The 113,455-nt window shown below is 62.4% G+C and carries 104 protein-coding genes, 1 tRNA gene and 1 pseudogene (2 of these 106 cut by a window edge); 56 read left to right on the forward strand and 50 right to left on the reverse strand.

Annotation, left to right across the window (positions count from 1 at the left end):
- The 3 genes from AC4FS3_RS01370 to AC4FS3_RS01380 all read right to left on the reverse strand — a co-directional run.
- Positions 1–777, reverse strand: the 5' portion of a protein-coding gene (locus AC4FS3_RS01370; protein WP_491019035.1) for an ABC transporter ATP-binding protein. 300 nt of this gene lie to the left of the window's left edge; the window shows 777 of its 1,077 coding nt (coding positions 1–777); it begins with the start codon at positions 775–777; the stop codon falls past the left edge of the window.
- A 73-nt stretch (positions 778–850) separates the two neighbouring features.
- On the reverse strand, positions 851–1,939 hold the full coding sequence (locus AC4FS3_RS01375; protein WP_491019036.1) for an extracellular solute-binding protein: 1,089 nt from the start codon (positions 1,937–1,939) through the stop codon (positions 851–853).
- A gap of 144 nt (positions 1,940–2,083) precedes the next feature.
- Positions 2,084–3,202, reverse strand: a complete 1,119-nt coding sequence (locus AC4FS3_RS01380; protein ID WP_491019037.1) for a mandelate racemase/muconate lactonizing enzyme family protein — start codon at positions 3,200–3,202, stop codon at positions 2,084–2,086.
- A 148-nt stretch (positions 3,203–3,350) separates the two neighbouring features.
- On the opposite strand from AC4FS3_RS01380, the gene pdxR (AC4FS3_RS01385) reads away from it, so the two are divergent.
- Positions 3,351–4,862, forward strand: coding sequence for a MocR-like pyridoxine biosynthesis transcription factor PdxR (gene pdxR, locus AC4FS3_RS01385; RefSeq protein ID WP_491019038.1), 1,512 nt, complete (start codon positions 3,351–3,353; stop codon positions 4,860–4,862).
- On the opposite strand, the gene AC4FS3_RS01390 is transcribed toward pdxR (AC4FS3_RS01385), so the two are convergent.
- The 5 genes from AC4FS3_RS01390 to fdnG form a co-directional block, all read right to left on the reverse strand.
- Positions 4,859–6,472 (reverse strand): GMC family oxidoreductase, encoded by a 1,614-nt coding sequence (locus AC4FS3_RS01390; RefSeq protein WP_491019039.1) that lies wholly within the window; start codon positions 6,470–6,472, stop codon positions 4,859–4,861. The genes pdxR (AC4FS3_RS01385) and AC4FS3_RS01390 overlap by 4 nt on opposite strands.
- 129 nt (positions 6,473–6,601) lie before the next feature.
- Positions 6,602–7,444, reverse strand: coding sequence for a formate dehydrogenase accessory protein FdhE (fdhE, locus tag AC4FS3_RS01395; RefSeq protein WP_491019040.1), 843 nt, complete (start codon positions 7,442–7,444; stop codon positions 6,602–6,604).
- Entirely contained in the window at positions 7,441–8,082 is a 642-nt protein-coding gene (locus AC4FS3_RS01400) for a formate dehydrogenase subunit gamma (RefSeq protein ID WP_491019041.1), read from the reverse strand. Before AC4FS3_RS01400 ends, fdhE begins: the two co-directional genes overlap by 4 nt.
- A 10-nt stretch (positions 8,083–8,092) precedes the next feature.
- Positions 8,093–9,034: a formate dehydrogenase subunit beta gene (fdxH, locus tag AC4FS3_RS01405; protein WP_491019042.1), complete on the reverse strand. Its 942-nt coding sequence runs from the start codon at positions 9,032–9,034 to the stop codon at positions 8,093–8,095.
- The gene (fdnG, locus tag AC4FS3_RS01410) at positions 9,031–12,123 is read right to left on the reverse strand and encodes a formate dehydrogenase-N subunit alpha (protein WP_491019043.1); all 3,093 of its coding nucleotides are present in this window, start codon (positions 12,121–12,123) and stop codon (positions 9,031–9,033) included. The genes fdxH and fdnG overlap by 4 nt, the downstream gene beginning before the upstream one ends.
- 461 nt (positions 12,124–12,584) lie before the next feature.
- On the opposite strand from fdnG, the gene AC4FS3_RS01415 reads away from it, so the two are divergent.
- From AC4FS3_RS01415 to AC4FS3_RS01445, 7 genes and pseudogenes are all read left to right on the forward strand, one after another.
- Positions 12,585–13,457, forward strand: coding sequence for a LysR family transcriptional regulator (locus tag AC4FS3_RS01415; RefSeq protein ID WP_491019044.1), 873 nt, complete (start codon positions 12,585–12,587; stop codon positions 13,455–13,457).
- Positions 13,458–13,548: 91 nt separating this feature from the next.
- Entirely contained in the window at positions 13,549–14,754 is a 1,206-nt protein-coding gene (locus AC4FS3_RS01420; protein WP_491019045.1) for a sigma-54-dependent transcriptional regulator, read from the forward strand.
- Position 14,755: 1 nt separating this feature from the next.
- Positions 14,756–16,720: a sensor histidine kinase gene (locus tag AC4FS3_RS01425; RefSeq protein WP_491019046.1), complete on the forward strand. Its 1,965-nt coding sequence runs from the start codon at positions 14,756–14,758 to the stop codon at positions 16,718–16,720.
- 23 nt (positions 16,721–16,743) lie between these two features.
- On the forward strand, positions 16,744–17,835 hold the full coding sequence (locus AC4FS3_RS01430; RefSeq protein WP_491019047.1) for a phosphatidate phosphatase App1 family protein: 1,092 nt from the start codon (positions 16,744–16,746) through the stop codon (positions 17,833–17,835).
- A 35-nt stretch (positions 17,836–17,870) separates the two neighbouring features.
- Positions 17,871–18,005, forward strand: a pseudogene (locus tag AC4FS3_RS01435) (IS5/IS1182 family transposase); the annotation flags it as partial.
- 315 nt (positions 18,006–18,320) lie between these two features.
- On the forward strand, positions 18,321–18,638 hold the full coding sequence (locus tag AC4FS3_RS01440) for a hypothetical protein (protein ID WP_491019048.1): 318 nt from the start codon (positions 18,321–18,323) through the stop codon (positions 18,636–18,638).
- On the forward strand, positions 18,635–18,886 hold the full coding sequence (locus AC4FS3_RS01445; RefSeq protein WP_491019049.1) for a hypothetical protein: 252 nt from the start codon (positions 18,635–18,637) through the stop codon (positions 18,884–18,886). Before AC4FS3_RS01440 ends, AC4FS3_RS01445 begins: the two co-directional genes overlap by 4 nt.
- 741 nt (positions 18,887–19,627) lie before the next feature.
- Here AC4FS3_RS01445 and AC4FS3_RS01450 read toward each other — a convergent pair.
- Positions 19,628–19,816, reverse strand: coding sequence for a hypothetical protein (locus AC4FS3_RS01450; RefSeq protein ID WP_491019050.1), 189 nt, complete (start codon positions 19,814–19,816; stop codon positions 19,628–19,630).
- A gap of 477 nt (positions 19,817–20,293) precedes the next feature.
- Positions 20,294–20,764 carry a MarR family winged helix-turn-helix transcriptional regulator gene (locus tag AC4FS3_RS01455; protein ID WP_491019051.1) on the reverse strand — a complete coding sequence of 157 codons (471 nt, stop codon included), beginning with the start codon at positions 20,762–20,764 and terminating at the stop codon, positions 20,294–20,296.
- A 212-nt stretch (positions 20,765–20,976) separates the two neighbouring features.
- Here AC4FS3_RS01455 and AC4FS3_RS01460 point away from each other — a divergent pair, with 212 nt between their 5' ends.
- From AC4FS3_RS01460 to AC4FS3_RS01475, 4 genes are all read left to right on the forward strand, one after another.
- Entirely contained in the window at positions 20,977–22,191 is a 1,215-nt protein-coding gene (locus AC4FS3_RS01460; RefSeq protein WP_491019052.1) for an MFS transporter, read from the forward strand.
- Positions 22,192–23,048: 857 nt separating this feature from the next.
- Entirely contained in the window at positions 23,049–23,231 is a 183-nt protein-coding gene (locus AC4FS3_RS01465) for a hypothetical protein (RefSeq protein ID WP_491019053.1), read from the forward strand.
- A gap of 29 nt (positions 23,232–23,260) precedes the next feature.
- Positions 23,261–23,500 carry a helix-turn-helix domain-containing protein gene (locus tag AC4FS3_RS01470; RefSeq protein ID WP_491019054.1) on the forward strand — a complete coding sequence of 80 codons (240 nt, stop codon included), beginning with the start codon at positions 23,261–23,263 and terminating at the stop codon, positions 23,498–23,500.
- On the forward strand, positions 23,472–23,876 hold the full coding sequence (locus tag AC4FS3_RS01475) for a tyrosine-type recombinase/integrase (RefSeq protein WP_491019055.1): 405 nt from the start codon (positions 23,472–23,474) through the stop codon (positions 23,874–23,876). The genes AC4FS3_RS01470 and AC4FS3_RS01475 overlap by 29 nt, the downstream gene beginning before the upstream one ends.
- A 126-nt stretch (positions 23,877–24,002) precedes the next feature.
- Here the strand turns inward: AC4FS3_RS01475 and AC4FS3_RS01480 are convergent, their stop codons facing one another.
- Positions 24,003–25,169, reverse strand: coding sequence for an ATP-binding protein (locus AC4FS3_RS01480; protein WP_491019056.1), 1,167 nt, complete (start codon positions 25,167–25,169; stop codon positions 24,003–24,005).
- 233 nt (positions 25,170–25,402) lie between these two features.
- Positions 25,403–25,681 carry a hypothetical protein gene (locus tag AC4FS3_RS01485; protein ID WP_491019057.1) on the reverse strand — a complete coding sequence of 93 codons (279 nt, stop codon included), beginning with the start codon at positions 25,679–25,681 and terminating at the stop codon, positions 25,403–25,405.
- A gap of 220 nt (positions 25,682–25,901) precedes the next feature.
- On the opposite strand from AC4FS3_RS01485, the gene AC4FS3_RS01490 reads away from it, so the two are divergent.
- The 4 genes from AC4FS3_RS01490 to AC4FS3_RS01505 all read left to right on the forward strand — a co-directional run bounded on the left by AC4FS3_RS01490 (position 25,902) and on the right by AC4FS3_RS01505 (position 27,757).
- Entirely contained in the window at positions 25,902–26,873 is a 972-nt protein-coding gene (locus AC4FS3_RS01490; RefSeq protein WP_491019302.1) for an SNIPE associated domain-containing protein, read from the forward strand.
- The gene (locus AC4FS3_RS01495) at positions 26,870–27,298 is read left to right on the forward strand and encodes a GIY-YIG nuclease family protein (protein WP_491019058.1); all 429 of its coding nucleotides are present in this window, start codon (positions 26,870–26,872) and stop codon (positions 27,296–27,298) included. Before AC4FS3_RS01490 ends, AC4FS3_RS01495 begins: the two co-directional genes overlap by 4 nt.
- Before the next feature lie 85 nt (positions 27,299–27,383).
- A complete protein-coding gene (locus tag AC4FS3_RS01500) occupies positions 27,384–27,578 on the forward strand; it encodes a hypothetical protein (RefSeq protein WP_491019059.1) in 195 nt (64 codons plus the stop codon).
- Positions 27,575–27,757, forward strand: coding sequence for a hypothetical protein (locus tag AC4FS3_RS01505; RefSeq protein ID WP_491019060.1), 183 nt, complete (start codon positions 27,575–27,577; stop codon positions 27,755–27,757). The genes AC4FS3_RS01500 and AC4FS3_RS01505 overlap by 4 nt, the downstream gene beginning before the upstream one ends.
- Before the next feature lie 671 nt (positions 27,758–28,428).
- Here the strand turns inward: AC4FS3_RS01505 and AC4FS3_RS01510 are convergent.
- The 7 genes from AC4FS3_RS01510 to AC4FS3_RS01540 form a co-directional block, all read right to left on the reverse strand.
- A tRNA-Thr gene (locus tag AC4FS3_RS01510) sits at positions 28,429–28,504 on the reverse strand.
- Between the two features lie 763 nt (positions 28,505–29,267).
- Entirely contained in the window at positions 29,268–30,071 is an 804-nt protein-coding gene (locus AC4FS3_RS01515; RefSeq protein ID WP_491019061.1) for an ATP-binding cassette domain-containing protein, read from the reverse strand.
- Positions 30,064–30,936, reverse strand: coding sequence for an ABC transporter ATP-binding protein (locus AC4FS3_RS01520; RefSeq protein ID WP_491019062.1), 873 nt, complete (start codon positions 30,934–30,936; stop codon positions 30,064–30,066). Before AC4FS3_RS01520 ends, AC4FS3_RS01515 begins: the two co-directional genes overlap by 8 nt.
- Positions 30,933–31,784 carry an ABC transporter permease gene (locus AC4FS3_RS01525; protein WP_283176627.1) on the reverse strand — a complete coding sequence of 284 codons (852 nt, stop codon included), beginning with the start codon at positions 31,782–31,784 and terminating at the stop codon, positions 30,933–30,935. The genes AC4FS3_RS01520 and AC4FS3_RS01525 overlap by 4 nt, the downstream gene beginning before the upstream one ends.
- Positions 31,777–32,787: an ABC transporter permease gene (locus AC4FS3_RS01530; RefSeq protein ID WP_491019063.1), complete on the reverse strand. Its 1,011-nt coding sequence runs from the start codon at positions 32,785–32,787 to the stop codon at positions 31,777–31,779. The genes AC4FS3_RS01525 and AC4FS3_RS01530 overlap by 8 nt, the downstream gene beginning before the upstream one ends.
- A gap of 96 nt (positions 32,788–32,883) precedes the next feature.
- Positions 32,884–34,401 (reverse strand): ABC transporter substrate-binding protein, encoded by a 1,518-nt coding sequence (locus AC4FS3_RS01535; protein WP_491019064.1) that lies wholly within the window; start codon positions 34,399–34,401, stop codon positions 32,884–32,886.
- A gap of 80 nt (positions 34,402–34,481) precedes the next feature.
- Positions 34,482–36,047, reverse strand: a complete 1,566-nt coding sequence (locus tag AC4FS3_RS01540; RefSeq protein WP_491019065.1) for a phytoene desaturase family protein — start codon at positions 36,045–36,047, stop codon at positions 34,482–34,484.
- Positions 36,048–36,219: 172 nt separating this feature from the next.
- Between AC4FS3_RS01540 and AC4FS3_RS01545 the strand changes: the two genes are divergently transcribed.
- From AC4FS3_RS01545 to AC4FS3_RS01565, 5 genes are read left to right on the forward strand one after another with little or no spacing between them, the layout of a single operon-like run.
- Complete coding sequence (locus AC4FS3_RS01545; RefSeq protein ID WP_491019066.1) at positions 36,220–37,011, forward strand: cyclase family protein; 792 nt, start codon at positions 36,220–36,222, stop codon at positions 37,009–37,011.
- A gap of 5 nt (positions 37,012–37,016) precedes the next feature.
- On the forward strand, positions 37,017–38,576 hold the full coding sequence (locus AC4FS3_RS01550) for a phytoene desaturase family protein (RefSeq protein ID WP_491019067.1): 1,560 nt from the start codon (positions 37,017–37,019) through the stop codon (positions 38,574–38,576).
- Positions 38,573–39,046 carry a MarR family winged helix-turn-helix transcriptional regulator gene (locus AC4FS3_RS01555; RefSeq protein ID WP_283176621.1) on the forward strand — a complete coding sequence of 158 codons (474 nt, stop codon included), beginning with the start codon at positions 38,573–38,575 and terminating at the stop codon, positions 39,044–39,046. Before AC4FS3_RS01550 ends, AC4FS3_RS01555 begins: the two co-directional genes overlap by 4 nt.
- 3 nt (positions 39,047–39,049) lie before the next feature.
- On the forward strand, positions 39,050–41,191 hold the full coding sequence (locus AC4FS3_RS01560) for a thiamine pyrophosphate-dependent enzyme (protein ID WP_491019068.1): 2,142 nt from the start codon (positions 39,050–39,052) through the stop codon (positions 41,189–41,191).
- Positions 41,188–42,729 (forward strand): indolepyruvate oxidoreductase subunit beta family protein, encoded by a 1,542-nt coding sequence (locus tag AC4FS3_RS01565; protein ID WP_491019069.1) that lies wholly within the window; start codon positions 41,188–41,190, stop codon positions 42,727–42,729. Before AC4FS3_RS01560 ends, AC4FS3_RS01565 begins: the two co-directional genes overlap by 4 nt.
- Positions 42,730–42,740: 11 nt before the next feature.
- On the opposite strand, the gene AC4FS3_RS01570 is transcribed toward AC4FS3_RS01565, so the two are convergent.
- Together AC4FS3_RS01570 and AC4FS3_RS01575 are read right to left on the reverse strand one after the other, a co-directional pair.
- Positions 42,741–43,850: a 3-hydroxyacyl-CoA dehydrogenase gene (locus tag AC4FS3_RS01570; RefSeq protein ID WP_491019070.1), complete on the reverse strand. Its 1,110-nt coding sequence runs from the start codon at positions 43,848–43,850 to the stop codon at positions 42,741–42,743.
- 1 nt (position 43,851) lies between these two features.
- A complete protein-coding gene (locus tag AC4FS3_RS01575; protein WP_491019071.1) occupies positions 43,852–44,607 on the reverse strand; it encodes an enoyl-CoA hydratase-related protein in 756 nt (251 codons plus the stop codon).
- A gap of 105 nt (positions 44,608–44,712) precedes the next feature.
- Between AC4FS3_RS01575 and AC4FS3_RS01580 the strand changes: the two genes are divergently transcribed.
- The 10 genes from AC4FS3_RS01580 (at position 44,713) to AC4FS3_RS01625 (ending at position 54,432) form a co-directional block, all read left to right on the forward strand.
- Entirely contained in the window at positions 44,713–46,998 is a 2,286-nt protein-coding gene (locus tag AC4FS3_RS01580) for a bifunctional salicylyl-CoA 5-hydroxylase/oxidoreductase (RefSeq protein ID WP_491019072.1), read from the forward strand.
- On the forward strand, positions 46,995–47,735 hold the full coding sequence (locus AC4FS3_RS01585; RefSeq protein ID WP_491019073.1) for an SDR family NAD(P)-dependent oxidoreductase: 741 nt from the start codon (positions 46,995–46,997) through the stop codon (positions 47,733–47,735). Before AC4FS3_RS01580 ends, AC4FS3_RS01585 begins: the two co-directional genes overlap by 4 nt.
- Positions 47,732–48,163 carry a MarR family winged helix-turn-helix transcriptional regulator gene (locus AC4FS3_RS01590; RefSeq protein ID WP_283176614.1) on the forward strand — a complete coding sequence of 144 codons (432 nt, stop codon included), beginning with the start codon at positions 47,732–47,734 and terminating at the stop codon, positions 48,161–48,163. The genes AC4FS3_RS01585 and AC4FS3_RS01590 overlap by 4 nt, the downstream gene beginning before the upstream one ends.
- Complete coding sequence (locus AC4FS3_RS01595; RefSeq protein WP_491019074.1) at positions 48,160–48,987, forward strand: enoyl-CoA hydratase family protein; 828 nt, start codon at positions 48,160–48,162, stop codon at positions 48,985–48,987. Before AC4FS3_RS01590 ends, AC4FS3_RS01595 begins: the two co-directional genes overlap by 4 nt.
- 73 nt (positions 48,988–49,060) lie before the next feature.
- Positions 49,061–50,197 carry an acyl-CoA dehydrogenase family protein gene (locus AC4FS3_RS01600; protein WP_491019075.1) on the forward strand — a complete coding sequence of 379 codons (1,137 nt, stop codon included), beginning with the start codon at positions 49,061–49,063 and terminating at the stop codon, positions 50,195–50,197.
- Between the two features lie 38 nt (positions 50,198–50,235).
- Positions 50,236–50,688 carry a cupin domain-containing protein gene (locus AC4FS3_RS01605; protein ID WP_491019076.1) on the forward strand — a complete coding sequence of 151 codons (453 nt, stop codon included), beginning with the start codon at positions 50,236–50,238 and terminating at the stop codon, positions 50,686–50,688.
- A gap of 10 nt (positions 50,689–50,698) precedes the next feature.
- Positions 50,699–51,121, forward strand: coding sequence for an acyl-CoA thioesterase (locus AC4FS3_RS01610; protein ID WP_491019077.1), 423 nt, complete (start codon positions 50,699–50,701; stop codon positions 51,119–51,121).
- Entirely contained in the window at positions 51,118–51,516 is a 399-nt protein-coding gene (locus AC4FS3_RS01615) for a RidA family protein (protein WP_491019078.1), read from the forward strand. The genes AC4FS3_RS01610 and AC4FS3_RS01615 overlap by 4 nt, the downstream gene beginning before the upstream one ends.
- A gap of 80 nt (positions 51,517–51,596) precedes the next feature.
- Entirely contained in the window at positions 51,597–53,222 is a 1,626-nt protein-coding gene (locus AC4FS3_RS01620; RefSeq protein WP_491019079.1) for an AMP-binding protein, read from the forward strand.
- Between the two features lie 34 nt (positions 53,223–53,256).
- Positions 53,257–54,432, forward strand: a complete 1,176-nt coding sequence (locus AC4FS3_RS01625) for an acetyl-CoA C-acyltransferase (protein ID WP_491019080.1) — start codon at positions 53,257–53,259, stop codon at positions 54,430–54,432.
- A 5-nt stretch (positions 54,433–54,437) separates the two neighbouring features.
- Here the strand turns inward: AC4FS3_RS01625 and AC4FS3_RS01630 are convergent, their stop codons facing one another.
- Complete coding sequence (locus AC4FS3_RS01630; protein WP_491019081.1) at positions 54,438–55,376, reverse strand: helix-turn-helix transcriptional regulator; 939 nt, start codon at positions 55,374–55,376, stop codon at positions 54,438–54,440.
- A 186-nt stretch (positions 55,377–55,562) separates the two neighbouring features.
- Here AC4FS3_RS01630 and AC4FS3_RS01635 point away from each other — a divergent pair, with 186 nt between their 5' ends.
- From AC4FS3_RS01635 to AC4FS3_RS01645, 3 genes are read left to right on the forward strand one after another with little or no spacing between them, the layout of a single operon-like run.
- Positions 55,563–57,836: a TonB-dependent receptor gene (locus AC4FS3_RS01635; RefSeq protein WP_491019082.1), complete on the forward strand. Its 2,274-nt coding sequence runs from the start codon at positions 55,563–55,565 to the stop codon at positions 57,834–57,836.
- Position 57,837: 1 nt separating this feature from the next.
- Positions 57,838–58,230, forward strand: coding sequence for a hypothetical protein (locus AC4FS3_RS01640; protein ID WP_491019083.1), 393 nt, complete (start codon positions 57,838–57,840; stop codon positions 58,228–58,230).
- Positions 58,166–59,437: an MFS transporter gene (locus AC4FS3_RS01645; RefSeq protein WP_491019084.1), complete on the forward strand. Its 1,272-nt coding sequence runs from the start codon at positions 58,166–58,168 to the stop codon at positions 59,435–59,437. The genes AC4FS3_RS01640 and AC4FS3_RS01645 overlap by 65 nt, the downstream gene beginning before the upstream one ends.
- Positions 59,438–59,637: 200 nt before the next feature.
- On the opposite strand, the gene AC4FS3_RS01650 is transcribed toward AC4FS3_RS01645, so the two are convergent.
- The 10 genes from AC4FS3_RS01650 to AC4FS3_RS01695 form a co-directional block, all read right to left on the reverse strand.
- Positions 59,638–60,414, reverse strand: a complete 777-nt coding sequence (locus AC4FS3_RS01650; RefSeq protein ID WP_491019085.1) for an enoyl-CoA hydratase-related protein — start codon at positions 60,412–60,414, stop codon at positions 59,638–59,640.
- Positions 60,411–61,289, reverse strand: a complete 879-nt coding sequence (locus AC4FS3_RS01655; protein WP_491019086.1) for a hydroxymethylglutaryl-CoA lyase — start codon at positions 61,287–61,289, stop codon at positions 60,411–60,413. Before AC4FS3_RS01655 ends, AC4FS3_RS01650 begins: the two co-directional genes overlap by 4 nt.
- A 12-nt stretch (positions 61,290–61,301) precedes the next feature.
- Positions 61,302–62,306 (reverse strand): branched-chain amino acid ABC transporter permease, encoded by a 1,005-nt coding sequence (locus AC4FS3_RS01660; protein WP_491019087.1) that lies wholly within the window; start codon positions 62,304–62,306, stop codon positions 61,302–61,304.
- A gap of 1 nt (position 62,307) precedes the next feature.
- Positions 62,308–63,195 carry a branched-chain amino acid ABC transporter permease gene (locus AC4FS3_RS01665; protein ID WP_283176603.1) on the reverse strand — a complete coding sequence of 296 codons (888 nt, stop codon included), beginning with the start codon at positions 63,193–63,195 and terminating at the stop codon, positions 62,308–62,310.
- Between the two features lie 12 nt (positions 63,196–63,207).
- Positions 63,208–63,909: an ABC transporter ATP-binding protein gene (locus AC4FS3_RS01670; RefSeq protein WP_491019088.1), complete on the reverse strand. Its 702-nt coding sequence runs from the start codon at positions 63,907–63,909 to the stop codon at positions 63,208–63,210.
- Positions 63,906–64,682 carry an ABC transporter ATP-binding protein gene (locus AC4FS3_RS01675; protein ID WP_491019089.1) on the reverse strand — a complete coding sequence of 259 codons (777 nt, stop codon included), beginning with the start codon at positions 64,680–64,682 and terminating at the stop codon, positions 63,906–63,908. The genes AC4FS3_RS01670 and AC4FS3_RS01675 overlap by 4 nt, the downstream gene beginning before the upstream one ends.
- Complete coding sequence (locus AC4FS3_RS01680) at positions 64,679–65,806, reverse strand: CaiB/BaiF CoA transferase family protein (protein ID WP_491019090.1); 1,128 nt, start codon at positions 65,804–65,806, stop codon at positions 64,679–64,681. Before AC4FS3_RS01680 ends, AC4FS3_RS01675 begins: the two co-directional genes overlap by 4 nt.
- An 11-nt stretch (positions 65,807–65,817) precedes the next feature.
- The gene (locus tag AC4FS3_RS01685) at positions 65,818–66,585 is read right to left on the reverse strand and encodes an SDR family NAD(P)-dependent oxidoreductase (protein WP_283176599.1); all 768 of its coding nucleotides are present in this window, start codon (positions 66,583–66,585) and stop codon (positions 65,818–65,820) included.
- Positions 66,586–66,609: 24 nt separating this feature from the next.
- Complete coding sequence (locus tag AC4FS3_RS01690) at positions 66,610–68,112, reverse strand: aldehyde dehydrogenase (protein ID WP_491019091.1); 1,503 nt, start codon at positions 68,110–68,112, stop codon at positions 66,610–66,612.
- 68 nt (positions 68,113–68,180) lie between these two features.
- Positions 68,181–69,407: an ABC transporter substrate-binding protein gene (locus AC4FS3_RS01695; RefSeq protein ID WP_491019092.1), complete on the reverse strand. Its 1,227-nt coding sequence runs from the start codon at positions 69,405–69,407 to the stop codon at positions 68,181–68,183.
- Positions 69,408–69,626: 219 nt separating this feature from the next.
- On the opposite strand from AC4FS3_RS01695, the gene AC4FS3_RS01700 reads away from it, so the two are divergent.
- Complete coding sequence (locus AC4FS3_RS01700; RefSeq protein ID WP_491019093.1) at positions 69,627–70,355, forward strand: IclR family transcriptional regulator; 729 nt, start codon at positions 69,627–69,629, stop codon at positions 70,353–70,355.
- An 8-nt stretch (positions 70,356–70,363) separates the two neighbouring features.
- On the opposite strand, the gene AC4FS3_RS01705 is transcribed toward AC4FS3_RS01700, so the two are convergent.
- On the reverse strand, positions 70,364–71,167 hold the full coding sequence (locus AC4FS3_RS01705; protein WP_491019094.1) for a YggS family pyridoxal phosphate-dependent enzyme: 804 nt from the start codon (positions 71,165–71,167) through the stop codon (positions 70,364–70,366).
- A gap of 89 nt (positions 71,168–71,256) precedes the next feature.
- Complete coding sequence (gene pdxR, locus AC4FS3_RS01710) at positions 71,257–72,771, reverse strand: MocR-like pyridoxine biosynthesis transcription factor PdxR (protein ID WP_491019095.1); 1,515 nt, start codon at positions 72,769–72,771, stop codon at positions 71,257–71,259.
- Between the two features lie 190 nt (positions 72,772–72,961).
- On the opposite strand from pdxR (AC4FS3_RS01710), the gene AC4FS3_RS01715 reads away from it, so the two are divergent.
- The gene (locus AC4FS3_RS01715) at positions 72,962–74,164 is read left to right on the forward strand and encodes a benzoate/H(+) symporter BenE family transporter (RefSeq protein ID WP_491019096.1); all 1,203 of its coding nucleotides are present in this window, start codon (positions 72,962–72,964) and stop codon (positions 74,162–74,164) included.
- 34 nt (positions 74,165–74,198) lie between these two features.
- Here AC4FS3_RS01715 and AC4FS3_RS01720 read toward each other — a convergent pair whose 3' ends face one another.
- From AC4FS3_RS01720 to AC4FS3_RS01730, 3 genes are all read right to left on the reverse strand, one after another.
- Positions 74,199–75,728 (reverse strand): heme biosynthesis protein HemY, encoded by a 1,530-nt coding sequence (locus AC4FS3_RS01720; RefSeq protein ID WP_491019097.1) that lies wholly within the window; start codon positions 75,726–75,728, stop codon positions 74,199–74,201.
- A 10-nt stretch (positions 75,729–75,738) separates the two neighbouring features.
- Complete coding sequence (locus tag AC4FS3_RS01725) at positions 75,739–76,881, reverse strand: COG4223 family protein (protein ID WP_491019098.1); 1,143 nt, start codon at positions 76,879–76,881, stop codon at positions 75,739–75,741.
- 75 nt (positions 76,882–76,956) lie between these two features.
- The gene (locus AC4FS3_RS01730; RefSeq protein ID WP_491019099.1) at positions 76,957–77,679 is read right to left on the reverse strand and encodes a uroporphyrinogen-III synthase; all 723 of its coding nucleotides are present in this window, start codon (positions 77,677–77,679) and stop codon (positions 76,957–76,959) included.
- Positions 77,680–77,797: 118 nt separating this feature from the next.
- On the opposite strand from AC4FS3_RS01730, the gene tsaD reads away from it, so the two are divergent.
- The 4 genes from tsaD to AC4FS3_RS01750 are packed head-to-tail and all read left to right on the forward strand — an operon-like array spanning position 77,798 to position 80,519.
- Positions 77,798–78,880, forward strand: coding sequence for a tRNA (adenosine(37)-N6)-threonylcarbamoyltransferase complex transferase subunit TsaD (gene tsaD, locus AC4FS3_RS01735; protein ID WP_491019100.1), 1,083 nt, complete (start codon positions 77,798–77,800; stop codon positions 78,878–78,880).
- Positions 78,877–79,827, forward strand: coding sequence for an NAD(P)H-dependent glycerol-3-phosphate dehydrogenase (locus AC4FS3_RS01740; RefSeq protein ID WP_491019101.1), 951 nt, complete (start codon positions 78,877–78,879; stop codon positions 79,825–79,827). The genes tsaD and AC4FS3_RS01740 overlap by 4 nt, the downstream gene beginning before the upstream one ends.
- 3 nt (positions 79,828–79,830) lie before the next feature.
- A complete protein-coding gene (locus tag AC4FS3_RS01745) occupies positions 79,831–80,103 on the forward strand; it encodes a YciI family protein (RefSeq protein ID WP_491019102.1) in 273 nt (90 codons plus the stop codon).
- On the forward strand, positions 80,100–80,519 hold the full coding sequence (locus AC4FS3_RS01750) for an EVE domain-containing protein (RefSeq protein ID WP_491019103.1): 420 nt from the start codon (positions 80,100–80,102) through the stop codon (positions 80,517–80,519). Before AC4FS3_RS01745 ends, AC4FS3_RS01750 begins: the two co-directional genes overlap by 4 nt.
- A gap of 169 nt (positions 80,520–80,688) precedes the next feature.
- Here the strand turns inward: AC4FS3_RS01750 and AC4FS3_RS01755 are convergent, their stop codons facing one another.
- The 3 genes from AC4FS3_RS01755 to ahcY form a co-directional block, all read right to left on the reverse strand.
- Complete coding sequence (locus AC4FS3_RS01755) at positions 80,689–81,891, reverse strand: MFS transporter (protein ID WP_491019104.1); 1,203 nt, start codon at positions 81,889–81,891, stop codon at positions 80,689–80,691.
- A gap of 110 nt (positions 81,892–82,001) precedes the next feature.
- A complete protein-coding gene (locus AC4FS3_RS01760; protein WP_491019105.1) occupies positions 82,002–82,343 on the reverse strand; it encodes a DUF2853 family protein in 342 nt (113 codons plus the stop codon).
- 148 nt (positions 82,344–82,491) lie between these two features.
- Entirely contained in the window at positions 82,492–83,880 is a 1,389-nt protein-coding gene (gene ahcY, locus AC4FS3_RS01765) for an adenosylhomocysteinase (protein WP_491019106.1), read from the reverse strand.
- A gap of 176 nt (positions 83,881–84,056) precedes the next feature.
- On the opposite strand from ahcY, the gene AC4FS3_RS01770 reads away from it, so the two are divergent.
- On the forward strand, positions 84,057–84,659 hold the full coding sequence (locus AC4FS3_RS01770; protein ID WP_283176582.1) for an HD domain-containing protein: 603 nt from the start codon (positions 84,057–84,059) through the stop codon (positions 84,657–84,659).
- 23 nt (positions 84,660–84,682) lie between these two features.
- Here the strand turns inward: AC4FS3_RS01770 and ilvA are convergent, their stop codons facing one another.
- On the reverse strand, positions 84,683–85,930 hold the full coding sequence (gene ilvA, locus AC4FS3_RS01775; protein WP_491019107.1) for a threonine ammonia-lyase IlvA: 1,248 nt from the start codon (positions 85,928–85,930) through the stop codon (positions 84,683–84,685).
- A gap of 159 nt (positions 85,931–86,089) precedes the next feature.
- On the opposite strand from ilvA, the gene AC4FS3_RS01780 reads away from it, so the two are divergent.
- Positions 86,090–87,322 (forward strand): argininosuccinate synthase, encoded by a 1,233-nt coding sequence (locus tag AC4FS3_RS01780; protein WP_491019108.1) that lies wholly within the window; start codon positions 86,090–86,092, stop codon positions 87,320–87,322.
- A gap of 87 nt (positions 87,323–87,409) precedes the next feature.
- Here the strand turns inward: AC4FS3_RS01780 and AC4FS3_RS01785 are convergent, their stop codons facing one another.
- Positions 87,410–89,665: an NADP-dependent malic enzyme gene (locus tag AC4FS3_RS01785; RefSeq protein ID WP_491019109.1), complete on the reverse strand. Its 2,256-nt coding sequence runs from the start codon at positions 89,663–89,665 to the stop codon at positions 87,410–87,412.
- A gap of 129 nt (positions 89,666–89,794) precedes the next feature.
- Here AC4FS3_RS01785 and mutS point away from each other — a divergent pair, with 129 nt between their 5' ends.
- On the forward strand, positions 89,795–92,422 hold the full coding sequence (mutS, locus tag AC4FS3_RS01790; protein ID WP_491019110.1) for a DNA mismatch repair protein MutS: 2,628 nt from the start codon (positions 89,795–89,797) through the stop codon (positions 92,420–92,422).
- Here mutS and AC4FS3_RS01795 read toward each other — a convergent pair whose 3' ends face one another.
- Positions 92,423–92,962 (reverse strand): nucleotide exchange factor GrpE, encoded by a 540-nt coding sequence (locus AC4FS3_RS01795; protein WP_283176578.1) that lies wholly within the window; start codon positions 92,960–92,962, stop codon positions 92,423–92,425.
- A gap of 41 nt (positions 92,963–93,003) precedes the next feature.
- Positions 93,004–94,074 (reverse strand): heat-inducible transcriptional repressor HrcA, encoded by a 1,071-nt coding sequence (gene hrcA / locus AC4FS3_RS01800; RefSeq protein WP_198835237.1) that lies wholly within the window; start codon positions 94,072–94,074, stop codon positions 93,004–93,006.
- A 144-nt stretch (positions 94,075–94,218) separates the two neighbouring features.
- Here hrcA and rph point away from each other — a divergent pair, with 144 nt between their 5' ends.
- From rph to hemW, 3 genes are read left to right on the forward strand one after another with little or no spacing between them, the layout of a single operon-like run.
- Complete coding sequence (rph, locus tag AC4FS3_RS01805; RefSeq protein ID WP_283176577.1) at positions 94,219–94,935, forward strand: ribonuclease PH; 717 nt, start codon at positions 94,219–94,221, stop codon at positions 94,933–94,935.
- Positions 94,932–95,543: a non-canonical purine NTP pyrophosphatase gene (locus AC4FS3_RS01810; protein WP_491019111.1), complete on the forward strand. Its 612-nt coding sequence runs from the start codon at positions 94,932–94,934 to the stop codon at positions 95,541–95,543. The genes rph and AC4FS3_RS01810 overlap by 4 nt, the downstream gene beginning before the upstream one ends.
- Entirely contained in the window at positions 95,540–96,712 is a 1,173-nt protein-coding gene (hemW, locus tag AC4FS3_RS01815; protein ID WP_491019112.1) for a radical SAM family heme chaperone HemW, read from the forward strand. The genes AC4FS3_RS01810 and hemW overlap by 4 nt, the downstream gene beginning before the upstream one ends.
- On the opposite strand, the gene AC4FS3_RS01820 is transcribed toward hemW, so the two are convergent.
- From AC4FS3_RS01820 to rho, 6 genes are read right to left on the reverse strand one after another with little or no spacing between them, the layout of a single operon-like run.
- The gene (locus tag AC4FS3_RS01820; protein WP_283176574.1) at positions 96,713–97,600 is read right to left on the reverse strand and encodes a ParB/RepB/Spo0J family partition protein; all 888 of its coding nucleotides are present in this window, start codon (positions 97,598–97,600) and stop codon (positions 96,713–96,715) included.
- A gap of 22 nt (positions 97,601–97,622) precedes the next feature.
- Positions 97,623–98,408 carry a ParA family protein gene (locus AC4FS3_RS01825; RefSeq protein WP_198835404.1) on the reverse strand — a complete coding sequence of 262 codons (786 nt, stop codon included), beginning with the start codon at positions 98,406–98,408 and terminating at the stop codon, positions 97,623–97,625.
- Between the two features lie 4 nt (positions 98,409–98,412).
- On the reverse strand, positions 98,413–99,048 hold the full coding sequence (locus AC4FS3_RS01830) for a 16S rRNA (guanine(527)-N(7))-methyltransferase RsmG (RefSeq protein WP_491019113.1): 636 nt from the start codon (positions 99,046–99,048) through the stop codon (positions 98,413–98,415).
- A gap of 3 nt (positions 99,049–99,051) precedes the next feature.
- A complete protein-coding gene (gene mnmG, locus AC4FS3_RS01835; RefSeq protein WP_491019114.1) occupies positions 99,052–100,917 on the reverse strand; it encodes a tRNA uridine-5-carboxymethylaminomethyl(34) synthesis enzyme MnmG in 1,866 nt (621 codons plus the stop codon).
- An 11-nt stretch (positions 100,918–100,928) separates the two neighbouring features.
- Positions 100,929–102,209 carry a tRNA uridine-5-carboxymethylaminomethyl(34) synthesis GTPase MnmE gene (gene mnmE / locus AC4FS3_RS01840; protein WP_491019115.1) on the reverse strand — a complete coding sequence of 427 codons (1,281 nt, stop codon included), beginning with the start codon at positions 102,207–102,209 and terminating at the stop codon, positions 100,929–100,931.
- Positions 102,210–102,231: 22 nt separating this feature from the next.
- On the reverse strand, positions 102,232–103,500 hold the full coding sequence (rho, locus tag AC4FS3_RS01845) for a transcription termination factor Rho (protein ID WP_092902145.1): 1,269 nt from the start codon (positions 103,498–103,500) through the stop codon (positions 102,232–102,234).
- A gap of 612 nt (positions 103,501–104,112) precedes the next feature.
- Between rho and AC4FS3_RS01850 the strand changes: the two genes are divergently transcribed.
- The 10 genes from AC4FS3_RS01850 to AC4FS3_RS01895 form a co-directional block, all read left to right on the forward strand.
- Positions 104,113–104,709, forward strand: a complete 597-nt coding sequence (locus tag AC4FS3_RS01850; protein WP_491019303.1) for a Maf family protein — start codon at positions 104,113–104,115, stop codon at positions 104,707–104,709.
- Positions 104,706–105,545: a shikimate dehydrogenase gene (locus AC4FS3_RS01855; RefSeq protein ID WP_491019116.1), complete on the forward strand. Its 840-nt coding sequence runs from the start codon at positions 104,706–104,708 to the stop codon at positions 105,543–105,545. Before AC4FS3_RS01850 ends, AC4FS3_RS01855 begins: the two co-directional genes overlap by 4 nt.
- A complete protein-coding gene (gene coaE, locus AC4FS3_RS01860; protein WP_491019117.1) occupies positions 105,542–106,144 on the forward strand; it encodes a dephospho-CoA kinase in 603 nt (200 codons plus the stop codon). Before AC4FS3_RS01855 ends, coaE begins: the two co-directional genes overlap by 4 nt.
- Complete coding sequence (dnaQ, locus tag AC4FS3_RS01865) at positions 106,137–106,835, forward strand: DNA polymerase III subunit epsilon (RefSeq protein WP_491019118.1); 699 nt, start codon at positions 106,137–106,139, stop codon at positions 106,833–106,835. Before coaE ends, dnaQ begins: the two co-directional genes overlap by 8 nt.
- Before the next feature lie 112 nt (positions 106,836–106,947).
- Complete coding sequence (locus AC4FS3_RS01870; RefSeq protein ID WP_491019119.1) at positions 106,948–107,757, forward strand: flagellar motor protein MotB; 810 nt, start codon at positions 106,948–106,950, stop codon at positions 107,755–107,757.
- Positions 107,758–107,841: 84 nt separating this feature from the next.
- Entirely contained in the window at positions 107,842–109,167 is a 1,326-nt protein-coding gene (locus AC4FS3_RS01875) for a flagellar hook protein FlgE (RefSeq protein WP_198835248.1), read from the forward strand.
- A gap of 6 nt (positions 109,168–109,173) precedes the next feature.
- Positions 109,174–110,628, forward strand: a complete 1,455-nt coding sequence (gene flgK, locus AC4FS3_RS01880; protein WP_491019120.1) for a flagellar hook-associated protein FlgK — start codon at positions 109,174–109,176, stop codon at positions 110,626–110,628.
- A gap of 2 nt (positions 110,629–110,630) precedes the next feature.
- Complete coding sequence (locus AC4FS3_RS01885; RefSeq protein WP_491019121.1) at positions 110,631–111,629, forward strand: flagellin; 999 nt, start codon at positions 110,631–110,633, stop codon at positions 111,627–111,629.
- 77 nt (positions 111,630–111,706) lie between these two features.
- Positions 111,707–112,753 carry a flagellar basal body P-ring protein FlgI gene (locus tag AC4FS3_RS01890; RefSeq protein ID WP_491019304.1) on the forward strand — a complete coding sequence of 349 codons (1,047 nt, stop codon included), beginning with the start codon at positions 111,707–111,709 and terminating at the stop codon, positions 112,751–112,753.
- Positions 112,754–112,852: 99 nt separating this feature from the next.
- A protein-coding gene (locus AC4FS3_RS01895) for a homocysteine S-methyltransferase family protein (protein ID WP_491019122.1) crosses the window boundary here: on the forward strand, positions 112,853–113,455 show its 5' portion. Its footprint extends 438 nt past the window's final position; 603 of the gene's 1,041 nt are visible here — the first part of the coding sequence; it begins with the start codon at positions 112,853–112,855; the stop codon falls past the right edge of the window.

Genomic DNA, 113,455 nt, shown 5'->3' on the forward strand with positions numbered 1-113,455 from the left:
TCCCTGGTCCAGCGCGATCCGCGCCTCGTCGCCACTGACCCCGGTCACCCGGCCAGCCCAGCGATTGGTGTCGCCGACAAAGCCCGCCACAAAGCCCGAGCCGGGCTGGTTATACAATTCCTTCGGTGTGCCGATCTGCTCGAACCGACCGGCATTCATCACCGCGACAGTGTCAGACATCACCAGCGCTTCGGACTGGTCATGGGTGATGTAGAGGAAGGTCGTGTTGAACTGATGCTGCAAGAGCTTCAGCTCGATCTTCATCTGCTCGCGCAGTTTCAGATCCAGCGCACCAAGCGGTTCATCCAGCAAAAGGACATCCGGCTCCAGCACCATGCAACGCGCGATGGCGATACGTTGTTTTTGCCCGCCCGAAAGCTGCGCGACCTGCTTTTCTGCAACCCCCGGCAGCCCGATCCGCGCCAGTACATCCTCGACCTTACGCGCGATTTCCGAACGGCTCTCGCCCCTGCATTTCAGACCATAAGCGATATTCTCGCCGACATTCATCATCGGAAACAGCGCCAGATGCTGGAACACCATTTTGACCGAACGCCTGTTCGGCGGCACGTCGAGCACCGATTTGCCCTTGATGCGGATATCGCCGGAATCCGGTGTCTCGAACCCTGCAATCATCCGCATCAGCGTGGTCTTGCCACAGCCCGATGGCCCGAGGATCGAAAAGAAAGACCCGCGCGGCACGGTGAAAGAGACTTCGTTCACCGCCCTGTGGCGACCAAAAACCCTGGTCAGGTTCACACATTCCAGATCATGCATAGGGGGCTCGTGACAGGTAAATGGCGGCGGGGACAGGCGGGGATACGCCTGTCCCGGTGTCATAAGGGGTCGCTCAGTTCCCCGAAGCGGCTTTGATACGTTCCAGCACCTTGCCTTCGATATCTTCCAGCCCCGGAGGGATATTGGCGAAGAACTTCATATTCGCGATGGCCGCATCGTCAAAGGCCAGCTTGACCGCAGCCTTCTTCGCCTCGGGGAGGAGCTCGATCCCGCCCTCGACCGCAGCAATCGCGCCGGTCGAATCCGACATGATGGTCACAATCTCCGGGCGCATCACGAAATTGATCCACTTATAGGCGGCGTCATCGGCGCGGCCCTTGGCCGGGATCACAAAAGTGTCGATCCAGGTCAGCGCGCCCGAAGCCGGCGGCACATAAACAAGGTTCTGGTTCTCGCCATAAAGCTTGAACGCGGTGGAATCCCAGGATTCAGACGCCACAACCTCGCCCGACAGCAAGAGCGTCGAGAGGTCGTCGCCGCCATTCCAATAGGTCTTGATCACCGATTTACAGGCGATCATCTTATCGGCCACCTTGTCGAGCATCTCGCTATAGGCCGCCGTGTCATTGTACAGCGCGAAAGGATCATAGCCGAGCGAGAAGCCCATCCCGAGAAGGATCGTCCGGCGCAGGCGCATCGAGGTCTTGCCCTTATGCTCCTCTTTGCACAGATCGGACCAGTCCTTCACATCCGCCGCTTTGGTCACATCGACCACAAGGCCCGACGTCCCCCATTGATGCGGCACGGCATAGACGGCGCCATCGATGGTGGTATTGGCTTTGACGGCCTCCAGCAGGTTGGCCTGCATCTTGCCGGTCTCGATCTGCGTCAGATCCAGCGGCTTGTAGATCTCGAACTCGCTTTGCGCCGCAAAGATCCGGTCATGGCTGGGCTGTGCAAGATCGAATCCCGCGCCGCCGGTCGCCCGCAGCTTGGCAACCATTTCCTCATTGTTGGAAAGCGTCACCTCGACCTTGATATCGGGATATTCTTTTTCAAACAGCGCGATCACATTGTCAGGCGCATAGCCGCCCCAGGTCAGGAGACGCAGCGTCTCGGCCTGGGCTGCGCCGATGCAAAGGGCGGTGGCGCAGGCGGACGCGGCAAGCAGCCGTGCAATCAGGGTTGTCCTGGCAGTCATTGTTCACTCCCTATGTTGATCCGGCAGGGCATCTCTGGCCCCGCTCGTGTTTTATAAGCTCTGACTATGTGGCCCGGCGTGACAGCGGCTAAGGTCCACTTTCGATGAAACATGAGGCCGCTTTCGCCAGCCCGCGCCGCAGCCTCAGAGATCCGATATGTCTGACATCTGCCAGGCCGATTTCGCCAGCCATTCCGGGGCGATTTCCACCCCCCAGCCGGGCCGGTCACTGACGGTGACGCGACCCGCATCGACCCGGTAGGGGTCTTCGGTGTAAAGCCCATATTGCCAGGGGTAGTAATCCGGCCCCTCGATCGAGAATTCGAGATATTTTCCCGCGCCTTCGATGGCACGGAGAAGATGCATCGTGAACAGCGTCACCAAGCCCTGATTGGCGGCATGGGGGGTGACCGGCAGGCCCGCCGCGCGCGCCATTTCGCAGACCCTGAGCGTGCGGCTGATGCCGCCCAGATAGAGAATATCGGGCTGTACGATATCGACCACGCGGTCGGTGATCATCTGCCGCCAGACCGGCATCTCGCAATCCTGCTCGCCGCCGGTGACCGCGATGGGTTTCTCAGCCAGTGCGCGGGTGACTTCGGCGGTCTGGTCCAGCTCCCAGTAAAGGCAGGGTTCCTCGAAATGTTCGATCCCGTTGTCCAGAAGGATATCCGCAACCTCGATGGCGCGCTTCGGCGAAAAGCCGGAATTGGCATCGACCAGCAGCGCAGCATCAGACCCGAGCGCCTTCCGGATGGTCGGAATGATCTCCTCCGTCCTTCCCGGCCATTCGTCGACGTCATGGCCATATTCGGCGGCGATGCGGAACTTGAAGGCGTCAAAACCGAATTCGCCCTGAAGGCGGCGGAAGCGCTCGGCCTCCTGCGAGGGCGTGATGTCGCGTTTCATCGACGAGGCGTAGCAGCGCAATGGCCCAGGGCTGCCGCCGATCAGGGCGCAGACCGGCAGACCAGCCTGCTTGCCGCGCAGATCCCAGAGCGCGGTGTCAAACCCGCCAATGGCGCGCTTCAGATACGAGCCGGGGAATTTATGCTCGCGCTCGAACACCTTGTCGGTCAGCGCATCCAGATCGTCAAACTCCACCCCCAGCACCCAGGGCGCCACCTGGCGGTGCAGCACCTGGGCGGTGATGTCGGAATGATAGGTCGAGACCTGGCCCCAGCCGGTGGCGCCACTGGCATCGGTGATCCGGACAAAACCGATATAGCGCGACGAAAAGGTCTCGATACGGGTGATCTTCACGGGGACGGTCCTCTCTTAAGGCTGGCCTCTTGCAGCGGGCCTGTCTGTCGCGACAAGATTGCCCCGGGCCAGGTGCGTCGGATAAGGTCCACTTTCGAAATTGTCGGAAGCCGGTTGCGGCCGGACGACCGTGGGAAGGGGCAAGGATTTGGTCAAACGCTCATCGGGAGAGTTGCTCTTCGGTCTGCGCATCGACCGCAGCCTGCAGGCCTCGATCACCTTGCAGGTCTGTGCGGCTTTGCGTGGGCTGATCCTTGCGGGTGACCTGTCGCCGGGGCGGCGCCTGCCGTCAAGCCGCAGCCTCGCCCAGGATCTCGATATTTCGCGCACGACGGCTGTGGCAGTCTATGACCGGCTTTTGTCCGAAGGGCTGATCGAGGCGCGGACCGGATCGGGGTCCTACGTTTCGGCCCAGGCCGGGGCGGGGCTGCCGCAGGGGATCATCGGCGTCGAGCCGCCGCCGGAGGCCCGCACGGCCCGGCTCTCGACCGCCATCGACACTGCGTCGCAGCGCTTTCACCAGCGCCTTCCACATCCGCGTCAGCCCCGCGCCTTTGTCACCGGCCTGCCCGATTTCGACAGTTTCCCGCTGGCGATCTGGGCACGCCTTACCGCCAGCCACTGGAGATCGTCGCGCAACCATATCCTTGGCTATGCCGAACCCGAGGGCGATCCCGATCTGCGCCGCGCCATTGCCGATCACCTGCGCGCCAATCGCGGCATCGCCTGCGAGGCGGAACAGATTTTCATCACGGCGGGCGCCCAGCAGGCTTTTGATGTGATCGGCCGCGTGCTCCTGAACCCCGGCGATCCGGTCTGGTTCGAGAATCCCGGCGCCATCGGGGCCCGCAACAGCCTGATCGCCTGCGGGGCTGACATGATCCCGGTTCCGGTCGATGACGAGGGGCTGGATGTGGCCGCCGGCCTTGCCCGCGCGCCTGCGTTCCGGCTGGCCTTTGTCACGCCCTCGCATCAGCATCCGACCGGGGCCGAGATGAGCCTTGCGCGGCGCGCGGCGCTGTTGCGCGCCGCTTATGACTGCGATGGCTGGATCATCGAAGATGATTACGACGGCGAGTTTCGCTATGACGGGCGACCGCTGCCGACGCTGAAAAGCGCGGATCGTGCAGATCGGGTGATCTATGTCGGCACCTTTTCCAAAAACCTGTTTCCCGCGCTGCGGCTGGGCTTTTACATCGCACCGCCACCGCTGGTCGATGTGTTCTCGCATGTCTCGCGCGCCTTCCTGCAAGGCGTCTCGCCTGACAGCCAGGCTGTGCTGGCCCGTTTTATCGCCGAGGGCCATTTCGCCACCCATCTGCGCCGGATGCGCGAGATCTATGCCGCGCGCCACATGGCCTTTGCCGAGGCTGCGGCGACCCGGCTTGACGGGCTGATGGAATTGCGGGCCTCGCCCGCCGCGGGGTTTCACCGGATCGGCACGTTCCGGCATCCCGCTTTGTCCGAGCCCGCCGTGGTCAGCGCCTGCGAGGCGGCGGGGCTGGTCGTCTCGGGCCTTGACCGCTTTCGCTTTGGCCCTGACCCCTGCCCCGCCGGGCTGGTGCTGGGGGTGACGGCGGTGCCGCCCCGCACGATCCAGCGCGGGGTCGGGGTACTCGCCTCGGTGCTCGAAGCGCAGATCGCCGGTGAAACTGGTTAACGGTCTGCGAGGATCATCGCTGCGGCGCGATCGGCCAGCATGATCACCGGCGCGTTGATATTGCCTGAGGTGACATTCGGGAAGGCCGAGGCATCCACCACCCGCAGCCCTTCGATCCCGTAAAGTCGCAGCTTCGAATCGACCGCATTGGTTCCGTCATCCGGTCCCATCCGGCAGGTCCCGCAGGCATGGAACACGCTGCCAGCGCGGGCGCGGATATCGTCGATCAGCGCCTCTTCATCGCTGATATCCGGGCCGGGCTGCATCTCGGCCTCGATATAGCGGGCGATCTCGGGGCGTTCCGCAATGCGCCGGATCAGCCGCACCCCGTCAAGCATCTGCTCCATATCTCCCGGGGCGGAAAGGTAATCCGGCTCGATCACAGGCGGCGCATTCGGGTCGGTTGATGCCAGACTGATCCGGCCCCGGCTTTGCGGCCGGCAGGGCTGGATACCGATGAAAAACCCCGGAAACGGATCCGGCAGCGTCAGTCTCCGCCTGCCCGGCGTCGGCTTTGAATAGCTGACCGGCGAGAAATAAAGCTGCTGATCCACCCGGTCGAGCCCGGGGCGCGAGCGCACGAAGCCACCCGCCTGGTTGACCGAAATCGCCAGCGGGCCATCGCGCAGCAAGAGATACCGCAGCCCCAGCATCGCCCGCCCGAGCCAGGGTCTGAGTTGCGTGTTCAGCGTCGGCACTTTCGAGCGGAAGAGATAGTCGATCCCCAGATGGTCCTGGAGATTGGCGCCAATCGCCGGCAGGTCACGGATCACGCCCACATCCCGGCTTTGCAACAGCGCCCCCGGCCCGAGGCCGGACCGTTGCAGGATCACCGGCGACAGCACCGCGCCCGCAGACAGGATCACCTCGGCCCGCGCCGTGGCGGTCATGACCTGGCCATCCCGCGTGTATTCAACACCCGTAACACGCCCCTCCGAGATCGTCAGACGGTTCACAAGCGCGCCGGTCTCGACCCGCAGATTGGCGCGCCGCATCGCCGGATGCAGGAAGGCCGTGGCCGAGGAAGACCGCAGCCCCCTGGCCGCGCTGATCTGGTAGATCGAAACACCTTCCTGCGTCGCGCCATTGTAATCCGGGGTCTCGCTGAACCCCGCGCTTTTCGCCGCCGCCAGCCAGTCCTGGCTGAGCGGATGCACCGAAGCGCCCATTTCCCCGACCTTCACCCCGCCGGAACCACCGCGCCAGGCATCCTCGCCGCCCTCCCAGGTCTCGATCGCGCGAAAATGCGGCAGCACATCATCCCAGCCCCAGCCGGGATTGCCATGTGCCTGCCAGTCGTCGAAATCGCTGTGCTGACCGCGCACCCAGACCATCGCATTGATCGAGGAAGACCCGCCCAGCACCTTGCCGCGCGGCCAGTAAGATTGCCGCCCGGCCAGCGCCGCTTGCGGGCCGGTCCAAAAACACCAGTTCACCTTCGGATTGTAAAAGCTGTGGCCATAGCCTGCCGGCATCCGGATCATGAACCGCCGGTCACTGCCACCGGCCTCCAGAACCAGGACAGAGAACCTGCCCGAAGCGCTCAGCCGTTCCGCCAGAACCGAGCCGGCCGATCCAGCCCCGATGATGATATAGTCAAACGTAGCCATGATCCCACCGATCTGATCCCGGTCAGAGGCTTATCGCTTGCCGCGCGGTTCAGGAAAAGCCATTGCGGTGAAATGACCGGACCATTCACCCGACCAGTCCGGGCTTTGCGGCCCGGCGCACCGCGCGCCTCAGCCCGGAAGCGCGAAAGGGTTGAACCCTGTGCGGCCAAAGCCTTCAGACACTGCAGCATCATCCAGCACCAGGCTGGCCAGATCATCGGCCACGGTCTCGACATCCGGGTCACGCTCGGCGCTGATCACCTTGAGATAGCCGCCGCAGTCATTGCAGGCCTCGGCCCGGATCGCCGCCTCGGGCGTGTCGAAACTGAGGTAATCCAGCTGACCGGCATCACCGCAGCAGGAACATTTCGCCCGCACCATATGCCATTCGCAATCGCAGAGCGCGCAATGCAGATAACGCATCCCCTGGCGTTCGCTGGTATGGATATGGCTTGCCACCGGGTGCGAGCCGCAGATCGGGCAATATGTCGTTTCCTCATCGCCCTTCTGCGGCAAGGGCGCGGCACGGGCGGCCTGGGCCACCTCAACCGACAAGGCAGCCCAGATAAACGGAGCCAGCGCCGGGTCGACCGCGTCGAAACGGCTTTCGGCCAGGGCCAGAGCGGCTGTGATCTTGTCGGCTTCGGGCAGCGCGGCAAGACGGTCGAGATGCGGACGGACGCCTTCTGGAACGCGCCCCTCAAGCTGCGCGATCATCGTTTCAAGCCCAGGGAGCCAGCATCCCGATGCCGCGATACGGGCGGCGTCAACCGGCTCTGTTCCCGCATAATCGGCCCGGATCGCAGCCTGCTGCGCGAACGTAATCTCAGCCGCGAGGCCGAGGAAGGCCGAAAGCTCGTGCCCCTCGGCCAGTTGCCGCAGCCGCGCCGTGCGGGCGGTATAAAGCGCGCCGAGATCCTCGCGCAGGATCGGGTCGAAATGGCGTGCCTCGGGGATGGGGTGGATGCTCAATGGTCGGCCTTCCCGGATTCAACTTCTTCGGCCCAGCGGTCATGATGCTGCGCCGCCCAGCGTTTCGAGACATAGCCCGTCACCATGCCGGTGATCGAGCCCCTGACCCAGATCGCAAGGTAGATATGCCCGAGGATCAGGAGGATCAGCCCGATCCCCGCCACGGAATGCGCGAGGATCGCAAGGCGCAGCACCCAGATCGGGAAATATTCCGCGAAATAGGCGCGCCACATGATCAGGCCGGAAATCAGCAGCACCACGATCGAGGACATGATCAGCCAGAACAGCACCTTCTGCCCGGCATTGTATTTGCCGATCCGAAGTTTACGGGAGTGATCCCCCGCCAGCACCGGCACCACGTTTTTGAACCAGATCTTGTCTGTCCTGGCCGGCAGGTTGTGATGCATGAACCGTTTGAACATGTAGCAAAGCCCAAGGAACACCGCGATCCCGAAGAACGGGTGCAGCACCCGCGCCATCTGCGGTGATCCGAGGAAACCCGAGAGCCAGGAGAAGGTCGGGAAGAACCAGGAGATCCCCGAAGTTGCGGCAAAGAAGAAGCACAGAACGATGCTCCAGTGGCAGAGCCGCTCGAGGAATTTCGTGCGCAGGATCTGGTCTTTTTTGGGTTTTGCCATGGCGCGCCCCTCACTCTGCCGCGTGTTGCGGGAACGGTGTGACGTTGTTCTTCGGCTCTTCCGGCATCTTGCCGTCTGACCCTTCGGGGTGGTCATCATCATCGGTGGTATTGGGGCCGACGCCGATGAAATGCGCCGCCATCGCGCCGACCGCGACCGCACCTGCCACCGCTGCTGCGGGTTTCAGCAGATCCTTCCAGCCCTCGACGATGGGCGAGATTTTCGGGTCTTTCGGCAGGCCGGCATACCGCTCGGGGTCATCGGCATGTTGCAGCACATACATCACATGCGTGCCACCAACGCCTGCCGGGTCATAGAGACCGGCGTTTTCATAGCCGCGCTCGTTCAGCTCTGCCACGCGGGTCGCGGCGAGGTCTTTCATCTCTTCTTTTGACCCGAAAGCAATCGCGCCGGTCGGGCAGGTTTTCGCACAGGCCGGGGCCTGGCCAACCGCCAGACGGTCAGAGCAAAGCGTGCATTTATAAGCCTTGTGATCGGTCTTCGAGATCCGCGGCACGTTGAAGGGGCAACCCGCGACACAATAGCCGCAGCCGACGCAGAGGTCGCTTTGGAAATCAACCACACCATTGGCATATTGCACAATCGCGCCGGGGATCGGGCAGGCTTTCAGGCAGCCCGGATCCTCGCAATGCATGCAGCCGTCCTTGCGGATCAGCCATTCGAACTTGTCGTTTTCATCGACATGTTCGGTAAAACGCATCAGCGTCCAGGTCTCGGGATGCAGATCGGCGGGGTTGTCATAGACGCCCACGTTGTTCTCGACCGGGCCGCGCAGGTCGTTCCATTCGTTACACGCGACCTGGCAGGCCTTGCAGCCGATACAGATCGAGACGTCGATCAGTTTGGCGACCTCCATCTGGTGGTCCCGGATCTGGGGTGCCGGGGTCAGATCGGAAGTCGCCGAGCGGCGGACGACGTTTTGCGAGTTCATGCCAGTTCCCCCACCGCTTTTTCGACATTGACAAGGAAGGCTTTGAATTCAGGCGTTTGCGAGTTCGCGTCGCCGACGCCCGGCGCCAGAGTATTGGCGAGATAGCCCTTGCGGGTCGCGCCCTCAAAGCCCCAGTGACAGGGGATGCCGATCTGTTCGACCTCCTGGCCCGCGACATTCAGCGTGCGCATCCGTTTCGTCACCACGGCTTTCGCGGTGATATAGCCGCGCTTGGTGGTGACCTTGACGGTATCGCCGTGCTTGATGCCTTTTTCCGCCGCCAGCTTTTCACCCATTTCGATGAATTGCTCGGGTTGCAGCATTGCGTTCAGATGGCTGTGCTTCGTCCAGTGGCGGAACAGCTCCGTCACCGAATAGGTGGTCGCCACATAGGGGTAATCCGTGCGGTTCCCCATCCGCTCGCGGTCATTCTGGAAGATGCGCGCGGTCGGGTTATGCGTCACGACCTCATGCAGAGGGTTCTTCGCGATCGGGCTTTCAACCGGCTCGTAATGCTCAGGGAAGGGGCCATCATTCATGCCCTTTTCGGAAAACAGCCTGCCCACGCCTTCGGGCAACATGATGAACGGCATCGCCGGGCCGCCAGGCGGGATCGTCGCCGGGAAGTCGGGAATATCCGCGCCAACCCATTTCTCGCCATTCCAGTGCAGAATGGCGCGGTCGGGGTCCCAGGGATTGCCGTCTATATCCATGCTCGCGCGGTTGTAGAGGATACGCCGGTTCGCGGGCCAGGCCCAGGACCAGCCAGGCGTGTTGCCAAGGCCGGTATCGGTATTGTCCCGATTGGCCATCTGGTTGCCCTTTTCCGTCCAGGACCCGGCAAAGACCCAGCAAAAGCTCTGTGTGGTGCCGTCATCGCGCAGCTGGCCAAAATTATCCAGCAATTGCCCCTTGCGCAGGATCTGGACTCCGTTCTCGTCAAAAACGTCTTCCAGCGCATAGCCATTGGCCTCTTTCGCCATTTCTTCGGGATGCGGGAAATAGGGGTCGTGATAGGTCTCATGATCCCAGGTCATGTGCAGAACCTGTTCGGGGCAGGCACCCCCTTCGACCTCATAAAGCCTGCGCAGCTCCATCATGATGCCGCCAAGGATCGCCGGGTCGTGCCGTGCCTCGCCCGGGGGCTCCTGGCCGGCAAAGTGCCATTGCAGCCAGCGGCCCGAGTTCACGATCGCGCCGTCTTCTTCCGCGAAACAGTTCGAGGGCAGGCGGAAAACCTCGGTCATGATCTCCTCGGTCGGGACATCATTGAACCTGCCTTCATTCCTCCAGAAATTCGAGGTCTCGGTTGCCAGCGGGTCAATGATCACCAGAAACTTGAGGTTCGCCAGCGCCTTAGAGGTCTTGTTCTTATCCGGCATCGCCGCCAGCGGGTTGAACCCTTGGGCGATATAGCCGTTGACCTGGCCATTATACATCATGTCGAAATAGGCCAGCATGTCATAGCTGCGATCCCATTTCGGCAGGAGATCAAAGGCGAAGTCATTCTCTTTGGTGGCGTGGGGGCCGTATTGGTTCTTCAGATAAGAGATGAAGAATTTCGGCGTGTGTTTCCAGTAATTGACCTGGCCCGGGGTAACATCCTTCGGCGTGGTTTCATCCAGATATTGCGCAAGGCTGGTCTGCTTGTCCGAAGGCAGGTTCATATAGCCCGGCACGCGCAAGGACAGCAGGCCAAGGTCGGTATAGCCCTGGATATTCGAATGCCCGCGCAGCGCGTTCACGCCACCACCGGCCATGCCGATATTGCCGAGCAGCAGCTGGATCATTGCCGCACCCCGGATGATCTGCGCGCCGCCGGTATGGTGGGTCCAGCCGAGCGCATAGAGCCAGGTCATGGTCTTGTTTTTGGCTGAACAGGATCCGATCACCTCGGCGATCTGCAGGAAATCGGCTTTTTTGACGCCGGTGATCTCCTCGACCATTTCAGGTGTATAGCGGTCGACATGCGCCTTCAGCAATTGCAGGACCGTCCGCGGATGCGTCATCGTCTCATCACGCAAAGCCAGCCCGTCTTCGCCGCGCGCATAAGTCCAGGACGTCTTGTCGTAGCTGTTGGTCTCGGCGTTGAAGCCCGAGAACACGCCCTCATCAAAGGCGAAATCATCACGCACGATCAGCGCGGCGTTGGTGTAGTCGCGCACATAGTCATGCTGGATCTGACCCGTCTCAAGCAGATAGCGCACCATCCCCATCAGGAAAGCCGCGTCTGAGCCTGCCCGGATCGGCGAGAAGAAATCCGCCACCGATGCCGTCCGGTTGAACCGCGGATCGACCACGATCACCTTGGCCTTGTTCTTGATCTTGGCCTCGATCACCCATTTGAACCCCACCGGATGCGCCTCGGCCGGGTTGCCGCCCATCACGATCACCACATTGGCGTTCTTGATATCGACCCAATGGTTCGTCATCGCCCCGCGCCCGAAGGAGGGCGCCAGCGCCGATACCGTCGGCGCATGGCAAAGCCGCGCCTGGCAGTCGATCCCCAGCATCCCCAAAGCGCGGGAGAATTTGTAATCCAGCACGCCGGTCTCGTTCGAGGCCGCAGACGAGGCCAGCATCCCCGAGGAAAGCCAGCGGTTCACCAGCTGCCCCTGTTCGTTATGCGAGATGAAATTCGCGTCGCGATCGTCTTTCAACAGCCGCGCGATGCGTTTGGTCGCATCCTCCCAGCTGATCTTCACCCACTCGGTTGACCCGGGCGCGCGATATTCGGGATGCGTCAGCCGGCCCTTGGAATGGATCATATCCAGAAGCCCCGCGCCTTTCGGACAAAGCGACCCGCGCGAGACCGGGTGATCCGGATCACCCTCGATATGGAAAATGCGTGGTTTGGCGTTTTTTGACCCGTCGCCAAGACTGTACATCAGAATGCCGCAACCGACCGAACAATAGGTGCAGTTGTTGCGGGTCTCTTTCGCGCGCAAAAGCTTGAACGGCCGCACCCCCGCCGAGACCTGTGCCTCGGCAGTTGAAAGCCCCATCGCCTGAGCCGAAAGTGCCGCTGCTCCGGCGCCGAGGATTTTCAGGAAACCGCGACGCCCGATCTTTGTCCTGGCACCATCCATGGCAACCGCTCCTGCCCTTGACTGAGTGGGATTGTGTGCGATGGCACACCGTTACCCTGTCGCAGTAGCTGCCGGCTCCGGCAGCGGGCAAGACAGAAGATGCACGATCCGGGGCAGGGCCGCGACAAGGTGCAGCATCCGCAGGCAGAAAAAATTCCGAGGCAATTACATGGCTTTACCAAACCCCCGTCCCGCAATGGATTTATTTTGTGATTTAGAATAATTATGATGCAGTAAGCATTGATAATCATGAAACTGTGATATGATGATTTCACCCGCCGCAGGAGGCAGCCGGGCCGAATGACCCAGGCAGACAAAGGCACGGTGGTGTTTGATGTGCCGTTTTGGCTGTGATTCGTCAGTTTCGTTATGTATATGAAAACATATCGTTCCCGGGTATACCAGCCCTGCCACCCTCTGAGCTCCGCCAGCGACCCCGCATCTGAACCCCGGACAATGCCATGCTGATCCGCCATCTCGACTTCTTCGTGACCCTTGCCGAGGAAGAGCATTTCGGACGCGCGGCCGAACTCTGCGGTGTCAGCCAGCCTGCCTTGTCTCTGGCGATCCGCAAGCTCGAGGATGATCTGGGGATGCCCCTGATCCTGCGCGGCCAGCGCTTTCAGGGCCTGACCGCCGAAGGCGAGAAAGTGCTGATCTGGGGGCGCCAGATCCTCTCGGATTATGGCAATCTGCGCGCCGATCTCTCGGGGCGCCGAAAAGGCGGGCTTACAGGGGCGCTGCGGCTGGGCGTCTCGGCCTCGGCGATGCCGATGATGGCGCAATTCTGTGAGTATTTCGAGGCCCGCAACCCGCTGGCACGCATCCAGATTTCGCTCGCGGATGGCGCGGGAATCGAGGCCGGCCTGACTGACTTCTCGCTGGATGGCGGCTTTGGCTGGCTGCCCGCACGCAGGGCAAAATCCGACCAGGCGCATCACCTGCCGCTTTGGCAGATGCGGCTGTATTTTGCCTGCCGCAAGGACCACCCCTTTGCTGCGGGCGCCCCGGTCAGCCTGGCCGATGTGGCGACGCAGCCACTGTGCCTGACCGCTGACCTGCCGCTCCTGCGTCCGGCGCTGAAACCTGCGATCCTTTGTTCAGGGCTGGATGGGGTTCTGGCGCATCTGCGTTCGGGCGCCTGGTGCAGCCTGGTCCCCGACAGCCTGACGGCGCTGCTGGCGGAGCAGGACGAGATCCGGCTCCTTCCCGTCAGCGACCAGGGCGAAAGCCATAGCCTTGGCGCGCTTTTGATCCGGCGCGAGCCTCAGGCCCCGATGGTGCGCGCCTTTGAAGAGGCGCTGAGCGGGTTTTCCGGCCAGATGGCGGCCTGAATCCCGGCTGCTCCGCCCCTGATCCCAACCTTGTTCCGGCCCGGTCAAAATGCCAGACACGGGAAGAGCACGTCCCCGAGGAGACCGCCGCGTGACCCTTTCCGACCGCCCCCAGACACGCACCGCCAACCCGCCCGGCTTCGCGGCAAAGCTGGCGCGCGTTTCGGTTCTGGTGGTGGATGATGAGCCGGGGATGCGCAATTTCATGGCGCGAATTCTTGGCCCGCAATGCCGGCGGATCGAGCTGGCGGCCTCGGTCCAGGAGGCGCAGGAATGGCTCGCGGTCGAGCCCTTCGATGTGATCGTGCTGGACAATATCCTCGGCAATGATCGCGGCCTTGACTGGCTGGTGACGCAGCGCGCGCGCGGCATCGTGCCGCCGGTGATCCTGATCTCGGCCTTTGCCGATCTGGAAATCGCGATCGAGGCGATGCAGGCCGGCGTGGTCGATCTGATCCTGAAGCCGTTCCGGTCGAACCAGTTGCTGACGGCGGTGGCGCGCTCGGCCGAACAGGCGCGGCTGATGGGCGAGAACCAGATCCTGAAACACGAGCTGCGGCGCGGGTCGGAAATGACGCCCGGCCCGGTCGCGCTGACCGGTGCCTCGCCCGCGATCACCGCCATTCGCGAGACCATTGCACGGGTGGCGCCGCTGCCGTCTTCGGTCTTGCTGACCGGCCCCTCGGGCAGTGGCAAAGAGGTCGCGGCGCGGCTGATCCATGCGATGTCGGACCGTCGCGATGCACCCTTTGTGCCCGTCAACAGCGCGACCCTGAATGAGGACCATGCCGAAGCCGATCTCTTCGGCGAAGTCGGTGGCGAGCGGCGCGGGTTCTTCCTCCATGCCCAGGGCGGCACATTGTTTCTGGACGAGATTTCAGAGCTGCCGCTGTCGATCCAGGCCCGGCTGTTGCGCGTTCTCGAAGACCGCCGCATTCGCCCGGTCGGCGCCGAACGCGAGCTTCCGGTCGATATCCGCCTGATTTCCGCGACAAATGCCGATCCGGCGATGCTGGTCGCGACCGGGCGGCTGCGCGAGGATCTCTGGCACCGCATCAATATCCTCCAGCTTCCGATGCCGCCACTGGCCGCGCGCGGGCGCGATGTGATCGACCTTGCCGCGCATTTCATGGAAACGCTGTCGGGCCGGCTGGGGAGGCCGCCGGTCGCGATCACATCCGGGGTCGAAGCCGCCCTGATGGCGCGGCCCTGGCCCGGCAATGTGCGCGAGCTGAGAAACCTGGTGGAGCGGGCGCTGATCCTCGGTGCCTTCCCGCCCGATCTGCTGGGGCAGTGACATGGCGCGGCGCGGCGGCTGGACTTCGGTGCGCGGACGACTGCTGATCATCGCGCTCTTGCCGATGCTGGTGCTGACCCCAATCCTGCTGGGCATCACCATGCAGCGCTGGCTGAACAGGACCGACCAGATCCTCGCCGCACGGGTCACCAGTGACCTGACCGTCGGGCGGCAATATCTCGACCATCTCACCGCCAATACCGCGCGCGACGTGGCGGCGATTGCCCGCTCGGCGGCATATCGCGATGCGTCCCCGGCAGAAATGCCGGCCTTTCTGGAAGAGGCGCGAATGAACGCCGGGCTGGATTTCCTGATGCTGACCGGCACGAACCTGCCGGGCGGAATTTCGTCGCAGCCACAGGGCGGGCTGGCCGTTTTCACCCCCACCGAGCTGGAACAGCTTTCCCCCGGCCTTGCCGCCCGCGCCCGGGTGCCGCTGATCACGACCGAAGGCAGCAACCCCACCGATGCGACCAGCGAGGATCGCGGGCTCGTGGTTCTGGCCACCGATCAGGTGATCCTGCCCAAAGGCGTGAATGGCCGCCTCATCGGCGGTATCCTTCTGAACCGAAACGAGGATTTCATCGACCGGATCTCGGCGCTGGTCTATCCGGCCAGCGATCCGGCGCTGTCCGGGCAGATCGGCGCAGAGCTGGACCTGGGCGTCATCACCCTGTTCCTGGGCGATACCCGCATCTCGACCACGCTGCGCCCGACAGGGACTGAACGCGCCATCGGCACCCGCGCTTCGGCGGCAGTCTCGGCCCAGGTGCTGGGCGTGGGGCAGTCCTGGCATGACACCGCCTTTGTGGTGAATGGCTGGTATATCTCGGCCTATGAGGCATTGACGGATGTGAAGGGAAACCGGGTCGGAATGCTTTACGCCGGCATCCCGAAAGCGCCTTATACAAAGGCCCGGCAGGTGACGCTTGTGATGATCGGCGCGGCATTCCTGCTGGTCGGCGGGCTTTTCGTGCCGCTCGCGCTCAGCTGGGCGCGCGGCATTTTCCGCCCGCTTGCGGCGATGCGGGACACGATCGCGCTGGTCGAGGCCGGCGATATGGGGGCACGCACCGGCCCGGTTCCGGGCGCCGCCGAAATCGCCATGGTTTCGACCCATCTGGATGCGCTGCTCGCGCTGCTGTCGGCCCGCGAACAGGAACTGCGCGGCCTGAATGCTGATCTGAATGCCCGGGTAGAAGAACGCACCAAGGACCTTACCCGCGCCAATCAGGCGCTCCAGGCCACCAGCCGCCAGCTGATCCTTGCGGAAAAGCTCGCCACCATCGGCGAGGTGACCGCCGGGGTCGCGCATGAGATCAACAATCCGCTGGCGGTGATTTCCGGCAATCTGGAAGTCATTCGCATGGTGCTGGCGGAGCGCGCTTCTGATATCACGCCGGAACTGCGGCTGATCGACGAACAGATCCGGCGCATCAACGGGCTGGTGTCACAGCTGTTGCAATTCGCCCGGCCCGAAGAATTCAGCGATGGACCGCTCAGTACCGACCCCGCCGCCGCGATCCAGGGGCTGAAACCGCTGATCCGCCACTTGCTGGCGCGATCCGGCGTGGTGCTGGTGGAAGAGATCCACTCAACGCGCCTGATCCGCATGAACCCACATGAGCTGCAGCAGGTGCTGATCAACCTTGTCTCGAATGCAGTCCAGGCGATGCCTCAGGGCGGGCAGATCACCTTGCGGCTGGAGGACGGGGCGGAAAACGGGCGCGATGGCGTGGTGATCGTGCTGAGCGATAACGGGCCGGGCATGGATCCTGCGATTCTCGCGCGCGCCTTTGATCCCTTCTTCACCACGCGCGGGCGTGAGGGCGGCACCGGCCTCGGCCTGCCGATCTGCCTGAACCTCGTGACCCGTCAGTGCGGCAGCCTGACTGCAGACAGCCTCCCCGGCAGGGGCACCCGTTTCCGCATCTTCCTGCCGATGGCGGATGACAGCCCGGATTGACCGCCGCCGGCCCGGCGCAGATCATGAGCTCTGGCGGAGGGCGGATGATGCTGACACGGCGCAGGGTATTGGCGGGGACAGCTCTGACGGCCCTGCCGGGTTGGCTGCTTGCACGCGGGCTGAAAGCCGATGAGACGGTGCTCTTCCTGCCCGGCTATGCCCGCGACCTGCAACCGGGTGTCATCGAGGTCAATATCGAGGCCTGGGTGTTCGAATTCGAACGCCGCCCCGGGGCGCGGCTTGCTTTCACCACCGCGCTTGGCATCGACATGGAAGCCGCAGGCCCCGAAGCAAACGAGATCTTCGCTGAGCGCAGTCGCTGGTTCCTGACCGATTCCGAGCGCGGTAAGGAACTGCTGATCCGCTTCGACGGTTTCGACAGCCTGGACGCGCCGGAAAGCCTCCTCCCCGCCACGGATCGCGGTGGTCGGGTCTCGGCGCGGCTCAGGATTCCTGCGCCGGGCGATGACCGCCTGATCCGATTTCACACCAGCCGCGACGGCGCGGAGGAACGTTTCGAAGGCATAGCCCATCTGGTGCCGGCCGAGGGCCTTTCGATCATTTCGGATATCGACGACACGATAAAAATCAGCAACGTCGCCGATACGCGCGCGCTGCTGCGGGGCAGCCTGACAGAACCGTTCAAACCCACCCCCGGCATGGCCGCCTTCTGCCGCCGCCTCGCGCGGCAGGCCGGCGCGTGTTTCCACTACCTGTCGTCAAGCCCGATCCAGCTGGCCCCGGCGCTGAGCGGGTTTATCCGTGACGAGGCCTTCCCGCCTGGCAGCCTGCATCTGCGCGAAAGCACCGCCTGGAACCGGCTTTTGCCCGGCGCGGACAGTACGGTTCAGCATAAGGGCGCAATATTGCGCCAGATCCTGACCGACTTCCCCTCCCGCCGCTTTTTGCTGATCGGTGACAGCGGCGAGCAGGATCCAGAGATTTACGCCGAAGCCGCCCGCAGCCATCCCGATCGCGACATCACCATTCTGATCCGCGAAGTGGCAGGCAGCGATCTCAGCCCCACGCGGCTTGATGCGGCCTTTGCCGGGACCACCGCACGCTGGCACCTGATCCCGGAAAGCGGACCGGAGGAGGGCTGGTGGCCCCTTTGACCTCAGACAATCGACGGCATTGAGAGATACGGTATCCCGGCGTGCAGGCCCGCAATGAGGCCCAGCATGCATGCAAGCGCTTCGGCCGGGCAAACTGGAAGAAATGGTCCGGCTATCATCGACGAAGTCGTGTGAAAGCCACAATGAGATGCCTCAAGTTTCTTGGAGAGCTCAGCAGAGTCTCCATGCAATGAAGTTCGTTTTGTCGTCAGCGCGGGCATTGTGATCTATGAGACGCGATCCCCAGAGATCATGACCGCCGACGGATGATCCACTTTTTCGTGAACTCGCGCACCGCATTCGCGTTCCGAACCTGGCTCCGCCGTGGTTCCTGGGTTTTGAAAAATCAAATAGCCGCCCCGAAGGACGGCCATTTTGTGCTGGTATTCCAGTAGATTACTGGTGCCGCTGAAGGACACCGTTCAGTGGTGAAAATAGGTGATTTATGGCACTTGTTCCCCACAAGACCCCCGAATGTTCTTGATATGTTTGCCCGCCGCGATCTGGCGGAGCTGACCCTCGAGCCATTGATTGACGATGTGATCGGGTTGCGGGCGGATCTCGCCGAAGCAAGGGCCGCTGCCAGCTCGGCAAAAACATATATCGCCTCGCTGAAAGAGAAACTGCGCGATTTCGACGGCGACAGCGCCGAGGTGATCCGGCGGCTGCAAAAGTCCGCCGATTATGAGCGCGGCAAGGCCTGGCGGGCGACCGAAGAGCAAGGCCGCCTCCAAAAGCAAATCCATGCCCTCAAGAAGCGCGTCGGTGAACTCGAAAACATGGGGATCCTGCTGAACCCATGAGCATCATCGACCGCATCCGAGCAAATGGCGGCGAAGTAATCCGCGATAAGTGGCGCATTTCTCTTCGCCCTGGCCGCATGACGCCCGCCGCGACCGCATGGGTCAAGGACCGCTGGCGCGACTTGTGCCGCGAGGTCTGGCCCGAGTTTGACGATTGGGAAGAGCGCGCCGCGATCATGGAATTCGATGGCGGGCTGAGCCGGGCTGACGCCGAGGTCGCCGCATACCGGAGGGTTATGGGATGCTGATGCTGACCCCGAAAAAGCAAACCGCGGTTCGGAGCCGGCACATTCCCGCGCAGACTCAGTTTCGCCATGGTTGTGCCGTGGCGCCGTCATCGTGGATTCCTAGATGAGAGCAATCATGTATCGACCTCTGATTCCGTTCCTTGCCGAAATCGCCGCAAGCCTGAGAAGGGCCCGGAGGATGAGATCACAAGGAAACATGCTTCTTCTTGCAGCGGCTATTCTCGGCTGCTGGTTCCTGACTAATAGCTGGAGCTTCTGACAGCTTCGTCGTCAAGGCAGCGTGGGATCGGTATGAGTTGCGGGAAGGTGCGTCTCGGGTCGGCCACCGGAGTGAGCGCATGAAAAAGGCCCCACGTGGGGCCATTCACTCTTACGCTGATACCTTCAACCAGAACCACGCCACCACCAGAAGGGCGGCCACCATATACAGATCCATCACACACTCACTGGTTGAATGATGAGCTTATGCGCTGGCTCTACATGTGGAGTCTATGCGCGTGATTGCCTGGGCAGTTCTGCCCGGGGCGCATGAAGAAGCCCGCCTGAGCGGCGGGCTTATCAATCAGCGTTTTCGCGCGACGGGTTTTCTGACTGCGATCACCGCATCCGTTTCGGGCAACTGCAATGTCAACAGATGTCGGCGCTTCAGTAGTTTTATATGTTGACGCGTTTCCGGGCTCGCTGGCACTTTCAGGAACTCAGAAAGGTCGAAATGATTCCTCTGGGAGAACATGGTCATATTCAGTTGCCTGTTCCGGGCTTGTGGCCCAGCTCCTGTTCGGATGGGGTTACAACATCGACCATTTCCCTTGCAGTATGATCTGCCTCGTCTGAGGCATCCTGAGCTTTCTCCGCCTGATACTTGTTGCGGAGCTTGTCGTCCTCGGCTCGGGCAAGATTGATGCTTGGCTTGGTGCTGTCGGTACCCATTGTCGGGTCCTCCATCGAGCCGCTCGGGATGTTCCCGCGACTGTGAGGTATATGGGGGGGGAGCCACGTCAAAACGAGTGCCAGGTTGAACCGATCTCGTAAGTGCGCCGGGGCTCAGGATACATTTCTCTTCGAGCTCTGACATGACTGAGTGTCTCAGCCGGGGAAGATCGCCGCGCTGAGGTGAATATGCTCCACAGGCACATTGAGAGAGCGGCCCCGGGATGCCGTGGGCGGCTCTTTTCGTTTTGACGGCTGGCGATTATTCGGAGCGGAACCAGCCGTTCGTTGATGCAGCAGCAAGATTGGCAATGAATGCTACCTTGTCATTGGACCGGGCGAACAGCAGCCCGAAAGTATCGCTGCACCGTTGCCGGGATGGCTACCACTCATTCAATGTGGCTCCAACTAAGCGGGCTTGGGAGTAATGGGCCGGAAGCGCGTGGCGAGCGGAAAAAGGGAGATCGGCCATTCAAATCATCCTCCCCGGGTCTGATCCGCACTTAGCCCGGCCAAGAAACGATCCGATGTGATAACCCTGAGAGCGGCGCGAAGCTTCGCTGCATCTTCGGCCCCATAGGCCAGCTCAAACCTCTGCTGCGCATTGTCGAACATCTCGTCTGAGGCGCGTAAGCGGCGCAAACCATCGGGTGTTAGACTGATCAACCGGTTGCGCTTATCGCCTGGGTCGACCTCAACGGCCAGAAATCCTTCGCGCAACAACGGTTTAAGGGTATGAGCCAGCCCGCCGGGATCCATCACAAGGCGCGCCGCCAGCTTTCCTACCGTCAGTGGCCCGTCTCGCTCGACGCTGGCCAGAATAGCGCGCTGCGTCGTCTTGATGCCGCTCGGCTCCAACGCGGCGTCATAGAATTGCGACAACCGCCGCGAGGCTTTGCGCAGCGCCGTGGCATAGCACTTTCCTCCGACTAAGGTCTCAGCGGTCATGCGTTCCTCCTGCTTTCCTTCTTGCATTATATGCATATGCTGGTATGTGACAATATCTGCATATGCTGGCAAATAGCTGTCTATCTGTGGCCGCCACTCGCTGGCCGATACCATTCAGGAAACACGACATGATCTCGACTCGTCTTGCGCAAGGAATGGCGGCCCGGAACCTGCACTATGGTTGGGTGGTCGCGGGGGTAACATTCCTGACCATGCTGGCCACCGCCGGAGCAATGGGTTCTGCAGGGGTGATGGTGCAACCCTTGCAGACCGAGTTCGGTTGGACGACCGAACAGATCTCAACCGCGATGGCAGTTCGGCTTGTGCTCTACGGCCTCTTTGGCCCTTTCGCAGCAGCTTTCATGAACCAGTGGGGCATCCGTAGGGTTGCGGGTTTCGCCCTGACGATGATCATGGGCGGCATCCTGCTGTCCCATTGGATGACCGAGCTTTGGCATTTGATAGCGCTTTGGGGCGTGATCATCGGCATCGGCACCGGGATGACTGCGCTGGTTCTGGGGGCAACGGTGGCAACGCGGTGGTTCGGAGCGCGGCGTGGTCTGGTCGTGGGCCTGATGACTGCGGCAAATGCAACCGGTTCGCTTGTGTTCCTGCCAATGATAGCCGCCGTGACTGAGGCCTTTGGCTGGCGCAATGCGCTGGCCACACTGGTAGGGGTTCTCATGCTGACATTGGTGCTGATACTGATGCTGATGAGGGACCGGCCCGCCGATCTCGGCCTGTCCCGTTATGGTGAGGACCAGATACAGCCCGTGCCGCCGCCCGCCGCGGACCTGATGGCACTGCTTGCCCAGCCCCTGCGTGTGCTTTGGGGCGTGCGGGGCAGCACCACATTCTGGGTGCTTTTCGGCACGTTCTTTGTCTGCGGTTTCAGCACGAACGGGTTGATCCAGATGCACTGGATCTCGATTTGCGGCGATTTCGGCATTGCGGCTGTGACGGCTGCGGGAATTCTTGCGCTGATTGGGCTGTTCGACCTGATCGGCACTATAGGCTCGGGCTGGTTGTCCGACCGCTATGATAACCGCTGGCTGTTGTTCTGGTTCTACGGGCTGCGGGGGCTGTCGCTCATCTACTTGCCGTTCAGTAATTTCTCGATCTACGAGCTATCGCTCTTTGCGATATTCTATGGACTCGATTGGGTGGCAACTGTGCCGCCAACCGTCCGGCTGACGGCCGATAAATTCGGCCCAGACCGAGCACCGATGGTTTTTGGCTGGGTGTTCACCGGACATCAACTTGGAGCGGCCGCCGCTGCGTGGTTTGCCGGATCGGTCCGCACCGGGCTGGAATCCTACATGCCCGCTCTGCTGACTGCCGGCGTGCTCTGCCTGGTTGCCGCACTTGCCATTCTGTCGATCAAGCGACCTGCACGTGGAGATCTGCGAACTACGAGCGGCGCATAACTCGGCCCATAATGGTCTATCACGACTCCATGTGCAAATCGCCGATCAGATTGCAAGGCTGAGCCTGCTGATGCTTGGACCTGCCGGCGTCACGGTATAGCAACTCATGCCGTGATCTCTCTGATTTCGATACGGCCGCCTATGCCCGGGACGATCATCCGCACCGTGTTCACGCTGCACGACATGACCGCGCAGCGCGGGTCACTCGCTGGCCCCTATGGCATCTCGGGCGCCCGGTTCGGGACCAGCGGCACGGCGGGCGGGCTGAACTTGGCCAATATCCTCGGAACTGATCTGCATGTCTTCTGCCGCGATCTGGTCGGTTCGTTCCGCTATCGGGTCGATGGCGGCGCCTGCGGGCGCAGAATCTTGAGCCCGAAGCCAGAATGCGCGGCTGCCTGGATCGTGTCCACTGTGGAGTATGGAGAAGCTGTGTGCCCCGGTGTCTGGCATGGACCGGTGAATGGCCTAAGATGTGAGGGCAAGTCAGCGGTCCTGAAGTCGCAGCAGCGTCCACAATGGACATGCCAAGCCGAACCCCGAAGGGTTGTGCTTGATTTCCGGAATGTGCGGAGGCATTGTGTCCGTGGGTGTGGAAACCCGGACCGAGATAGACCGCATCACCTTTGGCGAGGTGCCTTCCTTTGGCGAGGAAGGGCGGTTGAATTGTAGCCTTTGGCTACGCAGGACGCGCTTGGCGGCGCGGCACCTAACCCGACCATTATGGCCGGGGGCGGGCGTGCTGTCCAGTGGGAAACCATAAAAGCGTCCGACCAGTCTCTCGGCTGGTTTCCACCCCCCGGCTGCCGGTCCGAAACTGGCGACGGCTGTGGAAAGCCAAAACCGAGAGAATAGCCATGACCAAACACGATATGGGGCAGTTCCATCTGCCGCCCGTTCGCCGTGACCAGCTGCACGACGATGTTGCCCTTGCGCTGGACGCGATCACCGCGCCGCAGCCGGGCCCCCGCGAGATCGCCGAGGCCCCCAGCTATCTGCGCCACGCCCTGCGCCTGATCAAAACGGGGGTGTCGGCATGATAACCGAGGGTGACAAAGCATCGCTCCGCATGGAGCGCGTGACTGTGCGCGAGATCGCCCGCCAGGTGGCAAAAGAGGCCGGGGTGAAGCCCGCGGTGATCTTCGGGCCCAGCCGTAAGCAGAAGGACTTCAGGCTGCGCGCCCTGGTCTGCTACATCGCCCGCCGCCACGGCATGAGCTATCCCAGGATCGGCATGGCTCTTGGGCGGGATCACAGCATCATCCGAAGCGCGGTAGTCAATGAGCAGCGCAGGAGGGGTGAGGTATGAAGCGGCGCGACATTCTTTCCCTCGCGCCTGCCGTGGTGCTGGGCTGCACAATCCTGGCTGGCGCTTGCACCCTGAAGGCCATTTTGTCGGCTTGCCGAAGTGCTTGGGACGTATCTGCGCTGAGGCCGGGATCGAAGGTGTGTCGGCCCATACCCTGCGTCACACCTTCGCCGCCGTTGCGGCCACCCTCGGCTATTCCGAGCTGACCATCGCCGGTTTGCTTGGCCATACCGCTGGCAGCGTCACCGCCCGCTATGCCCATGTTGCCGATGCTGCCCTTGTGTCGGCCGCGAACCACGTCTCCGGGACCATTGCGCGCGCCTTGGCTGGAGAGGATGTTGAGGGCCAGATCTTCCCGGATCGGGATGACGCCTGATCTGATTTCATGCTGGGTAGAGCGTTTCTTGTGGGGAACGCGGGGAACATGGGGAACAGGATTGATTTACAAAGGAAAAATTCTGTTCCCCACCCAAATCAAGCGTGGGGAACACTGGGGAACAGCCTACAGCCCTTTCCTCCGTAGGAAGTCGTCAAAAAGGGGAACTGTAAATGCAACGTCTCCATAGGACGGTGCGTAGACCATCCCCTTTTGGATGATGCTCGCGCGCCGTGGGCCAAGGGATTTTTGCTCTTTGCCAAGTGCTACAGCGACATCGCCAACCTTGTATGGCCCCGCTCCTAAGCTCGCCATCGCATTTGCATAGTCGACTTCGGCTCGCGTCAGTCGATCCAAGCGCACTTTGAAGAAGCCATTATCCAGCCGCTCTAAAGCTTTTGCACTCGCTACCATAGCGTCGTCGAGAGTAATCGGGGAGCCTTGAGCCGTGTTCCAAGCATGATGCCCCCATTCTTGGAGAAAGAAGGGGTATCCTGCTGTCCGCTCAAGTATCAGATCGAGTGCCGCCGGTTCAATTTCTACACCCTCGTCGCGCAAGGGCTTTTCGATTGCTTCTCTGGCAGCCTCTGGTTTCAGTGCCCCAATTTCCGGGTAGATGAACAGTCGCTCAGCATAGGACTTCGCGTCACCGGATAGCTTCGCAATCTGTGGCAATCCACCGGCGAAGACCATCACCGGCAGGCCCCTCTGTGACATACGATGAACCGCCACGATGACGGCAGCGAGTTCTTCATCGCTCAGATATTGAACCTCATCGATGAGTAAGGCCCAACCCTTACCAGCCGCAGATGCAGCTCGGCCGATATGTTTGAACATCTCTGCGAGGTCAATTTCAAGATTACCGCTATCGGCAATCCCCGGTTCGGGCTCGATACCGATTTCTATTTCCCCGAGAGTAATCTTGAAGGCGCTGGCGAAACCCCGCAGTGCCCTCAGTGCTCCGTTCGCAGCATATTTTGCTTTTTCAATGGTAGAGAGGCGGCGAAGGGCTTGGCGCATCTGAGGGTATAGCATCTCAGTCAGCGACTTGTTCTCCGGAGACTCTATGAATGAAGTCAGATATCCAGCCTTCTCGGCCAAATCCATTACTTCGTTCAGTAGAACAGTCTTGCCTGTCCCCCTGAGGCCCAAGAAGATTTGGCTTTGTGCGCCTCTACCTTGCACAATTCGCTGCAAAGACATGTTCGCAGTTGCGACCACCTCTTCACGGCCAGCCAACTCAGGCGGGCGCGATCCTGCACCGGGCGAAAACGGGTTGCGAACCGGATCCATGTCATGCTCCTTGCCAGTGCAGTCTATGTATGACTACAGAGAACTAAGGTCAAACGGCTAGTTCTTGTTAGTTCTGCCCGTGTGTGACTATCAACTTCTACACCGAACTAAGCAAAACAGGTTAGTTCCAGCTAGTGCTCATCGCCCGGCACAAGATCTTGCTGTCACTTGCAACAGGGCGCTAGCCCTAGCCCCCTCTTAACCACCAGGACCACCCAACTCAGTGCTAAAAATCACCCCCGCCGGAACGGGACCACGTTCCCCTCCTCATCCCCACGCATGAACGCCCGGGCACCGTGCTTCTCCAGATCCTGGATAGCCTCGTTGCGCGCGTCCCTGTCGCTGGCGAACCGATCCTCCCAGACATGGCTGGTGCCATCGGCGTCGACCACTTCAAGGATCCAGTCCTTTTCATCCTCGCCCCTATAGATCTGGATGTCGAACCGGAGACCGTCGACGACCACCGACTGGCTCTTGCCAGAATGCACAATGTTGGGCGCGTCGTCGGTCATTGTGGCTCTCTCAGCGAATTCTCGGTCCGATAATATGGAGTGAAGGCATTTATTCAACGCGAAACCGACCGTGAGTGCCGAGCCGGAGAGTTCGTTTCCTACCTGGGTAAAGTCGATTTCCCGCACAATAAGTTCCGCAACCCTGAGCAGAAAGGGCTTTTGAGAACCGACACTCGTGGCATAGGCTTGTCCGAGTATTTACCCAGAATACGGTTTGACGATGATATTGCCTGAACCTGTTGTCTTGCCGGTGCTGATTGCGGCGGCTGTCCTGGTCCTTACCTGTGCCTCCTTGGGATTGAAGGGATCGGCTCGACGCAAAAGGGCCGAAGGCAAGCTGGCGGAGCTGGAGGCACGCTTCGCCCCCGTGATCGACGCAGACGCCAAGGCGAAGGAAATCATCACCGAAGCCGAGGCCGCGGCAGCATCCCTTAAGAAGGAAGCTGCAACAGTCGCATCAAACATCGCCGATCTTCGCCGCGGATATGCCGAGAAGAAGGTGGTTTATGACCGGCTCGCCTCGGAAGTGGCCTTGTTCGATGAACGCCTCGCCTTCGCGGAAATGGGGGTCTATGAGCCCCACTTCGATTTTACGGACAGCGAGCAGTTCAAGGATGCCATCGAGCGTGTCCGGGCCGAACAGAAAGCGATGGTTTCGGCGAAGACGGCCGCGATCTGCAGGACGAACTGGACGGTGGATGGCAGCAAGTCCAAGGGGCAGACCATGACCGGCCGCAACATCAGGCTGACCCTGCGCGCCTTCAACAATGAATGTGACGCCGCCATCGCCAATGTCCGCTGGAACAATGCCAACGCCATGGTGAAGCGTATCGGCTATGCCCGGGAGCAGATCGACAAGCTGAACGCGTCGAATGCTGTTACCATCACAGAGTCCTATTACCAGGCAAAGCTGAAGGAGCTGCGCCTGACCCACGAATATCGGGAGAAGCAGAAGGAAGAGCGTGAGGAACGTGCCGAAGCCGCCCGTGCCGCCCGCGAAGAGCAGAAGCTGATCCGAGAGATGGAGGAAGCAGAACGGGAAGAGGCCAAATACCAGAAGCTGCTTGAGAAGGCCAAAACGAAGCCCTCGGGGCCCATGGTGCGAAGCTGGAGGCCTACTCGCAGCAGATCGAAATTCTGGAACGCGACCTTGCCGAGGCTCATGCGAAGGTCGAGCGGGCGCAGGCGATGACCGAAATGACCCGTTCAGGCTATGTCTATATCATCTCGAACATGGGCGCTTTCGGGCCTGACATGGTGAAGATTGGGCTGACACGGCGGCTCGATCCCACAGACCGGGTGCGCGAGCTGGGCGATGCCAGCGTGCCCTTCTTCTTCGACACCCATGCCATCATCTACAGCGATGAAGCCCCCGCACTGGAACGGGCACTGCACACCGAGTTTGCCAAGCAGCGGGTGAACGCCACCAACATGCGGAAAGAGTTTTTCCGCGTCTCGCTGGAGCAGGTCGAGGAGGCCGTGACGCGTCTGGCCCCGGGCGCATCGTTCTTCCGGGACATCGAGGCTCAGGAATATCGGGAGACGATGGCACTGCGGAACGCTCAGCTCGAGGCTCAAATCCAGCAGAAGGAGGCGGTGTTCCCGGATGCGATATGATCAGAATCCATCGGCATTCTCGGCTCTGAACTGACGACTGCGATTTGTTGGGAGGCGCCCTGACCGATTGGCCGGAGGTGCTGGCATGAGCTGCCATCCCGCCGATGTGGCGGTGTGCGCCGACCTGCTTTCCTTGCTGACCGTGTGCGCAATCACTGCCCGGCATATCGCTGAGGGCGCGACTGACCCGCGCAAGCTGGCTGTGGATCTGCACCGCTGCCTGAAGACCGCCGAGGCTCTGGCTGATCAGACCCACCAGGCGATGGGGGCAGGCGCATGACCAAGAACCGCCACCAGCGCCGCGCCATGAAACGCAATGCTGCAGCCAACGCCGTCCTGCTGGCCCGCTGCTGCTTCGACTATGACGGCAAGGCATGCTGCCCGTGGCGGATCAGGCGTCTGGCAGGTTCGCAGGTTGGCACGCAAGGCATCCCGATCTCATCGACATCAGACGAATGACGTCGGCAGTGGGGCCAGCCTCAGGCTGAGGCCGGATAGGATCGACCAGCCGAACTCCCACCGCTGGTGGAAGCTGGATCGTCTGTGCGAACGGATGGCGTTCGGTCAAGGGGCCAACCCCCAGCGGCGAACCGACCGACCGGGGGGTGGCCTCAGACTTTTGGGCCCTTTGGGGGACCAACGTGTGGGCCTTTTTACAAGATATGAGCTAATTGGAGATTTTCGGAAGGTCCGATGAGAGGCCTGTTCCCCGCTGTTCCCCAGTCCTTTTCAGGTCGGGGAACAGGAATATACTCAATAAAATAAGGGTTTTTCCCCGTGTTCCCCTCGTTCCCCGCATGAAACACCTGCCATGGCATGAGCAGCCTCGATGGCTGACGGCAAGAAGGCGCTCCAGGCGTGGTGAAATCGCACTGATGCGCGCGGTGCGGGTCCCGGCTTCGTGGCCACCGCAGCGGGGGAAGCTGCGACTCATCTTGATACCTATCCCACAACGACCCCGACCCGTTGACCACAGTCTGTAGAGCTGCAATAATTAGTCTCACTTTTCCGTGATTGAAGCCCCCATGAACCCGGTTTTGGATTTGGTTCCGCCATGGTTCCATGGCTTCAGCACAGCAAAAGACCGCCCCGAAGGACGGCCATTTTGTGCTGGTATTCCAGTAAGTTACTGGTGCCGCTGAAGGGACTCGAACCCCCGACCCCATCATTACGAATGACGTGCTCTACCAGCTGAGCTACAGCGGCATATTCCAGATGCAGGCCCCTCTTCTGTCCTGCTTGTCGTCGACGGCCTCGGAACTCTTTGGCTTTGCCTGTCACCTGGCATCGAATTCGCTGCCTGTGAAAGCTCTGCCGATCACGTTACCGGACCCATGCAGGCGCCCGTTTAAACGCGCGAGGCCGTCTTGTCCAGTGTCCGTTCACGGCAATTTCTCTTACCCGCCCACCCGCATTGGAGAGGTCGGGGCATAGGACTGGCGCGGTGGCGCGACGGGCGTCCCCGGGAGGCCGGCGACGCGTCCCGGCTGCGCCCCTCAGGGCAAGCGTCCCCAGACAGCCCACCGTCCTGTGCGGCAGGCAATCTTGCGGTTACTTCAAGCAACCCGACATAAAATCCTGATATTTATCAATTCCATGACTCGCACGCGTCGCAAAGTCATTTCCGCGCCGATTCGATCTGTCGCGCCCCTGGGCAGACCCGGGCAAGGACTGGCCTCACGATCCGGGGTTACACGGCAGGCCGGTTCCGGCGCGCTGTCGGTCCAGACCAATGTGGAATCAAGACGTCCAGGGCGCCCTGAATTGCGGCCTTCGTCAAATCGCTCCAGACGACGCGGTCGATCCGGACAGCGGCGGTGCTCCGACCTTGTCGGTCGGGCCCTTCGTCTCCTTTGCTGGAAGGTCATGCGCCATACATTGCGAGGCAAATACCCCGGACCTGACCAGTCCCGCCGATGACCTCGGCCATATCCGGGCGCGGACGCCCCTTCCGGGATGGCGCAGTCTCTCAGGCCCAGACCTGATCCGGATCAGGCAGGGGGATCGCATCAAGGAGCTCCCGAGTATAGGCCGCCCGCGGCTGGTCGAACAGCGCTGCCGTATCAGAGGATTCGACGATCTCACCCTGGTAAAGCACCATAATCCGGGAACACAGCCTCCGGATCACGCTCAGGTCATGGCTGATAAAGGCCAGTGTCAGGCCAAGCTCTTTCACCAGCCGCTCCAGCAGGTTCAGCACCTGCGCCTGGCTCGAGACATCCAGCCCCGAGACGATCTCATCCGCGAGGATGAAGTCCGGGCGCAGCGCGATGGCGCGGGCGATGCCCACCCGCTGCCGCTGGCCGCCCGACATCTCATGCGGGTAGCGGCTGGCCATGTCCTGCGGGAAGCCCACGAGATCCAGCGCCTCGGCGACGCGGCCCCGCACATCCGCCACACCATGCAGCCGCAGAGGCGCCGCGATCAGCTGACCCACCCGGTGGCGCGGGTTCAGCGATGACATCGGGTCCTGGAAAATCATCTGGAACCGCCGCCTGAGCGGGCGCAGCGCGGCGTCATTCAGATGGCTGATATCCTGGCCGTCAAACAGGAGCCGCCCCGCAGTCGGCTCCAGCAGCCGCACGAGACAGCGCCCGAGGGTCGACTTCCCCGAGCCCGATCCGCCGACAATCCCGATGATCTCGCCCTTGGCGATGGCGAAATCGAGGCCTTTGAGGATCTCGTTGCGCGGTGCCGGCCCCCAAAGCGGCTTGCGATTCAGATCGGGGAGCGAAAGGCGCAGCCCCTCGACACGGTAAAGCAGTTCAGACATGCACGCGCTCCCGGTCAAATGCATCGATCTCGGCCCGCACATCCGCGATGACCTGGTCGGGCACCGGGGTCAGGCTGGCGGTCGGATCGGTGTATTTCGGCGTCGCGGCCAGCAGCGCCCGCGAATAGGCATGGCGCGGGGCGGCAAAGAAACCCGGCACGTCATTATCCTCGACCACCATGCCGCCATAAAGCACCGAGAGCCGGTTACAGACCTTGGATACGACGCCCAGATCATGGGTCACGAACAGAAGTGCCGTACCATGCCTGGCCTGCATATCCCTGATAAGTTTCAGGATCTGCTTTTGCACCGTCACATCCAGCGCGGTCGTCGGCTCATCGGCGACGATCAGTTTCGGTGCGGCGGCAAAGGCCGAAGCGATCAGGATCCGCTGCCGCATCCCCCCGGAAAGCTCATGCGGATAGGCCCGCATCACCCGCGCGGGGTCCTGGATCCTGACCTCATCCAGCAACTCTTCGGCCCGCGCCACCGCCCGCGCCCGGTCCCAGCCCAGGATGTCCACCAGCCGGTCGGTGATCTGCGGCGCGATCCGGCGCGACGGGTTCAGCGCGGTCAGCGGATCCTGCGGGATCAGCGCACAGGTCTGACCGATCCGATGCCGCCGATCTTTATCAGACAGACGCTGCAGGTCTTCGCCGCCGAGGCGGATCTCGCCCCCCGTCACCTCGACCGCTTTCGGCAAGATCCCCAAAACCGCCTTGCCGATCATCGACTTGCCGGCACCACTTTCCCCAACCAGCCCCCGCACCTCGCCCGGCGCAACCGAGAGCGAAACACTGCGCAAAAGCGGGTGGTTCTGGCGCGTGATCCGCGCCGACAGGCCCTTCAGCTCAAGATAAGTCATCGCAGCACCGGATCGTAGCGGTTCTTCAGCCCTTCCCCCAGCTGGGAAAAGGCAAGAACGGTCAGGAAAAGCGCGATCAGCGGGAAGACCAAAACCCACCAGGCCTGGTTGATCGAGATCCGGCCTTCGGAAATCATCCCGCCCCAGGTCGGGTCATCGGTCGGGATCGAAAGGTTCACGAAACTGAGGATCGCCTCGATGATCACCGCGATGCCCATCTCCAGCGTCAAAAGCACCACGATGGTCGGTGCAACATTGGGCAGGATCTCGGTCAGCATGGTCGAGATACGGCCCCGACCGACCACGCGCGCCGAGGCGACATAATCCATCGCCCCCTGCCCCATCGCCTCGGCCCGGATCACCCGGGCAAACCGCGTCCAGTCGATCACCACGATCGCCACGATGATCGAGAAAAGCCCCGGCCCCATCACCGCGATCAGCAGGATGGAAAACAAAACCGGCGGAAAGGCCATCCAGATGTCGATAAAGCGCGAGATGATCGTGTCGACCCAGCCGCGCATATAGCCCGCCATCAGCCCCAGCCCCGCGCCAAGGACACAGGTGATCCCCCCCGCAACCAGCGCCACCGCCAGCGCGATCCGCGCGCCATAGATGATCCGGCTCAGCACATCGCGGCCAAGGCTGTCGGTCCCGAGCCAATAGCCAGGCTCGGCCCCCGCCATCCAGAAAGGCGGCATCCGGCCCAGGAACAGATCCTGCGCCAGCGGATCCTGCGGTGCTATCAGCGGCGCAAAAACCGCCGCCAGCGCCACCACACCAATCCAGCCTGCCGAGAGCCAGAGCCGCGGCCCCGCCCGGCGTTTCACAAGCGAACGGGCATCAGCCATGACGCAGCCTCGGGTTCAGAACGGCATAAAGCAGATCAACCACCAGGTTCACCCCGGTGAAGATCAGCGCGAATAGAATCACGATCCCCTGGATCAGCGGCAGATCGCGGTTGATCACCGCCTCGATGGCCATATTGCCAAGGCCCTCATAGGAAAACAGCCGCTCGATAATCACCGTGCCGCCGATCAGAAAGGTGAATTGCACCCCCACCAGCGTCAGCGTCGGCAGGACCGCATTGCGCAGGGCCTCGCGCAAAATGACATGCGTCTCGCCATAGCCCCGCGTCCGCGCCAGGGTGACGTAATCCAGATGCATGGTTTCTTTCAGGCTCTGCTTCAAAAGCTGCCCGATGATCGCCGCCAGCGGGATCGCCAGCGCCAGCGCCGGCAGGAACATATGACTGACGATATCGGCCCAAAGATCGAATCGCAGCCGGATCAGGCTCTCGAACAGGTAGAAATTGGTCGCAAAGGGCAGATCCAGCGACGGCGTCACCCGGCCCGAGATATGAAACACCGGCCAGAGCACGCCAAACCCCAGGATCAAGAGCAGCCCCCAAAGGAAATCCGGCACCGAAAGCGCCATTCCATTGGCAATATCTATCGCCGCCTCGGTCTTCGTCTCGCGCCGCCTTGTGCCCCAAAGCGCCACGCTCCCCCCGATGATGCAAGCCATGACCAGCGCCATAACCGACAATTCCAGCGTCGCCGGCAGCCGCCCCAGCACCATCCCCGTCACCGGCTGGCGCGCCGTGATCGAGGTACCGAAATCGCCCTGCACCACACCGCCCAGCCAGATGAAAAACTGCTCCGTAATCGAGCGGTCAAAGCCGTAAAGCGCATTCAGCCGCGCGATATCGGCCTCACCCGCCCCCGGCGGCAGCATCATCGCAATCGGATTGCCCGGCACCACCCGGATGACGACAAAGACAATCACCGCCACGCCCATAAGCGTGATCACTGTCGTCACCAGACGCCCCATCACTGTTCTGAAAAATTGCATCGCCACATCCCGAAAGCGCCGCAGACCCGGCCCTTTCATTTGCCCCTAAATATCCCGCGGGGGTCCGGGGGCGCGAAGCCCCCGGTGCCGCCACACTCAGCCGCGCGTCATCAGATGCGGCAACAAGGCACCAGAAGCATGAGGCGTCACCACCACACCTTTCGCGGACAGGATCGGCTGCACATATTGCAACAACGGGATCACCAGCGCCTCATCGGCGATGAACCGGTCCACCGCCTTCCAGCCCGCGATCCGCTTCGCCTCATCTTTCTCACCCCAGAGCGGGTTGATCATGTCGATCAGATCCTGCCCGTCCCAGACCGAATGCGGGCTCGGCCCGAACATGGCAAACCCCGTCCCGGTTGTCGGATCCCCGACCGAGTTCCCCCAGTTGTAAAACGCCGCCGGTGCCAGCTGATCGGCCGCGCGCAGCTCGTAATGTTTGGCGATCTCATAGACCTCGATCTCGGCCTCGATCCCCACGCGCCGCCACAGGCCCACAATCGCCTGGATCATCTCATAATCCTTAGGCTTGAAACCCCGCGTGGTCTGGATCTTGAACTTGACCGGATTGTCGGTCGAATAGCCCGAGGCCGCCAGCAATTCGACCGCCTTTTCCGGGCTGTAATCCACCGTGATCGACGGATCATAAGCCTCATATTCCGGCGTCTCCAGTGTGTCGATCTTCACGCCATACCCCGACAGAAGCCGGTCGATGATCGCCTGTTTGTCAATCGCATGGACGGCGGCCTTGCGGACATTCGGGTCCAGCATCACATCGATATCATTGAGGAAAATCATCCCGATATCCGAGATGGGCGTCGCCACGCCGTTCATAGAACCTTTAAGGCGGTCATATTCCTCATAGGGCATTTCCAGCGTGACATGGCTGTTGCCGGATTCGATTTCCGCCACCCGCGCCGCCGCATCGGTCACGAATTTGATCGTCACCGTTTTGAACTCGGGCGCGCCGCCCCAATAGGCCTCATTCGCCTTCAGCCGCACAAAGGCATTGCGCTCGAATTTCTCGACCATATAGGGGCCGGTGCCGATTGGCGCCGCCTCAAAGCCCTCGGCGCCGACCTTTTCATAATAGGTCTTGGGGAGCACATAGCCGGTCAGGAAATACATCCATTTGAAAATCGTGGGGTCGAATTGCTTCACATCGGCGATGACGCGATTGCCCTCGACACGGTGGTTTTCGAGCGTGCCCCAGACGAACTGAATCGGGCTGCCAGTGGCGGGGTCCGCCACCCGCGCCAGGCTCCAGGCCACATCCTCGGCGGTGAAATCCGATCCGTCATGCCATTTAACGCCCTCCCGCACCACCATCCAGATCTGGCTGTAATCCTCGTTCCAGCCCCATTCGGTCAAAAGCCCCGGCGCCGGTTTCAGATCGGGCTGTTGCAGGATGAACTGGTCAAACACCGACTGGTAAATGCCCTGGATCGTCGGGTTCACCGCACTCGGGCCGGTGGTCGGGTCCCAGCTGGGCAGCGTGACGTTATAGGCGATCACCAGCTCGTCGATCTCAGCCAGCGCGGGCAGGCTGAAGGCACCGAGTGTGACACTGGCCGCTGACAGTTGCAGCAAGGCTCTGCGGTTGAGTTTCATGTTGTTTCCCTGTCGTTTTTATGTGGATGGGTCAGTCATCGCGCGCCGGTCTGATGCCGGTTTGCCGCGCGGGGCAGTCGTTACTTTGCCAGTCTCCTCGCCAGCAGATAGCCGGGCCCCGCGCCGGTGCCGGCCCCGGGCCAGACCGCCGCGCCGGTCAGATGCAGGTTTTTCAGCGGCGTCGAGCCATCGGAATGGCCCCGCGCCGGGCGGAACATGAAGTTTTGTGACATATGGTGGCTGCCACAAACCTGATCGCCGCCGACCAGATTCGGGTTCTCCGCTTCCAGATCCAGGGGCGAGACCACACGTTTCCCGAGGATCTTTGCGCGTGTGCCCGGCGCGTAGCGTTCCAGAATATCCAGCGCACGTTCCGCCACCGGGGCGCTGGCCTCCTCCCAGCTGCGGGCCGTGATCTGGCCCGCCGCATCGCCTTTGATCTCGCCCGGCACCATCCGCACCTGCACCCAAAGGATGTGCCTGCCCTCCGGCGCGCGCGACGGGTCCTGGCCGGTCGGCTGGCCGACCACAAGGATCGGCTCATCAGGCAAAAGCCCGGCCTGGGCCTGCTGATAAACCCGCGCCTGCTGATCGAGGCTCGGCGCCAGGTGGATATAGGCGAAGCGCTTCAGCTCCTCTCCCGCGGCCCAGTCGGGCAGGCTGTCCATCGCGAGATGGATCATCATCGTGCCCGGCGCATAGGCGTAGTCAGACATCGCCCTGTCGAAACGCGGCTCGGTCGCACCGGTCAGCCGCAGCAGAGCCTGCGGCGCCACCCCGGCGATCACCGCTTTTCTCGCTGCAATGCGGCGTCCATCGGCCAGTTCAATGCCGCTCGCCTTGCCGTTTTCATGCAGGATACGGCTGACGCTGGCCCCGCATTCAATGCGCCCCCCCCGCGCCTCAATCGCCGCAACCATCGCCCTGATGATGGTATCCGCGCCACCCTGGCCCAGCATCATCCCGAAATTTTGTGCAACCATTCCCTCGAGATAGGGAAAAATACCGCCCCCCGCGACATCGGGCGCGTAATCGAGATGCAGCCCCCAGGCCCCCAGAAGCGCCTGCATCTTTGGCGAGCGGAAGGTCTTTGTCAGAAAGCGGCGCGGCGTCTGCGCCATGAATTGCGCGATATCCAGACTGCCGTCGATTTTGTTGCGGCGCAGCATTTTAAACATGAAATATGCAATCGCATTGAATTTCATCGGCATCGAAAGGATGCCGCCTATTGCCTCGGCCGTTTGCGGAAAGCTCTCAATCAGCTCTGCCCAGGCCTCGGCATCTGCGGGATCCTCGGCTTTGATCCGCGCGAGGGTTTCGGCGCGGTCCGTGGTCACGCCCAGCCAGCTCCCATCCGGAAAGGCCGAGGCAAAGGGCTTTGACACCGGCAGAAAGGTGCAGCCATGTCGCGCCAGTTCCTGCCCATACTCCCTATAAAACGCCGATCCGGCGAAGAGATTGAGGTTCATCGCCGCCCAGTCATGGCGATAGCCCGGCAGGGTATAGTCGCCGGTCTTCACCGCGCCACCCGGGGCAGAGGCCTGTTCGAAAAGCCCGACTTTCCAACCCTTTGCCGCCAGGTGCAAGGCACAGGCAAGGGCGTTATGCCCCGCCCCGATCAGGATCGCATCATAGCTGTCGGACATTTTTCTGATCCCTGCGTTTTAAGATATATTTGCAAACGCATTTATTTCTGTCTAGCGTGATTCTCACAGGCGCTGAGAAAAGCGTTACGCCGCGCCGGAATGGTCCTGGAACCAAACAGGTGGCGCGCCGGACACCAATCAAAGACCGCATGGTCAGACAGGGAGAACGGATATGACCGCAGCCAACGCGCTGATACAGCTTGCGGGTTTGCTGGCTTCGGGCGGGGTCAGGGTGGTTGACCTGACCGCAACGCTCGGGCCGGAAACGCCGCTTCTGAAACTTCCGCCGGAATTCGCGAAAGACACGCCGCCGGTTAAGATCCACAAGATCAGCGAATATGATGACAACGGCCCCTTCTGGGCCTGGAATTGGTTAGAGCTGGGCGAGCATTCCGGTACCCATTTCGACGTGCCGCATCACTGGATCACCGGTCGCGAAAATCCCGAAGGCTATACTGACACAATCGACGTCCAGCGCCTGATCGCGCCGGTCAATGTGCTGGATTTCAGCGCCGACTGCGCGGCCGACCCGGATTTCCTGCTGACCATCGACCATGTGAAAGCCTGGGAGGCCGAACATGGCGCGATCCGGGCCGGCGAGTGGGTCGTCCTGCGCTCGGACTGGGATCAGTATAACCATGACGAGGCGCTGTTCCTGAACGCCAATGAGACCGGCCCCCATACCCCTGGCCCGACCGCCGAAGTGGTGCAATATCTGATCGATAAGGGCATTGTCGGCTGGGGCAGCCAGTGTATCGGCACCGATGCGGGCTCTGCCGGTGGTATGACGCCGCCCTATCCGGCACATAACCTGCTCCATGCCAATAACCGCTTTGGCCTTGCCTCGCTGGTCAATCTCGACAAGTTGCCGCCGAAGGGCGCGATCCTGATTGCGGCACCTTTGAAAATCAAACAGGGCACCGGCTCGCCGATCCGCGCGCTGGCGCTCGTTGCGGAAAGCTGACCCCTATGGCCGCTGTCGATCACATCATCATCGGATCCGGGATCAACGGGCTGGTTGCTGCCAGTCTGCTGGCGCTGAAGGGCCGCAAGGTCCTGGTGCTGGAACGCGAAGAGGTCGCGGGAGGGTGCCTGCGCACGACCGAGCTGCATCCCGGTTTCCTGCATGATCCGATGGCGGCCACATTCGTTCTGTTCATGACCAGCCCGGCCGGGGCGGCGCTTGGGCCGCATCTGGCGAAACACGGGTTCGACTATTGCCACACGCCGCATCCGACGGCGGTGCTGCGCCCGGACGGGCGGGCGCTGGTGCTCTCGACCAATCGGGCAGAGAATATCGCGGCGCTGAACGCGGCTGCGCCCGGTGACGGCGATGCCTTTGCCGCCGAGGTCGACCGGCTGGCGGCGGATGCGCCTTTCATGTTCGCGATCCTCGGCCAGCCGCTCTGGTCCTGGGCCACGCTGAAGGTACTGCTGAAAGAGACCCGCAAACGCGGGTTGCGCGGGCTCGCGGGCTGGATGGGCCAGCAACTTGACCCGATGCGCGGCTGGCTGGAGACCACGTTCAGATCCGAAGACACCCGCGCGCTTTTCGCGCCCTGGGCGCTGCATTGCGGGCTGACGGTCGAGAATGCCTATTCCGGCGCCATGGGGCGCGTGATCGCCTTCGCGCTGGAGGCCGCTGGCGCGCCCATCTCGAAAGGCGGCGCGGGCCAGGCGGCAAAGGCTTTCGTCTCGCTGATCGAAGCCAATGGCGGCGAGGTGCGCTGCAATGCTGATGTTGATGAAATCACCGTGGAAAAGGGCCGGGTGACCGGCGTACGTCTGCAAGACGGCAACACGATCCCGGCGAAATCGGTGCTGGCCTCGGTAGCACCTGGGCAGCTTTACACCCGGTTGCTGAAAGATGTGAACCTGCCCGAAGAGAAGGCCGCGCTGAAACGCTTCCGCCATGGGCGCGGCGATTTCCAGCTGCATTTCGCGCTGGACGGGGTGCCGGAATGGAAGACACCGGGGCTGGATCAGGTGGCGCTGATCCATCTGGCGGACAGCGTCGATGCAGTGTCGAAAGCCTCGAACGAAGCGGAACGAGGCCTCTTTCCTGTCACCCCGACGATCTGCGTCGGCCAGCCCTCGCGACTGGACCCTTCGCGCTGCCCCGAGGGAAAAGCAGTGCTTTGGTTGCAGATCCCCGATGCGCCAACCGTGATCAAAGGCGATGCGGCGGGCGAGATCCAGGCCCGCGACTGGGACGAGGCGCGCGAGGCTTTCGTCGACCGCCTCCAGGCCATTCTTGCAAGCCATATCAAGGATTTCGACAGGCTCGTTCTGGCTCGGCGCGCCTATAGCCCGAAAGATCTGGAACGGATGAACGTTAACCTTGTCGGCGGCGACCCCTATGGCGGTTCCTGCGCGGTGGATCAGTTCTTCATCTGGCGGCCGTTTTACAATGCCACTAATGGCACCGGCCCGGTGCGCGGCCTGATCCATATCGGCGCCTCGACCCATCCGGGGCCGGGGCTGGGCGGCGGCTCGGGCTATAATGCCGCAAAGAGGCTGGGCGCATGAGCAGTGAACCCCCTGCCCCCGCGCAGCGCCTTGGCCAGATCGGGCTGTCGTCTTTCCCGCCCTATCTGATGAACCGGCTCATGGGCCAGTATAACGGCATTCTGCGCAGCGAGATGGCCGATATGGGCCTGACCACCGCCAAGATGCGCGCGCTTGGCGTGCTTTCGGTGCTGGACGGCCCGCTGATCCGCGAGCTGGCGGAACTCGCCGTGACCGAACAATCGACACTGTCGCGCGCGCTCGACCAGCTCCAGGCCGAGGGTCTCGTGCGGCGCGAGGCCGACCCGAATGACAGCCGCGCCACGCGGATCTATTCGACCGATCTCGGCCGTGCCGCGTTTGAACGGATCTGGCCACATATGGCGCTGGCGACCGAGCGGATGTTTCGCGGCATCTCCGATGACGAGCGGCATGCTTTCGTCGGCACATTGCAAAAAATGCTGGCCAATATCTGCAAGCAAGAGGTTTAAGCCATGGCAGAGCGCAGTTTCAAAGCCGAGGTCGAACACCTGCGCAAAGGCGCGGGCGAGACCTTTACCGGCGAAGGGATTCTCGCGCTGACCAAGGCGCTTCTGGAATGTGGCGTCGGATATGTCGGCGGTTATCAGGGCGCGCCGATTTCCCACATGATGGATGTCCTTTCAGACGCCGAAGAGCTGATGGCAGAACTTGGCATCCGGTTCGAGGCCAATGCCAATGAGGCGGGCGCGGCGGCGATGCTGGCGGCCTCGGTCCATTATCCGATCCGCGGCGCGGTGACGTTCAAGGGGCCGGTCGGCGTCAATGTGGCCTCGGATGCGCTGGCGAACCTGACGGATTCCGGCGTCACTGGCGGCGCGCTGATCATCGTGGGCGAGGATTACGGCGAAGGGTCCTCGATCATGCAGGAACGCAGCCATGCTTTCGCGATGAAATCGCAGATGTGGCTCCTGGATCCGCGCCCGAACCTCCAGGCGATGGTCGATGCGGTGCATTACGGGTTCGACATGTCCGAGGCGACCAATACGCCGGTCATGATGATCGTCCGGATCCGGTCCTGCCATGTCACCGGCACCTTTGAATGCCGCGACAACAGGCGCCCTGCTTTGACGGTGAAAGACGCGCTCAAGAACCCGCAGACCGATTTCACCCGCGTCGTGCTGCCGCCCTTCACCTATCTTCACGAGCAGGACAAGATCAACAATCGCTGGCCAGCGGCTGAGAAATACATCACCGAACATCAGCTGAATGAGTTTTTCGGCCCCGCTGGCGGCAAGACCGGGCTGATCGTCCAGGGTGGCATGTATAATGGTGTGATCCGGGCCTTGCAGCGCATGGGCCTCGCCGATCTTTACGGCAATACCGAAGTGCCGATCTATTGCCTGAACGTAGCCTATCCGCTGGTCTCATCCGAATTTCTCGACTTCTGCGAGGGCAAGGACCATGTCCTTGTCGTCGAAGAGGGCCATCCGGAATTTATGGAGCAACAGCTCTCCACCTATCTCTACCGCGCCGGGTCTTCGGTAAAACTCCATGGCAAGGGGATACTGCCGATGGGGGGCGAATATACCGGCCAGGTCATGCTCGACAGCCTGACGGCCTTTCTGAAGATCGCCGCACCGGGGATGCTGCCCGCCACGGTGCGCGCGCCCAATGAAGACAAGCCGCAGCTGCCGGATCTGACCAAAGTGGTTCCGATGCGCCCGCCCGGGTTCTGCACCGGCTGCCCCGAGCGCCCGATTTTTGCCGCGCTGAAAATGGTGCAGCAGGAACGCGGTAAGCATCAGATCACCGCCGATATCGGCTGCCACCTGTTCGGCTCCATGCCGCCCTTTTATGTCGGCGGCGCCACGATGGGTTACGGGCTTGGCCCGGCGGCCAATGCCGCCTTTGACGGCGGTGGCGAGCGGCGCCCGATCTCGATCATCGGCGATGGCGGCTTCTGGCATAACGGGCTGAACAGCTCGATCGGCAATATGGTGTTCAACAAATCCGACGGCCTCGTGGTGGTGGTCGACAACTATTATTCAGCGGCAACCGGCGGCCAGGATGTGATGTCGTCGCGCGCGGCGAATGACACCAAGGCGACCAACAACCCGATCTCGCAGGCGGTGAAGGGCATCGGCGTTAAATGGGTGCGCCAGATTGACCACACCTATGATGTGCCGAAGCTGAAAGCCACGATCACCGAGGCCCTGACCACGCCGGAAAAGGGCCCCAAGGTCATCGTCGCCTCGTCGGAATGCATGCTGAACAAACAGCGCCGCGAGCGGCCTTTGAAAGCCAAAGCGATCAAGGAAGGCCGCCGGGTCGAGGCACCGCGCTTTGGCGTGGATGAGGCGGTCTGCACCGGCGATCACGCCTGTATGCGGCTTTCGGGCTGTCCGTCTCTGGGGCTGAAACATACCAACGACCCGCTCCGCGACGATCCGGTGGCCTGGATCGACCAGACCTGTGTCGGCTGCGGCAATTGCGGCGAGGTGGCCGATGCGGCGGTGCTCTGCCCCAGTTTCTACCGCGCCGATGTGGTCCATAACCCGACCCGGTTCGAGAAATGGCGGGCCGGGCTGCGCGCCCGCCTGATCTCATGGCTTGCGCGGCGCCGCGCCGCCCGCAGGCTGGAGTTCCCGGTATGAGCCTGCATGAGGTTCTTCCCCCGCTTCAGCCGGATGAAAAGCTGAAATCCATCATCAAAGTGGCGATCTATGCGGTGGGCGGCCAGGGCGGCGGCGTGCTGACCGGCTGGATCGAGGATCTGGCGCGCGCGCAAGGGTTTGCGGCCCAGGCGACCTCGGTCGCGGGCGTGTCGCAGCGGACCGGCGCCACGATCTACTATGTCGAGATGGCGCCGATGGAAGGCGGCCAGCCGGTCTTTTCGCTGATGCCGGCGGCGGGCGATGTCGATGTGATGATCGCCGCCGAATGGATGGAGGCCGGGCGCGCCATCATTCGCGGCTTTGTCACGCCGGAGCGCACAACGCTGATCGCCTCGACCCATCGCAATCTGGCCGTGTCGGAAAAGATGGTGCCGGGCGACGGTGTCGCCGACCCGGAGGCCGTGCGCGAGGCCGCGATTCAGACCGCAAGGCGCCTGTTTGCCGCCGATTACGAGGCCGTGGCGGTCAAAAACGGCTCGGTCATTTCCTCAACCCTGTTCGGGGCGCTGGCGGCCTCGGGCGCGCTCCCTTTCCCGCGCGAGGCGTTCGAACAGGCGATCCGCCAGTCCGGCGGCAAGGGGATCGAGGCCAGTATTCGTGCCTTTGGCGCAGGCTATGACGCCGCGCTGCAGGGTGATATCGGCAAGAACGAACCTGCGCCCCGCGTCACGGATACGCCGGTGCGCGGCCCGGCAAAACTGATGGCGGCCTGGGAAAAACTGATGACCCGGGTGAGGGCCCTGCCCGCCCCGGTCGCTGAAATGGCGGAACACGGGCTGCGCAAGGTGGTCGGCTTTCAGGATATCGCCTATGGCGCCGACTATCTCGACCGGCTGGCAGGCGTGCTGGCGCGCGACCATGCCCCCTGGGATCTGTCGGTCCATGCTGCGAAATATATCGCCAATGCAATGTGTTATGATGATGTGATCCGGGTCGCCGATCTGAAAACCCGCGGCAACCGCTTTCAGCGGATCCGGGGCGAGATGGGCGCGAAGGATCAGCAGCTGATGCAGCTGACCGAATTCATGCATCCCCGCGCCGAGGAAATCGCCGGCATGTTGCCCCGGAAATGGGGGGCGCGGGTCGAGGCCAATCCAAAATCCATGGCGCGGCTCAACCGCTGGTTCGGACATGGAAGGCGCATCCGTACCGACAGTTTTCGCGGCTATGCGATGCTTTATGTGCTGGGCGGGATGAAATTCTGGCGCCGCCGCACGCTGCGCCACGCGCAGGAGGTTGCCCATCTCGAGGCCTGGCTGACCCGCGCGATGGCCGAGGCCGACAGCAATTACCCGCTCGCGGTGGAGCTGATCCGCTGCCGCCGTCTGATCAAGGGCTATTCCGATACCCATGCGCGGAGCCTGTCGAAATTCGACCGGGTGCTGGCGGCGATTGATCTGGTCTCGGGGCGCGCAGATGCCGCCGACTGGGCGCGGCGTCTGCGCGAGGCGGCGCTGAAGGATGAGGAAGGCAAGGATCTCGACGGCGCGATCCAGACAATTCGCAGCTTTCTGTAACCCGGTTGGGGTTACAGACCCGGCGCGAGCAGATAGCGCGTCTTCAGCGCGGGCGGAGCGGTATATTCCAGCCCGGCAAGCACCTCCCGAACGCGCGCCGGTCCATGGATTTCCAGCATCCCGAACGGGCCGCGCGGGAAATTCAGCCCGAGCCGGAGCGCTGTATCGATGCCGTCCCGGGTGGTGCCACCTTCGGCCAGAAGCCAGGCGGCCTCATTGACAAGCGTTGCCTCGATCCTGAGCGCGATCGCTGCCGCGTCGGCGGGCGGTGTTTCGGGACGGTCAGGAAAGAGAAAGCCCTTTCCGGTCTTGCGCCCCAGATTGCCGCTCGCGACCTGGGCTTTAAGCGCGTCAAACACATGGTAACGCGGGCTATGCGCCATGGCGGTGGCCAGGCTTTCGGTCGCGGCAAGGTTAATATCGGCCCCGACCAGATCAATGAGGCTAAAAGGCCCCAGCCTGTAGCCCGCCGCCAGCATCGCGGCGTCGATCTCGCCTGCTTCGCGGCCTTCCTCCAATAGCGCCAGGGCCTCGCCGTAGAACGGGCGCGCGCAGCGGTTGACGATGAAGCCGGGGCGATCGGGGCAGGCAATCACGGTCTTGCCTGCGGCCTCGGTCAGACTGTGCGCGCGAGCCAGCGCCTCTGGCGCAGATCCCTCATGCGCGACCAGTTCCACCAGCTTCATCACCGGCGCAGGGTTGAAGAAATGCAGCCCCAAAAGGCGGCCCGGGTTACGCAGCCCCTCGGCCATCGCGGCCACCGAAAGCGAGGATGTATTCGTCGCCAGCACCGCATCCGGCGCCATCACCGCCTCTAGCGCGGTGAAGATCGCGGTTTTCACATCAAGCCGCTCCACCACCGCCTCGATCGCAAGATCGGCGGCGCCCATCGCGTCAACGCCTGGCACCACCTGGAACCGCGCCATAAGCGCATCGCGGGCCTCCGGGGTCAGCTTGCCGGCCTCGACCCGGGGCGCGAGCGCGCCCGCCAGGCGCTCGGTCGCGTTGTCACGGGCGGGCTCATGCGCATCGGTCGCGAGCACATCAAACCCCGCTGCCGCATAGGTCTGCGCAATCCCCAGCCCCATCGTGCCAAGGCCAATCACCGCAACCGTCGCCATCTCACTTCCCCTGATAGACGGGTTTACGCTTTTCGCGGAAGGCGCGGATGCCCTCGGCCTTGTCCTGGCTGTCCAAAAGCGTCTCGAACGCGGCCCGCTCTGAGGTCAGCGCAAGCGCGGCCTCGGCGCCTTCGACCAGCGCGGCCTTTGCCGCCGCCAGTGCCAGTGGCGCCCGCAATGCGAGGCGGGCGGTCAGCGTGGCACCCTCGGCCAAAGCATCGCCCATGCGATGCGAGGCCAGACCCCAGGCGAAGGCCGTATCCGCATCGATGATTTCCCCGGTCAGCACCAGCCGCGCCGCCCGCGCCGGGCCGACCCGCGCCATGAGACGCTGCCCGCCCCCGGCACCTGGAATGATCCCGAGATTGCTTTCCGGCAGACCCAGCCGCGCGGTATCACCGACCAGCAAAAGATCGGCCATCAGCGCGAGTTCCAGCCCGCCGCCAAGCGCGAAACCCTCGACCGCTGCGACCAGCGGTTTCGGAAAAGCGCGGATCGCCGCCCAATGCGCCTTGCGCGGATCAAGCGCCGCATCAGAGCTGGATTTCGTCTCTATCTCGGCAATATCTGCGCCTGCGGCAAAGTTCCCCTCGGCCCCGTGCAGCAGCACTGCCCGGCAACCGGGATCCGCTGCCAGCCGGTTCAGCACCGAAGCCAGATCTGCCAGAAGCCCCGTATTCAAGGCGTTTTTAGCCGCAGGCCGGTTCAGGATCAGCCGCGTCCAGCCGCCCTCATCACTCTCGATCAGATGTTCCATAACGGCAGAATGCCCTCTCACCATGAATATTCAAGTCGAAAAATTTTAAACTTGAAATTTATTTTGAAAGCCGCAAGGATCGGCGCAAATCAGGGAGTTCCGGCTATGAAGATCCTTTGCCTCGGGGCGGGTCCGGCGGGCCTTTATTTCGCCATTTCGATGAAGCTGCGCGATCCGTCCCATGACGTCACGGTGCTGGAACGCAACAAGGCCAATGACACATTCGGCTGGGGCGTGGTTCTGTCGGATGATGCCCTTGGCCGGATGCAGAAGAACGATCCCGTCTCGACCGAGGCGATCCGTGCCGATTTCGCCTATTGGGATGATATTGCCGTGATCCATGACGGGGTCCGCACGGTTTCGGGCGGGCATGGTTTCGCCGGGATCGGGCGCAAGGCGATGCTGATCCTGTTGCAAAACCGCGCGCGTGAGCTGGGCGTCAATCTGCAATTTGAGACCATCTTCAAATCCGCTGAAGAGTATCGCCAGGATTACGACCTGGTTGTCGGCTGCGACGGCATCAACAGCATCGTGCGCAACGAATATAAAGATGTCTTCCGGCCCGATATCGACCTGCGCAAATGCAAGTTCATCTGGCTTGGCACACATCAGAAATTCGATGACGCTTTCACCTTCATTTTCGAGAAAACCCGGCATGGCTGGGTCTGGGCGCATGTCTACCAGTTCGACAACAACACCGCGACTTTCATCGTCGAAACCCTTCCCGAGACATGGGAGAAATTCGGTTTCGCCACGATGTCAAAAGAGGAAATCGTCGAGACCTGCCGCCAGATTTTCGAATCCCACCTCGGCGGGCATGAACTGATCTCGAACGCGGCGCATCTGCGCGGCTCGGCGGTCTGGTCGCAATTCCCCCGCGTGATCTGCGACAAGTGGTATCACGAGAATGTCGTGCTGATGGGCGATGCGGCGGCGACCGGGCATTTCTCGATCGGCTCGGGCACGCGGCTGGCCTTTGATTCCGCGATTGCGCTGGCCGAATATCTGCATTCCGAGCCGGATATGCAGGCGGCATTTGAACGCTATCAGGAAGAGCGCCGGGTCGAGGTGCTGCGCCTGCAATCAGCGGCGCGCAACAGCCTTGAATGGTTCGAACAGGTCGAGCGTTACCTCGATATGCCCTCACCCCAGTTCGCCTATTCGCTGCTGACGCGTTCGCAGCGGATCAGCCATGAAAACCTGCGGCTGCGTGACCCGGAATGGCTCGCCAGCGCGGAAGACTGGTTCCAGGAACAGGCGGGGGGCCAGAAGGGCAGCCGCCCGATGTTTGCGCCCTTTAAGCTGCGGGATATGCAGCTGAAGAACCGCATCGTCATGTCACCGATGGCGCAATACAAGGCCGTCGATGGCTGTCCGACCGACTGGCACCTGATCCATTACGCGGAACGCGCCAAGGGTGGTGCGGCGCTGATCTATACAGAAATGGCCTGTGTCTCGGCCACTGGCCGCATCACGCCCGGCTGCCCCGGTCTTTACGCGCCGGAACATGAGGCGGCCTGGAAACGGCTCGCGGATTTCATTCATGCCGAGACCACGGCGAAACTTTGCATCCAGATCGGCCATGCCGGGCGCAAGGCTTCGACCTGTGTTCCCTGGGATGGCGGCATTGATGCACCGCTCAAAACCGGCAACTGGCCGGTGATCTCGGCCTCGCCCATCGCCTATAAGCCCGATCTTGCAGTGCCGAAAGAGATGGACAAGGCCGATCTGGCAGCGGTGAAAGGCGAATTCGTCGCAGGCGCCGAAATGGCGCAGCGCGCGGGCGCCGATATGATCGAGATGCACGCGGCCCATGGCTATCTGCTGGCCTCCTTCATCAGCCCGGTCACCAACCGGCGCACAGATGAATATGGTGGCAGCCTGGAAAACCGCCTGCGCTATCCTCTGGAGGTGTTTCGCGCGATGCGCGCCGTCTGGCCCGAGGAAAAGCCGATGTCGGTCCGGATCTCGGCGCATGACTGGATCGAGGGCGGCGTGACCCCCGAAGACGCGGTCGAGATCGCACGCCAGTTCAGCGCGGCGGGCGCCGATATCATCGACGTCTCGTCAGGGCAGACCGACCCGGCCGAACGCCCGATCTATGGCCGCATGTTCCAGACGCCGTTTTCCGACCGGATCCGCAACGAGGCGGGGCTTTCGACCATGGCCGTCGGCAATATCACCGACTGGGATCAGGCCAATGGCATCCTGATGGCGGGCCGCGCCGATCTGGTGATGATCGGACGGATGCATCTGGCCGATGCCAACTGGACGCTGCACGCGGCCATTGACCAGGGCGAGGCCAATGCCGAATGGCCCGCCCCCTACCGTCATGGCCAGGTGACACTGACCCGGCTGCATCAACGCCAGCAAGAGGCGATAAGGGCATGACCGATCTTACCGGCAAGCGCGTTCTGATCACCGGCGGCGGCACCGGCGTTGGTGCCGACCTGGCCCGGGGCTTTGCCGCAAAAGGCGCCGAAGTGGTGATCTGCGGGCGGCGCCTCGCGCCGCTCGAGGCGGTTGCCGGGCCGATTGGCGCGCAGGCCTTGCAGGCCGATGTGACGGATGAGGCGGATGTGAAACGCCTGTTCACCGAGGCCGGGCGCTGCGACATTGTGATCGCCAATGCCGGGGCCTCGACCTCGGCGCCGCTGGCGAAGACCTCGCTGGCGGACTGGAACGCGATGCTTGCGGTCAATCTCACCGGGGTCTTCCTGACCTTCCGCGCAGCGCTGTCGCAATTTGACGGATGGGGGCGGCTGATTGCGGTCGCCTCGACCGCCGGACTGAAAGGTTATGCCTATGTTGCGCCCTATGCGGCGGCGAAACATGGCGTGGTCGGCATGGTCAAAAGCCTGGCACTTGAAGTGGCGAAGAAGCCCGTCACGGTGAATGCGCTGTGCCCGGGGTTTCTTGATACCGAGATGACCGACCGTTCGGTTGCAAATATCGTCGAAAAAACCGGGATGAGCGCGGGTGACGCGCGCAGGACGCTCGCCGCCACCAATCCGCAACTGCGCCTGATCCAGCCCGCCGAGGTGACTTCGGCTGCGCTGTGGTTGTGCGGTGAAGGTGCCGGGGGCATCAATGGCCAGGCATTGGCGATTGCAGGAGGCGAGGTGTGAGCGAGGGGTCAAAGCGAAGGCTGAAGCTATGGATCCGGATGCTGGCGGTGACGCGCAGTTCTGAATCGGGTTTGCGTGAATTCCTGCGGCTGACGCATGACACGACGCTGCCGCGGTTTGACGTGATGGCGGCGCTTTACCGGCGGCGTGAGGGCTGCACCATGAGCGAGCTGAGCCGGCTTTTGCTGGTATCGAACGGCAATGCAACGACGGTGGTGGACCGGCTGGAGAAAGACGGGCTGGTCGCGCGCCGCCCGTCCGAGACCGACCGCCGCACGGTCTATGTCGGATTGACGCCCGAAGGGCTGAACCAGTTCGAAGCCCTCGCCTCGGGGCATGAGGCCGAGGTGGCAAAGATCTTTGCCGGGCTCGACGATGCGGATGTCGATGTCCTGACGGAAATTCTGAAGAAGGCGATGAAGAAATGAGCAGTCTTACGCGGACCGAACTGGCCGGGCTGAAACCGGAACATTTCCTCTGGGAGGTGAAAGATCGCGTAGCTGTGCTGCGGCTGAACCGCCCTGACCGCAAGAACCCGCTGACCTTCGAGAGCTATGCCGAGCTGCGCGACACATTCCGGGCGCTGGTCTATGCGACAGATGTGGATGTGGTGGTCTTTGCCCCGAATGGCGGCAATTTCTGCTCGGGCGGCGATGTGCATGACATTATCGGCCCGCTGGTCGGTATGGATATGAAGGATCTGCTGGCCTTTACCCGCATGACCGGCGATCTCGTGAAGGCGATGATCGGCTGCGGCAAGCCGATCATTTCGGCGGTGGACGGGATCTGTGTCGGCGCCGGCGCAATCATCGCCATGGCATCAGACCTGCGGCTGGCGACGCCCGAGGCGAAATGCGCGTTTCTGTTCACCCGGGTCGGCCTTGCGGGCTGCGATATGGGCGCCTGCGCCATGCTGCCCCGAATCATCGGTCAGGGCCGCGCCGCCGAGCTTTTGTATACCGGAAGGGTGATGTCGGCTGAGGAAGGTGCGGCCTGGGGGTTCTGGAACGGGGTCCATTCCGCAGAGGCGCTGGAGGCGGAGGCGCTGAAACTCGCCACACGCATCGCTTCGGGGCCGGTCTTTGCGCATGGCATCACCAAGACCCAGCTGAACCAGGAATGGAATATGGGCCTGGAACAGGCGATCGAGGCCGAGGCCCAGGCCCAGGCGATCTGCATGCAGACCCGCGATTTTGAACGGGCCTATCACGCCTTTGTCGCGAAAGAGAAACCCGTGTTCCAGGGCGACTGAGCTTTGGGATTTTGGCCGATGACCGGGGGTTTTGCACCCCCGGACCCCCGCAGGATATTTTTGGACAGATGAAATGAGCGACCGCAGTTTTCTGGATTGGCCCTTCTTTGAGACGCGTCACCGTGAGTTGTCAGCGGCGCTGGAGGAATGGGCCGCCGGGCATCTGCCGGTGGATCACAGTGATGTCGATACCGCCTGCAAAGGCCTGGTGCGGGATCTGGGGGCGGCGGGTTTTCTGCGGCATTCCGGGGCTGATGAGGGCGAAGTGCTGGATGTCAGGAGCCTTTGTCTGATCCGCGAGACGCTCTCGCGCCATGATGCGCTGGCGGATTTTGCCTTTGCCATGCAGGGGCTTGGCATGGGGGCGGTGTCGCTGGTTGGCACGCCCGGGCAGCGGCTCTGGCTGAAGAAGACGCGGGCCGGTGAGGCGATTTCGGCCTTTGCGCTGACGGAACCGGGGTCAGGGTCGGACGTGGCCAACAGCACCACCCTGGCCGAAAAGGTCGAGGGCGGCTGGCGACTTTCGGGCGAGAAGACCTATATCTCGAACGGGGGCATCGCGGATCTCTATGTGATCTTTGCCCGCAGCGGCGAGGCGCCGGGCGCGCGCGGGCTTTCGGCCTTTCTGATGCCGGCAGATGTGGCGGGGCTGGAGATTGCGGAACGGATCGGGGTGATGGCACCGCATCCGCTGGCGCGGCTGAAACTGGATCAGGTGTTCCTGCCCGAGTCTGCGCTGATCGGCACGGCGGGGGCCGGGTTCAAGCTGGCGATGTCGGTGCTGGATGTGTTTCGTTCAACCGTGGGGGCGGCGGCTTTGGGCATGGCGCGGCGCGCGCTGGATGAGGCGTTGAGCCGTGTGCAGAGCCGCCGGATCCAGGGCGAGCCTCTGTCATCTTTGCAGATGGTGCAGGGGCATCTGGCCGATATGGCACTGAAGATCGACGCGGCGGCTTTGCTGGTCTACCGCGCCGCCTGGACCAGGGACCAGGGCGCGGCGCGGATCACCCGCGAGGCCGCGATGGCGAAGCTTTACGCGACCGAGGCCGCCCAGGAGGTGATCGACGCGGCGCTGCAGCTGCATGGCGGCGACGGGGTGCGCAGCGGCATGAAGGTCGAGGAGCTTTACCGCGATATTCGTGCGCTGAGGATCTATGAGGGCGCCTCGGATGTGCAGCGCGTGGTGATTGCGCGCAGCCTTCTGGGTTAGAATTTCAGGACGACCATCAACAACAGGGAAATATGGCAATGACCAGGGCACTTGACGGCGGCATCACCCGGCTGGGAACGGGTATCGAAGGTCTGGAATGGAACATTCTGGGCCAGCGCTATTTCCCCAAAGCCGATTGCGCCAGCACCTTTTCCTTCGAGACCAATTCCGAGCCGGGCCAGTTCGTGCCGGTGCATATTCACCCGACCCAGGATGAATTCATCCTGGTCCAGGAGGGTGAGCTGCATGTGAAGCTCGATGGTGTCTGGTCGGTGGCACGGCCCGGCGACCTGGTGAAAATGCCGCGCGGCGTGCCGCATGGCTATTTCAACAAGGGCGATGTGCCCTCGCGCGCTTTGTTCTGGGTCTCGCCCGCCGGGGATCTGCGCGCTTTGTTCGAACAGTTGCACAATATGACCGATGTAGCAGAGGTCGTCCGCGTCTCGGCTGAACATGCGGTTGATTTCCTGCCGCCCGAAGCCAACGAATGAGGCAAGGGAAATGATCTGGCACCGCCCCATCCGGATAGAGTTCAACCATTGCGACCCGGCGGGGATCGTCTTCTATCCGCGCTATTTCGAGATGACGAATTCCGTCGCCGAGAACTTTTTCCGGGAGGTGGCGGGCCTGCCCTATGAGGTGATGATGGCCGGCGGCAATGGTGTGCCGCTGGCCCAGGTGACAGCGGAGTTTCATGCGCCCTCGCGCCTCGGCGAGGTACTGGACTGGCAGCTGACGGTCATACGGATCGGCCGCGCCTCGATCACCTGCCATATCGAGGCGCATCATTCCGGTGAGAACGGCGCGGGCAGCCACCGTCTGACCGCTGGTCTGACGCTGGTCTATGTCGACGGATCGGGGCAGTCCCATCCCTGGCCGGAGGATGTCCGGGCCCGGATCAAAGCATTTCAGGAGAAACCATGAGCATTCAGACCCTGCATCCCGAAGGCTGGAAACCCGCAAAAGGCTATGCGAATGGCATGGCCGCCGAGGGCCGGATGGTCGTGACCGGCGGGCTGGTCGGCTGGAATGCGCAATGTGAGTTCGAGAGCGATGATTTCGTCGATCAGACGGCGCAGACCCTGCGCAATATCGTCGCGGTGCTGGCCGAAGCCGGTGCCAGGCCCGAACATCTGGTGCGGCTGACCTGGTATATCACCACCAAAGACGAATATCTCGGCGGGCTCAAGCGTCTTGGCGCGCATTACAAAGAGATCATCGGCCGCCACTACCCCGCCATGGCGGTGGTCCAGGTCATCGCCCTGATGGAGGACCGCGCCAAGGTCGAGATCGAGGCCACGGCCGTGATCCCGGCCTGACTGCGCAAGAAAGAACATCCCCCGCAAGCTGCGACAAGACAGCGACAAGACTGCGGCGGAGCCAACAGGGAGCTAACCTCATGATGGGACCAACGGGCCATCTGGACACTTTCACCCGCGACCGCCTGCCCGCCACAGAGACCTGGCCGGAGCTGGATCTGACGGGGTTCGACTATCCCGAATGGCTGAATGTGGGGGTCGAGCTGACCAACCGCATGGTCGAAAAGGGCTTTGGCGATCATATCGCGCTGATCGGCAATGGCCGCTCGCGCACCTATAAGGAACTGACCGACTGGACCAACCGCATCGCCCATGCCCTGGTCGAGGATTACGGCCTGAAGCCCGGCAACCGGGTGCTGATCCGGTCTGCCAATAATCCGGCGATGGTGGCCTGCTGGCTTGCGGCAACCAAGGCGGGGGCGGTGGTGGTCAATACCATGCCGATGCTGCGCTCGGGCGAGCTGGCGAAGGTGATCGACAAGGCCGAGATCAGCCATGCGCTTTGCGATACGCGGCTGATGGAGGATCTGATCCATTGCAAGAATGACAGTGCCTTTCTTACGACTGTGATCGGCTTTGACGGCACCGCCAATCATGATGCCGAACTGGACCGTATCGCCCTGAAAAAGCCGGTGCGATTTGACGCGGTCAAGACCGGGCGCGATGATGTGGCGCTTTTGGGCTTTACCTCGGGGACGACCGGGGATGCGAAGGCGACGATGCATTTCCACCGCGATCTGCTGATCATCGCGGATGGCTATGCGAAAGAGATCCTCAATGTGACGCCCGATGATATCTTCATCGGCAGCCCGCCTTTGGCCTTTACCTTCGGGCTGGGGGGCCTCGCGGTCTTCCCGCTGCGCTTTGGCGCGACCGCGGCGCTTTTGGAACAGGCCAGCCCGCCCAATATGATCGGCATGATCGAAGAGCATCGCGCCACCGTCTGCTTTACCGCGCCGACCGCTTACCGCGTGATGCTGGCCGCAATGGATCAGGGGGCGGATCTGTCCTCGCTGCGCGCGGCGGTCTCGGCGGGCGAGACCCTGCCCGCGCCGGTCTATGAGGAATGGCAGGCCAAAACCGGCAAGCCGATGCTTGATGGCATTGGCGCGACCGAGATGCTGCATATCTTCATCACCAACCGCTTTGACGATCACCGCCCCGGCTGCACCGGCAAGCCCGTCACCGGCTATGAGGCGAAGATCGTCGACGAGGACATGACCGAAAAACCGCGTGGCCAGACCGGGCGTCTTGCCGTGCGCGGCCCGACAGGCTGCCGTTACATGGATGACCCGCGCCAGGAGGTCTATGTAAGGGATGGCTGGAACCTGACCGGCGACACGTTCTGGCAGGATGAAGAGGGCTATTTCCACTTTGCCGCCCGGACCGACGACATCATCCTCTCGGCCGGCTACAATATCGCCGGACCCGAGGTCGAGGCGGCGCTGCTGTCGCATCCCGCGGTGCAGGAATGCGCGGTGATCGGCGCACCTGACGCGGATCGTGGCCAGATTGTCGAGGCGCATGTGATCCTCGCTCCGGGGCATGAGGGTGATGCGCTGATGATCAGGGCGCTGCAGGACCATGTGAAAAAGGTCATCGCCCCCTATAAATACCCGCGCCGCGTGGTCTTTACCGGGGCGCTGCCCAAGACCCAGACCGGCAAGATCCAGCGCTTCCAGCTGCGCCAGCCTGCGAAATCCTGAACGGCCACTCTTTTTGTGAAACCGGAGCCCCCCGATGAATGACGTCTTTCTCTGCGCGATGCGCCGCACGCCGATCGGGCGCTATGGCGGCGCGCTGGCCCCGGTGCGGCCCGATGATATGGCGGCACAGGTGATCGACGGGCTCGTGGCGCTGTATCCGGGGCTGGCGCCGGATGAGGTGATCTTTGGCTGCGCCAACCAGGCGGGCGAGGACAATCGCAATGTCGCGCGGATGGCGGTTCTGTTGTCGGGGCTGGATGTTTCGGTTCCGGGGCTGACGGTGAACCGGCTTTGTGCCTCGGGGATGGATGCGGTGATTGCGGGAGCACGGGCGATCCGGGACGGGGCCGATGTGATCATCGCGGGCGGCGTGGAATCGATGAGCCGGGCGCCTTTCGTGATGCCCAAGGCGGATGCGGCCTTTGCCCGCCAGGCCGAGATTTATGACACGACCATCGGCTGGCGCTTCGTCAACAAGCGGATCGCAAAGGCGTTCGGGATAGAGTCGATGCCCGAGACCGCCGAGAATGTCGCGGAAGACTACGGCATCTCGCGCGAGGATCAGGACATTTACGCTTTGTCGTCGCAGACCCGCTATGACGCAGCCTGGCATGCGGCGGATATCCTTCCGGTCACGATCCGGGGCCGCAAAGGCGATACGGTCGTCAGCGCGGATGAACACCCGCGCGCGACCTCGATTGAAAAGCTCGCCGCCCTGCCGGCACCATTTCGCGACGGCGGCACGGTGACCGCAGGCAATGCGGCGGGGGTGAACGACGGCGCGGCTGCGGTGCTGCTGGCCTCGGCCAAAGGCGTAAAGGCGCTTGGCCTGACGCCTCTGGCACGGATCGGGCGCGCCGCCTCGGCCGGGGTTGCGCCCCGGATCATGGGAATCGGCCCGATTGCGGCGGTGGAGCGTCTGGTCGCGCGCGGTGCAAAACCGCCCGCCGATCAGGATGTGATCGAGCTGAACGAGGCTTTTGCTGCCCAGGTTCTGGCCTGTACCCGTGCCTGGGGGCTCAGCGATGCTGACCCGCGCGTCAACGCCAAAGGCGGCGGCATCAGCATGGGCCATCCGCTTGGCATGTCGGGCGCCCGCATCGTCGCAAACGCGGCAAGACGGCTTGCAGAAACGGGCAGTGCCTCGGCGCTTGCCACGCTTTGCATCGGCGTCGGCCAGGGGGTCGCGGTCGAGCTGCTGGCGGTCTGAGGCGACTAATCCCGGCTGGGCGGCACTTTCCAGTGTTTCGCATAGGCCCGTGAAAAGTAATTCGGATCGCGAAAACCACAGCGCCAGGCGAGGTCGGCGATCCGCAGCTTTGCCTGGCCCGCCGCCTCGATCAGATCATGCGCATGGTGCAGGCGCCGCAGCAGAAGATGGGCGCGGAAGCTGGTTCCATGACTTTGCAAAAAGCGCTGGAGCTGGCGCGGGCTGAACTCCATCGCCGCAGCCACCTCTTCCAGCGACAGATCCGCCCGGCCCAGATTGGCGCCGATCAGGAATTTGAACCTCTCGAACGGGGTTTCGGCGCTGCCATTGTTCTTACCCCCCAGATCGCTGAGCACATGATCCAGCGCGCGAAACAGCATCTGTTTCAGCTCCTGGCTGCGGCCTTCGGGATGGGGCGCGCAGCGCAGAAGGTACCCCGCGACAAAGGCCAGATGATTGACCGACGGCATGGTGCCCGCCAGCACCCGCACCCCGGGGCCGAGGGCCGCATCGCTTTCGATCAACCCCAGATCACAGCGCCCGCCATCCGGCAGCCCGAGATCAAACGGGCCTGCGGGGGTCAGAAGCGCGATCTGCCCGGCCGGGAGCCAGACCCGTGGCCCGTCGCGCTCCTGCAGCCATCCCCCCCGGATCAGGCGCAACAGCAGCAGCACCCGCCCGGCTGATCCCGGGGTCGGGGTGAAATGCCAGCTCTGCTCGCCGCCGCCCAGATCCAGCGTCGACAACAGCACATCGCCGATCTCGATGGCCTGGAAATGCCCGTCCTCCGTGGCCGCCTGGGGCACCACCGCCCTGGCCTCGATCAGCCTGCCCCAGAGCCCGGCTGCCACCCGCAGCGCCGTCCGAAAGCGCGGCCGCGCGAAATCTCGCCGCGTCAGCCGGTCGGCCGCCCATAGCTGGCTCCCTGCCCCGGTCGCGTGCATGGCCTCACCCGCCCCTGGTGAAGACCCGGGTGGCGCAGCGCTCTGTCGTGAAAATCCAGATGGATAGAACATGGGTCCAGACAAATCCTGAGGCGGGACAGGCTAAACTTACTATTTTCGTCAGCAATGTCTAACCCTGATCGCATACCCCCGATCCGCCCCTGCCTCCTGAAGGGATTTGCCGCCATGCCGACCACAAGTTCGCCCCGAGCCCTTGCCCGCTGCCGCCAGCGGACCGGCCTTGCCGGGCTTTTGCTGACCACCTGCCTGATCGCAATCGCCCCGCCCGCCCATGCGCAAGAGGAAGAGCCGGTCTTTCTCGGCACCATCGTCGTCACCGCCAATCGCAGCGAGCGCCCGGTTTCCGCGATCCCCGGCGCAGTCCAGGTGATCGGCGAAGACGAGATCACCACCCAGATCGAACGGGGCGGCGATGCGACCAGCCTGCTGGCGCGGCTGGTGCCGGGCTTCAGCTTTGGCAACCAGACGCTTTCGGGCGCGTCCGAGACCTTCCGGGGCCGCAGCCTCCTGGTGATGGTGGATGGCGTGCCACGCAACACGCCCTTGCGCGACAGCTCGCGGACGCTGTCGCTGATCGATCTCGCCTCGGTCGAGCGGATCGAGGTGATCGGCGGCGCCTCCTCGCTTTATGGCGCGGGGGGCACCGGGGGCGTGGTCAATTTCATCACCCGGTCGGGCGCCAATGCCGATGGCACCGCGCGCGTCACGGTGGATCTGCGGGCCAAAGCCTTCACAACCGATATCGGTGCCTCGATCGCGCCCGAGCTTTCGGTCCAGGTCGACCAGAAGATCGGTGCCTTTGACTATGCCTTTACCCTGTCAGGCTGGCAAAGCCGCGAGACTTTTGACGGGGATGGCAATCTTCTGCCCTCGGATCCGATGCTGGGCCAGGGCGGCGGTGACCATACCAAAGCCGCCAATCTGGGTCTGCGCCTTGGCTATGATATCGACGATGCCAAACGGATCGAGCTGAGCTTTGAACAGGTTCGCCTCGACCAGAGGCCGGAATATTTCACCAGCTACACCGTTTCGCCGGTCGCGCCGGATCTGAGCCGCCCCTATTACGGCAAGCCGGTGACCGAGGATTCCAACTATCTGACGCTGCGCTACACCGATCAGGATTTCGCCCTCGGCAAGCTCGCGGTCACCTTTTCCCGCAATGACGTGATGAAGCGGTTTTCGTTCAACGTCTTTGATCCGGTGGTCAATACGCTGGTCTATTACAGCGGCAATCCGGCCGATCCGACCGCCGATTACAACCAGTCGGAACTGGAAAGCCTGCGCAACACGCTCACGGTGGCCATCGACAGCCCGCTGACCATTTTCGGGCGTGAAGCAGGGCTGAGCTGGGGCTTTGAGGCCGGAACGGACGAGACAAGGCAGAATGCAATCAACGGCCAGGCGATTTCGACGCCGCTCGACAGCGACAGCCGGGCGCTCTTTGCGCAGCTGACCCTGCCGGTGAATGACGCGCTGACGCTTTCGGGCGGCATCCGTTACGACCATTACGATCTGACCGTCGGCAATTTCTCGCGTCCGCGCGCCTATTACTACTTTCCGGCCTACCGGGTCGGGCTGGATCTGGCCCCGGTCAGCGTGACCGGCGACGAGTTCACCTTCGAGGAATTCACCGGCAATCTGGGCTTCACCTGGAAGCTCAACGAGGCAACGCAGCTGTTCGGCGGCTGGTCCCAGGGCTATTCTCTGACCGATATCGGCAGCTTTACCCGCCGCGCCGGGATGAATTCGGTGGCCGAGATCTGCACCGCTTACGGCAATGACAACCCGCTGATCGCCGCCGCTTATGGCTGCCGCACCCCCGGCACCTATGCGCTGTCCTATGCCGATATCGGCCCGAAGCCGCAGGTGGTGGACACCTGGGAGATCGGGCTGCGCCACGAGGAAGAGACCTGGAACGGCCAGATCTCGGCCTGGTATTCGACCTCGGATGAGGGGGTGAATTTCAACCCGGTCACCAATCAGGTCAGCCAGCAGCGCGAAGAGATCTGGGGCATCGAGGCCCAGGGCATGTATGCCATTTCCGACGCGACGGTGCTCGATGGTATGATCGGCTACCGCGAGGGTCGCGTTGACAAAAACGGCGATGGCAAAGTCGATGCCTGGATCGGCAATAACCGGATCGGATCCCCGTTGCGGGTGCGGCTCGGGGTGACGCAGGAGTTTGAGAATGGCTGGCGTGCCCGGGTCGAGGCGCTGCATCTGGCGGGCCGTGACCGCGCGCCGGGCGAGATCGACCTGCAAAGCGTCAACCTTGTCAATGCAAGCGTGTCGAAACAGATCGGCCCCGGGCTGTTTTCGGTCGCGGTCGAAAACCTCTTCGACACGGGCTATGCCAACCCCACCGCCACCGCCACGCGCAATGTCGACAGTATGGGCCTCGGCCGCACAGTGACCGTCGGTTACCGGGTTTCGTTCTGATATGATCCATTTCGGCCGCCATGCGGCGCGGGATATGGCTTCGGCTTTGTCCCTGCGCTTCCAGCCACCTCAGGATATCACCGACAGCGCCGGCTACCTGGCGCTGTTTGAGCGGCTCGCCCGCCATGACAGTCCCTTCGTTCTCTATTCCGATCTGAGGGGCTTCCGTCTTGATCACGACGGCGAGGTGGCGCAGAACCAGCTGGCCAAAGCCAGCCGTTCGGCCACCGCCGAGCGGATCCGGGGGCTGGTGCTCGTCACCGACACCCCGACCGAGCGCAAGCGGGCCGCCTTCTCGCAATTCTGGTCTGTCCCCGTCGAGGTTTATGATGACCAAAGCATCGCCGAGGCCGCTTTCCTCGCCCTCCATGACCGGCTCTTCGCAGACCGGTGAGACCCTGCCCGGCCCGATGCGCCGCTATGCGGTTCTGGCCGCGCTGTATATCGCGCAGGGAGTGCCGTCCTATGTCGTCGCTGCCGCCGTGCCGCCGATCCTGCGCGAAAACGGGGTGTCGAAGGAAGCGATCGGGATGCTGGCACTGATCATGCTGCCGCTGGCCCTGAAATTCCTCTGGGCACCCTGGATCGAGCGCTTCAACCCGCTGCGCGCCCTTGGGCCAAGGCGGGGCTGGATCGTGCCGATGCAGCTTGCCACCGCCTTGTGCATCTTCGCCCTCGCGCTGATCGCGCCGACCAATATCCCGGCGCTGTTTGTCATCGGACTTACGCTGGCGCTGACGACTTCGACCCAGGATATCGCGACCGATGGCTATGCGGTGCTGACGCTCGCGCCGCAGGAACGTGCCACCGGCAATGCGATCCAGGGCGGCGCGGTTGCAGCCTCGGTTCTGATCGGCGGCACGGCCAGCCTGTTGATTTACCACCATTTCGGCTGGCAGGTGACCATGATCACCATGGGCTTTGTCACGCTTTTGCCGCTGATCATCCTGCCATGGATGTATGAGGATCAGGCCCGCCCGGCCCCACGCCGGCGGCCCTCGATCCGGGCCTTCCTTGCCCGCCCCGAAGCACTCAGCGTCCTCGGCCTTGCGCTCTTCTACCGCGCCTCGGAAGGGCTGGTGAAGGCGATGGAGGGTGCCTATCTCGTCGATGCCGGGATGCCGCTTGACTGGATCGGCTATCTCTCGGGCGCGGCCGCGGCGAGTGTTGGGCTGGGCGGCGCCGCCCTTGCGGCGATCCTGGTAAAGGGTCGTGGCGCGCATCAGACGCTGGTGCTTTTGGGCAGCCTGCGCAGCCTCTGTTTCGCGATCTTCACCCTGCACGCCTTCGGCGTTCTCGGCGGTCTCTACCCGGTCGGAGCGGCGGCAGTGTTCCAGACCCTGATCCGCTATATGGAGATCGTTGCGCTTTATTCCCTGTTCATGCAGGTCTGTTCTTCGGACCAGCCCGGAACCGATTTCACCCTGCTCGCCTGCGCGCAGATGATCGTCTATCAGTTTGGCGGCGTTGCCTCGGGCTTTATCGCTGCAAAGCTCGGCTATGGTGGCCTTTTCCTGATCGCCACGCTGATCTCGATGGCCGCAACCGCCGGAGCGCGCTGGCATGGGACCAGAAGCGCCCATGTAAGCGTGAGGACCTGACGCCAGCCCGGCATAGGGGTCAACCATCTGGTATATAGGTTATTTCCTTCGTCGCCACCGCTGGCGGCACCATCGTCTCGGCCTTTGTGATCGGCGTGGCGCCGGGTGGTCTGGTGATCCTGGGCGCCGTGGTGATCGCGCAGCCCCAGCAGTGGCGTGAGGCCCGGGTCGCGTGGCGCGCCCGGGCTTCTGTGCTGTAATCACCTGGTCTCGCTGCGGCTGAGGAAGGCGGTGATCCGGCTTTGCGCCTCTTCGCCTTCCCAGCATCTGGCAAGGGCGGCGACGGAAAGCGCGGCCCCGTCCGGGCCCGGCACAGCCGGGTCGCGGCAGAACCTTTTGGCCATCGCGACCGCGCCGGGCGTGGTCCGCAGCACGGCTGTGGTGATTTCCGCGATATGCTGATCGAGATCCGCCGCCGGGCAGGCCTGGTACAAAAGCCCCGATCTCAGCGCGAAATCCGTACCAAAGGTCGCACCGGTGAAAAAGATCTGCCGCCCCATGCCCGGGCCGGTCTTGCGCAGAACGAACGGCCCGATGGTCGCCGGGATCAGCCCGAGCCGCGTCTCGGTCAGCGCGAAACGAACGCCCTCGGCGGCAATCGCGAGATCACAGACCGAAATCAGCCCTAGGCCGCCGCCCCAGGCATTGCCCTGGATACGCCCGATCAACGGCTTTGGCATCTCATCCAGCGTACTCAGCATGGCGAAAAGGCCCTGCGCCGCCTGGGCTTTGCCGGCGGCATCGGCCTCCTGCTGTTCGCGCATCCAGTCGAGATCCCCCCCCGCGCAGAATGTCGGCCCCTCTGCGGCAAGGATCACCGCCCGGACCGCGGGATCTTTGCCCAGGGCCATCGCGGCCCCGGTCAGTTCGGCCATCATGGTCGCATTCATCGCATGATGTTTCTGCGGCCGGTCCAGCGTCACCGTCGCGATGCCCTGCGCATCGGTTTCGACCCGGATGGTGGAGAAGCCGCTCATGAACCAGCCCCCTCTTTCAGTTTGAGACGAATGTACTCTTCGGCGCGTGCCAGCGCCGTCAGATCCAGGCCGGTCACCCAGCCCGCGCTTTCCAGATGCCGCGCCAGCAGGGTGGTCGAGACATTTCCTTTGGCACCCGGCGCATAAGGGCAACCGCCCAGCCCCGCGATCGAGCTGTCAAACACCCTGAGCCCCGCCGCCAGCGCCACATCGACATTGGCAATGGCCTGTCCGCCGGTATCGTGGAAATGCCCGGCAAGCCGTGCCGGATCCAGCCGGGGCAGCAGCACTGCCAGCAGCCGGTCGATATCCTGAGGCACCGCGCGGCCCAAAGTGTCGCCCAGTGAGACCTCATAGCAGCCAAGGCTGAACAGCGCTTCGCTTGCAGACAGCGCCGCTTCGGGGCGCACGTCCCCCTCATAGGGGCAATGGGTGATGCAGCTCACATAGCCGCGCAGCGCGACCCCGGACTCTTGCGCCAGGGCCGCGACCGGCGCGAACCGCGCAAGGCTCTCGGCAATCGAACAGTTGATATTGCGCTGCGAAAAGCTCTCGGACGCCGAGGCGAAGATCGCGACTTCGCGGACACCGGCGGCCAGCGCAGCCTCCATCCCGCGCAGGTTCGGGGTCAGGGCGGCATAGATGACGCCGGGCGCGGGCGCGATCCCCGCCATCACCGCACCCGCATCCGCCATTTGCGGCACCCAGCGGGGCGAGACGAAACTCGCCGCCTCGATATGGGTCAGGCCGGTCTGCGAAAGCATATCGATCAGCGCGATTTTTGTCGCGGTCGGCACGAAACCCGGCTCATTTTGCAAGCCATCCCTCGGCCCGACCTCGTAGATGCGGACCGCTTTTCCCGACTTTTGGGTCATCGCTTTCTCTCCTCAGCCCGGCGGGGTGAAACCGAGCATCCGCCCCAGCTTCGAGCTGTAGAACTGCCCAAGGATTCCGCGGCGGAACAACAGGACGCAGACCATGAACACGACCCCGGTGATGATGGTGACCGGGAAGTCCGAGGTCGCCAGCCCATTTCCAAGCGCCACGATCAGCCCGGCCCCGGCCACCGGCCCGAGAATGGTGCCGATCCCGCCCAGAAGGTTCATCAGGATCACCTCGCCCGACATTTGCCAGGTCACATCTGTCAGCGTCGCAAACTGGAACACGAGCGCCTTCAGCCCGCCCGCAAGCCCCGCCAGCGCCGCTGACATCACGAAAGCGCCCAGCTTGTAGCGCGCGACTGAGAGACCCAGCGAGACCGCACGCTGCTCATTCTCGCGAATGGATTTCAGCACCATCCCAAAGGGCGAATGCACGAACCGCCAGATCACCGCCATGCCGATCAGGAAGACCGCCAGCACGAAATAATACATGGTCATCGTGTCCGAAAGGCTGATCAGCCCAAAGACATTGCCGCGCGGCACCGATTGAATGCCATCCTCGCCATGGGTGAACGGCGCCTGGATGCAGAAGAAGTAGAACATCTGCGACAGCGCCAGCGTGATCATCGCGAAATATATCCCCTGGCGGCGGATCGCGAGGAGGCCGAACAAAAGCCCGAGCGCCGCCGCACCGATGACACCGACCAGGAGGCCAAGTTCAGGCGTCAGCCCCCATTCCTTCATCGCATGGGCGGTGAAATAGGCCGCGCCACCGAAAAACGCCGCATGGCCAAAGCTGAGGAGGCCGGTATAGCCGAGGAGCAGGTTGAAGGCCGCCGCGAAAAGCGCAAAGCACAGGAACTTCATCATGAACAGCGGGTAGACCAGCAAGGGCGCCACCAGCAGCAGGGCGACCAGCGCGATCAGCAAAAGGCGGCGGATGGTGATGGCCTGGCGGATCGGCCTGACCTCGTCAGAAACAGCCCCGGCGGCGGATGTGGGATGGGACATTTCAGGCCTCCTTTCCGAACAGACCGGCAGGCCGGACCAGAAGAATGATCGCCATGATCACGAAAATGACGGTGCTCGACGCTTCGGGGTAGAAGACCTTGGTCAGCGCCTCGGCGATGCCCAGGAGATAGCCGGTGAAGATCGCGCCAAGGATTGACCCCATGCCGCCCACCACGACCACGGCGAAGACGACGATGATCAGATGCGACCCCATCAAAGGCGAGATCTGGTAGATCGGCGCCGCCAGCACACCGGCAAAACCTGCAAGCCCAGCGCCCAGCCCGTAAGTCAGCGTCAGCAAAAGCGGCACATTCACCCCAAAAGCCTGCACCAGCTGCGGGTTTTCGGTCGCGGCGCGCAGGTAGGACCCCAGTTTCGTGCGCTCGATCACCAGCCAGACCGCAAGGCACATCACCAGCGAAGCCACCACCACCCAGGCGCGGTAGATCGGCAGCATCATGAACCCAAGATTGACCGTGCCCTTCAGCAGCTCCGGCACCGGATAGGGCGAGCCCGAGACGCCGAAGAACCAGCGAAACACCCCTTCCAGCGCCAGCGCGAGGCCGAAGGTGAACAAAAGCCCATGCAGGTGGTCAAGCTCGTAAAGGCGGCGCAGGAACAACCGCTCAACGAGCACGCCGCTCAGCCCCACGATCAGCGGCGCAAGGATCAGTGCAAACCAGTAATTCACCCCCAGCAGCGTCAGCAGCAAAAGCGTGGTGAACGCGCCCAGCATATATTGCGCGCCATGGGCAAAGTTGATCACCCTGAGCAGGCCGAAGATCACCGCGAGGCCAAGGCTGAGAAGCGCGTAGAAAGAGCCGTTGATCAACCCGACCAGCAGCTGACTCATCAGTGCCTGGAGGGGGATACCGAAAACCATGATCATGGAGCTCTCCTCTTACACGCCCAGCACGCGGGCCAGGGCCTCGCGATGCTGTGCCAGCTCGGCCACCGGGAAGTCTTCGGTGATGCGGCCGTGATCCATCAGGCAGAAACGGTCGGCGACCTTCTGGGCGAAACGGAAGTTCTGCTCGACGAGCACAATGGTCAGCCCGCGCGATTTCAGCGTTTTCAGCACATCGCCGATCCGTTCGATGATGACGGGGGCAAGCCCCTCGGTCGGCTCGTCCAGCAGGATACAGGTGGCGCCGGTGCGCAGGATGCGGGCGATTGCCAGCATCTGCTGCTCGCCCCCCGAAAGCCGCGTGCCCTGCGAACGCCTGCGTTCCAGGAGGTTCGGGAAGAGATCATAGATCTCGTCAAGGCTCATGCCGCCCGGCGCCACCATCGGCGGCAGCATCAGGTTTTCCTCGACGCTCAGCGCCGAAAAGATGCCGCGCTCTTCGGGCACAAAACCAAGCCCCGCCTGCGCTACCCGGTGCAAAGGCACCGTCATCAGATCGGTGTCGCCCAGCCGGATGCTGCCAGTGCGCTTTTTCAGGATGCCCATAATGGCGCGCAAAGTCGTGGTCTTGCCCATGCCATTGCGGCCCAGGATGCAGATGGTTTCCCCCGCCTTCACCGTCAGATTGACCCCATGGAGGACATGGCTCTCGCCATACCAGGCCTCCAGATCCTTTACCTCGAGACAGGTGGTCATGGTTCCTCCGTGCCCATATAGGCGCTGCGGACGCGGGGGTCGGCGGCGACGCTTGCGTAATTGCCGGATGCGATGACCTCGCCGCGCTGCAAAACGGTGACCTGGTCACAGATATCCGCCACGACCGAGAGGTTGTGTTCCACCATCAGCACGGCGCGGGATTTGCCCAACTCGCGGATTACACCCGCAACCATCTGCACATCCTCCTGCCCCATGCCCGCCAGCGGCTCATCCAGCAGCAAGAGCTTCGGGTCCAGCGCCAGCGTGGTCGCGATTTCCAGCACGCGTTTGCGGCCATAGGACAGATCGGTTGCGCGGTGGTTGATCCAGGGCGTCAGGCCGAATTGTTCAACCAGCTCGGTTGCGCGCGGGGTCAGCCGGTCCAGCGCCTTCATCGGCAGCCAGAATTGCGTGGCCAGCCCATTTGGGCGCTGCAACGCGGTGCGGATGTTTTCCAGCACCGTCAGATGCGGAAACACTGCCGAGATCTGGAACGACCGCACCATCCCCATCCGTGCCACGCGGTCAGGGGTCATCGCGGTGATATCCTCGCCCATCAGCGTGATCGTGCCAGAGGTCGGGCGCAGAAACTTGGTCAGCAGATTGAAAACTGTCGTCTTGCCCGCGCCATTTGGCCCGATCAGCGCATGGATCCGCGCATGTTCCACATCAAGATCGACATTGTTGACGGCGGTGAAACCGGCAAATGTCTTGCCCAGCCCGCGCGCAGAAAGAACGACGCGGGCGGGCCCGGCCTTGGGTAACGGAGTCATTCGGGTCTCCTCGACATGCGGGGGGCCTGACGGCTGGCAAGATTGCGGATCTGGCAACGGCTCCGCGAGAACCGCAGCGGCGGCCTGACTGTCAGCATCCTGCCTTCGCTGGGATGGTCGGTTTCACAAAACAGGCCGGTCGCCTGGACATGTGGATCCCGGGCAAGGTCTTCGAAACGGTTTACACGCGAACAGGGGATTTGCAGCGGTTCCAGCAGGTCGAGCCAGTCCTGAACCTTGCGGCTTTGCAACAGCGACGCAAGCCGTTCGTAAAGCGTGGCGATCATGGCGGCGCGCGCGCGGTCATCGGTCAGCGCTGGCTCAGTTGCCCAGTCCTCGCGCCCGGCGGCGCGGAAAAATGCCTGCCAATGCGCGCCGGAATAGGGCATCACGGCGATATAGCCATCCGCCGCGCGGTAAGGGCGCCGCCAGGGGGTCAGCAGCCGCTGATAGCCCGCGGGCCCCTCAGGCGGAATGAAGCTCAGCCCCGCCAGATGCTCTACCGCCAGGAAAGACACCATGCTTTCAAACATCGGCACCTCGACAGCCTGGCCCTGGCCGCTGAGTTCGCGTTCAAACAGCGCCGAGGTGATGGCCGAGACCGCGAAAAGCCCCGCCGTCTTGTCGGCCACGATGGTCGGCGCATAGGCGGGACCGTCGGCCCCCGGCATCAGCCCGGCCCAGCCGCTGGCGGCCTGGATAATATCGTCATAGGCGGGGCGGTCGCGATAAGGCCCGTCCTGGCCAAAACCCACAATCGCGCAATAGATCAGCCGGGGAAAGCGGGACCCGAGTGTCTCCGCATCCAGCCCGAGCCTGCGCGCAGCCCCCATCCGCATATTATGAACAAAGACGTCAGCCCCGGCGATCTCTTCCATCAGCCTTGCGTGATCGCCCGGGTCTTTCAGATCCAGCGTCACCAGATCCTTGTTGCGGTTGCAGTTGAGGAACGCCGCCCCCATGCCGGGGCTGCGGGCCGGACCTGGGGCGCGCATGATATCGCCCCCCGGCGCCTCGACCTTAATGACCTGCGCCCCCAGATCGCCCAGCATCTGCGTGGCAAACGGCCCGGCGATCACCGTGGTCAGGTCAAGAATGCGGATGCCTGCAAGCGGGCCAGCCATCTTTGCCCCCCTCAGCGCGCGGTAAAGCCGCCATCGACCGGCAGCGCCACGCCGGTGACGAAGGATGCATCATCCGAGGCCAGCCAGAGCGCGGCATGGGCGACTTCCTCTGCCTTGCACAGCCGCCCCATCGGCACGGCGGTCATCATCCGGGCCTGGTTGGCCTCGGCCTCGGCCGGATCGCCGGAGCGCCCGGTGAAACCAAGCTTCATCGGCGTGTCTGCCAGCCCCGGGCAGACGACATTCACGCGCACATTATCCGCCGCAAAACGCTGCGCGAGGGATTTCGTCAGGCCGACCACGGCGAATTTCGCCGCCGAATAGACCGGGCTGAACATCGACCCGACCAGACCCGAGACCGATGAGGTGAAGACGATCGAGCCGCCGCCGGCCTTGCGCATATGGGCGATGACCTCGCCCGCCGCCAGCGTGGCGGAGGTGACGTTCAGCGTCATGGCAAGGTTATAGGCGTCAACATCCAGCGCCTCGACGCCGCCCGGGCCGGGGATGCCGGCATGGGCCCAGAGCACATCGACCCCGCCCAGCAACGCCGCACCTTCATTGATGGATGAGCGCATTTCTTCGGGTTTCGACAGATCGGCGCGGATCGTGTGCAGCCGGTCGCCCGCCGCGAGATCGGCGCTCAGCGCGGCAAGGCCCGCCTCGCTGACATCGACGGCGACGACACTGGCGCCTTCGCGCAGGAACAGCTCGACCCCGGCGCGGCCCATGCCCGAGGCGGCGGCGGTGACGATGACGCGTTTGTCTTTCAGGCGCATGATGGCCCTCCTCTTGATGGCAGCTCAGTCGGCATAGGCGTCGGGGAAACGCCCATGGGTGCTGATGATGGTGGTTTTGGTTTCCAGATAGCTGTCGAGCGCCTCGACCCCGTTCTCGCGGCCCCAGCCGCTGGCGCCGAAGCCGCCATAGGGGGTGGACCAGCGGATAAACCGGTAGGTATTGACCCAGACCATGCCCGCGCGGATCTTTGCGGTCACGCGATGCGCGCGCCCGGTATCGCCGGTCCATAGCCCCGCCGTCAGACCATAACGGGTGTCATTGGCGATGCGGACGGCGTCGTCTTCGTCGTCAAAGGGGATCAGCGCTGCCACGGGGCCAAAGATCTCGTCCTGAGCGATGCGCATATCATTGGAAACGCCGGCGAAAACCGTCGGCTGCACGAAGTAGCCATTGCCATGGATACCGCCCGATAGGCGCTCGCCGCCCGTGACCAGCTCGGCGCCGTCTTCCTTGCCATAACCGATATAGGCGAGGGTTTTCTCCAGCTGCGCCAGATGCGCCTGCGGCCCCATATGGGTGTTTGCATCACACGCCGGGCCAACCCGCACGCGGGCTGCACGGTCGCGGAACCCTTCCACCACGCGGTCATAGACAGACCGCTGCACCAAGACGCGCGAGCCGAGCGCGCAGCTTTGACCACATAATGTCCAGGCCGAATTGGTTGCCGCATTCAGCGCCTGGTCGATATCGGCATCGTCAAAAATGATATGCGGAGACTTGCCGCCCAGCTCGAACGTAAAGCGTTTCATCGTTTGTGAACCAACATTCACAATCGCGCGGGCAGTACCGCCCTCGCCAGTGAAGGCCACCTTGTCGACGCCCGGATGCGCCACCAGCCATTCCCCGACATCGCCGCCGCCATAGCCCGGCACGATATTCACCACGCCCGGCGGGAAGCCTGCGGCCTCAAAGAGCCGCCCCAGCTCCAGCGTTCCGACCGGGGTTTGCTCCGCCGGTTTCAACACCACGGTGCAGCCCGCCGCCAGCGCGGGGCCAAGCTTCCAGGCCGCCGCCATCAGCGGCACATTCCAGGGAGTGATTGCCGCGACAACTCCAACCGGCACGCGGCTTGTGAAAGCGTGAACCGTATTGTCAAAGGGGATCGTCCGCCCCGAAGCCTTATCGGCCAGCGAGGCCCACCAGTGATAGCCGTTGTGATGGCTGCCAATATCGGCCCGAGCCTCGCGGATCGCACGACCGGAATCACGCGCTTCCAGTTCGGCCAGTTCGCCCGCCCGCGCCTGGTAAAGATCGGCGAACCGGCGCATCAGGGCCGCGCGTTCATGGCCGGGCATCGTGCCCCATGGCCCCTCAAGTGCCGCCCGCGCCGCCGCCACCGCGCGATCAACATCGCCGCGCCCGGCCCGCGCCACCAAAGCCCAGATCGCACCGGTCGAGGGATCGATGCTTTCGATCATGCCGCCTTCTTCCGGCAGCACCCATTCGCCACCGATATAAAGCCTGTCGAAACGCAATATGTCGCTGTTTGCCGGTGTCACGGGCATCGGGGTCTCTCGTTTGTCAGGGGAAAGAAGGGCCCGCCAGAACCGTCCGGCGGACCCGGGCGCAGGGATTACTGCGCGATCAGCGGGCAGCCACCCTCGGCCAGCGGCCGAAAAGCGGTCTCACCAGGCATGACTTCGATGATCTTGTAATAGTCGTAAGGCGCGGTCGATTCCGCCGGGGTCTTCACTTCGACAAGCAGCATATCATGCAGCACGCGACCATCTTCGCGCAGCGAGGTCTTGCCGAACAGCGGATCCTCAAACTCGCCCCGCTCGCGCATCGCGCGCACCACAGCCGCGCCATCTTCGGGCGAGCCGACCACGGCGACCGCCTCAAGATAGGCGAGCGTCGCCGAATAGGCGCCGGCCTGGTTCATCGTCGGCTTGCGCCCGTTGTTCAGGTCGGCAAAGCGCTCGCCGAAGGCGCGGGTCTCGTCATTGCGGTCCCAGTAGAAGCCGGTGGTCAGCAAGAGGCCCTGCGCGGTTTCAAGCCCGGTCGAATGGATGTCCGACAGGAACATCAGCATCCCGGCGAATGTCTGGCCACCGCCCACCATGCCGAATTCCGCCGCCTGTTTCAGCGTATTGCTGGCATCACCGCCGGTATTGGCCAGCGCGATCACATCAGCACCGCTGCTTTGAGCCTGCAACAGGTAGGATGTGAAATCCGCCGCATTGGTCGGGTGCCGCACCGTGCCCTTCACCTCGCCACCCGAGGCCAGCACGACCTCTGACGCGTCCCGCTCCAGCGAATGGCCAAGCGCGAAATCGACCGTCAGAAAGTACCAGTTCTTTTTGCCAAGCCCTGTCACCGCCTTGGCCGTACCATGCGCCAGTGCCCAGGTGTCATAGGTCCAGTGCACCGAATTTGGGCTGCAGGCCTTGCCGGTCAGATCAGAGGTGCCCGACGCCGTCAGCAGCGCCACCTTATTGGCCTCTTGCGCGAGCGGCGCCAGCGCCAGCGAAATTGCACTGGTCGGCAGGTCAACAAGCGCATCGACCCCGTCGGAATCGAACCATTTTCGCGCGATTCCTGCCGAGATATCGGGCTTGTTCTGCGCATCCGCCGAAACGATACGGATATCGAATTTCGCAGCCTCGGGGCGTTTTTCGAAATCTTCTACCGCCATACGGGTGGCGATCACCGCCCCTTCGCCGCCGATATCGGAGAAGATGCCGCTCATATCGGCCAGAACGCCGATCGTCACATCGGTCTTGTCCCCGGCCAGAGCCGCCGCAGGAATCCAGGCCGATGCGAGCAATGCGCACAGACCCCGGGTCAGGTTCGCCTTCATAAGCTCCTCCCAAAGCTTGATGGGTCGCGATTCTGTGCCGGGGAGTTTCGCCCGGCGCCTCGCCAGAAATTCATATACATGGACATTATGTCTCTGTACATGAATTATTTCAGAGCGCGGCGAATATCCTGCTATGGCAGTCACGCGAAGGGCAGATTAAGCTTCCAGCTTCCCGTTCAGACGATGATGGGCGCTGGCGTTCACTTGCGGGGAGGGATCATGCTGGTCAAACAAGCGGTAAATGTTCTGGAATTGCTGGAGTTTTTTGCAGAGCGGCGGCGACCCGCCACCATGGCCGAGATCGCCGCAGAGCTGCAATGGCCGCGTTCCAGCACCTTTAATCTGATCGGGACGCTGGCAGAAAAAGGCTATCTTTTTGAACCCGTCGCGCGCGGAGGCTATTATCCCAGCCCGCGCTGGATGCTGGCGGTCCAGGCTTTCAACGATGCCGCGCCCTTGCCGCAGCGCCTGTTGCAGGCGGTGACCGAAATCCGCGATCAGACCGGCGAGACCACCTGTGTTGCCGCGCCCTCGGGCGTCTGTGCGATCATGCTCCATGTGCTCGAGTCACCGCAGCCAGTGCGCTATTACGCGGCGACCGGCAGCCGGGTGCCGATCCAGGCCAGCTCGGTCGGGCGCGCATTGCTGGCCGGATTTACACCCACCGAGCGCGAGGCGCTTTACCGGCGGATCGCGTTTTCGCCCAGCCCCGCGACCGCGCCGCAAGATGGCGCGGCGGTCGAGGCAGCCCTGAGCGCCGCCACGGCGCGCGGCTATCACCAGAGCGATTCAGAATATGTGCCCGACCTTGCCGGGGTCGCGATGCCGGTCATTCTGGATGACTGGCGGCTTTCACTGGTGGTGGCCGGGCCACGTTCGCGATGTCTGGAACGGCGCGCCGAAATTGCGGAGACAATCCGCACCGTCCTGCAACGTCACGAGATGTAGCAGGCGGTTCAGAGATCATCGAGGCCTGGCCAGAACGGCCCGGCCTCTTTCGGGCGCGGGCCAAAGATCGCCTGACCAACCCGAACCACATCGGCCCCCTCTTCGATCGCGATTTCGAAATCGCTGGTCATCCCCATGGAAAGACGCGAGATTTCCGGGTGCCTGATCTGGGCCTCATCGCGCAACCGGCGCAAAAGCGCAAAGCAGTGTCTGACGCGCACCGGATCGGGGCTGAGAATAGCGAGGGTCATAAGCCCCTGCGGTTTCAGGCGCGCAAAACCATCCAGCTGGCCGAGAAATTCGTGGAGCCTGTCGGGGCTGAGGCCATATTTGCTCTCCTCGCCCGAGGTATTAACCTGGATAAAGACGTCCAGATCGCGGCCCTCGGCCTCCAGCCGCCGGTTCAGCTCTGCCGCAAGGCGCAGGCTGTCCAGTGCATGAAACTCGGAGGCAAACCTCACAAGATACTTCACCTTATTGGTCTGGAGATGGCCGATAATGCTCCAGCGGATCGCCAGATCGGACAAAGCCGCCTGTTTCTCGCGCGCCTCCTGCAGCTTGTTCTCCCCGAAATCGCGGATCCCGGCGGCCCAGGCCAGGCGCAGAATATGCGCGGGCAGGGTTTTGGTGACCGGCAAAAGCCGCACGTCGCGCCTGTCCCGCCCGGAACGCGCGCAGGCGGCCGCGATCCGGGCCTCTGTATCTGCGAGACCTTGCGCAAATCTCTGCTGCGGATCGGGGCCGAAACGGTCAATATCGGCCGCGCTCAGGTCAGAGCGAGGCAGGGGCAGCGGGGCAATGGTCGTGGGCATGGGCATATCTCGCAAAGCGGGGGCCGCCCATTCTGGCCCGGAAGCGGCGGTGCGGACCCCACCAATTCCGGACAGATCAGCCGACCAATTCAGGCGCCGTCGCGATCACCCGACAGGCCATTCAGAATGGCGGCCAGCCTGCGCACACCACTTTCCAGCTCCGTGGGGGTGAAGGCGGCAAACCCCAGCAAAAATCCCGGCCTCGGCCGCGCAGTCGCATGCAGACCAGTCAGGCCTGTGAGGCCAAGCCCGGCCTTTGCGGCAGCATCGATCACCTGCGCCTCTGACAGCGCACAGGTCAGGAGGCAGGGCATCTGCAGCCCGCCTGCCGGCACCCGGGCCTCGACCAGACCCGCCAGATGTGTCTCGACCAGCCGCGCCAGGATTCGCAGCCTTTCCGCATAGATCGCGCGCATCAGCCGGATATGCGCGCCGAAATGACCGCCCTGCATGAACCGCGCCAGCACCAGCTGCGGGATCGAGGCGGGGTGACCATCCTGCTGCGTCCGCGCCAGCGTGAACGGCTGCACCAGATCGGGCGGCAGGATCAGATAGCCAAGCCGCAGCCCGGGAAACAGCGATTTGGTGAAAGTGCCGATATAAATGGTGCGCCCGTGCGGATCGAGCCCCTGCACGCAGGCCGTCGGCCGGCCTGTGTAGTGGAATTCGCTGTCATAATCATCTTCGATGATCCAGCCGCGATGCTCGGCGGCCCAGCCGATCAGCGCAAGCCGGCGCTCCAGCGACAGGGTCGCGCCGGTCGGAAACTGGTGCGAAGGGGTCAATGACACCGCCCGCGCCCGGTCCGGCGCATCAAGCATGCGGTCGACAAGGATCCCCTGATCATCAAGCGGCACCGGCACCGGCACGGCCCCCGCCGCCGCAAAAGCCTGCCGCGCGCCGTGATAGCCGGGGTCTTCGACGAAAATCCGATCGCCCGGATCAAGCAGCAGATTGGCCGTCAGTGCCATCGCCTGTTGCGAGCTGGTAAGGATCAGCACCCGATCCGCCGTTGCCCGCGCCCCGCGTTCCAGATTGACATGGTCGGCAATCGCCTGACGCAGCGGCTCTGCCCCCTGTGGGTCGGTCATGATCAGGGCGCTGGAGCCATGATCGCGCAGCACCTGGCGCTCCAGCCGTTCCCAGATCCGGATCGGAAAATTGCGCGTCTCGGGCAAACCCTGCTGAAAAATCCGCCCCGGCGGGCCGGTATGGGTTCCGCCATTGGCCACAATCGCGGCGCCCCTTGCACTGAGCCCGCCCCGCGCAGTGACCTCGCCCGAAGCCGGCGCCCCCTGGCCTGTGACGCGGCGCGAGGCCGGACGCAGATCGCGGATCGCCGCCACGAAACTGCCGCTGCCGACGCGGCGGCGGATGAAACCTTCGGCATGGAGCTGGTTGTAAGCGGCCTCGACCGTGTCGCGGGACACCCCGAGCGACGCCGCCAGCCCCCGCGTCGCCGGCAGCGGTTTTTCTGCCGCCAGCGCGCCGTCGAGGATCAGCTGTCGGATCGCCCGCTGGATCCGGCCATGCAGCGGCAAACCCGCCTGATCGGGGTGGAGGAGCCAGGCCTTGACGGTTTCAAGCTGGGAATGGCGGAACAATTGGTCTGCTCCTCTGGCGCATCCCGGTACCGGTATCCTGCCAGTAATGCCGCCTGATTGCGAGGCCCGGATGCCGGACTGTAGCGTTTCTGGTCAAATTGGCCTGAGTTAAATGCAAAAATTGGCAGGATCTGGCAGGCCACTCTCCGGGTAAGCCCTGAGGCAATTGACCGTCATCCGGAAGCTCCCCATGTCTGCGCCCATCCCTGCCCAAACAGCCACAATCGGCGCCCGGGACCTTCTGCATCCGGTCATCGCCGGCCTGATCTCGGTCATCGTCAATTACGGCGGCACCTTTATCCTGGTGTTCCAGGCGGCGCGCATGGCCGGGCTCGATCTCGCACAGACCGCCTCCTGGGTCTGGTCGGTTTCGGTGGGGGTAGGCGTGACCGGCCTCGTCCTCAGCTGGCGCTGCCGCGCGCCCGTCATAACCGCCTGGTCAACACCCGGAGCCGCCTTCCTCGTCACCGCATTGGCAGGTGTCAGCTATCCCGAAGCCATCGGCGCCTATATGCTCTCGGCCCTCGGCTTCGTGATCCTGGGCGTCTCGGGTTGTTTCGACCGCCTGATCCGCCTGATCCCCCCTGCCATCGCCGCAGCCTTGCTGGCCGGGATCCTGCTGCAATTCGGGATTGATGCTTTCGGAGGTGCCAGCGCCGACCCGGCCCTGGTGGGCGTGCTGGTTGGCAGCTATCTGATCCTCAAACGCTTTACCGCGCGCTATGCGATTGTGGGGATCCTCACCATCGGCCTCGCCTGGCTGTTGCTGCGTGGCGAGGTCGGGTTCTCCGGCCTGCGATTCGAGCTGGCCATGCCGCTTTTCACCGCCCCCGTCTTTACACTGAACGCGGCGCTCAGTATCGCGCTGCCTTTGTTCCTGATCACGCTGACCGGGCAATATATGCCGGGGATGCTGGTCCTCAGAAATGATGGCTATACGACCAGCGCCAACCCGATTGTGACCACGACCGGCCTTGGCTCGCTGGTGATGGCGCCCTTCGGCTCGCATGCCTTCAATGTCGCGGCTATCACGGCGGCCATCGTGACCGGGCCAGAGGCACATGTGGATCCTTCAAAGCGCTGGATCGGCGGTATCGCAGCCGGGCTGTTCTACACGCTGACAGGCGTTTTCGGCCTGGCGCTGGTGGGGGTGTTCATGGCTCTTCCGGCGGCTTTCATCACCACGCTCGCAGGGCTTGCGCTTCTCGGCACCATCGGCAGCAGTCTTGCCACCGCGATGGCAGAGCCGAGGCTTCGCGAAGTGGCGCTGATCACCTTTCTCGCCTCGGCCGCAAATATCCGGATGCTGGGGATCGGCGGCTCGTTCTGGGGCCTGGTGATCGGGCTGATCGCCTGGGCGGTGCTGACGAGGCGGGACCGGAAGCCCGGATGATCTGATACCCCGTCATCCGGGCGGCAACCGCCCCTCAGGTGGCCCGACGCAGGATTTCATCCGGCGTGATCGCCTGATCCGGCACCTCTTCGGCCTTGTCAGGCAGCACAGGCGCGCTGGTCTCGATCACCTCGGCCTCTTCGGGGTCCGGCAGACTGACAAATTCCGGCACCGGCGCCGGGCGTGTCGCCGCAAACAAAAGCGGCGCGAGGCCGGCACTGGTCGCGGGGCGGCTGCCCTGGATGCCATCGGGCTCTCGCCAGGACAGGGTGTCGAAACCGCTGCACGAAGCACAGATCGGCACCCATTGCGTATGGACGGTGCCGCATTTGTCGCAGACCCATTCCGGCCCGCGCGACGCCGCAAGGGCGCGGGCAAGCACCCCGCGCACCTCTTCATCCGGGGCGCCCATGCCGCGTTCGGCCGCCGCCAGGATCGCAAGCGAACGCTGCGTCGGATGATCCACCGGGATGGCTGCAAGCGCCGCTTTCGCGCCCCGGAAATCCTCGGCGGCCAGCAAAAGCTCTGCCTCGGTCAGCCGGCTTTCCTCGTGATCGGGGCGCGATGCCAGAAAAGCGCGGAAACGTTTCAGCCGCTGCTCCGCCGTCTCGGAGGGCTCAATGGCCGCGAAAGCCGCCGCCAGATCGGGATGAGGCTGTGCCTCCCAGGCCTTTTTCAGAACCCGGGTCGCGCTTTTGCTGTCGCCCTTCGCCACCAGCGCCCGCGCCGCGATCACCGCCGCCGGGATCAGGTCGGGCGAGAGCTTGTTGGCCTCGATCGCCGCCTCGCGCGCCTCGATCGTCGACCCCTCATCCAGCACCGTTTTCGCCTCTTGCAGCGCCAGCAGCGCATCGCGACGCCGATAGACCGAGCGCGGCAATTCTCCCGAGCGCAGCTTTTGCGACAGCGTCCCGCGCGCGCCGGCCCAGTCGCCCCCTTCTGCCTGAAGTTTCAGCAAAACGTCCTGGGTCTCGGAATGTTTCGGCTTCAGGGCCAGCGCCTGTTCCGCAAGTTTCAGCGCGGTCGCGGTATCGCCTGATGCCAGCTTCTGCCGCATCAGCCCGCGCACCGCGACAAACCGCGTCTGTTCATCGCCCAATAGCGCCTTCCAGGCCTCGGTCGCGGCGCGGCCATCCCCGGCGGCCTCGGCAGCCTGGGCGGTCAGAAGCCGCGTGAGTTCCGGCTTTTGCAGCAGGCGTTCGGCTGTACGGGCACGAGCCAGCGCGGTATTCGGCTCGCCCGAGGCCAGGGCGATCAGCCCGTCTGACAACGCGGCATAGCCGCGACGCTCGCGGTTGCGGTCGAAGTAGCGGCTGATCGCGGTCTCGTCGCCGTTGAGAAACCGCAGCACGGCGAACAAAAGCCCGACCAGTTTCAGCCCGAGCCAGACCAGCACCACCGCCAGCAGCAGCACAACCAGCGCTGCGAGCGGGTTCAGCGTGAACTCCTGATCAAAAGCCCAGAGCCGCACCGTCCCGCCCTGTTCGGACATGCCGCCGGCGACCACCGCCAGCAGGGTCACCAGACCAAGAAACACCGCAATTTTGACCAGCGACCAGAGCATGATGCCCTCCTTACGGCTTCAGCGCGGCAAGCGCCGCTTCGGCATCAATGCGCGCCTGGGCCTGCAAAACCCAAGGCTCCATCGCCACCTGCCCCTCGGGGGGAAGGCCCTTCAACTCCGTCAGCGCCGCCGGCAGATCTCCGGCGCCAACCGCCGCCTCGGCGCGCGACAGCACCGCATCGGGGTCGGTTCCCTGCTGCGGCGTCAGCGAGCGCTGGCCGGTGGTGACGCGCAAAAGCGAAAGCGCGCGGTCGCCGAAACCACCCGCCTCATCAGCACGCAGCGAAATATCCAGCGCTTCGCGCGCCGCCTCGGGGAAGCTCGCGGCAAGCTGTTGCACGCCCGGCAGGCCCTCCGCCGCATGGGCGGCAAGCGCCTGCGGCACCTCTGTCGTGCCAAGCGCGGTCAGTGCATCGGCATAGGGCTGGCCGTTTTTCACCGCCTCATTCAGCGTGATCCAGGCCGCATCCCGCAGCGCCGCCTGGCGCGTGGCCTCTGCCGCGCGCTCGGCCTCGGCCGCGACCTCGGTGGCGCGGGCATCCAGTTCGGCGGTGATCTGCTGTCGCAGGGCATCGGCATCCATCTGACCGCCGGGCTGACCGGCAGCCGCATTTTTCAGCGCATCAACCTCGGCTTTCAGCGCAGCAAAGGCAGCGGGCGGGATGGTACCGTCCGGCAGAGCTTCGGCCTGAGCCCGCACCTGCGCGTCAAGCCCGTCAATCCGCCCGGCCAGCGCGGAAACCTGTTCGCCAACCGACCGGGCCGCGCTGTCGGCTGCCGCCGCCGCATCGCTTGCCCCCTTGCTCGCGCCCGCAGCGGTCTGGCCCTCTTCGGTCAGTCGCGTCCCGAGCTGCGCAATCTCGTCCCTGATCCCTTCGGCATCGAGATCGGCCCTCAGGCCAAATACGTTGAAATGCGACAGGCCAAACCCCAGGGCCGCAGCGACAACGCCACCCAGAAAAGGCGCAACAAAACCGCCCCTTCGTGCTGGCGGCGCGCGATGAATACCCGTAGTCGCATCATCAACGGGCGCAGATTCCGCGACGGGTTCAACGGCAGCCACAGCTTCCGCCGGTGCCGCCTCCTTCGCATCTGGCGAAATGGCTGCGGTGGCTTCGCCCGTCACCCGAGCCGGATCTTCTTCCACTGCCATTCAGGGTCACTCCGTCAGACGCATTCCGATATGCCTGCAAGGTAAGCCCCAAGGCCCCCTCTGTTCAACCCGCCGTCAGCCTGCAAGCGGCGGAAAGCAGCGGGCAATCGCCGCAAGCATCGACGGCCCGTCCGGCCGCGCCGCGACCAGCGCCAGATCGGCCAGCGCCTCTGGCAGAATCAGCCGCGCATTCTCGCTGATGACCACCGGCTGCAGATGCGACAAAGGCAGCCCTTCAGCCGCCTCAAGAAAAAGCCGCGCCGAACGCGGCGAAAACAGCGGCAGGATCAGAGGCTCGCCCGACGCAATCGCGGCCCGCGCGGGAATGGTCAGCGGACAGGCGCGCTGACGGTAGACTACCAGTGATGTGACCTTGCGCCCGAAAGGCATAAGGGCCGCCCCAAGATCTGCCGCCCGGTCCTCGCCATGCAGGTATAACAGCCGGTCCTCCTGCCGCGAGATGATCAGCCGGACAAGATCCCCGGCATCGCCACCCGCCGAAACAGTCTCTAAGCCTGCGCTTTTTGCCACTCCCGCCGTGCGATCCCCGACGCAGATGGCACAGGGCGGCAAATGCGCACCCTCTGCCTGCAAACGTATAGCGGCAAGCGCGCCCGCCTCTGATGTCAGGACCAGCGCCTGGAAATCCCCGTCCGGAAAGGCCGGCGCAACAAACTCCGGCAGCATCAGAGGCGAAGCCACCACACGCGCCCGATCCCCGAAGCTGGCCACAAGTTCGGCGGTGAAGCGGCTGGCCTGAGGCTCCGGTCGGGTGTTGAGGATGATCTGGGACGGCATACGCCGGGGCCTCTCCGCGCTGGCTGGATTGTCTTCCGGCATTGTCTGATGCCGGGGCGGATGCTACCTGCAGGAAGGGTCGCGCCACAAGCCGCGCCGCCCGGGAATGCCAGGCGCCATGACGGAAACGACGATCTTTCTCGGGATTGAATCAAGCTGCGATGATACGGCGGCCGCGGTCGTGCGTCGCCATGCCACAGGCGAGGCCGAAATCCTGTCTTCCGTGGTCGAGGGTCAGACAACATTGCATGCGCCCTTTGGCGGCGTGGTTCCTGAAATCGCCGCCCGCGCCCATGCAGAACGGCTGGACTACGCGGTTGAGGCCGCCTTGCGCGAGGCGGGCCTCGGGCTGCGTGACCTTGACGGAATCGCGGTCACGGCGGGGCCCGGCCTGATTGGCGGGCTTTTATCGGGGCTGATGCTGGCAAAGGGCCTCGCCGCGGCAACCGGCGTGCCGCTGGTCGCAGTGAACCACCTCGCCGGCCATGCGCTGACGCCACGGCTGACCGATGGCATCGCCTATCCCTATCTCATGCTGCTCGTCTCGGGCGGGCATTGCCAGTTCCTTGCGGTCGAAGGGCCGGAAGATTTCCGCCGCCTTGGCTCCACCATTGATGATGCCCCAGGCGAAGCTTTTGACAAGATCGCGAAACTCCTCGGCCTGCCGCAGCCAGGCGGGCCGCATGTTGAACGCGAAGCCGCCCTAGGCAATGCGAAACGGTTCCGTTTTCCGCGCCCGCTGCTGGATCGACCGGGCTGCGATCTGTCTTTCTCGGGGCTGAAAACCGCTGTTCTGCGCGCGCGCGATGCGATCATCGCAGAGAAAGGCGGGCTGATGCTGCAAGACCGCCGCGATCTTTGCGCCGGGTTTCAGGAGGCCGTGGCCTCGGTTCTGGCCGAAAAGACCCGCCGCGCGCTGGAGCTTTTTCCCGCAACTGTGCTGGCCGTGGCGGGTGGCGTCGCGGCAAATCATGCCATTCGGGCAAGGTTAGAGACTGTTTGTGACGCCGCCGGCGCAGGTTTCCTCGCGCCTCCTTTGCGGCTTTGTACCGATAATGGCGCGATGATCGCCTGGGCCGGGATCGAGCGTTTCCTCTCTGGCGCGGAAGACAGATCGGCCCTCGTCGCCCGCTCGCGCTGGCCGCTGGATGAAAGCGCCGCGCCGATGCTGGGATCCGGGAAACGGGGGGCGAAGGCATGATCGGAATAGCAGGCGCCGGGGCTTTCGGAGCGGCCCTTGCGGTCACACTGGCCAAAGACGGGCGCGAAGTTCGGCTCTGGGCCCGCGATGGCGGGGACCGCGCGCGGATGCGCGCGCGGCGCGAGGCGGATAAGCTGCCGGGGATCGCGCTGCCGGAAGGCATCCTGATCCAGGACGGGCTGGCGGAACTGGCAAGATGCGAGGCGGTTCTTCTGGCCATGCCGATGCAGGCGATGCGCGGTTTTCTTGCCGAGGCGCCGGAACTTCTGAACACCGATCTCGTCGCCTGTTCCAAGGGCATTGACCTGACCACACTGCAAGGCCCTGCAGAAGTGATGGCGGCGGCGGGGGCGAGCAGGGCGAAAGCCGTGCTGACCGGCCCGAGCTTTGCCGCTGATATCGCGCGGGGCCTGCCGACGGCACTGACCCTTGCCTGTGATTGCCCGCGCGCCCAGGCTTTGCAATATCTGCTGTCGACCCAGACCTTGCGGCTTTATCGCAGCGATGATGTGACCGGCGCGCAGCTGGGCGGCGCGCTGAAAAACGTGATCGCGATTGCGGCCGGCGTGGTGATCGGTGCGGGTTTTGGCGATTCCGCCCGCGCCGCGCTGATCACGCGGGGCTATGCCGAGATGAGCCGGCTTGCGGTCGCCCTTGGCGCGCGCGCCGAGACGCTGGCCGGCCTCTCGGGTCTGGGCGATCTGATCCTGACCTGCACCTCGGAACAGTCGCGGAATTTCTCGCATGGGCTGGCGCTTGGTCAGGGCCGCGAGGCGGCGAAGGCCACCGTCGAGGGGGTTGCGACCGCTCAGGCGGCCACGCGGCTCGCAGGTGAAAAGAAGATCGACATGCCGGTGACCACCATGGTCGCGCGGCTGGTCGCAGGCGAAACCAATCTGGGAGAAGCGGTCAGGGACCTGATGTCGCGCCCGCTGAAACAGGAGTGAGACATGCGCGCAGCCCTGATCTGCATCGATAAGCCGGGCCATCTCGAGACCCGCAAGGCCAATCGTGACGCCCATCTGGCCTATATCGCCGAGACCGGTATCGTCGAGATGGCCGGTCCGTTTCTGGACAGCGATGGCGCGATGATCGGGAGCCTGGTGATCCTGACCGTTGACAGCCTTGACCAGGCCCGCGCCTGGGCTGCGGCAGACCCTTACGCGCAGGCCGGATTGTTCCAGGATGTGACCATCCGCGAATGGAAAAAGGTGATCGGATGAATTACTGGCTTTTCAAATCCGAACCCGACACCTGGTCCTGGGATGCCCAGGTTGCCAAAGGTGACGTGGGCGAGGAATGGAACGGCGTGCGGAACTACCAGGCGCGCAACAATATGCGGGCGATGAAGATCGGCGATCGCGGCTTTTTCTACCATTCGAATATCGGCAAGGAAGTGGTGGGCATTGTCGAGGTCTGCCGCGAAAGCGCGCCCGACAGCACCACCGAAGATCCCCGCTGGGACTGTGTCTGGATCAGGGCGATCAAACCGCTGAAACGCCATATCACACTGGATGAGGCCAAGGTGACCCCGGGTCTGGAACAGATGATTCTGGTGAACAATACGCGGCTTTCAGTTCAGCCGGTCAGCCCCCAGGAATGGGAAATCATCTGCCTTATGGGTGGGGTTGAGCCGTAAGAGATCCGGAGGGCCCCGCACCCCTGCAGGACCCTCCTTCCACCCCACATGCACCCCGCACGTGTTGAAATTAAGGTCCCGGGCTTCTGCCGCCGACAGGGTTACAGTGACAGAAAAGGGCGCTCCGGACAAATCCGAAGCGCCCTTCATTTATCGCAAATCCAACGGTTCAGTGGGTCACGCGCGGATTGGGCAGGAAGATCGCGACAACGCCGATCAAAGGCAGGAAGGCGCAGATCTTGTAGACGGTAATGATGCCATATTCATCGGCCAGCACGCCAAGCGCCGCCGCCCCGATGGCCGCGATGCCAAAGGCCAGCCCGAACAGAAGACCAGCGACCATGCCGGTGTTTTGCGGCATCAGATCCTGGGCATAGACCACCATTGCCGGGAAAGCCGAGGCCAGCATCAGACCCACCACCGAGGCCACGATTACATTCGGGATCAGCGGCAGCCAGGGCAATATGATGGTCAGCGGCAGAATGCCGAAGATCGACCAGAGAATCACCTTCCGCCGCCCGATCTTGTCGCCGATCGGGCCACCGATGATCGTCCCTGCCGCCACGGCAGAGAGGAAGATGAAGAGGCAGACCTGGGCCTGTTCAGCCGGAATGGCAAACTGCTTCATCAGGTAGAAGGTGTAGTAGCTGGAGAAACTGACCGAATAGATGAATTTCGACATCATCAGCAGGATCAGCAGGAACATGCCGCGACGCACCACCTCGGGCGGCAGCGGCACCACGGTCTTCAGCCGCGTCTTGCGAGCAACCAGCCGGCCGGCGCCCACCTGAGTATACCAGCGCCCGACCGCCCCCAGCAGCAGCATACCGGCCAGCGCGACCCCCGCGAAAAGCTGGATCGACAACTGCCCCTGGGCCATGACGACAAAGGCCGCCGCCAGGGGCCCGAGCGCCGTGCCGGCATTTCCGCCGACCTGGAACAGGCTTTGCGCAAAACCGGGCCGCATCCCCGCCGCCAGCCGCGCGATGCGCGAGCTCTCAGGATGGAAGATAGCCGAGCCCAGCCCAACCAGCGCGACCGACCACAGGATCATCGCGAAACTGGTGGCATGGGCGAGCGCGATCAGCCCGACCCCGGTCGAAAGCATCCCGAGCGACAGCGCATAGGGCATCGGCCGCCTGTCGGTGTAATAGCCGACCAGCGGTTGCAAGATCGAACCAACCCCCTGAAAAACAAGGGTAATCAACCCGATCTGGGTAAAGCTCAGCGAGAATTTCTCCTCGAAGAGCGGGAAGGAAGCCGGGATAAGGCTTTGCATCAGGTCATTGAGAAGATGACCCATAGAGACGGCGAGCACGATCGGAACCACAGTGGTTTCCACGGTTGTGCTGCTTTGGACATTGGTGGACATGACGACCTGCGCGAAAACAGAAAGCCGCGTCACCATGACGCGGCTTTAAGAGAATGACAATCTGTCGGATTGATCCGGTTACAATCCGGATCGGATCCGAACCGGCGTGATCAGGCGTAAGCGCCGTCTTTGCCGAAATGTTTAACAAGCAGATAATAGAACACGGCGCGGTATTTGTTGCGCTCGGATTTACCATAGGTCTCGATCGCGGCATTGATGCCTTCATCCAGCGCCGCGCTGTCGGCAAGGCCCAGCTTCTTGATCAGGAAGCTGGCTTTCACCCGGGCCAGCTCTTCCGGGTCCGAGGCCGCAACGGTCGAGGAATCCGCGTTGTAGATCGTCGGACCGCAGCCGATGGTGACCCTGGTAAGAAGGTCCAGATCCGGCGTCACGCCGCATTTGTTCTTCAGATCGTCGGCGTATTTGGCGATCAGTTCGTCCCGCTTGCCCATAGCTGTCCTCGCTATTTTCCCAGAAACCCCCCCGAAATGCGGGGTCGCGGTCGAGTTTATGCGGTCAGCCTCAAACGGCAATGGGAAAAAATGACGCCCCGCCTCAGAAAGAGACGGGGCGCGCGCGCATGTCACAAGGTGTGAGCGATCAGTAGCGGTAGTGTTCTGCCTTGTAGGGCCCGTCGACATTCACGCCGATATAGGCGGCCTGGTCGGGCTTCAGCTCGGTCAGTTTGACGCCGATTTTCTTCAGGTGCAGACGGGCCACTTTCTCATCCAGCGCTTTCGGCAGGATATAGACCCCGGGCTGATACTCTTCGCCCCTGGTCCACAGCTCGATCTGCGCCAGCGTCTGGTTGGTGAAGGAAGCCGACATCACGAAGGACGGGTGACCGGTCGCATTGCCGAGGTTCAGGAGACGGCCTTCCGACAGGAGGATGATCCGGGCGCCCGAGGGCATCTCGATCATGTCCACCTGGTCCTTGATATTGGTCCATTTGTGGTTCTTCAGCGCGGCAACCTGAATCTCATTGTCGAAATGGCCGATATTGCCGACAATCGCCATGTCTTTCATGGCGTGCATGTGTTCCAGCCGGATCACGTCCTTGTTGCCGGTGGTGGTGATGAAGATGTCGGCGCTTGCCACCACATCTTCCAGAAGCACCACTTCGAACCCGTCCATTGCCGCCTGAAGCGCACAGATCGGATCGACCTCGGTAACCTTCACCCGCGCGCCCGCGCCCAGCAGCGAAGCGGCCGAGCCTTTGCCCACATCGCCATAGCCGCACACGACCGCAACCTTGCCGGCCATCATCGTGTCGGTGGCGCGGCGGATGCCATCAACCAGCGATTCCTTGCAGCCATATTTGTTGTCGAACTTGGACTTGGTGACCGAGTCGTTGACGTTGATCGCCGGGAAGGGCAGCTGGCCCTTCTTGTGCAGATCATAGAGGCGGTGGACGCCGGTGGTGGTCTCTTCCGAAACACCCTTGATCGCGGCCCTGGTTTTCGCGAACCAGCCGGGGCTTGCCTTCATCCGCTTCTGGATCTGCAGCTTGATGACTTCTTCTTCCTCGGATTGCGGCACCGCGAGCACATCCTCGCCCGCTTCCATCCGCGCGCCGAGAAGGACATAGAGCGTAGCATCGCCACCATCGTCGAGGATCATATTCGCGCCCTCTGCAAACATGAACGAGCGGTCCAGGTAATCCCAATGCTCGGTCAGGGTCTGGCCCTTGACGGCAAACACCGGAACGCCTGCGGCAGCGATCGCGGCGGCGGCGTGATCCTGGGTCGAGAAGATGTTGCACGAAGCCCAACGCACATCGGCACCGAGGGCCGTCAGCGTTTCGATCAGCACCGCCGTCTGGATGGTCATGTGCAGCGAGCCGACGATGCGCGCGCCTTTCAGCGGCTGCGACGGGCCGAATTCCTCACGGCAGGACATCAGGCCCGGCATTTCTGTCTCTGCGATAACCAGTTCCTTGCGACCGAAATCCGCGAGGCCGATATCCTTGACGATATAATCCGTTGCCATACTTCTCTCCTGAACCTGACCGCTGAACCTTCTCGGCGCCCCCTTACCATCGGCAATGGAAACGGGCAATAAGATGGTTCCGGCACGACCCGGGACCAGCCGGAATGCCCGTTTCCGGATCGGTTTCCGCCGTGCCCCGACAGAATTCCGGGCAGGGCCCGGGCGGGAGGCCGTGAATGGCAGCGAAACAGGCACGTGCCTGGCAAAGAATGCTCTCGGGGCGCCGGCTCGACCTGCTGGACCCGACTCCGATGGATATCGAGATTGCCGATATCGCCCATGGCCTTGCCTTTGTGGCGCGCTGGAACGGGCAGACGCGCGGCGACTGGCCCTATTCGGTCGCCGAACATTCACTGCTGGTCGAGGCGATCTTTTCACGCGCCAATCCCGGCATCGCGCCGCGCTGGCAGCTGGCGGCGCTGCTGCATGACGCGCCTGAATATGTGATCGGTGACATGATCAGCCCGGTGAAGGCGGCCGTCGGGCCGGGTTATGGCGAGCTCGACACAAGGCTGACAGCGGCGGTCCATCTGAAATTCGGCCTGCCTTCGATGCTGCCGGCGGCAATCAAGAAACAGATCAAGCTGGCCGACAATGTTTCGGCCTGGCTGGAAGCGGTGCAGATCGCGGGCTTTTCCGAGACCGAGGCCAACCGGTTCTTCGGCCGCCCCGATCCGGCGCTGGCGCGCGGCCTTGAAATCGTCCTGCGCCCGCCTGCCGAAGTCCGGCGTGACTTCGTCAGCCGCCATGACGCGCTTTTGAAACTGGCAGGTCAGTGAGATCCCGCCGGGCAAGAAGACGATCAGATAAGGAACTCGGCCAGAGCCTCATCATCGGTGATGTCGCGATAGGCAAAGCCGGCCGCATCCATTCGCGCCGTGAACGCATCGAAATCGCCATGCACTTTGGTTTCGATCCCGATCAGGATCGAGCCGAAATTCCGCGCCGATTTCTTCATATATTCAAACCGGGTCACGTCATCATCCGGGCCCAGCATCGACAGAAACTCGCGCAAGGCGCCAGGGCGCTGCGGCATTCTCAGGATGAAATACTTCTTCAGCCCGGCATAGCGCTGCGCGCGTTCCTTGACCTCCGGCAGACGCTCAAAGTCGAAATTGCTGCCCGAAGTGACACAGACCACCGTCTTGCCACGGATCTGACCGGCAAGTTCCGGCAGCACATCGATCGAAAGCGCCCCGGCGGGTTCCAGAACGATCCCCTCGACATTCAGCATCTCGAGCATGGTGATACAGACCCGGTCTTCGGGCGCCAGCAGCACCTGATCGGGTCTGACATGTTTCAGCCGCTCCCAGGTCATCTGACCCAGTCTGGCCACCGCCGCGCCATCGACAAAGCTGTTCACCTTTGCGAGCTTTTGCGGCCCGCCAAGGCGCACCGCCTCGGCCAGACAGGCGCCGCCCATGGGTTCGACATAGCGGAAATCGGTCTGCGGCGAGACCGCATGCAGATAGGTCGTCACCCCCGCGGCAAGCCCGCCGCCACCGACCGGCACAACGACAAGGTCCGGCATCCGGCCTAGCTGTTCCAGCATCTCGACGCCGACACTGGCCTGGCCCTCGATCACATCCGGATCGTCGAAAGGCGCCAGAAAATGCGCGCCGCGCTCAAGGCAAAAGGCCTGCGCCGCCGCGAGCGTCTGATCGAAATAATCGCCGGTCAGCACGATCTCGACATTCGGCCCGCCAAAAATCCGCGTCTTGTCGATCTTTTGCTGCGGTGTCGTCACCGGCATGAAGATGATGCCGTTCACCCCGAAATGCCGGCAGGCAAAGGCCATGCCCTGGGCGTGATTGCCGGCACTCGCGCAGACGAAATTCATCTGATCCGGCTGCGCCACCCGCATCTTGCGCATCGCATTGAAGGCGCCCCGCAGCTTGTAGCTGCGCACCGGCGTCAGATCCTCGCGTTTCAGCCAGATATCGGCCTCATACCGCGACGAGAGATGCTCGTTGCGCTGAAGTGGCGTTTCGGGGAACAGCTGGCGCAACTCACGCGTGGCGGCTCTTGCGGCTTGGGCAAAATCGGTCATGGCAGAGCCATGCCTCAAGGCGCGAAGTTGCGCAAGATCCGTCCCGCGCCGAAAAGCCGGGTTACAAAGGCCAGGTGGCCCCCCGGATGACGCGGCCTCGCTTGCCCTTCCCCAGGTTTCCCGCTAATCGCGGGCGAAACCGGATATGGAGCCCGTCCCATGAAAAAGCCCAGCAAAGTCGTGCTTGCCTATTCGGGCGGCCTCGACACTTCGATCATCCTCAAATGGCTGCAAACCGAATATGGCTGCGAAGTGGTGACCTTCACCGCCGATCTCGGCCAGGGCGAAGAGCTGGAACCAGCGCGCCAGAAAGCGCTGCTGCTGGGGATCAAAGAGGAAAATATCCACATCCTCGACCTGCGCGAGGAATTCGTGCGTGATTTCGTCTTCCCGATGTTCCGCGCCAATGCGGTCTATGAGGGGCTTTACCTGCTTGGCACCTCGATCGCGCGCCCGCTGATCGCGAAGCACCTCGTCGAGATCGCTCAGGCCACCGGCGCCGATGCCGTGGCGCATGGCGCAACCGGCAAGGGCAATGACCAGGTCCGGTTCGAGCTGGGCGTTGCAGCGCTTGATCCGTCGATCCTGGTGATCGCGCCCTGGCGGGAATGGGATCTCTCCTCCCGCACCAAACTGCTGGAATTCGCCGAGGCGAACCAGATTCCGGTCGCGAAAAACAAGCGTGGTGAGGCCCCCTTCTCGGTTGACGCGAACCTGCTGCATACCTCGTCCGAGGGCACCGTGCTGGAAGACCCGGCAATTGAAGCACCCGACTATGTCGCCTCGCGCATTGTCGCGGTGGAAGACGCCCCGAACACTCCGGAATTTATCGAAATCACCTTCGAAAAGGGCGATCCGGTTGCGCTGAATGGCGAGGCGCTGTCGCCGGCCACCATGCTCACCCGGTTGAACGAACTGGGCGGCAAGCACGGCATCGGGTTGCTCGATTTCGTCGAAAACCGTTTCGTCGGCATGAAGTCGCGCGGCGTTTACGAGACCCCCGGCGGCACCATCCTGCTCGAAGCCCATCGCGGTATCGAACAGATCACGCTCGACAGCGGCGCGGGTCACCTCAAGGACTCGATCATGCCGCGCTATGCCGAGCTGATCTATAACGGCTTCTGGTTCTCGCCGGAACGCGAGGCGCTGCAGGCCCTGATCGATAAGACCCAGGAGCATGTCTCTGGCACCGTAAAGCTGAAGCTTTACAAAGGCGTCGCGCGCACTGTCGCCCGCTGGTCGGATCACACGCTTTATTCCGAGAAGCACGTCACTTTCGAAGAAGATGCCGGTGCTTACGATCAGAAAGACGCGGCGGGCTTTATCCGTCTGAACGCGCTGCGGTTGCGGCTGATCGCTACCCGCAACGCGCGCGTCGCGAAAAAAGGCTGAATGCCGGTTTCAGTGCGGGACCGGTAAGGCCCCGCACTGACTGCAGTTTTTGGGTCGGGCCAGAGGTTCTTGCCCCACCTTAGGTCCTTACCCCACCTTACAGGCCGCCATCACCGCCATATTCAGGATGTCATTGACGGTGGAAGAGGTCGAACAGATCTGGATCGGCTTGTTCACGCCCGACAGGATCGGCCCGATCACCGTGGCGCCTGCCATTTCCTGCATCAGCTTGACCGAGATCGAGGCCGAATGCCGCGCCGGCACCACGAGAATATTCGCGGGCCCGGTCAGCCGACAGAACGGATAGGCCGCCATCTGATCTGTGTTCAGCGCGACATCGACGGTCATCTCGCCATCATATTCGAAATCGACACCGCGCCGGTCCAGCACATCGACAGCCCGATGCATTTTGGTCGCGCGCTCTGACACCGGATAGCCAAAGGTCGAGAAGCTGACGAATGCCACGCGCGGCTCGACCCCCATCGAGCGCGCCACGCCGGCGGCGCGGGTCGCGATGGTCGCCAGATCCTCTTCATCGGGCCATTCATGCACCAGGGTATCGGTGATGAAGACGATCCGCCCCTTATGCAGCAGCGCTGTCACCCCCACCGCGCCATCGACGGCTTTCGCGTCGAACACATTGTTGATCAGCGACAACACATGCGCTGATTTGCGGGTCGCCCCCGTCACCAGCCCGTCACCATGCCCATGTGCTAGCATCAGGGATGCAAACACATGCCGGTCACGTGCCGCGATGCGGTGAATATCCTGGCGATCATGACCCTGACGTTGCAGGCGTTTGTAAAGAAAGTCCTTATAGTGATCGAGATGGCGCGAATTGGCGGCATTCACCACCTCAAGCTCGCGCACCGCGTCGCCCAGACCGGCAGTCTCCAGCTTTTCGCGCACATCCGCCTCGCGGCCCACGACCAGCGATTTCCCCAGACCAGACCGCTGCCAGGCCACCGCCGCGCGCAGGACACGCGGGTCATCGCCTTCGGCAAAGATCATCCGGGCCTGGGCCTGGCGCGCCCTTGCATGCAGGCCCTGCAGAATGGTCGCCGTCGGATCCATTCGCGCCTTCAGGCTTGCCTCATAGGATTTCATATCGATGATCGGGCGGCGCGCGACACCTGTATCCATCCCGGCCTTGGCCACAGCAGGCGGCACGACATAGATCAGACGCGGGTCAAACGGCGTCGGAATGATGTAATCTCGCCCGAAGGAAAGCTTGCGCCCATAGGCCATCGCGACCTCGTCAGGCACATCTTCGCGGGCGAGCCTGGCCAGCGCCTGGGCGCAGGCGATCTTCATCTCGTCATTGATCGCCCGGGCGTGGATATCCAGCGCACCCCGGAAGAGATAGGGGAAACCGAGCACATTATTGACCTGGTTCGGATAATCCGAGCGCCCGGTCGCCACGATCGCATCGGCGCGCACCGCATGGGCCTCTTCCGGCGTGATTTCGGGATCGGGATTCGCCATGGCGAAAATCACCGGGTTCTCCGCCATCGAGGCGACCATCTCGGGCGTCACCGCACCCTTGGCCGAAACGCCCAGGAACACATCCGCGCCGATCATCGCCTCTTCAAGGCTGCGCGCATCGGTCTTTACCGCATGGGCCGATTTCCATTGGTTCATACCCTCGGTACGGCCCTGGTAAATCACGCCCTTGGTGTCGCACATGATGCAATTCTCATGCCGCGCGCCCATGGATTTCAACAGTTCCAGACAGGCGATCCCGGCGGCCCCTGCCCCGTTCAGAACGATCTTCACGTCCTGGATCATCTTGCCCGAGATCTCCAGCGCGTTGATCAGCCCCGCCGCGCAGATCACCGCTGTGCCATGCTGGTCATCATGGAAGACCGGGATATCGCAGATCTCCTTCAGACGCTGTTCGATGATAAAGCATTCCGGCGCCTTGATATCTTCAAGGTTGATGCCGCCAAAGGTCGGTGACATCAGCTTGACCGCCCTGATGATGTCATCCGCGTCTTCGGTATCAAGCTCGATATCGATCGCATTCACATCTGCAAAGCGTTTGAAAAGAACCGCCTTTCCCTCCATCACCGGCTTCGAGGCCAGCGCGCCAAGGTTCCCCATCCCCAGAATCGCCGTCCCGTTCGAGATAACGGCGACCATATTCCCTTTGACCGTGTAATCATAAGCCGTCTCGGGCCGGTCGGCGATGGCCTGGACCGGTACCGCAACCCCGGGCGAATAGGCCAGCGACAGATCACGCTGCGTCGCCATTGGCTTCGACGCAGTGATCTCGTATTTCCCCGGACGCGGCTCGAAATGATAAGCGAGGGCTTCTTCGGGCGTGGTTCTGGAACGGGTCATTTGCGGGCCATGGTGCGAATTAAAGTTACTTTGCACATGCCTTGTCACGCATGAAATGAAAAGCCCGGATGACGGCCTTTTCGTCACGCCTTCGTTTTTGTAGGGTCGGCGCCGAAGCCCGGGGGAACCATGTCAGACGAAACCGTCACGCCAATGATGGCGCAATATCTCGACATCAAAGCGCAGAATCCTGGGGCTTTGTTGTTCTACCGGATGGGCGACTTCTACGAGATGTTCTTTGACGATGCCCTGGCGGCGTCCGAGGCGCTGGACATCGCGTTGACCAAACGCGGCTTCCACAAGGGCGAGCCTATCGCCATGTGCGGCGTGCCCTATCACGCCGCCGAAGGCTATCTGCTGACACTGATCCGCAAGGGATTCCGTGTCGCCATCGCCGAACAGCTGGAAGACCCGGCCGAAGCAAAGAAGCGTGGCTCGAAATCAGTGGTGAAACGCGATGTGGTGCGGCTTGTAACGCCCGGCACCCTGACCGAGGATTCGCTGCTCGAAGCGCGGCGCCACAATTACCTCGCCGCCTACACCGCCCTGCGCGATGAGGGCGCGCTGGCCTGGTGCGATATCTCGACCGGCGAGTTCCGGGTCATGCCCTGCGCGCTGGCGCGTCTCGGGCCAGAGCTGGCCCGGCTTGCGCCACGTGAACTGCTGGTTCCGGATGAGGAATCGACCGAAATCGCGGACCTGGTGACTGATTCCGGTACTGCGATGACGCCGCTGGCCCGCGCGAGTTTCGATTCCACCGGTGCCGAAAAGCGGCTTTGCGCGCTGTGGCAGATCAGCTCACTGGAAGGGTTCGGATCGTTTACCCGCGCCGAAATCGCGGCGATGGGCGGGCTGGTCGACTATCTCGACCTGACGCAGCGCGGCCGCCTGCCGCTTTTGCGCCCGCCGATCAAAGAACTGCCCGGCGGCACCATGCAGATCGACGCCTCGACCCGGCGCAATCTTGAAATCACCCAGGCGCTTTCGGGCGGGCGCGAGGGCTCGCTGCTGGCCGCCATCGACCGCACCGTGACCGCCCCTGGCGCGCGCCTGCTGGAGCGCCGCCTCTCCTCGCCCTCGCGCGATCTGACCACGATCCGCAGCCGCCATGACGCTTTGCGCGCGCTCCTGGATAAAAGCCGGCTGCGCGAGGACCTGCGCAACGACCTGCGCCGCGTGCCCGATATGGATCGCGCGCTGTCGCGCCTTGCGCTGGATCGTGGCGGCCCGCGGGATCTGACCGCGATCCGCGCCGGCCTGACCCAGGCCCTGAGCCTGACCGGCAAACTGAACGACCTGCCCGATCTTCTGAGCGAAGCCTCGAAGGCGCTCACCGGCCATAAAACCCTGGTTGATCTGCTGGACCGGGCGCTGGTCGCCGAGCCGCCGCTGCTGGCCCGCGATGGTGGGTTTATCGCAACAGGTTTCGACCAGGAACTGGATGAAACCCGCCAGCTGCGCGACGAAGGCCGGGGCGTAATCGCCGCAATGCAGGCGCAATATTCCGAGCATGCCGGTGTGCCGGCGCTGAAGATCAAACATAACAACGTGCTGGGCTATTTCATCGAGGTCACCACGACGCATGAGGAAAAACTCCGCGCCCATCCCGACCTCTTCATCCACCGCCAGACCACCGCCGGTCAGGTCCGCTTTACCACGGTCGCGCTGTCCGATCTGGAAACCCGGATCCTGAACTCGTCAAACCGGGCGCTGGAGCTGGAAAAACGTCACTATGAAAGCCTGAAACGCGCGATTCTCGACCAGGCGGGCCCAATTGGCGCCACAGCGCGCGCCCTGGCCGAAATCGACCTTTGCGCAGGCTTTGCCGATCTCGCAGCCGAGGGCGACTGGACGGAACCAAAGGTCGATGACAGCCGCGCCTTCCTGATCGGGGGCGGACGCCATCCGGTGGTCGAACGCGCCCTCAGACGCCAGGGCGGGCAGAGCTTTGTCGCCAATGACTGCGACCTGACCACCGGCAATTCCCCGGCGATCTGGCTGCTGACCGGCCCGAATATGGCGGGTAAATCAACCTTCCTGCGCCAGAACGCCCTGATCGCGCTGATGGCTCAGGCCGGCAGCTTCGTCCCGGCCCGCTCGGCCCATATCGGCCTTGTCAGCCAGCTTTTCAGCCGCGTCGGAGCATCAGACGACCTCGCGCGGGGCCGCTCGACCTTCATGGTCGAAATGGTCGAAACCGCCGCCATCCTGAACCAGGCCGATGACCGCGCCCTCGTCATCCTGGATGAGATCGGCCGCGGCACCGCCACCTGGGATGGCCTCTCCATCGCCTGGGCCACGCTGGAGCATCTGCACGAAATCAACCGCTGCCGCGCGCTCTTCGCCACTCATTACCACGAAATGACCCAGCTTTCCGCAAAGCTTGACGGGGTCGAAAACGCCACCGTCTCGGTGCGCGAATGGGAAGGCGAGGTGATCTTCCTGCATGAGGTCAGGCGCGGCGCCGCCGACCGCAGCTACGGCGTCCAGGTCGCCCGGCTCGCCGGCCTGCCGCCTTCGGTTATCGAACGCGCGAAAACGGTTCTCGAAGCACTTGAACAGGGCGACCGCCAGGGCACGAAGCAAGCCGCCCTGATCGACGACCTGCCGCTGTTCCGCGCCGCGCCTCCGCCTTCTGCCGTGAAACCCGCACAGGAAAGCAGGATCGAAGCCCGGCTGAAAGAAACGAGCCCCGACCAGCTTACGCCGATCGGGGCCCTAAATCTTATCTATGAGCTCAAGGCCCTGCTGGGCTGATCAGCCCGGGGTCGAGGACACGCCCACCTGCGCCGGACGCAGCAGCCGGTCATGGAGCATAAAGCCCTCGGTCATCACCTGGATGATCTGCCCGGCTTTGGTTCCGGGCACCGGCGCCTCAAACATCGCCTCATGCATCTGCGGATCGAACTGATCGCCGACCGCCGGCGACACTGCCTTTACCCCGTGCTTGTCCATCACCTTGGACAATTCCCGCAGCGTCAGCTCGACCCCTTCGATCAGCGCGCTCGACGCAGCACGGCTTTCCTCCGGAATGGCCGCAAGCGCGCGGTTCAGGTTGTCATAAACCGGCAAAAGATCCCGGGCCAGCCGCGTGCCGCCATATTGCTCGGCCTCGCGGCGATCCCGGTCGGCCCGTTTGCGCGAATTCTCGGCATCCGCCAGGGCGCGCATGAACTTGTCGCGGAACTCGTCACGTTCCAGACGGATCGTCTCCAGCTCGTCCAGCGACATCTCTTCATATTCCGGCAGATCGCCCGCCTGGCCGTTTTCCTGGGCGGCGTTGTCTTCCTGCGCCATGACCACTCCTCAAGTCTTTCGGGCCTCAGCCCCTTTTCACTTCAACCGCGTCCGCGATCGGAAACCATCCGACCGACGAGCTGCGCCGTATAATCGACAATCGGCACAACCCGCCCATAATTCAGCCGGGTCGGTCCGATCACGCCGACGGCACCGATAATCTTTCGCTCGGCGTTCATATAGGGGGAAACGACCAGACTTGAACCCGAAAGTGAAAAGAGTTTGTTTTCCGAGCCGATGAAGATGCGCACCCCGTCGCCCTCATCCGCAAGTTCCAGAAATTCCGCGATATCGCGCTTGCGTTCGAGATCGTCGAAAAGATTGCGGATCCGGTCGACATCCTCGGATCCGGCGCTTTCCAGCAGATTGGCACGGCCGCGCACAATCAGCCGCTCGGACGACAGACCCGCATTCTCCCAGACCGCCAGCCCGCTTTCGACAAGCTCGCGCGCCAGAACATCGACCTCCTGACGACGGGCGGCTACTTCGGCGCGGATATGCTGGCGCAGATCCGAAAGCGTCCGCCCGCCCGCCATGGCATTGAGGAAATTCGCAGCCTCGCGCATCGAGGACGGTGTTTGCCCGGGCGGCGGATGGAACAGACGGTTCTCAACCTGGCCATCGGCAAAGACCAGCACCACCAGCGCCCGGTCTGCCGAAAGCGAGACAAATTCGATATGCCGGATCGGCGCCGATTCATGCTTTGGCGTCATCACGATACTGGCGCCTCCGGTCAGGAAGGAAAGCGCCGCCGAAACATGGTCGAGCGCCATGCCAACATCGTGATCCTCGCCGCTGAGCGTCGCATCGATCCGCGCGCGGTCGGCCTGATCAACCGTTCCGACCTCAAGAAAGCCGTCGACAAACAGCCGCAGCCCCTGCTGCGTCGGAATCCGCCCTGCCGAAATATGCGGGCTGTCCAGCAGACCGAGGAATTCCAGATCCTGCATCACATTGCGGATGGTCGCGGCCGAGATCTGTTCGCTCAGGCTGCGGGTAAGCGTGCGCGATCCAACCGGCTCACCGGTTTCAAGATAGCCCTCGACCACGCGCCGGAAAACTTCGCGCGACCTGTCACTCATTTGCTGCAGCAGCTCTTTTCTGTCCGCCATTACATCCCGGCCCGCCTTTCATTTGACTTAAGGACCAATAGCACCCGCCGTCAATGCGCCAGCCCCCTGTTACGCCTGGTGATCAGGGTTGCATCCGGCGCCTGCCCGCGCATATCTGACCGCAAATCTTTGAAAGGATCAGTCATGCGCCCCTCTGGAAGAGAGCTCGACCAACTTCGCACGGTTTCCATTGAAACCGGGGTTTCCCTTCACGCCGAAGGCTCCTGCCTGATCCGGATGGGAAATACCCATGTGCTTTGCACCGCTTCGATCGAAGACAAGCCGCCGCCCTTCCTGCGCAACACCGGCATGGGCTGGGTGACGGCGGAATATGGCATGTTGCCGCGGTCCACCCATACCAGATCGCGCCGCGAGGCAGCTGCAGGCAAACAATCCGGCAGAACACAAGAGATTCAAAGGCTTATAGGTCGCAGCCTGCGCGCAGTGGTTGACCGGCAAGCGCTTGGGGAACGTCAGATCACCGTCGATTGCGATGTGATCCAGGCCGATGGTGGCACCCGCTGCGCGGCCATCACTGGCGGCTGGGTCGCTTTGCGCCTGGCAATGAACAAGCTGATGCAAAAGGGCCTCGTCACCGGCGATCCGCTGCTCGATCACGTCGCGGCAGTGTCCTGCGGCATCTATGCCGGCCAGAATGTGCTGGATCTGGACTATGACGAAGACTCGGCAGCCGGCACTGACGGCAATTTCGTGATCACCGGCAAGGGCAAGCTGGTTGAGGTTCAGGCCTCGGCAGAAGGCGCGCCTTTCGCAGTTGAAGACCTCACCATCCTGCTCGGGCTTGGCCTTAAGGGCACTGCGGCGCTGGTCGAAGCACAGAAGAAGGCCATTGGCGCATGACCCGCAAATTCACCGGCGACCAGCTTGTGATCGCGAGCCACAACAAAGGCAAGCTGGAGGAATTCGCGACATTGCTGGCACCGCTTGGCATCCGTTGCATTTCCGCCGGTGAGTTTGACCTGGATGAGCCGGAAGAGACCGAGGACACATTCGTCGGCAACGGCCGGATCAAAGCACATTATGCGGCAAAGGCCACCGGCCTTCCCGCGCTGGCTGATGATTCCGGCCTGACGATTGATGCGCTGGACGGGGCTCCGGGTGTTTACACCGCTGTCTGGGCCGAAACCCCGAATGGCCGTGACTTCGGCATGGCGATGGAAAAAACCTGGGCGCTGCTGGAAGAGCGCGGGGCGCCCGCCCCGCGCCTTGGCCAGTTTCGGTGCACTCTGGTTCTTGCCTGGCCCGATGGTCATGACGAAATCGTCGAAGGCAGCTGCGCCGGAGAATTGATCTGGCCGCGCCGGGGTCTTGAAGGCCATGGCTACGATCCCATGTTCCAGCCTGACGGCTACGCGCAGACTTTTGCCGAGATGTCAGCCGATCAAAAGAATGCGATAAGCCACCGGGCACGGGCAGTCGCCGCTATCATGGAAAAGTGTTTCACGTGAAACAGGAACATGCAGAAGACTGGCAAGAGGGGGGCTTCTCCCTCTACCTTCATTGGCCCTTCTGCAAGGCAAAATGCCCCTATTGCGATTTCAACAGCCATGTACGTGCGAGAATTGATCAGACCGAATGGAAAGAGGCCTATCTGCGCGAGCTGGATCGCGCTGCCACAGAAACCGGAGGACGTATCCTCCATTCGGTATTCTTCGGTGGTGGCACGCCCTCGCTGATGGACCCTGAAACGGTTGGCGCCATTCTGGATCGGATTTCCCGCCACTGGCGCATGACAAACGATTTTGAGGTTACACTCGAGGCCAATCCGACTTCCGTAGAAGCATCGCGTTTCAGATCTTATCGCTCGGCCGGCGTTAACCGTGTCTCTCTCGGCCTACAGGCGTTGAATGATCAGGATCTGCGGCGTCTCGGGCGTCAGCATAGCGCCGCTGAGGGGCTGGCAGCATTGGATCTGGCCCGTGAGCTTTTTGACCGAACCTCCTGTGATCTGATTTATGCCCGTCAGGATCAGGATCTCGCCTCATGGGGAGATGAACTGCGCCAGGTCCTGGCCCGAGGCCCCGACCATATCTCGCTCTACCAGCTGACCGTCGAGGAAGGCACAGTTTTTGCCAGGCTATATGACGCCGGAAAGCTCCGGGGTCTTCCGGATGAAGACCTCGCAGCAGATATGTATGATCTGACCACTGACGTCTGTGGCACAGCCGGTTTGCTTGGGTATGAAGTCTCGAACTATGCCCGACCGGGCTGTGAATCGCGCCACAATCTGACCTATTGGCGCATGGGTGACTATCTCGGCATCGGCCCGGGCGCACATGGCCGCCTCACTCTGAACGGGCAACGCGTGGCAACACTCGCTCATAAATCACCTGAGCTCTGGCTGGAAGCCCTGAGAAAAACAGGTAAAGGCGAAGTTCCACGTGAAACTATCAGCCCGCAGGATCAGGCGCTGGAATATCTGATGATGTCATTGCGGCTGAGTGAGGGCATGTCACTGCCCCGCTACACCAGGATGCTTGGACGTCGGCCGAACAGCGAAAAGCTGGAAACCCTGCAGAAGGATGGCTTCATCACCCTGCAGGATGATCGTCTGACAGCCACCGCGACCGGCCGGCTTTTGCTCAACCGGCTGATCCTGGAGCTGTCAGAAGCCTGATCAGTCGCGGGCCAGACCCGATGGCCCGGAAGACAGCAGCTGGCACAGCAGGTCCAGCTCTTCCAGATCGCGATAGGAAATAACCAGGCTTCCGCCCTGCCCCTTGTGATCGATCCGTACAGTCATCCCAAGCTGCGCCGACAGATCTCCCTCCAGCGCGCGCGTATCGGCATCTTTGGTGCTCTCCCGCGCGCTAGACTGCTCCGACGACGTCGATTTCGTCGGTTCCAGGGCCTCACGGGCCAGCTTTTCAGTCTCCCGCACCGAAAGACCGCGCGCGATCACTGTCTGGGCCAGCCGCAAAGGGTCTGGCGCTGTGATCAGAGCCCGTGCATGACCTGCCGACAGCGCGCCCTCGCGCACCATCTTTTGCACGTCACCGGGCAGGTTCAGCAGCCTTAGCAGATTGGTCACATGGCTGCGGCTTTTCGAAAGCGCCTCGGCCACCTTTTCCTGGGTATGACCAAAACGATCAATCAGCTGGCGCAGCCCCAGAGCCTCTTCAATCGCATTGAGATCTTCGCGCTGGATGTTCTCGATGATCGCGATTTCCAGCACTTCGGTATCATCAAGCTCGCGGATCACCACCGGAACTTCATGCAATTGTGCTATCTGCGCCGCGCGCCAGCGCCGCTCGCCGGCGACGATCTCATAATGGTCGCCTTTGACCCGCACGACCAGAGGCTGGATAACCCCCTTCTGCCGCAGCGAATCTGCCAGAGCCTCCAGCGCCGCCTGGTCGAAATCCTTGCGCGGCTGCTCCGGGTTCGGTTGCAGCTTTTCGACCGGCAGCCTGGTGTCCGCCCGCCGCGGCCCCTCACTCTCGGGGCGCAAATTCACATCCGACATCAATGCCGAAAGACCACGACCAAGCCCTTTGCGTTCCATGCTCTGCCTCTTCTTCTTGTTGTCAGGACCGCAGTTTAGCGGCAATTTCCCCGGCCAAAGACCGATAGGCTTCGGCACCGCGCGAGGTCGGATCATATTCCGTCACCGGCTTGGCGAAAGAGGGCGCTTCAGAAAGCCGCACATTGCGCGGGATGATGGTGCGAAACACCATATCACCAAGGTTCTCGCGCGCATCAGTCTCGACCTGCTGCGCCAGATTGTTGCGACCATCATACATCGTCAGAACAACGCCCTCAATCCGCAGATCGGGATTCGCCGAGCGCCGCACATCCCGCACCGTCAAAAGAAGCTGCGAGAGCCCCTCAAGCGCGAAAAACTCGGCCTGAAGCGGCACAAGCACCGAATTCGCCGCCACAAGCGCGTTAACCGTCAGCAAAGACAGCGACGGCGGGCAGTCAATCAGCACGACATCAAAGCCCATCGCCTCGATATCCGGGTGGCGCAAAGCGTCATGCAGCAGAAAACTGCGCTTCTCATTGGCGACAAGATCGATATCCGCCGAGGCCAGGTCGGAATTCGCCGGGCTGATCCACAGATTATTCACTGAAGTGCGCTGAATAATGGCGTTCGGTGCCCCATCCGACAAAATCAGGTCATATGTCGTCAGTTTACGATCATTCGTCGCAACCCCAAGGCCCGTCGAAGCATTGCCCTGGGGATCAAGATCGACGAGCAGGATCCGCAGCCCCCTCTCGGCCAGGGCTGCCGACAGATTTATCGCGGTCGTGGTCTTCCCAACGCCGCCTTTCTGGTTGGCGACGGCGATCACATGCGCCGGAAAGGGCATGGCGTCAGTCTTGGGAATCGCGGCTGGCACGGCGCACTGTCCTTAATTTCAGGGTGGCTGATCCTTTATGCCCCGGATCGTCCGCCGCCTCCAGATCGAAGCGCCAGTTTTTCTGCGCCGCCGCAACCTCATCCGCCCAGCTCTCACCCTTCGGAAAAAGACAGGTCATATCGGGCGATCCATGTCGCTCGGCAATGGCGCAAAGCATATCCAGGGGGGCAAGCGCTCTTGCGGACACAACATCTGCCCCTAGTGGCGCAATCGCCTCGGCCCGCTCGGCCCGCACATCAACCGGGATACCCATCTGCCGCGCCGCTTCACGCAGGAAGGTGGCCTTGCGCTGGTCCGATTCAACAAGCACCATCCTGGTTGCAAGACCACGATCCTGAAGCAAAGTGGCCACAACCACCCCAGGAAATCCGCCACCCGACCCGAAATCTGCCCAGAGCTGCGGTTGTTCCGGCGCAAGCAGAAAGATCCGCGCCGAATCCTCGATATGCCGCGACCAGATCTCTCCCACGGTGGAGCGAGAGATCAGATTGATCTTCTGGGTCCATTTCGCGGTCAGTGCCTCGTAAAGTCTCAGCTTTTCAAGGCCTTCCGGACTGATGCCCAGCTCATTCCAAAGTGCTTTATCCAAGGGTCACCCGGCCAGTCTGGCCGCTGCGATCTTGCGCAGCGATGCGATCAGCAGCATCACTGCAGCCGGTGTCATCCCCTCTATCTGACGCGCCTGCTGGATGGTTTCCGGCAGTTTACGCAGCAATTTCCCGGTTAGCTCCGCCGAAAGACCGGAAAGCGCGGCATAATCGAAATCTGCCGGAATTTTCATCGCCTCATGCCGGCGCAGCTCCTCGGCGGCGGCGGCCTGCCGATCCGTATATTGGGAATAAAGCGATTCAATTTCCGCCTGGGCCCTTGCGGCGGGCGGATGATCTGCAAGCGCCGGCACCAGCAAATCCAAAACGGCCGGATCATATTCCGGCATGGCCATCAGATCCCAGGCAGTCCGCCGCGCTCCGTCTTTGCTGACGGTGATTCCGACCTCGGCAAGCTCTTTTGGGGTGAACTTTGCCGCAGTCAAAACCTCGGTGACCGCCCCGAGGGCCTCCATTTTCGCCCCAAACGCACGTTCACGCGCCTCCCGGACGCAACCGATCTCCTTGCCCTTCGGTGTCAGGCGTTGATCTGCGTTATCCGCGCGCAAGCTGAGCCGGTACTCGGCCCGCGAGGTGAACATACGATAGGGCTCGGTGACGCCACGGGTGACCAGATCATCAATCATGACCCCAATATAGCTGTCACTGCGCGAGAAGCTCACCGGCTCCTGCGTCCTTGAGGCACGCGCGGCGTTCAGCCCGGCAACCATGCCCTGGGCTGCTGCCTCCTCATATCCTGTGGTTCCATTGATCTGCCCCGCAAGATATAGGCCGGCGAGAGTTTTAGTTTCCAGCGACGACTTCAACCCCCGAGGATCCAGATAGTCATATTCAATGGCATAGCCTGGCTGAAGGATGGTTGCATTCTCAAGACCCACCATGGTCCGGACGTAAGCCTCCTGTATCTCAGCAGGCAAAGAGGTCGATATTCCGTTTGGATAGACCGTATCGTCATCAAGGCCTTCGGGTTCCAGAAAGACCTGATGGCTGTCCTTGTCGGCAAAGCGCACGACTTTATCTTCGATCGAGGGGCAGTAACGGGGGCCGACTCCATCAATATGGCCGCCATACATTGCCGAACGATTAAGATTATCACGAATAATCTGATGCGTGGCCGCAGAGGTATGCGTAATGCCGCAGGAAATCTGCCTTGCAACCGCTTTATTGTTCATAAACGACAGGAGAACCGGATCTTCATCGGCGGGCTGCATTTCCAGCCGGCTCCAGTCTATCGACTTCCCGTCCAGTCGCGGTGGCGTCCCGGTTTTAAGGCGCCCAGTTTCCAGACCAAGATCATGGATCTGCTGTGCAAGTCTGACAGAAGCTTGATCGCCAACGCGACCGCCCGGGCGGCTTTGGTCACCCACATGGATCAGGCCGTTCAGGAATGTGCCGGTTGTGAGCACGATGGCCGATGCAGAAATCTCGGATCCATCAGCCAGTCGCAAACCGGTAACGCGCCCTGCCAGAGTGATCAACCCGGCCGCCTCGCCCTCGATGACAGAGAGACTGGTTTCCTCGGCCAGCAAACTCTGTACCGCACGGCGATAGAGTTTACGATCAGCCTGGGTCCTTGGCCCCTGTACTGCGGGGCCCTTTCTGCGATTCAAAAGCCGGTACTGAATACCAGCCATATCTCCGGCCCGGCCCATAATGCCGTCCATCGCATCAATTTCCCGAACGAGATGGCCCTTCCCAAGGCCTCCAATCGCCGGATTGCAGGACATGACGCCTATTGTCTCTGCACGCATTGTGACCAATGCAGTTCGCACCCCGATACGCGCCGCAGCCGCTGCGGCCTCGGCCCCGGCATGGCCGCCGCCGACCACCAGAACATCAAAATGTTTCACGTGAAACACCCTCACTTTCCGATACAGAAGCTGGCGAAGATCTCGCCCAGCAATTCTTCGACATCAACACGCCCAACCAGACTGTCCAGTGATCGCAATACCTGACGCAACTCTTCCGCCACAATCTCGGACTGAACACCGTTATCCATCATCTGCAACACAGCCCCGATCGCGGTGATTCCCTGCTCCAGCGCATGCCGATGCCGTTCACGCACCATTATACCAGCACCAGCGACTTTTTCCGAGAGCCGCGCTGTAACTTGCTGCAGCAAAGCGTCAATTCCTTCGCCAGTGAGACCCGAGACCGCGAGGCCAGGGCCAGGACCACCAAGGTCGGCCTTCCCGCTCAGCTGGATATCACCATCCCGAAGCGCAATCCCAAGATCACCCTCCCCGAGGAACAACCGCAAATCGGCGGCCTCGGCGCGCTGGATCGCCCGTCTGATACCTTCGCGCTCCACGAGATCGTCGCTTTCCCTGAGCCCGGCGGTGTCGAGCAAGGTAACCGCGAGGCCGGATAGGTCCATCCTGACCTCGATCACATCCCGCGTGGTGCCCGCTATTTCCGACGTAATCGCCGCCTCCCGACCTGCCAGGCGATTGAGAAGTGTGGATTTTCCGGCATTCGGTGGGCCAATAATCGCGACCTCGAAACCTTCGCGAATGCGTTCTGCGGCTGAAACGGCCGCCGCTTCGCGGGCAATCTCACCCGATAGCGCTGTCAGGATCTCGCGCACTTCCGGGGTCACATCGACTGGCACGTCTTCATCAGCAAAATCAATCGTTGCCTCGATCAGAGCCGCGGCCCGGATCAGGCGGCTTCGCCAGTGATCAACCGTCTTTCCGATACTGCCAGACAATACCCGCAGCGCCTGCTTACGCTGCGCCTCGGTTTCAGCATCAATCAGGTCGGCCAGGCCCTCGACCTGTGTCAGGTCGAGCATGCCATTGTCGAGCGCCCGCCGGGTAAATTCGCCCGCCTCTGCCATACGCGCAAGGCCGGTTTCGCCAATCGCCCGCAGCACGGCATTGACCACCGCCAACCCGCCATGGGTTTGCAGCTCGATCACTTCTTCGCCGGTAAAGCTGGCATTTTCCGCAAAGCCCAACACCAAAGCCTGGTCGAGATGTTCACCCTGCCACGAGATATTGCGTAAACTGGCAAGGCGCGGCTTTGGAGCCGCGCCTGTCAATGCTTTGCATATGGCGAAAGAATTCGGGCCAGAGACCCTGATTACCGCGACGCCCGCCCGCCCACGAGCTGTCGCGCTGGCATAGATCGTGTCAGCCATCGCAACCCCGCTGGCCCCCCGATCAGGTATTCATCGAGTCGAAGAACTCGGAATTCGACTTGGTCTGCTTCAGCTTTCCGATCAGGAATTCGATAGCGTCGGTGGTCCCCATCGGGTTCAGGATGCGGCGCAGCACATAGGTCTTCTGCAGATCGGATTTATCGACCAGCAGATCCTCTTTCCTTGTGCCGGATTTAAGGATGTCCATCGCCGGGAAGACGCGCTTGTCGGCGACTTTCCGATCCAGAACGATCTCGCTGTTGCCGGTGCCCTTGAATTCTTCGAAGATGACTTCATCCATCCGCGAGCCGGTATCGATCAGCGCGGTCGCAATGATCGTCAGCGAGCCGCCCTCTTCGATATTCCGTGCCGCACCGAAAAAACGCTTCGGGCGTTGCAGCGCGTTGGCGTCCACACCACCGGTCAGAACCTTGCCCGAGCTCGGCACGACCGTGTTAAAGGCGCGACCAAGTCTTGTGATCGAATCAAGAAGGATCACAACATCTCGTTTATGTTCAACCAGGCGCTTGGCCTTTTCGATCACCATCTCGGCCACAGCCACGTGGCGCGTCGCCGGCTCGTCAAAGGTCGAGGACACAACCTCGCCCTTCACTGAACGCTGCATATCGGTGACTTCCTCGGGCCGTTCATCGATCAGCAGCACGATCAGATAACATTCCGGGTGGTTCGCGGCGACCGAGCGTGCGATGTTTTGCAAAAGAACCGTCTTACCCGTGCGCGGCGGGGCCACGATCAGCGCCCGCTGGCCTTTGCCGATGGGCGCGACGAGATCGATGATCCTGGCCGAGCGGTCCTTGATCGTCGGATCCTCGATTTCCATCTTCAGCCGCTCTTCCGGGTAAAGCGGCGTCAGGTTGTCGAAATGCACCTTGTGTTTCGCGCGCTCTGGATCGTCGAAATTGATCAGCGTCGCCTTCACAAGGCTGAAATAGCGCTCATTCTCGGACGGGGCCTTGATCACGCCTTCGATGGAATCGCCGGTACGCAGCGAAAACTGACGGATCATCTCGGGCCCGACATAGATGTCATCGGGGCCGGGCAGATAGTTGGCAGAAGGGCTGCGCAGAAAGCCGAACCCGTCCTGCAGAACCTCAAGGACGCCATCGCCGCCGATTTCCCACCCTTCCTCGGCATGTTCCTTGAGGATCTGGAACATCATCTCGCCCTTGCGCATCGAGGGCGCATTCTCGATCTCCCACTCCTCCGCCATGGCGAGAAGATCGGCCGGGGTCTTGGCCTTGAGATCGGAGAGGTTGAGGCGTTCTGTCATCGCAATACCATTATGCCAGACGCGCGTGCGGCGCGATGCTGGATCAGAGGCTGAAAAAGGGAAGCGTCAGGACCGGACGGCCCCGCATTGCCTGCAGATAGGGGGACTGGGACTGTAAGTCAATCTTTCTGAGCAGAAAGGCCGCTCAGAAGGCGAAAGGTGAGCTGGGACGCACAAACCTGTGCAGAGTTCATAATATATTTAAGAGAAAGATATGAAGGATGATGTTGTAGTAGGCCCTGAGGATAACAGGATAGCGGCAGTTCCGGAGCATTTTCCCTTGAGTTTTCCACCTGTGGACAGAAGTGGTAAAGATTGGGAAAAAATGCGTGGTGTTTTGATTTATCTATTTATATCATGTTCTTAGAACAGCGTTTCCAGGCATCAGCCTGTGGAGGAGAAATGTCACAGCCCGCGCAAAACCCCCGCGCGGATCGATGGTGGAAAACAGCATGCGCAGTGGGATAACCGGGGGTCGCGTGCCGGCGCTTTTTGAGGATATCCCGGCCCAGGCCCTGAGGCGTGGGATAACTGGCCGAGTCTTCCCCCGAACAAAACAGGATTATCCACAAAGTGCCCTCTGATTTTTCCGAAGACGTTGCAGGCAAGAAAATGCCGGCTTTGGTGCTGGCTTCTGCCTCTGAGACGAGAATCGCCATGTTGCGGGCGGCGGGCCTGGAGTTTGAGAGCCTTGCCGCGCGGGTGGATGAAGACAGCATTCGCCGCGCTTTGGAGGCTGAGAGGGCAAAGCCGCGCGACATCGCCGATGCGCTGGCGGAAACCAAGGCGCTGAAAATCTCGGGCAAGCGGCCAGAGGCGCTGGTGATCGGCTCGGACCAGCTGCTCGAGATGAATGGCCGGATCTTTGCCAAGCCTGAAAGCCCGGAGGCGGCGCGCGCCCAGCTGGTAGATCTGCGCGGCAAAACCCACCGTCTGATCTCGGCGGTGGTGGTTTGCCAGGGCGGCCAGCCGCTCTGGCGTCATGTCGGCGAGGTGCGGCTTACGATGCGGGATTTCGGGGATCTGTGGCTTGATGGCTATATCTCGCGCAACTGGGATAAAATCCGTCATTCCGTCGGTGGATACCGGCTTGAAGAGGAAGGCGTTCGGCTGTTCTCCTCGATCCAGGGGGATCACTTCACGATTCTGGGGCTGCCCTTGCTTCCCCTTCTGAACTGGCTTTCGCTGAGAGGGGATATTCCCGCATGACTGACCATCCGCGTATTCCGCTGGCCGGTGTGATCGGGCATCCGATCGCGCATAGCCGCAGCCCGGCGCTGCATGGCTATTGGCTGAAGCGCTATGGTCTCGCGGGGCATTATATCCCTATGGATGTGGCGCCTCAGGATCTGGCGCATGTCTTGCGCACCCTGCCGCAGATGGGGTTTGTCGGGGCCAATGTCACCATTCCCCATAAAGAGGCGATCCTGAAGATCGCGGATATCATTACCGATCGTGCGGCGCTGATAGGTGCTGCTAACACATTGATTTTCCGGAAAGATGGTAAGATCCATGCGGATAATACCGATGGGTCCGGCTTTATTTCCAACCTGAGGCAGAACGCGCCTTTCTGGGATCCGACCGCCGGTCCGGCTGCGGTGCTGGGCGCTGGTGGTGCGGCCCGTGCCGTTGTCGCGGCGCTGATCGAGGTCGGTGCACCCGAGATCCGCATCGTCAACCGCACCCGCCCTAGGGCCGAGGCCATGCGGTCGGATTTCGGAGCGAAAGTGGTGGTCTGGGACTGGACCCATGTCGGCGCGATGATCGAAGGTTGTGCCACATTGGTGAATACGACCTCGCTCGGCATGACCGGCAAGCCAGACCTTGTCATTGATCTCGACCGGATCAGCCAGCGCTGCCTTGTGACTGACATTGTCTATGCGCCGTTGAAAACCGGCCTTTTGGTCGAGGCTGAAGCGCGTGGCTGCACGGTGGTCGACGGGCTCGGAATGTTGCTCCACCAGGCCGTGCCCGGATTCGAGCGCTGGTTCGGCAAACGCCCGGTGGTGGATGAGGAGACCCGCCTCGCGGTTCTGAACGCATGAAAGCTTTCTGCCTTGGCCTGACCGGCTCCATCGGCATGGGGAAATCGACCACGGCCGCAATGTTCTGGGACGCAGGTATCCCGGTCTGGGATGCGGATGCGGCGGTGCACCGGCTTTATGCCCCCGGCGCAAAGGGTGCGGCAGCTCTGGCGGCGTCTTTTCCCGAAGCGGTTTCCGATCAGGGTGTTTCACGGGAAACATTAAAGACGCTGCTGGCCGCCGATCCGTCGCGCCTGAAACGGCTGGAACAGCTGATCCATCCGCTTGTTGCGGAAGATCGGGCCGGGTTTCTGGCCCATACCGGCTCCGATATCCTGCTGCTCGATGTGCCGCTTCTGTTTGAGAAAGGCATCGACCGGGAATGTGACGCGACGCTGCTGGTCACGGCACCTGCCGCCCTGCAACGCGCCCGCGTCCTTGCGCGGCCTGGTATGACGGCGGCGCAGCTTGACCTGATCCTCTCGCGCCAGATGCCCGACCAGGACAAGCGCGCCCGCGCCACCCATATCGTCGAAACCCTGTCAATCGACAGCACCCGGGCTTATGTACAGGCGCTGATCGCGCATCTGCGCGCAGGAATGGCGGGCCAGAATGCGTGAAATCGTCCTTGATACCGAGACCACCGGCTTTGACCCCGAACAGGGCGACCGCATCGTCGAGATCGGCGCGGTCGAGCTGTTCAACCACCTGCCCACCGGCAAGGTTTATCACCAATATATCAACCCCGAACGCGACATGCCGCAGGGCGCCTTCGAAGTGCACGGGCTCAGCAGCGAATTCCTCAGCGACAAGCCGGTTTTCGCGAAAATCGGCCAGGCATTTGTGGATTTCGTCGGTGACGCGAAACTGGTGATCCATAACGCAGCCTTTGATATGAAGTTTCTGAATTTCGAACTGAAGCGTATGGGGCTGGCCGATATTCCCTGGGCGCGCGCCATCGACACGCTGGCCATCGCGCGGCAGCGCTTTCCCGGCTCGCCTGCCTCGCTGGATGCGCTTTGCCGACGTTTTGGCGTCGACAATTCCCGGCGTGAAAAACACGGCGCGCTGCTCGACAGCGAAATCCTGGCCGAGGTTTACCTTGAACTGGTCGGCGGTCGTCAGCCCGACCTCGTGCTGGCGCCGATACAAAGCAACAGCCCCGCAAGTGCTGGGCAGACGGACGGAGACTGGCGTCCCCGTCCCCGCCCGACCGCATTGCCTGCGCGGATCACCGCGGCGGAAACCGCCGCGCATGAGGCATTTGTTGCGAAACTGGGCGATGCCGCTATCTGGCTGAAGCGGAACTGAGCCGTCGCAGATCAGGGCTTTTTCTGGACTATTCCCTAAAAATCATAACTTTAAGCCGTTCTTCATTCCGACCTGTGATCCTGGCCCCGGGTGAGTGAAAAGGGTGACGGGAATGGCCGGGCAAAGCAATGCGCCGCCAGTCATCATCAAACGGAAGAAAGTGGTATCGGGCGGCGGCCATCATGGTGGCGCCTGGAAAGTGGCCTATGCGGATTTCGTGACCGCAATGATGGCCTTCTTCCTGCTGATGTGGCTGTTGAATGCGACGACAGAAAAACAACGCAAGGGACTGTCGGATTACTTCAATCCGTCGATCCCGCTCAGCAAGGTTTCAGGGGGCGGTGACGGCACGCTGGGCGGGGAATCCATTTTCTCCGAGGAGGACCGGACCGCCATGGGCCGCGGCGGCCTCGCCAGCCAGACTGGCGCCGGCGAGGCCGAGGAAAAAGCCCAGGCCGAGATGGTGAAAACCGTCGAAGAGGCCCTGTTCGACCGTGGCGGCGAAAGCCGCACCATGGAACAACTGATGCGCCATGTTGTCACCCGGGTCACCGATGAGGGCCTTGTGATCGAGCTCTTCGATCTTGATGACGCCAGCCTGTTCAAAGGCCATACCGCCGAGCCGCAGGAGGTTACCGTCCATCTGGCGCGAATGCTGGCCGAGGTGCTCAATCTGACCGTGAATGGTCTTGCAGTGAACGCCTATGTGCAAAGCTATCCGGTCACTCTGGTTGAAAATCCGGGCTGGGAACTGACGGCCGATCGTGCCCGTGCCATGCGCAGTCTGCTCCAGAGGGCCGGCATTCAGGCGACCCGGTTCAGCCGCATCGGGGGCTTTGCTGACCGCAAGCCCGCCGTGGCCGATCCCGCTTCGCGGCGCAACAACCGGATCGAGATCGTGCTGCTGCGGCGTGACCGGTAATCCTGATAATTTTATCTGTTAGCGGAAAATTCAGTCCTCCGGGCCAAACCTGTCGCAAGCTCATTCAGGATAAAGGTGCGACTGATGACGATTTCCTCCGCGCTCAATGCCGGCGTAGCCGGGCTCAGTGCCAACGCGACGCGGCTCGCGACGATCTCAGACAATATCGCGAATTCGGGCACTTTCGGCTATAAACGCGCCCATGCTGAATTCTCCAGCATGGTGATCACGAACAATCGCGGCTCTGGCACCTATTCGGCAGGCGGCGTTCGCGCCTCAACCATGCGGCTGATCGAAGAACGCGGCGGCCTTGTCGGCACTTCGCATCCGCTGGACATTGCGGTTTCCGGGCGCGGGATGCTGCCGGTGATCACCGAAGTATCTCTGGGGGTCAATTCCGTAGACCGCGCGCTTTTGATGACAACAACCGGCTCTTTCCGAACCGATGCGAATGGTGTGCTGAAAACCCAGTCCGGTCTGGTGCTGATGGGCTGGCCTGCCACGTCGGATGGCAGCATTCCGGTCTTCCCGCGGGATACGATCACCGGCCTGGTACCGGTTGTGATCAATGCGAACCAGACCGCCGGCGATCCGACCACCCAGATCACGGCGGGGGTCAACCTGCCGGCCACGGGTACCGAAGCCGGCGCCACCGGCGATCCGCTGCCCTTCGCGATCGAATATTTCGGCAATCTTGGCACGTCGGAATCTCTGGATTTCAACTTCACGCCGACCGTTCCGGCGGCAGGCAGCCCGCCATCCAACACCTGGACCATGGTGATCCGCGATTCTGCCAGCAATAATGCGATCATCGGGGAATATGTTCTGACCTTTGACGATTCCCGCGCGGCCGGCGGCACGCTCGCGACAGTTGTTGCGGTTCCGGCGGTTCCGGCCTGGCCGGCTTATGACGGTGCCACCGGAACTCTGCCGCTGACCGTGGCCGGCGGCCCGATGAGCGTCGCCATCGGCCGCGTCGGTGACCCGAACGGTCTGACCCAGCTATCCGATGATTTTGCGCCGGTGCAGATCACCAAGGACGGCTCGCCCGTCGGCAATCTCACCACGGTCGAGATCAATCCGAACGGCTATATCATCGCGACCTATGATACCGGGTTCAACCGCGTGCTCTACCAGATCCCGCTGGTCGATGTGCCGAATCCCAATGGCCTGATCTCGCTGCATAACCAGACCTATCAGGTCTCGCCGCAATCGGGCTCCTTCTTCCTCTGGGATGCCGGTGACGGCCCGACCGGCTCGATTGAAGGCTATGCCCGTGAGGGATCGACCACAGATGTTGCGGCAGAACTGACTTCGCTGATTCAGACGCAGCGGGCCTATTCATCGAACGCCAAGGTCATCCAGACGGTCGACGAAATGTTGCAGGAAACCACCAATATCAAACGGTAACGCAAAATGAGCATCACCTCGGCCCTCAATTCCGCGCTGACCGGACTGACCGCCACCTCGCGGCAGGCCGAGGCGGTGTCCAACAATGTCGCCAATGCAACGACTTCGGGCTACGCGCGCCGTTCCGTTTCGCTTTCGGCTCTTAACCTCGGAGGATCGGGTCAGGGCGTGCGCGTGGTCGGCATCACCAGACATGCAGATCTCTATCTGATCAATGACCGCAGGGGCGCTCAGGCCGCTGCGGGTGACAGCGCGACCAAGGCAGGCTTTCTCAACCGGCTTGAGACCATTCTCGGCACAACTGAATCTCCGGGATCCCTGGTTTCCCGCGTCAGCACGCTGGACACCACTTTACTTGAGGCCGCGAGCCATCCCGAATCCGAGGCAAGGCTTGCTGCGGCGATTTCGGCAGCAAGATCCCTTGCCACCGGATTGAATCAGGCGAGTGACGCCATCCAGGCTGAACGTCTCAAGGCCGAGAAAGGCATCGCTTCGGCTGTGGAAAGTCTGAACAGCAGCCTGCGCCAGGTTCAGGAGCTGAACCGGATGATCGCTTCTCACAGCGGCTCCGGTCGGGATGCCTCGGCGTTGATGGATCAGCGTCAGCAGGTGATCGACAGCATTGCCAGCATCATTCCGCTGAAGGAAATGCCACGAGACGGCAATCAGATTACGCTGATCTCTGCGGGGGGCGCCCTTCTGCTGGACGGCAACCCCGTGACCTTCGGTTTCACCGAAGTCCATACAATTGTGCCTGAAATGACCCAGGCCAGCGGTGGCCTCTATGGTCTGACCATCAACGGCAAACCGATGGCAACCACAGGAAGCAGCAGCATGATCCTTGGTGGAGAGCTCGGGGCGCTTTTCGCGGTCCGCGACGAGCTGGCTGTTGAAGGCCAGTCTATGCTCGACGCATTGGCGCGTGACATGATTGAAAGGTTCAGCGCAGCAGGCCTCGATCCCACTTTGTCCGCTGGTGCCCCCGGATTGTTCACCGATGGCGGTCTGGCCTTTGATCCCGCTGATGAGGTGGGTCTGGCGTCACGCATAGCGTTAAATTTCGCCGCTGATCCTGTGAAAGGCGGAGAAGTCACGAGGCTGCGAGACGGGCTCGGCGCACTCACGCCGGGCCCTGTCGGAAACTCCACGCTCCTCAATTCACTCTCCTCAGCGCTGAATACAAACCGCGCCATCGCATCGCCGATCCCCGGTGGCAGCAGAAGCCTCGCAGGCATGGCCGCAGCCATTCTGTCCCGAACCTCCTCTCAGCGCGTCACACAGGAGACCGAACAAAGCTATACTGCCGCGAGATACACGGCATTGTCCGACATCGAGGCCGCTTCGGGCGTGAATACCGATGAAGAGCTGCAGTCGCTGCTGGTGATCGAGAAAAACTACGCGGCCAATGCGCGGGTCATTCAGGTCGTGGACGAGATGATCAAAACTCTGTTGGGGCTTTGACGATGGAACGCATAAGTTCAAACCCGTTTCTGACCCCGGCACTTCTGCGACAGTCGTCTGAACTTCGTGCGGGCCTGCAAAAGGCCACGCAAGAGATGATGACCGGCAAATTTTCTGATCAGGGTAAAGCTTTGCGTGGCGACTTTTCTGCTCTGGCCGCGACAGATCATGCCCTTGCCCGACTTTCCGGGTTTGCCGCAGCCACCACCGAACTTACCCTGCTGGGCGAGGCGATGCAGCGCGCTTTATCTGTCATTTCTGAAGCGACCACAGAGCTCGCAGCTAACCTGCTGCGCGTAACCAGTGGCGCGTCTGACACCCTGCTTTCTTCGATCCTGTCCACCGGCACGCGTGATTTCAACACTGCCATATCAGCGCTGAACACCCGCCTTGCCGACAAGTCGGTTTTTGGCGGCGATGCTTCTGACCAACTGGCTTTGCCCGGATCCGAGACGATACTCACGGCACTCGAGACCGCCATCGCCGGCCTGACAGATATTGACGATATTTCCAACGGGATAGATGCCTGGTTCAACGGGACCGCCGGATATGAGGCATTATACACCGGAGGCCAGGGTCGGGCTGGCCTCAATGTGGCACCTGGCGAGACGGCGTCGCTTCCCTTCACTGCCCTTGACCCTGCAATCCGCGCGACACTGGCGGGCCTCTCTAAGGTGGCTTTGCTTGACCGGAGTCTCTTTATAGCAGATCACGCCTCGCGGTCTGCCCTTGCGCTCAGGGCGGGTGAGAACCTTTTCAGCTCTTCCGAAGCGAGGACTGTCCTCGCCAGCAGGATTGGCACGGTTGAGCAACAACTGTCTCAGGCACAAAGTCGGAATTCTGCAGAGAAATCGGCACTTGCCCTGACACGCAACAGCCTGACCGAAGCAGATCCCTATGAGGCTACGGTGCGCCTTAAGGATCTCGAAAGCAGACTGGATGCATTCTACACCATCACAGCGCGACTTTCGCAACTCAGCCTGACGGGATATCTCCGGTGAAACCGAATATCTTTGCTTACGCCTTACAAGGTCTGATCCTGCTGCTTGTCTCAAGTCTCGCCCTGTCGATCCCGGCCATGGCGCAACCGGTCCGTATCAAAGACCTGGTCGAAATCGACGGGGTCAGGGGCAATGATCTCGTGGGATATGGTCTTGTTGTGGGGCTGAACGGCACCGGTGATGGTATCCGGAATTCGCCGTTCACAGAAGAGATTATGGCAAATCTTCTGGAGAGGCTTGGTGTCAACATCGTCGGTGAAGCATCGCGTCCGAAAAATGTCGCGGCTGTTTTCGTCACCGCAACCCTGCCGCCGTTTTCGAGGGCCGGGGCACGGATTGACATAACGGTTTCGGCCATTGGTGATGCGAAAAGCCTGCTTGGTGGTACGCTTGTAATGACCCCTCTGAACGGGGCGGACGGGCAGATCTATGCGGTGGCTCAGGGGACCATCATTGCAGGTGGGATCTCTGCCGAAGGCGATGCCGCTCGGGTTGTCCAGGGTGTGCCAACGGCAGGGTCGATCCCCTCTGGCGCACGGGTAGAGCGTGAGGTTCCGTTCGATTTCAACCAGGTCTCAGTTTTGCGGCTTGCGCTGAAATCAGCAGATTTTACGACGGCCGCCAGGATTGAACGGGCAATCAATCAGGAATTTGGCTCCCGTTCTGCGACAATGCTGGACGGGGGTACGGTTGCGCTTGATCTTAGCCGTATCGGTGGTGGTTCTCCGGCACATGCCATTGCAAGGATTGAAAGCCTGCGCATCGACCCCGCGATCAGGGCCAGGGTGGTGGTCGACCAGAGATCCGGTACAATTGTGATTGGCGCCGATGTTCGGATCAGCCGTGTTGCGGTGGCACAGGGAAATCTCACCTTGCGTGTGGAGGAATATCCTATCGTAATCCAGCCCAACCCTTTCGCCGAAGGTGAAACCATTGTGGTGCCCAGAAGCAACGCAGAAATCACCACCGAAGGCAGTGGTCTGGCGGAAGTCACGGGCGGTACCAGCCTGTCCGAAGTGATTTCCGGTCTTAACGCGCTGGGTGTTCAGCCACATGACATGATCGATATTCTCAAGAGCATCCATGCAGCTGGCGCGTTACACGCAGAATTTGTCATCCAGTAGAATAATATTCGAAATTTCTCATAATATTCACCGGTATTATGAATTTCACAACAGGCATCTGGTCTCATATGGTCCGCGCGAACCAGGAGCGCCGGATTCATGCAGAACTTCATTCTTCCCCCCACTCCGGCACTCGCTGCCCTGGAAGCCGCAGCGAGGCAGCGGATTCTTATTCTCGATGGGGCGATGGGCACCCAGATCCAGGGCCTTGGACTGACGGAAGAGGACTATTCCGGCCATGGCTCAGGTTGTGCCTGCCAACACCATTCCGAACACCCGCAAAAGGGCAATAACGATCTGCTGATCCTGACCCAGCCAGAGGCCATCGAGGAAATTCACTTCAATTATGCCATGGCCGGTGCCGATATCGTTGAGACAAATACCTTTTCGGCGACGACCATCGCGCAGGCCGATTATGCACTGGAAGCAGCGGTAGACGATCTGAACGTCCAGGGTGCCCGCATCGTTCGCCGCGCGCTGGACCGCGCCACAGCCATCGACGGCAAGCCGCGCTTTGTTGCCGGTGCGGTCGGTCCGACCAACCGGACGGCGTCGATCAGCCCCGACGTCAACAATCCGGGCTATCGCGCGGTGAGTTTCGACGACCTCCACAAAGCCTATGCCCAACAGATCCGGGGCCTGATCAGGGGCGGCGCCGATATCATTCTGATCGAAACGATTTTTGACACTCTGAACGCCAAA

The organism is Pseudogemmobacter sp. TB195 (genome assembly GCF_058313095.1).

What these genes read in the sequence shown, in the direction of transcription:
- AC4FS3_RS01620 (WP_491019079.1), top strand. Translation starts at nt 51,597, where the DNA reads ATGATGGGACCAACGGGCCATCTGGACACTTTCACCCGCGACCGCCTG.
- AC4FS3_RS01470 (WP_491019054.1), top strand. Translation starts at nt 23,261, where the DNA reads ATGGAGCGCGTGACTGTGCGCGAGATCGCCCGCCAGGTGGCAAAAGAG.
- AC4FS3_RS01875 (WP_198835248.1), top strand. Translation starts at nt 107,842, where the DNA reads ATGACGATTTCCTCCGCGCTCAATGCCGGCGTAGCCGGGCTCAGTGCC.
- AC4FS3_RS01700 (WP_491019093.1), top strand. Translation starts at nt 69,627, where the DNA reads ATGCTGGTCAAACAAGCGGTAAATGTTCTGGAATTGCTGGAGTTTTTT.
- AC4FS3_RS01715 (WP_491019096.1), top strand. Translation starts at nt 72,962, where the DNA reads ATGTCTGCGCCCATCCCTGCCCAAACAGCCACAATCGGCGCCCGGGAC.
- AC4FS3_RS01725 (WP_491019098.1), bottom strand. Translation starts at nt 76,881, where the DNA reads ATGGCAGTGGAAGAAGATCCGGCTCGGGTGACGGGCGAAGCCACCGCA.
- AC4FS3_RS01665 (WP_283176603.1), bottom strand. Translation starts at nt 63,195, where the DNA reads ATGATCATGGTTTTCGGTATCCCCCTCCAGGCACTGATGAGTCAGCTG.
- AC4FS3_RS01795 (WP_283176578.1), bottom strand. Translation starts at nt 92,962, where the DNA reads ATGGCGCAGGAAGACAACGCCGCCCAGGAAAACGGCCAGGCGGGCGAT.
- AC4FS3_RS01640 (WP_491019083.1), top strand. Translation starts at nt 57,838, where the DNA reads ATGATCCATTTCGGCCGCCATGCGGCGCGGGATATGGCTTCGGCTTTG.
- AC4FS3_RS01545 (WP_491019066.1), top strand. Translation starts at nt 36,220, where the DNA reads ATGACCGCAGCCAACGCGCTGATACAGCTTGCGGGTTTGCTGGCTTCG.
- fdnG (WP_491019043.1), bottom strand. Translation starts at nt 12,123, where the DNA reads ATGGATGGTGCCAGGACAAAGATCGGGCGTCGCGGTTTCCTGAAAATC.
- dnaQ (WP_491019118.1), top strand. Translation starts at nt 106,137, where the DNA reads ATGCGTGAAATCGTCCTTGATACCGAGACCACCGGCTTTGACCCCGAA.
- ilvA (WP_491019107.1), bottom strand. Translation starts at nt 85,930, where the DNA reads ATGACCGATTTTGCCCAAGCCGCAAGAGCCGCCACGCGTGAGTTGCGC.
- AC4FS3_RS01565 (WP_491019069.1), top strand. Translation starts at nt 41,188, where the DNA reads ATGAGCCTGCATGAGGTTCTTCCCCCGCTTCAGCCGGATGAAAAGCTG.
- AC4FS3_RS01610 (WP_491019077.1), top strand. Translation starts at nt 50,699, where the DNA reads ATGATCTGGCACCGCCCCATCCGGATAGAGTTCAACCATTGCGACCCG.
- AC4FS3_RS01560 (WP_491019068.1), top strand. Translation starts at nt 39,050, where the DNA reads ATGGCAGAGCGCAGTTTCAAAGCCGAGGTCGAACACCTGCGCAAAGGC.
- AC4FS3_RS01615 (WP_491019078.1), top strand. Translation starts at nt 51,118, where the DNA reads ATGAGCATTCAGACCCTGCATCCCGAAGGCTGGAAACCCGCAAAAGGC.
- AC4FS3_RS01855 (WP_491019116.1), top strand. Translation starts at nt 104,706, where the DNA reads ATGACTGACCATCCGCGTATTCCGCTGGCCGGTGTGATCGGGCATCCG.
- AC4FS3_RS01525 (WP_283176627.1), bottom strand. Translation starts at nt 31,784, where the DNA reads ATGGCTGATGCCCGTTCGCTTGTGAAACGCCGGGCGGGGCCGCGGCTC.
- ahcY (WP_491019106.1), bottom strand. Translation starts at nt 83,880, where the DNA reads ATGGCAACGGATTATATCGTCAAGGATATCGGCCTCGCGGATTTCGGT.
- AC4FS3_RS01675 (WP_491019089.1), bottom strand. Translation starts at nt 64,682, where the DNA reads ATGACTCCGTTACCCAAGGCCGGGCCCGCCCGCGTCGTTCTTTCTGCG.
- AC4FS3_RS01730 (WP_491019099.1), bottom strand. Translation starts at nt 77,679, where the DNA reads ATGCCGTCCCAGATCATCCTCAACACCCGACCGGAGCCTCAGGCCAGC.
- AC4FS3_RS01455 (WP_491019051.1), bottom strand. Translation starts at nt 20,764, where the DNA reads ATGACCGCTGAGACCTTAGTCGGAGGAAAGTGCTATGCCACGGCGCTG.
- AC4FS3_RS01495 (WP_491019058.1), top strand. Translation starts at nt 26,870, where the DNA reads ATGACCGAAATGACCCGTTCAGGCTATGTCTATATCATCTCGAACATG.
- rho (WP_092902145.1), bottom strand. Translation starts at nt 103,500, where the DNA reads ATGACAGAACGCCTCAACCTCTCCGATCTCAAGGCCAAGACCCCGGCC.
- AC4FS3_RS01600 (WP_491019075.1), top strand. Translation starts at nt 49,061, where the DNA reads ATGAGCGACCGCAGTTTTCTGGATTGGCCCTTCTTTGAGACGCGTCAC.
- AC4FS3_RS01695 (WP_491019092.1), bottom strand. Translation starts at nt 69,407, where the DNA reads ATGAAGGCGAACCTGACCCGGGGTCTGTGCGCATTGCTCGCATCGGCC.
- AC4FS3_RS01390 (WP_491019039.1), bottom strand. Translation starts at nt 6,472, where the DNA reads ATGGCTACGTTTGACTATATCATCATCGGGGCTGGATCGGCCGGCTCG.
- AC4FS3_RS01820 (WP_283176574.1), bottom strand. Translation starts at nt 97,600, where the DNA reads ATGGAACGCAAAGGGCTTGGTCGTGGTCTTTCGGCATTGATGTCGGAT.
- AC4FS3_RS01750 (WP_491019103.1), top strand. Translation starts at nt 80,100, where the DNA reads ATGAATTACTGGCTTTTCAAATCCGAACCCGACACCTGGTCCTGGGAT.
- AC4FS3_RS01475 (WP_491019055.1), top strand. Translation starts at nt 23,472, where the DNA reads ATGAGCAGCGCAGGAGGGGTGAGGTATGAAGCGGCGCGACATTCTTTC.
- AC4FS3_RS01575 (WP_491019071.1), bottom strand. Translation starts at nt 44,607, where the DNA reads ATGGAACATCTGATCGAGAGTGATGAGGGCGGCTGGACGCGGCTGATC.
- AC4FS3_RS01720 (WP_491019097.1), bottom strand. Translation starts at nt 75,728, where the DNA reads ATGCTCTGGTCGCTGGTCAAAATTGCGGTGTTTCTTGGTCTGGTGACC.
- AC4FS3_RS01415 (WP_491019044.1), top strand. Translation starts at nt 12,585, where the DNA reads ATGCTGATCCGCCATCTCGACTTCTTCGTGACCCTTGCCGAGGAAGAG.
- hrcA (WP_198835237.1), bottom strand. Translation starts at nt 94,074, where the DNA reads ATGGCGGACAGAAAAGAGCTGCTGCAGCAAATGAGTGACAGGTCGCGC.
- AC4FS3_RS01705 (WP_491019094.1), bottom strand. Translation starts at nt 71,167, where the DNA reads ATGCCCACGACCATTGCCCCGCTGCCCCTGCCTCGCTCTGACCTGAGC.
- AC4FS3_RS01375 (WP_491019036.1), bottom strand. Translation starts at nt 1,939, where the DNA reads ATGACTGCCAGGACAACCCTGATTGCACGGCTGCTTGCCGCGTCCGCC.
- AC4FS3_RS01885 (WP_491019121.1), top strand. Translation starts at nt 110,631, where the DNA reads ATGGAACGCATAAGTTCAAACCCGTTTCTGACCCCGGCACTTCTGCGA.
- AC4FS3_RS01625 (WP_491019080.1), top strand. Translation starts at nt 53,257, where the DNA reads ATGAATGACGTCTTTCTCTGCGCGATGCGCCGCACGCCGATCGGGCGC.
- AC4FS3_RS01660 (WP_491019087.1), bottom strand. Translation starts at nt 62,306, where the DNA reads ATGTCCCATCCCACATCCGCCGCCGGGGCTGTTTCTGACGAGGTCAGG.
- AC4FS3_RS01400 (WP_491019041.1), bottom strand. Translation starts at nt 8,082, where the DNA reads ATGGCAAAACCCAAAAAAGACCAGATCCTGCGCACGAAATTCCTCGAG.
- AC4FS3_RS01440 (WP_491019048.1), top strand. Translation starts at nt 18,321, where the DNA reads ATGTTTGCCCGCCGCGATCTGGCGGAGCTGACCCTCGAGCCATTGATT.
- AC4FS3_RS01540 (WP_491019065.1), bottom strand. Translation starts at nt 36,047, where the DNA reads ATGTCCGACAGCTATGATGCGATCCTGATCGGGGCGGGGCATAACGCC.
- AC4FS3_RS01850 (WP_491019303.1), top strand. Translation starts at nt 104,113, where the DNA reads ATGCCGGCTTTGGTGCTGGCTTCTGCCTCTGAGACGAGAATCGCCATG.
- AC4FS3_RS01605 (WP_491019076.1), top strand. Translation starts at nt 50,236, where the DNA reads ATGACCAGGGCACTTGACGGCGGCATCACCCGGCTGGGAACGGGTATC.
- flgK (WP_491019120.1), top strand. Translation starts at nt 109,174, where the DNA reads ATGAGCATCACCTCGGCCCTCAATTCCGCGCTGACCGGACTGACCGCC.
- AC4FS3_RS01570 (WP_491019070.1), bottom strand. Translation starts at nt 43,850, where the DNA reads ATGGCGACGGTTGCGGTGATTGGCCTTGGCACGATGGGGCTGGGGATT.
- tsaD (WP_491019100.1), top strand. Translation starts at nt 77,798, where the DNA reads ATGACGGAAACGACGATCTTTCTCGGGATTGAATCAAGCTGCGATGAT.
- AC4FS3_RS01425 (WP_491019046.1), top strand. Translation starts at nt 14,756, where the DNA reads ATGGCGCGGCGCGGCGGCTGGACTTCGGTGCGCGGACGACTGCTGATC.
- AC4FS3_RS01635 (WP_491019082.1), top strand. Translation starts at nt 55,563, where the DNA reads ATGCCGACCACAAGTTCGCCCCGAGCCCTTGCCCGCTGCCGCCAGCGG.
- rph (WP_283176577.1), top strand. Translation starts at nt 94,219, where the DNA reads ATGCGCCCCTCTGGAAGAGAGCTCGACCAACTTCGCACGGTTTCCATT.
- AC4FS3_RS01870 (WP_491019119.1), top strand. Translation starts at nt 106,948, where the DNA reads ATGGCCGGGCAAAGCAATGCGCCGCCAGTCATCATCAAACGGAAGAAA.
- AC4FS3_RS01515 (WP_491019061.1), bottom strand. Translation starts at nt 30,071, where the DNA reads ATGTCTGAACTGCTTTACCGTGTCGAGGGGCTGCGCCTTTCGCTCCCC.
- mnmE (WP_491019115.1), bottom strand. Translation starts at nt 102,209, where the DNA reads ATGGCTGACACGATCTATGCCAGCGCGACAGCTCGTGGGCGGGCGGGC.
- AC4FS3_RS01490 (WP_491019302.1), top strand. Translation starts at nt 25,902, where the DNA reads ATGATATTGCCTGAACCTGTTGTCTTGCCGGTGCTGATTGCGGCGGCT.
- AC4FS3_RS01690 (WP_491019091.1), bottom strand. Translation starts at nt 68,112, where the DNA reads ATGCCCGTGACACCGGCAAACAGCGACATATTGCGTTTCGACAGGCTT.
- AC4FS3_RS01555 (WP_283176621.1), top strand. Translation starts at nt 38,573, where the DNA reads ATGAGCAGTGAACCCCCTGCCCCCGCGCAGCGCCTTGGCCAGATCGGG.
- AC4FS3_RS01585 (WP_491019073.1), top strand. Translation starts at nt 46,995, where the DNA reads ATGACCGATCTTACCGGCAAGCGCGTTCTGATCACCGGCGGCGGCACC.
- AC4FS3_RS01465 (WP_491019053.1), top strand. Translation starts at nt 23,049, where the DNA reads ATGACCAAACACGATATGGGGCAGTTCCATCTGCCGCCCGTTCGCCGT.
- AC4FS3_RS01825 (WP_198835404.1), bottom strand. Translation starts at nt 98,408, where the DNA reads ATGCCCTTTCCGGCGCATGTGATCGCCGTCGCCAACCAGAAAGGCGGC.
- fdxH (WP_491019042.1), bottom strand. Translation starts at nt 9,034, where the DNA reads ATGAACTCGCAAAACGTCGTCCGCCGCTCGGCGACTTCCGATCTGACC.
- coaE (WP_491019117.1), top strand. Translation starts at nt 105,542, where the DNA reads ATGAAAGCTTTCTGCCTTGGCCTGACCGGCTCCATCGGCATGGGGAAA.
- AC4FS3_RS01740 (WP_491019101.1), top strand. Translation starts at nt 78,877, where the DNA reads ATGATCGGAATAGCAGGCGCCGGGGCTTTCGGAGCGGCCCTTGCGGTC.
- mutS (WP_491019110.1), top strand. Translation starts at nt 89,795, where the DNA reads ATGTCAGACGAAACCGTCACGCCAATGATGGCGCAATATCTCGACATC.
- AC4FS3_RS01680 (WP_491019090.1), bottom strand. Translation starts at nt 65,806, where the DNA reads ATGGCTGGCCCGCTTGCAGGCATCCGCATTCTTGACCTGACCACGGTG.
- AC4FS3_RS01890 (WP_491019304.1), top strand. Translation starts at nt 111,707, where the DNA reads ATGGCGCAACCGGTCCGTATCAAAGACCTGGTCGAAATCGACGGGGTC.
- AC4FS3_RS01670 (WP_491019088.1), bottom strand. Translation starts at nt 63,909, where the DNA reads ATGACCACCTGTCTCGAGGTAAAGGATCTGGAGGCCTGGTATGGCGAG.
- AC4FS3_RS01460 (WP_491019052.1), top strand. Translation starts at nt 20,977, where the DNA reads ATGCTGGCCACCGCCGGAGCAATGGGTTCTGCAGGGGTGATGGTGCAA.
- AC4FS3_RS01500 (WP_491019059.1), top strand. Translation starts at nt 27,384, where the DNA reads ATGAGCTGCCATCCCGCCGATGTGGCGGTGTGCGCCGACCTGCTTTCC.
- AC4FS3_RS01785 (WP_491019109.1), bottom strand. Translation starts at nt 89,665, where the DNA reads ATGACCCGTTCCAGAACCACGCCCGAAGAAGCCCTCGCTTATCATTTC.
- AC4FS3_RS01650 (WP_491019085.1), bottom strand. Translation starts at nt 60,414, where the DNA reads ATGAGCGGCTTCTCCACCATCCGGGTCGAAACCGATGCGCAGGGCATC.
- AC4FS3_RS01505 (WP_491019060.1), top strand. Translation starts at nt 27,575, where the DNA reads ATGACCAAGAACCGCCACCAGCGCCGCGCCATGAAACGCAATGCTGCA.
- AC4FS3_RS01450 (WP_491019050.1), bottom strand. Translation starts at nt 19,816, where the DNA reads ATGGGTACCGACAGCACCAAGCCAAGCATCAATCTTGCCCGAGCCGAG.
- AC4FS3_RS01430 (WP_491019047.1), top strand. Translation starts at nt 16,744, where the DNA reads ATGAGCTCTGGCGGAGGGCGGATGATGCTGACACGGCGCAGGGTATTG.
- AC4FS3_RS01580 (WP_491019072.1), top strand. Translation starts at nt 44,713, where the DNA reads ATGAAGATCCTTTGCCTCGGGGCGGGTCCGGCGGGCCTTTATTTCGCC.
- AC4FS3_RS01445 (WP_491019049.1), top strand. Translation starts at nt 18,635, where the DNA reads ATGAGCATCATCGACCGCATCCGAGCAAATGGCGGCGAAGTAATCCGC.
- AC4FS3_RS01655 (WP_491019086.1), bottom strand. Translation starts at nt 61,289, where the DNA reads ATGACCCAAAAGTCGGGAAAAGCGGTCCGCATCTACGAGGTCGGGCCG.
- AC4FS3_RS01595 (WP_491019074.1), top strand. Translation starts at nt 48,160, where the DNA reads ATGAGCAGTCTTACGCGGACCGAACTGGCCGGGCTGAAACCGGAACAT.
- AC4FS3_RS01630 (WP_491019081.1), bottom strand. Translation starts at nt 55,376, where the DNA reads ATGCACGCGACCGGGGCAGGGAGCCAGCTATGGGCGGCCGACCGGCTG.
- AC4FS3_RS01770 (WP_283176582.1), top strand. Translation starts at nt 84,057, where the DNA reads ATGGCAGCGAAACAGGCACGTGCCTGGCAAAGAATGCTCTCGGGGCGC.
- AC4FS3_RS01550 (WP_491019067.1), top strand. Translation starts at nt 37,017, where the DNA reads ATGGCCGCTGTCGATCACATCATCATCGGATCCGGGATCAACGGGCTG.
- AC4FS3_RS01760 (WP_491019105.1), bottom strand. Translation starts at nt 82,343, where the DNA reads ATGGGCAAGCGGGACGAACTGATCGCCAAATACGCCGACGATCTGAAG.
- AC4FS3_RS01755 (WP_491019104.1), bottom strand. Translation starts at nt 81,891, where the DNA reads ATGTCCACCAATGTCCAAAGCAGCACAACCGTGGAAACCACTGTGGTT.
- AC4FS3_RS01485 (WP_491019057.1), bottom strand. Translation starts at nt 25,681, where the DNA reads ATGACCGACGACGCGCCCAACATTGTGCATTCTGGCAAGAGCCAGTCG.
- AC4FS3_RS01535 (WP_491019064.1), bottom strand. Translation starts at nt 34,401, where the DNA reads ATGAAACTCAACCGCAGAGCCTTGCTGCAACTGTCAGCGGCCAGTGTC.
- AC4FS3_RS01520 (WP_491019062.1), bottom strand. Translation starts at nt 30,936, where the DNA reads ATGACTTATCTTGAGCTGAAGGGCCTGTCGGCGCGGATCACGCGCCAG.
- AC4FS3_RS01480 (WP_491019056.1), bottom strand. Translation starts at nt 25,169, where the DNA reads ATGGATCCGGTTCGCAACCCGTTTTCGCCCGGTGCAGGATCGCGCCCG.
- AC4FS3_RS01530 (WP_491019063.1), bottom strand. Translation starts at nt 32,787, where the DNA reads ATGCAATTTTTCAGAACAGTGATGGGGCGTCTGGTGACGACAGTGATC.
- AC4FS3_RS01745 (WP_491019102.1), top strand. Translation starts at nt 79,831, where the DNA reads ATGCGCGCAGCCCTGATCTGCATCGATAAGCCGGGCCATCTCGAGACC.
- AC4FS3_RS01645 (WP_491019084.1), top strand. Translation starts at nt 58,166, where the DNA reads ATGACCAAAGCATCGCCGAGGCCGCTTTCCTCGCCCTCCATGACCGGC.
- AC4FS3_RS01780 (WP_491019108.1), top strand. Translation starts at nt 86,090, where the DNA reads ATGAAAAAGCCCAGCAAAGTCGTGCTTGCCTATTCGGGCGGCCTCGAC.
- AC4FS3_RS01810 (WP_491019111.1), top strand. Translation starts at nt 94,932, where the DNA reads ATGACCCGCAAATTCACCGGCGACCAGCTTGTGATCGCGAGCCACAAC.
- AC4FS3_RS01685 (WP_283176599.1), bottom strand. Translation starts at nt 66,585, where the DNA reads ATGCGCCTGAAAGACAAACGCGTCATCGTCACCGCCGCCGCCTCGGGC.